The 115,343-nt window shown below is 34.3% G+C and carries 103 protein-coding genes (1 of these 103 running past the window's edge); 49 read left to right on the top strand and 54 right to left on the bottom strand.

Going from position 1 to position 115,343, the window contains the following annotated elements; all coding sequences use genetic code 11:
* From ACHRWY_RS16460 to ACHRWY_RS16400, 13 genes are all read right to left on the bottom strand, one after another.
* A protein-coding gene (locus tag ACHRWY_RS16460; protein WP_042564360.1) for a response regulator transcription factor crosses the window boundary here: on the bottom strand, nt 1-340 show its start. The gene continues 377 nt to the left of window position 1, outside the view; only the first 340 of its 717 coding nucleotides appear in the window; the start codon lies at nt 338-340; its stop codon lies beyond the left edge, outside the window.
* Nucleotides 341-343: 3 nt separating this feature from the next.
* Nucleotides 344-1,930, bottom strand: coding sequence for a sensor histidine kinase (locus tag ACHRWY_RS16455; RefSeq protein ID WP_395356133.1), 1,587 nt, complete (start codon nt 1,928-1,930; stop codon nt 344-346).
* A 59-nt stretch (nt 1,931-1,989) separates the two neighbouring features.
* A complete protein-coding gene (coaE, locus tag ACHRWY_RS16450; protein ID WP_395356132.1) occupies nt 1,990-2,586 on the bottom strand; it encodes a dephospho-CoA kinase in 597 nt (198 codons plus the stop codon).
* Nucleotide 2,587: 1 nt separating this feature from the next.
* Complete coding sequence (locus tag ACHRWY_RS16445; RefSeq protein ID WP_395356258.1) at nt 2,588-3,586, bottom strand: glycosyltransferase; 999 nt, start codon at nt 3,584-3,586, stop codon at nt 2,588-2,590.
* Nucleotides 3,587-3,709: 123 nt separating this feature from the next.
* Nucleotides 3,710-4,900, bottom strand: coding sequence for an enoyl-ACP reductase FabV (fabV, locus tag ACHRWY_RS16440; RefSeq protein ID WP_395356131.1), 1,191 nt, complete (start codon nt 4,898-4,900; stop codon nt 3,710-3,712).
* Nucleotides 4,901-4,965: 65 nt separating this feature from the next.
* Nucleotides 4,966-5,664 carry a hypothetical protein gene (locus tag ACHRWY_RS16435; RefSeq protein WP_395356130.1) on the bottom strand — a complete coding sequence of 233 codons (699 nt, stop codon included), beginning with the start codon at nt 5,662-5,664 and terminating at the stop codon, nt 4,966-4,968.
* A 52-nt stretch (nt 5,665-5,716) separates the two neighbouring features.
* The gene (gene recN, locus ACHRWY_RS16430) at nt 5,717-7,369 is read right to left on the bottom strand and encodes a DNA repair protein RecN (protein WP_395356128.1); all 1,653 of its coding nucleotides are present in this window, start codon (nt 7,367-7,369) and stop codon (nt 5,717-5,719) included.
* Nucleotides 7,370-7,422: 53 nt separating this feature from the next.
* On the bottom strand, nt 7,423-8,307 hold the full coding sequence (locus ACHRWY_RS16425) for a DUF4835 family protein (protein WP_395356127.1): 885 nt from the start codon (nt 8,305-8,307) through the stop codon (nt 7,423-7,425).
* 67 nt (nt 8,308-8,374) lie between these two features.
* The gene (coaBC, locus tag ACHRWY_RS16420) at nt 8,375-9,592 is read right to left on the bottom strand and encodes a bifunctional phosphopantothenoylcysteine decarboxylase/phosphopantothenate--cysteine ligase CoaBC (protein WP_395356126.1); all 1,218 of its coding nucleotides are present in this window, start codon (nt 9,590-9,592) and stop codon (nt 8,375-8,377) included.
* A gap of 9 nt (nt 9,593-9,601) precedes the next feature.
* Nucleotides 9,602-9,919, bottom strand: coding sequence for a DNA-directed RNA polymerase subunit omega (locus ACHRWY_RS16415; RefSeq protein WP_007807938.1), 318 nt, complete (start codon nt 9,917-9,919; stop codon nt 9,602-9,604).
* An 8-nt stretch (nt 9,920-9,927) separates the two neighbouring features.
* Nucleotides 9,928-10,722, bottom strand: a complete 795-nt coding sequence (locus ACHRWY_RS16410; protein ID WP_395356125.1) for an outer membrane protein assembly factor BamD — start codon at nt 10,720-10,722, stop codon at nt 9,928-9,930.
* Between the two features lie 137 nt (nt 10,723-10,859).
* Nucleotides 10,860-11,741 carry a 4-hydroxy-tetrahydrodipicolinate synthase gene (gene dapA, locus ACHRWY_RS16405; RefSeq protein ID WP_395356124.1) on the bottom strand — a complete coding sequence of 294 codons (882 nt, stop codon included), beginning with the start codon at nt 11,739-11,741 and terminating at the stop codon, nt 10,860-10,862.
* A gap of 16 nt (nt 11,742-11,757) precedes the next feature.
* Nucleotides 11,758-12,270: a DUF6913 domain-containing protein gene (locus tag ACHRWY_RS16400; protein ID WP_395356122.1), complete on the bottom strand. Its 513-nt coding sequence runs from the start codon at nt 12,268-12,270 to the stop codon at nt 11,758-11,760.
* A 47-nt stretch (nt 12,271-12,317) separates the two neighbouring features.
* Here ACHRWY_RS16400 and ACHRWY_RS16395 point away from each other — a divergent pair, with 47 nt between their 5' ends.
* Together ACHRWY_RS16395 and ACHRWY_RS16390 are read left to right on the top strand one after the other, a co-directional pair.
* On the top strand, nt 12,318-13,097 hold the full coding sequence (locus ACHRWY_RS16395) for a 5'-nucleotidase C-terminal domain-containing protein (protein WP_395356121.1): 780 nt from the start codon (nt 12,318-12,320) through the stop codon (nt 13,095-13,097).
* Between the two features lie 53 nt (nt 13,098-13,150).
* Nucleotides 13,151-14,062, top strand: coding sequence for a bifunctional metallophosphatase/5'-nucleotidase (locus tag ACHRWY_RS16390; RefSeq protein ID WP_395356120.1), 912 nt, complete (start codon nt 13,151-13,153; stop codon nt 14,060-14,062).
* Here the strand turns inward: ACHRWY_RS16390 and ACHRWY_RS16385 are convergent.
* The 9 genes from ACHRWY_RS16385 to rpsF all read right to left on the bottom strand — a co-directional run bounded on the left by ACHRWY_RS16385 (nt 14,048) and on the right by rpsF (nt 33,294).
* Nucleotides 14,048-14,743 (bottom strand): lysoplasmalogenase family protein, encoded by a 696-nt coding sequence (locus ACHRWY_RS16385; protein ID WP_395356119.1) that lies wholly within the window; start codon nt 14,741-14,743, stop codon nt 14,048-14,050. The genes ACHRWY_RS16390 and ACHRWY_RS16385 overlap by 15 nt on opposite strands.
* Nucleotides 14,730-16,736 carry an NAD-dependent DNA ligase LigA gene (gene ligA / locus ACHRWY_RS16380; protein ID WP_395356117.1) on the bottom strand — a complete coding sequence of 669 codons (2,007 nt, stop codon included), beginning with the start codon at nt 16,734-16,736 and terminating at the stop codon, nt 14,730-14,732. Before ligA ends, ACHRWY_RS16385 begins: the two co-directional genes overlap by 14 nt.
* Before the next feature lie 245 nt (nt 16,737-16,981).
* Complete coding sequence (locus tag ACHRWY_RS16375; protein WP_395356115.1) at nt 16,982-18,919, bottom strand: OmpA family protein; 1,938 nt, start codon at nt 18,917-18,919, stop codon at nt 16,982-16,984.
* 12 nt (nt 18,920-18,931) lie between these two features.
* Nucleotides 18,932-19,864 (bottom strand): type IX secretion system membrane protein PorP/SprF, encoded by a 933-nt coding sequence (locus tag ACHRWY_RS16370; RefSeq protein WP_395356114.1) that lies wholly within the window; start codon nt 19,862-19,864, stop codon nt 18,932-18,934.
* A gap of 46 nt (nt 19,865-19,910) precedes the next feature.
* Nucleotides 19,911-30,314 (bottom strand): gliding motility-associated C-terminal domain-containing protein, encoded by a 10,404-nt coding sequence (locus ACHRWY_RS16365; RefSeq protein WP_395356112.1) that lies wholly within the window; start codon nt 30,312-30,314, stop codon nt 19,911-19,913.
* Between the two features lie 1,213 nt (nt 30,315-31,527).
* Entirely contained in the window at nt 31,528-32,001 is a 474-nt protein-coding gene (locus tag ACHRWY_RS16360) for a DUF6495 family protein (protein ID WP_395356111.1), read from the bottom strand.
* 142 nt (nt 32,002-32,143) lie between these two features.
* Nucleotides 32,144-32,584 carry a 50S ribosomal protein L9 gene (gene rplI, locus ACHRWY_RS16355; protein ID WP_055097958.1) on the bottom strand — a complete coding sequence of 147 codons (441 nt, stop codon included), beginning with the start codon at nt 32,582-32,584 and terminating at the stop codon, nt 32,144-32,146.
* A gap of 66 nt (nt 32,585-32,650) precedes the next feature.
* Nucleotides 32,651-32,947: a 30S ribosomal protein S18 gene (gene rpsR, locus ACHRWY_RS16350; protein WP_002987043.1), complete on the bottom strand. Its 297-nt coding sequence runs from the start codon at nt 32,945-32,947 to the stop codon at nt 32,651-32,653.
* Nucleotides 32,948-32,952: 5 nt separating this feature from the next.
* The gene (gene rpsF, locus ACHRWY_RS16345; RefSeq protein ID WP_007810575.1) at nt 32,953-33,294 is read right to left on the bottom strand and encodes a 30S ribosomal protein S6; all 342 of its coding nucleotides are present in this window, start codon (nt 33,292-33,294) and stop codon (nt 32,953-32,955) included.
* 177 nt (nt 33,295-33,471) lie between these two features.
* On the opposite strand from rpsF, the gene ACHRWY_RS16340 reads away from it, so the two are divergent.
* On the top strand, nt 33,472-34,170 hold the full coding sequence (locus ACHRWY_RS16340) for a LytTR family DNA-binding domain-containing protein (RefSeq protein ID WP_065449575.1): 699 nt from the start codon (nt 33,472-33,474) through the stop codon (nt 34,168-34,170).
* Between the two features lie 2 nt (nt 34,171-34,172).
* Here the strand turns inward: ACHRWY_RS16340 and priA are convergent, their stop codons facing one another.
* The 5 genes from priA to nadC form a co-directional block, all read right to left on the bottom strand.
* Nucleotides 34,173-36,623: a primosomal protein N' gene (gene priA / locus ACHRWY_RS16335; protein WP_395356109.1), complete on the bottom strand. Its 2,451-nt coding sequence runs from the start codon at nt 36,621-36,623 to the stop codon at nt 34,173-34,175.
* A gap of 25 nt (nt 36,624-36,648) precedes the next feature.
* Entirely contained in the window at nt 36,649-37,395 is a 747-nt protein-coding gene (gene bla-B1-FLAV, locus ACHRWY_RS16330; RefSeq protein WP_395356108.1) for a subclass B1 metallo-beta-lactamase, read from the bottom strand.
* A gap of 15 nt (nt 37,396-37,410) precedes the next feature.
* Entirely contained in the window at nt 37,411-37,839 is a 429-nt protein-coding gene (locus ACHRWY_RS16325) for a DUF2147 domain-containing protein (RefSeq protein WP_395356107.1), read from the bottom strand.
* Between the two features lies 1 nt (nt 37,840).
* Complete coding sequence (locus tag ACHRWY_RS16320) at nt 37,841-38,764, bottom strand: YihY/virulence factor BrkB family protein (RefSeq protein WP_395356106.1); 924 nt, start codon at nt 38,762-38,764, stop codon at nt 37,841-37,843.
* Nucleotides 38,765-38,855: 91 nt separating this feature from the next.
* The gene (gene nadC / locus ACHRWY_RS16315) at nt 38,856-39,713 is read right to left on the bottom strand and encodes a carboxylating nicotinate-nucleotide diphosphorylase (protein WP_395356105.1); all 858 of its coding nucleotides are present in this window, start codon (nt 39,711-39,713) and stop codon (nt 38,856-38,858) included.
* A 236-nt stretch (nt 39,714-39,949) separates the two neighbouring features.
* On the opposite strand from nadC, the gene ACHRWY_RS16310 reads away from it, so the two are divergent.
* From ACHRWY_RS16310 to rlmH, 7 genes are all read left to right on the top strand, one after another.
* Complete coding sequence (locus tag ACHRWY_RS16310) at nt 39,950-41,050, top strand: DNA alkylation repair protein (protein WP_395356104.1); 1,101 nt, start codon at nt 39,950-39,952, stop codon at nt 41,048-41,050.
* Between the two features lie 259 nt (nt 41,051-41,309).
* A complete protein-coding gene (locus ACHRWY_RS16305; RefSeq protein WP_395356102.1) occupies nt 41,310-42,191 on the top strand; it encodes a pirin family protein in 882 nt (293 codons plus the stop codon).
* Between the two features lie 3 nt (nt 42,192-42,194).
* Entirely contained in the window at nt 42,195-42,590 is a 396-nt protein-coding gene (locus ACHRWY_RS16300) for an OsmC family protein (protein WP_395356101.1), read from the top strand.
* A gap of 4 nt (nt 42,591-42,594) precedes the next feature.
* Entirely contained in the window at nt 42,595-42,879 is a 285-nt protein-coding gene (locus ACHRWY_RS16295) for a GNAT family N-acetyltransferase (protein ID WP_395356100.1), read from the top strand.
* A 210-nt stretch (nt 42,880-43,089) separates the two neighbouring features.
* Nucleotides 43,090-44,505, top strand: coding sequence for an adenosine deaminase (locus ACHRWY_RS16290; RefSeq protein ID WP_395356099.1), 1,416 nt, complete (start codon nt 43,090-43,092; stop codon nt 44,503-44,505).
* Between the two features lie 48 nt (nt 44,506-44,553).
* A complete protein-coding gene (locus tag ACHRWY_RS16285) occupies nt 44,554-44,856 on the top strand; it encodes an antibiotic biosynthesis monooxygenase family protein (protein WP_395356097.1) in 303 nt (100 codons plus the stop codon).
* A 208-nt stretch (nt 44,857-45,064) separates the two neighbouring features.
* Nucleotides 45,065-45,538 carry a 23S rRNA (pseudouridine(1915)-N(3))-methyltransferase RlmH gene (gene rlmH / locus ACHRWY_RS16280; RefSeq protein ID WP_395356096.1) on the top strand — a complete coding sequence of 158 codons (474 nt, stop codon included), beginning with the start codon at nt 45,065-45,067 and terminating at the stop codon, nt 45,536-45,538.
* 19 nt (nt 45,539-45,557) lie between these two features.
* Here rlmH and ACHRWY_RS16275 read toward each other — a convergent pair whose 3' ends face one another.
* The gene (locus ACHRWY_RS16275; RefSeq protein ID WP_395356095.1) at nt 45,558-46,199 is read right to left on the bottom strand and encodes a hypothetical protein; all 642 of its coding nucleotides are present in this window, start codon (nt 46,197-46,199) and stop codon (nt 45,558-45,560) included.
* A gap of 226 nt (nt 46,200-46,425) precedes the next feature.
* Complete coding sequence (gene folP / locus ACHRWY_RS16270) at nt 46,426-47,250, bottom strand: dihydropteroate synthase (protein ID WP_395356093.1); 825 nt, start codon at nt 47,248-47,250, stop codon at nt 46,426-46,428.
* Between the two features lie 231 nt (nt 47,251-47,481).
* Between folP and ACHRWY_RS16265 the strand changes: the two genes are divergently transcribed.
* The 5 genes from ACHRWY_RS16265 (at nt 47,482) to tpiA (ending at nt 51,659) form a co-directional block, all read left to right on the top strand.
* Nucleotides 47,482-48,024: a DUF1599 domain-containing protein gene (locus ACHRWY_RS16265; RefSeq protein ID WP_395356091.1), complete on the top strand. Its 543-nt coding sequence runs from the start codon at nt 47,482-47,484 to the stop codon at nt 48,022-48,024.
* A gap of 86 nt (nt 48,025-48,110) precedes the next feature.
* Entirely contained in the window at nt 48,111-49,211 is a 1,101-nt protein-coding gene (locus tag ACHRWY_RS16260) for a BT_3928 family protein (protein ID WP_395356089.1), read from the top strand.
* Between the two features lie 69 nt (nt 49,212-49,280).
* The gene (locus tag ACHRWY_RS16255; RefSeq protein ID WP_395356087.1) at nt 49,281-49,907 is read left to right on the top strand and encodes an alpha/beta hydrolase; all 627 of its coding nucleotides are present in this window, start codon (nt 49,281-49,283) and stop codon (nt 49,905-49,907) included.
* A gap of 403 nt (nt 49,908-50,310) precedes the next feature.
* Nucleotides 50,311-50,805 (top strand): TlpA family protein disulfide reductase, encoded by a 495-nt coding sequence (locus tag ACHRWY_RS16250; RefSeq protein ID WP_395356086.1) that lies wholly within the window; start codon nt 50,311-50,313, stop codon nt 50,803-50,805.
* 101 nt (nt 50,806-50,906) lie between these two features.
* Nucleotides 50,907-51,659, top strand: a complete 753-nt coding sequence (tpiA, locus tag ACHRWY_RS16245) for a triose-phosphate isomerase (protein ID WP_395356085.1) — start codon at nt 50,907-50,909, stop codon at nt 51,657-51,659.
* A 100-nt stretch (nt 51,660-51,759) separates the two neighbouring features.
* Here the strand turns inward: tpiA and ACHRWY_RS16240 are convergent, their stop codons facing one another.
* Nucleotides 51,760-54,117 (bottom strand): hypothetical protein, encoded by a 2,358-nt coding sequence (locus ACHRWY_RS16240; RefSeq protein ID WP_395356084.1) that lies wholly within the window; start codon nt 54,115-54,117, stop codon nt 51,760-51,762.
* Nucleotides 54,077-55,213, bottom strand: coding sequence for a hypothetical protein (locus ACHRWY_RS16235; protein WP_395356082.1), 1,137 nt, complete (start codon nt 55,211-55,213; stop codon nt 54,077-54,079). The genes ACHRWY_RS16240 and ACHRWY_RS16235 overlap by 41 nt, the downstream gene beginning before the upstream one ends.
* Nucleotides 55,214-55,327: 114 nt before the next feature.
* Between ACHRWY_RS16235 and prmA the strand changes: the two genes are divergently transcribed.
* The 13 genes from prmA (at nt 55,328) to ACHRWY_RS16170 (ending at nt 65,385) form a co-directional block, all read left to right on the top strand.
* The gene (gene prmA / locus ACHRWY_RS16230) at nt 55,328-56,161 is read left to right on the top strand and encodes a 50S ribosomal protein L11 methyltransferase (protein WP_395356080.1); all 834 of its coding nucleotides are present in this window, start codon (nt 55,328-55,330) and stop codon (nt 56,159-56,161) included.
* A gap of 88 nt (nt 56,162-56,249) precedes the next feature.
* Nucleotides 56,250-56,525, top strand: coding sequence for an ATP-dependent Clp protease adaptor ClpS (locus tag ACHRWY_RS16225; RefSeq protein ID WP_395356079.1), 276 nt, complete (start codon nt 56,250-56,252; stop codon nt 56,523-56,525).
* A 126-nt stretch (nt 56,526-56,651) separates the two neighbouring features.
* The gene (locus ACHRWY_RS16220; RefSeq protein WP_395356077.1) at nt 56,652-58,160 is read left to right on the top strand and encodes a WG repeat-containing protein; all 1,509 of its coding nucleotides are present in this window, start codon (nt 56,652-56,654) and stop codon (nt 58,158-58,160) included.
* 136 nt (nt 58,161-58,296) lie between these two features.
* Nucleotides 58,297-59,580: a sterol desaturase family protein gene (locus ACHRWY_RS16215; RefSeq protein ID WP_395356076.1), complete on the top strand. Its 1,284-nt coding sequence runs from the start codon at nt 58,297-58,299 to the stop codon at nt 59,578-59,580.
* The gene (locus ACHRWY_RS16210; protein WP_395356074.1) at nt 59,577-60,248 is read left to right on the top strand and encodes a lysoplasmalogenase; all 672 of its coding nucleotides are present in this window, start codon (nt 59,577-59,579) and stop codon (nt 60,246-60,248) included. The genes ACHRWY_RS16215 and ACHRWY_RS16210 overlap by 4 nt, the downstream gene beginning before the upstream one ends.
* Before the next feature lie 116 nt (nt 60,249-60,364).
* On the top strand, nt 60,365-60,817 hold the full coding sequence (locus tag ACHRWY_RS16205; protein ID WP_395356072.1) for a 2-dehydro-3-deoxyphosphooctonate aldolase: 453 nt from the start codon (nt 60,365-60,367) through the stop codon (nt 60,815-60,817).
* 15 nt (nt 60,818-60,832) lie between these two features.
* Complete coding sequence (locus ACHRWY_RS16200; RefSeq protein ID WP_395356071.1) at nt 60,833-61,213, top strand: hypothetical protein; 381 nt, start codon at nt 60,833-60,835, stop codon at nt 61,211-61,213.
* 15 nt (nt 61,214-61,228) lie between these two features.
* A complete protein-coding gene (locus ACHRWY_RS16195) occupies nt 61,229-61,549 on the top strand; it encodes a hypothetical protein (protein WP_395356069.1) in 321 nt (106 codons plus the stop codon).
* 396 nt (nt 61,550-61,945) lie between these two features.
* Nucleotides 61,946-62,764, top strand: a complete 819-nt coding sequence (gene kdsA, locus ACHRWY_RS16190; protein WP_395356067.1) for a 3-deoxy-8-phosphooctulonate synthase — start codon at nt 61,946-61,948, stop codon at nt 62,762-62,764.
* An 18-nt stretch (nt 62,765-62,782) separates the two neighbouring features.
* The gene (locus ACHRWY_RS16185) at nt 62,783-63,688 is read left to right on the top strand and encodes a hypothetical protein (protein ID WP_395356065.1); all 906 of its coding nucleotides are present in this window, start codon (nt 62,783-62,785) and stop codon (nt 63,686-63,688) included.
* A 161-nt stretch (nt 63,689-63,849) separates the two neighbouring features.
* Nucleotides 63,850-64,527 (top strand): YiiX family permuted papain-like enzyme, encoded by a 678-nt coding sequence (locus tag ACHRWY_RS16180; protein ID WP_395356064.1) that lies wholly within the window; start codon nt 63,850-63,852, stop codon nt 64,525-64,527.
* A gap of 96 nt (nt 64,528-64,623) precedes the next feature.
* Nucleotides 64,624-65,076 (top strand): hypothetical protein, encoded by a 453-nt coding sequence (locus ACHRWY_RS16175; RefSeq protein WP_395356063.1) that lies wholly within the window; start codon nt 64,624-64,626, stop codon nt 65,074-65,076.
* Between the two features lie 3 nt (nt 65,077-65,079).
* Nucleotides 65,080-65,385, top strand: a complete 306-nt coding sequence (locus ACHRWY_RS16170) for a hypothetical protein (protein WP_395356061.1) — start codon at nt 65,080-65,082, stop codon at nt 65,383-65,385.
* 169 nt (nt 65,386-65,554) lie between these two features.
* On the opposite strand, the gene ACHRWY_RS16165 is transcribed toward ACHRWY_RS16170, so the two are convergent.
* The 15 genes from ACHRWY_RS16165 to dnaK form a co-directional block, all read right to left on the bottom strand.
* Complete coding sequence (locus ACHRWY_RS16165) at nt 65,555-66,943, bottom strand: M20/M25/M40 family metallo-hydrolase (RefSeq protein ID WP_395356059.1); 1,389 nt, start codon at nt 66,941-66,943, stop codon at nt 65,555-65,557.
* Nucleotides 66,944-67,039: 96 nt separating this feature from the next.
* On the bottom strand, nt 67,040-68,959 hold the full coding sequence (locus ACHRWY_RS16160; RefSeq protein WP_395356058.1) for a discoidin domain-containing protein: 1,920 nt from the start codon (nt 68,957-68,959) through the stop codon (nt 67,040-67,042).
* Nucleotides 68,960-68,970: 11 nt separating this feature from the next.
* Nucleotides 68,971-69,756 carry a glycerophosphodiester phosphodiesterase family protein gene (locus tag ACHRWY_RS16155; protein ID WP_395356056.1) on the bottom strand — a complete coding sequence of 262 codons (786 nt, stop codon included), beginning with the start codon at nt 69,754-69,756 and terminating at the stop codon, nt 68,971-68,973.
* A 153-nt stretch (nt 69,757-69,909) separates the two neighbouring features.
* Nucleotides 69,910-72,210: a beta-glucosidase BglX gene (gene bglX / locus ACHRWY_RS16150; protein ID WP_395356054.1), complete on the bottom strand. Its 2,301-nt coding sequence runs from the start codon at nt 72,208-72,210 to the stop codon at nt 69,910-69,912.
* A 95-nt stretch (nt 72,211-72,305) separates the two neighbouring features.
* Complete coding sequence (locus ACHRWY_RS16145; protein ID WP_395356052.1) at nt 72,306-73,019, bottom strand: prolyl oligopeptidase family serine peptidase; 714 nt, start codon at nt 73,017-73,019, stop codon at nt 72,306-72,308.
* A gap of 1 nt (nt 73,020) precedes the next feature.
* Entirely contained in the window at nt 73,021-74,388 is a 1,368-nt protein-coding gene (locus ACHRWY_RS16140) for a glucoamylase family protein (protein ID WP_395356257.1), read from the bottom strand.
* 73 nt (nt 74,389-74,461) lie between these two features.
* Complete coding sequence (locus ACHRWY_RS16135) at nt 74,462-75,937, bottom strand: RagB/SusD family nutrient uptake outer membrane protein (RefSeq protein ID WP_395356050.1); 1,476 nt, start codon at nt 75,935-75,937, stop codon at nt 74,462-74,464.
* Nucleotides 75,938-75,941: 4 nt separating this feature from the next.
* Complete coding sequence (locus tag ACHRWY_RS16130; protein ID WP_395356048.1) at nt 75,942-78,971, bottom strand: SusC/RagA family TonB-linked outer membrane protein; 3,030 nt, start codon at nt 78,969-78,971, stop codon at nt 75,942-75,944.
* Between the two features lie 244 nt (nt 78,972-79,215).
* Complete coding sequence (locus tag ACHRWY_RS16125; RefSeq protein WP_395356047.1) at nt 79,216-81,960, bottom strand: LuxR C-terminal-related transcriptional regulator; 2,745 nt, start codon at nt 81,958-81,960, stop codon at nt 79,216-79,218.
* Between the two features lie 101 nt (nt 81,961-82,061).
* On the bottom strand, nt 82,062-82,484 hold the full coding sequence (locus ACHRWY_RS16120) for a DUF3995 domain-containing protein (RefSeq protein WP_395356046.1): 423 nt from the start codon (nt 82,482-82,484) through the stop codon (nt 82,062-82,064).
* 17 nt (nt 82,485-82,501) lie between these two features.
* A complete protein-coding gene (locus ACHRWY_RS16115; RefSeq protein ID WP_395356044.1) occupies nt 82,502-83,686 on the bottom strand; it encodes an acetate/propionate family kinase in 1,185 nt (394 codons plus the stop codon).
* Between the two features lie 101 nt (nt 83,687-83,787).
* A complete protein-coding gene (gene pta, locus ACHRWY_RS16110; protein ID WP_395356043.1) occupies nt 83,788-85,881 on the bottom strand; it encodes a phosphate acetyltransferase in 2,094 nt (697 codons plus the stop codon).
* A gap of 63 nt (nt 85,882-85,944) precedes the next feature.
* Nucleotides 85,945-87,015 carry a magnesium/cobalt transporter CorA gene (gene corA / locus ACHRWY_RS16105; protein WP_395356042.1) on the bottom strand — a complete coding sequence of 357 codons (1,071 nt, stop codon included), beginning with the start codon at nt 87,013-87,015 and terminating at the stop codon, nt 85,945-85,947.
* A gap of 187 nt (nt 87,016-87,202) precedes the next feature.
* Entirely contained in the window at nt 87,203-87,748 is a 546-nt protein-coding gene (locus tag ACHRWY_RS16100) for a DUF6252 family protein (protein ID WP_395356041.1), read from the bottom strand.
* Between the two features lie 213 nt (nt 87,749-87,961).
* The gene (dnaK, locus tag ACHRWY_RS16095; protein WP_395356040.1) at nt 87,962-89,845 is read right to left on the bottom strand and encodes a molecular chaperone DnaK; all 1,884 of its coding nucleotides are present in this window, start codon (nt 89,843-89,845) and stop codon (nt 87,962-87,964) included.
* 87 nt (nt 89,846-89,932) lie between these two features.
* On the opposite strand from dnaK, the gene ACHRWY_RS16090 reads away from it, so the two are divergent.
* The 13 genes from ACHRWY_RS16090 (at nt 89,933) to ACHRWY_RS16030 (ending at nt 100,500) form a co-directional block, all read left to right on the top strand.
* Nucleotides 89,933-90,082: a hypothetical protein gene (locus ACHRWY_RS16090; protein ID WP_395356039.1), complete on the top strand. Its 150-nt coding sequence runs from the start codon at nt 89,933-89,935 to the stop codon at nt 90,080-90,082.
* Nucleotides 90,083-90,192: 110 nt separating this feature from the next.
* A complete protein-coding gene (locus tag ACHRWY_RS16085; protein WP_395356038.1) occupies nt 90,193-90,756 on the top strand; it encodes a hypothetical protein in 564 nt (187 codons plus the stop codon).
* Nucleotides 90,757-90,794: 38 nt separating this feature from the next.
* The gene (locus tag ACHRWY_RS16080) at nt 90,795-92,069 is read left to right on the top strand and encodes a Na+/H+ antiporter (RefSeq protein ID WP_395356037.1); all 1,275 of its coding nucleotides are present in this window, start codon (nt 90,795-90,797) and stop codon (nt 92,067-92,069) included.
* Nucleotides 92,070-92,211: 142 nt separating this feature from the next.
* Nucleotides 92,212-92,874 carry a hypothetical protein gene (locus ACHRWY_RS16075; RefSeq protein WP_395356036.1) on the top strand — a complete coding sequence of 221 codons (663 nt, stop codon included), beginning with the start codon at nt 92,212-92,214 and terminating at the stop codon, nt 92,872-92,874.
* Between the two features lie 45 nt (nt 92,875-92,919).
* Nucleotides 92,920-93,387 carry a hypothetical protein gene (locus ACHRWY_RS16070; protein WP_395356035.1) on the top strand — a complete coding sequence of 156 codons (468 nt, stop codon included), beginning with the start codon at nt 92,920-92,922 and terminating at the stop codon, nt 93,385-93,387.
* Nucleotides 93,388-93,510: 123 nt separating this feature from the next.
* Nucleotides 93,511-93,948: an acyl-CoA thioesterase gene (locus ACHRWY_RS16065; protein WP_395356034.1), complete on the top strand. Its 438-nt coding sequence runs from the start codon at nt 93,511-93,513 to the stop codon at nt 93,946-93,948.
* An 87-nt stretch (nt 93,949-94,035) separates the two neighbouring features.
* Nucleotides 94,036-94,887: a mechanosensitive ion channel family protein gene (locus ACHRWY_RS16060; RefSeq protein ID WP_395356032.1), complete on the top strand. Its 852-nt coding sequence runs from the start codon at nt 94,036-94,038 to the stop codon at nt 94,885-94,887.
* Nucleotides 94,888-94,989: 102 nt separating this feature from the next.
* Nucleotides 94,990-95,982 carry an alpha/beta fold hydrolase gene (locus ACHRWY_RS16055; RefSeq protein ID WP_395356031.1) on the top strand — a complete coding sequence of 331 codons (993 nt, stop codon included), beginning with the start codon at nt 94,990-94,992 and terminating at the stop codon, nt 95,980-95,982.
* Nucleotides 95,983-96,115: 133 nt separating this feature from the next.
* Complete coding sequence (locus ACHRWY_RS16050; RefSeq protein WP_395356029.1) at nt 96,116-96,505, top strand: DUF1398 domain-containing protein; 390 nt, start codon at nt 96,116-96,118, stop codon at nt 96,503-96,505.
* Between the two features lie 176 nt (nt 96,506-96,681).
* The gene (locus tag ACHRWY_RS16045) at nt 96,682-97,566 is read left to right on the top strand and encodes a ThuA domain-containing protein (protein ID WP_395356028.1); all 885 of its coding nucleotides are present in this window, start codon (nt 96,682-96,684) and stop codon (nt 97,564-97,566) included.
* A gap of 7 nt (nt 97,567-97,573) precedes the next feature.
* Nucleotides 97,574-98,428, top strand: coding sequence for a sulfurtransferase (locus ACHRWY_RS16040; RefSeq protein ID WP_395356026.1), 855 nt, complete (start codon nt 97,574-97,576; stop codon nt 98,426-98,428).
* Nucleotides 98,429-98,634: 206 nt separating this feature from the next.
* Entirely contained in the window at nt 98,635-99,876 is a 1,242-nt protein-coding gene (locus tag ACHRWY_RS16035; protein WP_395356025.1) for an ATP-binding cassette domain-containing protein, read from the top strand.
* Nucleotides 99,877-99,885: 9 nt separating this feature from the next.
* On the top strand, nt 99,886-100,500 hold the full coding sequence (locus tag ACHRWY_RS16030) for a hypothetical protein (protein ID WP_395356023.1): 615 nt from the start codon (nt 99,886-99,888) through the stop codon (nt 100,498-100,500).
* Between the two features lie 147 nt (nt 100,501-100,647).
* Here ACHRWY_RS16030 and ACHRWY_RS16025 read toward each other — a convergent pair whose 3' ends face one another.
* The 3 genes from ACHRWY_RS16025 to ACHRWY_RS16015 form a co-directional block, all read right to left on the bottom strand.
* Nucleotides 100,648-101,691 (bottom strand): RluA family pseudouridine synthase, encoded by a 1,044-nt coding sequence (locus ACHRWY_RS16025; RefSeq protein ID WP_395356021.1) that lies wholly within the window; start codon nt 101,689-101,691, stop codon nt 100,648-100,650.
* Nucleotides 101,681-102,304 (bottom strand): PASTA domain-containing protein, encoded by a 624-nt coding sequence (locus ACHRWY_RS16020; RefSeq protein ID WP_395356020.1) that lies wholly within the window; start codon nt 102,302-102,304, stop codon nt 101,681-101,683. The genes ACHRWY_RS16025 and ACHRWY_RS16020 overlap by 11 nt, the downstream gene beginning before the upstream one ends.
* Nucleotides 102,305-102,531: 227 nt before the next feature.
* Complete coding sequence (locus tag ACHRWY_RS16015) at nt 102,532-102,708, bottom strand: hypothetical protein (RefSeq protein ID WP_395356019.1); 177 nt, start codon at nt 102,706-102,708, stop codon at nt 102,532-102,534.
* 26 nt (nt 102,709-102,734) lie between these two features.
* Here ACHRWY_RS16015 and ACHRWY_RS16010 point away from each other — a divergent pair, with 26 nt between their 5' ends.
* The 4 genes from ACHRWY_RS16010 (at nt 102,735) to ACHRWY_RS15995 (ending at nt 105,876) form a co-directional block, all read left to right on the top strand.
* On the top strand, nt 102,735-103,706 hold the full coding sequence (locus ACHRWY_RS16010; protein ID WP_395356017.1) for a D-alanine--D-alanine ligase: 972 nt from the start codon (nt 102,735-102,737) through the stop codon (nt 103,704-103,706).
* A 212-nt stretch (nt 103,707-103,918) separates the two neighbouring features.
* Nucleotides 103,919-104,611: a DUF421 domain-containing protein gene (locus ACHRWY_RS16005; RefSeq protein WP_395356016.1), complete on the top strand. Its 693-nt coding sequence runs from the start codon at nt 103,919-103,921 to the stop codon at nt 104,609-104,611.
* Nucleotides 104,612-104,715: 104 nt separating this feature from the next.
* On the top strand, nt 104,716-105,174 hold the full coding sequence (gene coaD / locus ACHRWY_RS16000) for a pantetheine-phosphate adenylyltransferase (protein ID WP_395356015.1): 459 nt from the start codon (nt 104,716-104,718) through the stop codon (nt 105,172-105,174).
* 123 nt (nt 105,175-105,297) lie between these two features.
* Nucleotides 105,298-105,876 (top strand): PhnA domain-containing protein, encoded by a 579-nt coding sequence (locus tag ACHRWY_RS15995; protein ID WP_395356014.1) that lies wholly within the window; start codon nt 105,298-105,300, stop codon nt 105,874-105,876.
* Nucleotides 105,877-106,017: 141 nt separating this feature from the next.
* On the opposite strand, the gene ACHRWY_RS15990 is transcribed toward ACHRWY_RS15995, so the two are convergent.
* The 4 genes from ACHRWY_RS15990 to ACHRWY_RS15975 all read right to left on the bottom strand — a co-directional run bounded on the left by ACHRWY_RS15990 (nt 106,018) and on the right by ACHRWY_RS15975 (nt 109,719).
* Entirely contained in the window at nt 106,018-106,464 is a 447-nt protein-coding gene (locus ACHRWY_RS15990; protein ID WP_395356013.1) for a hypothetical protein, read from the bottom strand.
* 350 nt (nt 106,465-106,814) lie between these two features.
* Nucleotides 106,815-108,164, bottom strand: coding sequence for a DEAD/DEAH box helicase (locus ACHRWY_RS15985; protein ID WP_395356012.1), 1,350 nt, complete (start codon nt 108,162-108,164; stop codon nt 106,815-106,817).
* Between the two features lie 198 nt (nt 108,165-108,362).
* Nucleotides 108,363-109,244, bottom strand: a complete 882-nt coding sequence (locus tag ACHRWY_RS15980) for a dihydrodipicolinate synthase family protein (RefSeq protein ID WP_395356011.1) — start codon at nt 109,242-109,244, stop codon at nt 108,363-108,365.
* Between the two features lie 16 nt (nt 109,245-109,260).
* Nucleotides 109,261-109,719: a cupin domain-containing protein gene (locus ACHRWY_RS15975; RefSeq protein ID WP_395356010.1), complete on the bottom strand. Its 459-nt coding sequence runs from the start codon at nt 109,717-109,719 to the stop codon at nt 109,261-109,263.
* A gap of 98 nt (nt 109,720-109,817) precedes the next feature.
* Between ACHRWY_RS15975 and ACHRWY_RS15970 the strand changes: the two genes are divergently transcribed.
* From ACHRWY_RS15970 to ACHRWY_RS15955, 4 genes are all read left to right on the top strand, one after another.
* A complete protein-coding gene (locus tag ACHRWY_RS15970) occupies nt 109,818-111,233 on the top strand; it encodes a PLP-dependent aminotransferase family protein (protein WP_395356008.1) in 1,416 nt (471 codons plus the stop codon).
* A 272-nt stretch (nt 111,234-111,505) separates the two neighbouring features.
* Entirely contained in the window at nt 111,506-113,233 is a 1,728-nt protein-coding gene (locus ACHRWY_RS15965; RefSeq protein WP_395356007.1) for a M14 family metallopeptidase, read from the top strand.
* Nucleotides 113,234-113,394: 161 nt separating this feature from the next.
* On the top strand, nt 113,395-113,904 hold the full coding sequence (locus tag ACHRWY_RS15960) for a hypothetical protein (protein WP_395356005.1): 510 nt from the start codon (nt 113,395-113,397) through the stop codon (nt 113,902-113,904).
* A complete protein-coding gene (locus tag ACHRWY_RS15955) occupies nt 113,901-114,254 on the top strand; it encodes a cyclic-phosphate processing receiver domain-containing protein (protein WP_395356003.1) in 354 nt (117 codons plus the stop codon). The genes ACHRWY_RS15960 and ACHRWY_RS15955 overlap by 4 nt, the downstream gene beginning before the upstream one ends.
* A 581-nt stretch (nt 114,255-114,835) precedes the next feature.
* Here the strand turns inward: ACHRWY_RS15955 and ACHRWY_RS15950 are convergent.
* Nucleotides 114,836-115,048: a hypothetical protein gene (locus tag ACHRWY_RS15950; protein WP_395356001.1), complete on the bottom strand. Its 213-nt coding sequence runs from the start codon at nt 115,046-115,048 to the stop codon at nt 114,836-114,838.
* Between the last annotated feature and the right edge of the window lie 295 nt (nt 115,049-115,343).

The following is a 115,343-nucleotide window of genomic DNA, read 5'->3' as shown; positions in this document are numbered from 1 at the left end:
ATAAAACTTCTGAATCAAAAGGTTTATTCAGGTAATCATCAGCACCGGCTTTGTAACCTTTTAACACATCTTCTTTCATCGATTTTGCTGTTAAGAAGATAATTGGCACTTCGCTGTTTTTTTCTCTAATCTCTTTGGCTAAAGTATAACCATCTTTATAAGGCATCATTACATCAAGAATACACAAATCGTAAACATCCTTCTTGAATTTCTCGAAACCTTCCATACCGTTTTTAGCTAAAGTAACTTCAAAGTCATTTAACATTAGATAATCTTTAAGAACTGCCCCAAAATTAAGGTCATCTTCTACTAAAAGTATTCTTTTGTTATTATTTTCCATATTTTAATTTATTAATGGTATTTTTATTATAAAGGTGCTACCTTTTCCTTTTTCGCTTTCAACATATACTTGACCATTGTGATCCTCTACTATTCTTTTTACATACGCAAGACCTAATCCGTGCCCTTTTACATTATGTAAATCTCCTGTATGTTCTCTGTAAAATTTCTCAAAAACTCTCTTCTGAGCTATTTTACTCATACCTAAACCATTATCTTTTACTTTTATCAGAATAATATCTTTAACATTCTCTGTAAAAATTTCAATTTCAGGAACATCAGGCGAATATTTTATGGCATTTTCTAAAATATTTACCAATACGTTTGTAAAATGTACCTCATTAATTAAACAAGTCGTTCTTACTGCATTATAGTGTTTTACGACTGTTCCGTGCCTGTCTTCTAAAATTAGATTAACATGCTCAATTGCATCATCAATTATATCATGTACTGCAGTGGGTTCTTTTGTAATATCGAGCTCTCTTTTTTCTAATTTAGAAATACGCAATACATTTTCAACCTGGGCATGCATTCTTTTATTCTCATCCCGAATCATTTGGAGGTATCGGAAAACCTTTTCCTTATCTTCAATAATTTTAGGATTCTTAATTGCATCAAGTGCCAAATTTATGGTTGCAATTGGCGTTTTAAATTCATGTGTCATGTTATTAATAAAATCTGTCTTGATTTCAGAAATATGCTTTTGACGCAGTAATTGATTTAACGCACTTGTGTAAGCAACTATTATAATTAATGTAAAAATTATCGACAATATTGTAATACTCAACAATTCAGACAATAAGAATTTCTTTTTGTGAGGAAAAGTTATATATAACTCATACTTACTGTTTCCTTCATTATCAGTATAAATAGGTACATGATAACTAGCATCTTTATCATAATGAAAACTTTCCGACTTAATCTTAGTTGGTAAACCATTATTTAGAACGCCAAACTCAAACTTGGTTTTTACACCATATTCTGCAAGTTCTTTTTTTAGTAAATTTTGTAATTTTTCTTTAGAAACTCTTTCGTCTATTGGCAATGCATCTGCAAAGTCTTTAACCGAAATTTCTCTTTGAACCTTACTTAAGATATCTAAATTTCCGGATTTTTCAATTTTCAAATCAGGAATAACACTTTGACTTAAAGAATTTTGATCGACTATATTGTTATTATTGTAAACTTCAGTTACTCTTTTGGAGTTAAAACTTTTAAATCTGTCGCTGGAGAATTTTTTATTAAATAATGAATTATTTACGCCATAATCTTCAGAAGAAAGTGTATTTGAGTATACAATAGTTTTATTTGTTTTTGTATTTCTTTGAACATAGTAGACTTCCAGTAAATCTTCTTTTTTGGGAGCTTTTCCTGTACTTTCTTTTAGATGATTATAGTCTGCATAATAACTATATTCTTCTTGTTTTTCAAGTTTATCAGCCACATTTCCTATTACTTGGGTAACATGGTATTTAAATTGTTCGTCATTATTTTTGAACGACGAATTGAACCAATATACTTGAACCAGAATGATCCCTATCAAGGATAAACTCATCAGTAAAACAAGTATTCTAAAAAATAATTTATTCATCGAAACAAAATTAATATTTTAACAATATACTAAATAATACATTAACCAAATATTAACATTTAAGACTGATTTTGTTTTATATTTAAAATTTTAAGAATTTTAACAACTTCTTCTCTGGCAATTTTAAGATTACTGTTATTAATTACAAAATTACTTAATGAAATTCGTTTTTCGTCATTCCACTGCATTTTCATCCTGCTCAAAACTTGCTCACGGGTTGTGTTATCTCGCTTTATCACTCTCTCAATTCTGGTTTCTTCCGGAGCTGTAACAGTTATAATAACATCGAAATCTTTATAACGGCCGCTTTCGAACAAAATTGCCGCTTCGTAAACTACATATTGGTAGTTTTTATGCTCCTGAAGCCACAACTTAAAATCTTCTTTTACTGCAGGATGTACTATAGCATTTAGTGCTGCTAATTTATTTGTATTATTAAATACAATTTCAGCCAGCTTTGCTCTGTTTAAAATTTCATTTTCAAAAAGGGTATTCCCAAAAGTTGCTTTTATTTGCTGTACAATATTTTCAGACTGCATTACTTTTTTAGCCTGGTCATCTGCGATATAAACAGGAATCCCCATTTCGGTAAAAAAGCCTGCAATAGTTGATTTTCCACTTCCGATTCCACCAGTTAAGCCAATTATTTTAGTCATATTATACTTTAAAAAACATACGAGGAAAAGCTTCTTGTGGTTTTTTCTTTAATAGAATAATTTTAATGAAAGATTTTAAAAACCCTGTCCCATATCCATAAAACTGTTTCCAAACTGCAATTACAGAAAGGTATCCAATTTTAATACTTTTATTTTGAATACTTGCTGTAAGAAAAATTATAACGAAATATACAAAATATAATTGTAATAATATATCAATATTGAATATTAATAGTAAAAAAGCTAATAATAGACCCAATATAAATAGTGAAGGAAAGAAAAAAGTCAACTTATTGTGTTCCGGATACCAGCTATTTAAAATAGGTCTCGCGATTCCGAATTTATTCACCTGAACAGAAAATTTTTCCCAATCAATTCTGCGTTTATGATACACATAAGCTTCCGTAAACAATCTGGTTTCAAATCCTAAATTCCACAAACGAATAGAAAGGTCCGGATCTTCTCCGGGATGGATATTTCCAAAACCTTTTGATGCTTCAAATGCTTTTTTCGAAATTCCCATATTAAAACTACGAGGCTGAAATTTATTAATTTTTTCAGAACCTCCACGAATTCCTCCTGTAGTAAGAAAAGAGGTCATAGCAAAATTAATTGCTTTCTGAATATTAGAAAAGCTATCTAACGCTTTATCCGGTCCCCCAAAACAATCCACATAGTCTGCATTTAATGCTTTTCGAACTTCTGTTAGATAATGAGAAGGAATAATGCAATCCGAGTCAAAAATGATAAAATAATCCCCTCGCGCTTTCTGCATTCCAAAATTTCTTGAATCTCCAGGTCCTGAATTTTCTTTAAAATAATAGGATATATTCAATTTCCCCTGATAGGTCATCACAACATCCTTACACGGTATTGATGATCCGTCTTCAACAAGAACTATTTCAAAAGCTTCATTATAATCAGATTTTGAGAGACTTTCTAAAAGTTCATCAACTTCATCTGGACGATTATACACGGGTATAATTAAAGAAAAAATCATAACGGGATGTGCGGTATTAAAGTGGCAATATTTAAATTTCAAAATTTTAACAAAGATATGTTATATTCATAAAAAAACCATCAACTTTAGGTTGATGGTTTTTCAGTTTATATTATTTCTTGTCTATTTGATACTTTCAATTTCAACCACTTCATTTGCATCTGCTTTATAATCTACTCCTGCAAATTCAAATCCAAAAAGATTTAAGAAATCATTTCTGTATCCTGCCAAATCCCCAATTGCAGGTAATGTTTCAGTTGTAGCCTCTAACCAAAGTTTAGCCACTTTAGCCTGTACATCATCACGCATTTCCCAATCGTCGATTCTGATTCTGCCTTTTTCATCTACAGGAACATCAGCACCATTGTACAATCTGTCTTTAAACAAACGCTGAATTTGCTCAATACAACCTTCATGTATCCCTTCTTCTTTCATAATTTTATATAAAAGAGAAATATACAACGGAATAACCGGAATTGCAGAACTTGCCTGTGTTACTAAGGCTTTGTTCACCGAAACATAAGCTTTTCCTCCAATAGATTTCAAACTGTCTGTAATAGAAAATGCTGTAGCTTCTAAATCATCTTTTGCACGACCAATTGTACCTTTACGGTAAACTGCCTCTGTCAATGATGGCCCTATATAAGAATAAGCAACGGTTGTAGCTCCTTCAGCTAATAAATTTTCAGCTTTTAAAGCGTCAATCCACATCGTCCAGTCTTCACCTCCCATTACAGCAACTGTATTGGCAATATCTTCATCGTTTGCCGGAGCAATAGAAACTTCTGAAACATTTCCAGTATGAAAATCAACTGTTTTATTGGTAAAAGTTTGTCCGATTGGCTTTAGTACAGAACGGTGCAAAACTCCTGTTACAGGGTGTTGACGAACTGGTGACGCTAAACTGTAAATGATTAAATCAACCTGACCTAAATCAGCTTTGATCAAATCTAAAGTTTGTCTTTTTATTTCGTTTGAAAAAGCATCTCCATTGATACTTTTCGCATATAAACCTGCTTTATGAGCCTCTGTTTCAAATGCAGCAGAATTATACCAGCCTGGTGAAGCTGTTTTTCCTTCCACCGGTGGTTTTTCAAAAAACACTCCAATAGTTGCAGCATCAGATCCAAAAGCACTTGTAATTCTTGAAGCTAATCCAAAACCTGTTGAAGCCCCAATCACCAGTACCTTTTTTGCACCTGCAATTGGTCCTTTTGATTTTATATATTCTATTTGATTTTTAACATTTTGTTCGCTGCCTTTTGGGTGTGCTGTCAAACAAATAAATCCTCTCATTCTAGGTTCTATAATCATACTCTTTATTATTTCAATTTATTTTGATCTAAATTCTTAATTTTTAAAGACGTGCTTTAGCATCTCTATTTTATAATCTTTCCAACATTTTCCCTAACTGTTAAAATGTCTATTTTTTTATCTTTACACTCCTCCTTAACTCCATTATACTCCCCAATAAGAGTATTCAAATCTTCACATTCTCTTATAAAAGCGAATTCTTTTTTATCGATATTAAATACAATACCTTTTAACGTATTCAGGTTTCCGGCAATCGCTCCTCCTACCGCACCTCCATTATATGCGAAAGCTTTGGACCATGCGTTTGCAAAAGGGCCTTCGAGATATAAAAACTTTCCATCATTTAAAACTTTATGATACGAATTTGGATTATCGGCTGACATATTACGATCTGCTTTTGAAGCAAACTTCATAAGATATCTTTGCTGAATGTATAGACTACCTTTATAAGTAATAGCAAAATAATCTGTAATTTTAACATTATTTTTTTTCCAGTAAAAGAAAACCTGATCTGCTACAACATCCTTATCAATTGGCTTAGAACCAAATATAGTATGCCTTTCCAATGCATCACCCATATTAATTGATACTTTTTGAACAAAATCATCATATGTTCTATACACACCTTCGGGAAAATCTTTTACCAAATAAAATTTAGCTTCACCATTATTTGATTCTGTCGTTTCTTTTGAAGCTGAATCCTGTGCATTCATTTTACTTATGAATAAGCAAAGAAAAAATAAAACATATAATTTTTTAATCATATTTATTTCTGTTTTAGCCTTACAGTTACACTAGCAAATATAATTTAAATATTTAATTTAATAATTCTTTTGCGTGATTTAATGCCGAATCTGAGATGTTTGCTCCTGATAACATTTGAGCAATTTCTATAACTCTTTCGTCCTGAGACAGTAACTTTAATTCTGATTGCGTATCGTCATCAACTGTAGATTTCGAAACTTTAAAATGAGAATCTCCTTTAGCTGCAATTTGAGGTAAGTGAGTAATGGCAAAAATTTGCATTGTACTACTCATTTCTTTCATAATCTCTCCCATTCTGATGGCAATTTCTCCGGAAACCCCTGTATCAATTTCATCAAAAATTAAAGTCGGCAGTTTTGAATATTGTGCTAATATCGCCTTAACAGCCAACATTATACGAGACATCTCTCCTCCTGACGCTACCTTTTTCAGTAATCCGAAATCAGTTCCTTTATTGGCAGAGAACAAAAATTGTAATTCCTCTTTTCCATTTTGAAAGTACGTTTCTGATGGTAATAGTTCCATATTAAAACGAACATTTGGCATTCCTAAAGTTTCTAAAATAGAAACCAGTTTTTGAGATAAAACCGGAATTGCTTTTGTTCTGTTTTGGTGAATTTTTTCAGAAAAAGCATCTAATTCTATCACTTTTTGCTCAATTGCTTTTGACAAAACAGCTATTTCTTCTTCTATATTATCAAGCTCCAATAGCGTATTACCTAAAGTTGCCTGAATTTCAATTAATTCATCAACAGTAGTTACCTGATGCTTTTTTTGCAGATTGTAAATCAATTGTATTTTTTGGCTTACTAATTCTAATTGTTCAGGATCGTTTAATAATTTTTCTGAGGAGTTTTGAAGTTCTTTCGAAACATCATCAAATTCAATAGCCAAACTTGTAATTCGCTCAAAAACAGCCTGATATTCTGGCGAAAAAAGAGCTATTTTCTGTAACGAAGCTTTAATTTCATTTAGATTATGAAAAACTCCAAATTGCTCTTCATTAGCAATGGCAAGCGATTTATCAATGGACTCTTTTATGATCTCAACATTGTTAAGCTTCTCAAAATCAGCCTCTAACTCTTCTTGTTCGCCTGATTTCAACTTCGCTGAAACCAATTCATTCAATAAAAAAGTATTGTATTCCTGCTCTTTTCCTGAATCACTTTGTTTTTTCAACAAAGCGTTAAGCTTCGTTTTATCTGACTTATAACTCTTTAGAGCATTTTGATACGACTGAATTGTCTCACCATTATTTGCAATAGCATCTATAATTTTAAACTGAACACTCTCATCTGATAATTCCTGAGTTTGTTGCTGTGAATGAATATCAATCAGAAACAAACTCAAGTCTTGTAATTCCTGAAGATTTACAGGACTATCATTGATAAATGCACGGGATTTTCCTGAAGGCAAAATTTCTCTTCTAATGATAGTATCATCTTCATAATCGAGATCATTTGCTTCAAAAAATTCTTTTAGGTTGTATTTCGAAATTTCAAACTGTGCTTCAATAACACATTTTTCCTCTTTATTTTTCAACGATGTTAAGTCGGCTCTTTTTCCCAAAACCAACCCTATCGCTCCTAAAATAATAGATTTACCTGCACCTGTTTCACCTGTAATTATAGAAAAACCTTTTGAAAAATCTATAGTTAATTTTTCAATCAGGGCATAGTTTTTAATTGACAAGGACGTTATCATAAGGAAATTGTGTGAATATAAAAGTTATTAAAGAAATGAATTGAAAAAATGAATTAAAATTTAATCTGGGACCATTTAGTAGAATTCAAAGGCGAAACTTTGTTCAAAACATCGGTTAGATCTGTAACAGGAATATTAGGTCCCCCGGAAAATATAGAAACAATTTCGTCTGATTTAGCATCGAAAAACACTCTGGTCAAAAAAGCATTTGGCTTAACGGAATTCAGCTTTCCAAGAAGTAATAGTGCTGACTTTACTTTTTCTTTTGAGGCTTTTAAATCCTCGCTCATACCATCTAAACCGTTATGATAGATAAACATGGCCTGACGCAAATCAGTATAAGTTGGTGACATCAGATCGTTAATTAAATAGTAACGATTCTGAACTCCGTCTGACTGGCTCCAACCTTTAAAACCTCCTTGTTGTGCAACATTTGCAATATTTTGCGCTGTTTCAAAGTATTGGCTTCCTCCACCCTGCTGAAATGTATCTGCATCTATAGCCAAAATCAAATAACTGTAAAAAGAAACAACCGAAACTAAATTCGATTCGTACGTAGTAGGATTAAATAATAACGGTTCGTATTCTGTGTATCTGAAACTAAAATCTTTATCGTTATAATTTAATATTGGTGATGAATAGGTGGAATTAAAAATCAATCGGGAAGCCTGAACCTGAATTGTTCCTGTAAATTGATCCGAACTATTTGAAGATAATGTAATATACATTGAGCAATTGATTCGCTCGTTTTGCTTTAAAACGGCACCTGTCCAGTCTGTTTTATTTATAAATTCAGATAAAGATGTCTGAAGCGTTTTAAAAACTTGCTGATTTGGATTTGGTAATCTTTCAGTGTTAATAGTCACGGTACAATTTAACTGTTGTGCTTGTGTAAAGCCAAAAGATAAAAATACTAAAAGAGCAACTAGTTTATTCATACAAAGATAATAATTTGATTTAGCACAAATAGAATTGCTATTCATACTCGCAGGTTTTTATTCTAAATCATTCCGATCCTGAAAAATGCGAAATTACTTTGTTTAAAATATCAACTGCAACAGATTCTTTTGATTTTAATTCCATTGGTTCAATTTTAAAATCCTGATCAATAAAGGTCACTTTATTGGTTTCTTTTTTAAAACCGGCCCCTTCATCCTGTAAGGAATTTAAAACAATCAAATCTAAGTTTTTTTTCTGAATTTTCAACTTAGCATTCTCAATTTCATTTTCTGTTTCTAAGGCAAACCCAATTAAAAATTGCTTTTTTTTAATCACTCCCAATGATGCCAGAATATCTTTTGTTTTTTCAAGCTCTATTGAAAACTCATCCGAAGCTTTTTTTATCTTTTGTAAAGCTACGACTTTAGGCCTGTAATCTGCTACTGCTGCTGCTGCAATTGCAACATCAACATCATTAAAATACAAATGGCAGGCATCGTACATTTCTTGTGCCGAAATCACATTTACAACTTCTACCAGATTATTTTTTGCTTTATAATGTGTTGGTCCCGATACTAAAATAACCTGCGCACCTAAGCCAGCAGCTTCATTGGCGAGATCAAAACCCATTTTGCCTGATGAATGATTTCCTATAAAACGTACAGGATCTATTGCTTCGTATGTTGGTCCGGCAGTAATTAGTATTTTTTTTCCTTTTAAGGGTAATTTGCTTTCTAAATCAGCTTCGAGAAAAGCGATAATATTTTCCGGTTCGGCCATTCTTCCTTCTCCGGACAAGCCACTTGCCAGCTCACCATTTTCAGCAGGAATCATCATATTTCCAAACTGCTTCAAGGCAGCAAAACCAGACAAGGTTGACGGATGTTTGTACATATCCAGATCCATAGCCGGAGCAAAATAGACGGGACATTTAGCTGATAAATAAGTTGCAATTAAAAGATTATCGCAGTTTCCTGTCACCATTTTTGATAACGTATTAGCTGTTGCCGGAGCAATTAACATCAAATCGGCCCAAAGTGCTAATTCAACATGATTGTTCCAGACAGCGTCTTCATCATCCTGATTAAAGAAACTGGAATGTACCGGATTTTTTGAAAGGGTAGATAACGTAAGTGGCGTTACAAAATCCTTAGAAGCAGGTGTCATGATCACTTGGACATGTGCACCTGCTTTTATAAAAAGTCGTACTAATGAGGCTGTTTTATAGGCTGCAATTCCACCAGAAACACCTAGTAAAATTTTCTTCCCGTTTAAAACTGACATTATACTATATTATTTGTTTGAACCTCTGTGGTATGTTTTACCGTCTAACCATTCCTGAACTGCTAAAGCGTGTGGTTTTGGTAATTTTTCGTAAAATTTAGAAACTTCAATTTGTTCTTTATTTTCAAAAACTTCTTCAAGACTGTCATTATAAGTAGCAAACTCCTCTAATTTTTCAGTTAATTCTTTTTTGATTTCAGAATTAATTTGATTTGCTCTTTTAGCCATAATGGTAATTGCTTCATACACATTTCCTGTTGGCTCTTCAATAACTGTCTTATTGTAAGTTATTGTATTTACAGGAGCATTCGTCTTTTTTAAATCCATGACTTTATTTATTTAGTAAATTTTTGTAAATCTGTTTCAACTCTGGCATTCATTTCGTCTGCCTCTTTTTTATATTTTGTAGCACTATTAAACTTAACTAAGTTGTTATAAGCCACTTTTGCAACATTTAATCTTTCTTCCATTTTTGAAGGAATACTGTTTATTGCTAATTTATATGCTGAATCGTATTTGTAAAACAATGCATCTTCTTTAAGCGGTGTTCCCGGAAAGTCAGCAATAAAATTATCAAAAGCAATCAATGCCGATTTATAATCTGAAATGGTATTGTATCCTTTGGCATTTTCGTATGCTTTTTTCTCCAGCTTGCCATTTAAAATTTTAACCGCTTCATTAGCCTGAACAATGTATTCGGAATTTGGATAGTTATCAATAAAAGCCTGTAATTTCTCCAATGCTTTTACTGTATCTGTTTGGTCTAAACTGTAAACAGGCGCTAGTTTCGAATAACTGTAAGCACCAAGAAAGGCTGCTTCCTGAACTTTCTCACTACGAGGATACCCGGAAACAAAGCTTTCGAACTGATAACCTGCCAAATAATACTGTTTTGATTTATAGTAAGATTGTGAAAACATGTAAAAAAGTTTCTCTGCCTGGGGCTTTCCTCTATAAGAAGGGGCTAATTGTTCAAAAAGACGAATCGCTTTTGAATATTTACCAGCATCGTACATTTTTGTTGCCACATCAAACTTTGCTGCAACATCTTCATTTTTTAATGCTTTTTGGTATTCACTACAAGAACAAAAAAGGACAACAACAATTAATAGAGATACTATTTTTTTCATTTTCTTACTTTTATTATGATTTCTTAGACAATTATGCCAAAGCAAAATCACACCGAAGTTCCGGTGGCAAATTTAGTTATTAATTTAGCTACTACAAAATATTTTTTTGGTATAATAAAATACCGGCAATCTCACTTTTATTTGATGCTCTTTTTTACAAAATCATTCAATCTGTTTCCTAAAGAATCATCTACACTTACCAAAGGCAAACGTACTGTGTTCTCAGCAATACCAAGGGCTTGAAAGACTTGTTTGATTCCGGCTGGATTTCCCTGCTCAAAAATCATATCAATACAATCTGATAAAAAGTATTGTGTTTTAAACGCTTCATTTACCTTTTTATTTAATCCTAAACGAATCATTTCTGAAAATTCTTTTGGAAAACCCTGCCCAATAACCGAAATTACACCTGCTCCGCCTGCTAAAACGATTGGTAAAGCAATCATATCATCTCCAGAAATTACAAGAAAATCTTTTGGTGCATTTTTAATCAGTTGCATTGCCTGCACAAGATCTCCTGCTGCTTCCTTTATCGCTACAACATTATCAAAATCATTTGCAAGACGAATTACTGTTGCCGGCAACATATTGCTTGAAGTTCTTCCCGGAACATTGTATAAAATTACCGGAATTGGTGAAGCTTCAGCAATGGCTTTAAAATGCTGATAAATCCCTTCCTGAGTTGGTTTATTGTAATATGGCGAAACTGAAAGTATAGCTTCAAAAGACGAAAAATCCCTTGTTTTTAATTCCTCAACAACTTGCAGTGTATTATTACCTCCTACTCCAAGAACTAAAGGCAATCTTCCTTTATTAGTATCGATCACTGTCGTAATTACCAATTCCTTTTCAGCTGGTGTCAGAGTAGCATTTTCTGCTGTTGTACCCATAACTACAAGATATTCAACTCCACCGTCTATCGAAAAATTAACGATACGCTGTAAAGCTTCGATATCAACTGAAAAATCTTTTTTAAATGGGGTTACAAGCGCAACACCAGTTCCTATTAATGATTGCATATTCTAATTTATAATTTTATTTTATACTCTTTAAATATTTAAACAATTCGAAAACGAAAAGTTTGTAATTCTCTATAGCGGTATCAATCATCCATCGATTTAGATTTTTATCTACAGATGCAAATCCCACTTTAAACTTTGCTTTTGATTTGCTGGTTATCATCATCAAAATGGCTGTTTCGATCGTATAATAACTAATCAAAAGATCAAATTCTGTTTCTATAAATTCATTTAAAAAAACTGCCGTAATCCCGCCTTTCCAATTGATGTCTTTTTTACCAAAAGTAGGTCGTGAGTACGTTTCTTTTTCATTAAATTTACTTCTATACGCAACAATTGTAATGTTTTCAGCAGCTATTCCCTGCACAAGCAGTTCATTCTTTATATCGCTAGAATGATGAAAATTACTTTCATCAATCAGTAAACCAATTGTTTGTATATTACTTGTAAATACTTCGTTTTTGACATTATGCAAGTTATTTTTTAATGATTTTTTTACAAAAAATTCCTTTATATAATTTAAAAACATAGTACTTTTGCCAGATTACAAAATTAATTATTTAAGTCGCATTTAAGATGGTAAAACTAAAAAAGTATAACGGATTTTTGAAACTTTTTGTTATATTCTTAACACTTTTTTTTATATTTTCCTGTAGTCAGAAAAATTATAATTTAACGAAGATAGAAGGAAAACAACTTCCGATTACTGAAAAAGGTACTGAAACTCCCGCAATTGAAAGTTTTATTAAACCTTATCGTGATCATATTAATAAGGATCTGGACAGCGTTTTAGCTTATTGCCCGGAAACGCTTGATAAAAGTACCGGAAAATGGCAAACCAGTATTGGAAACTTACTCGCCGATGCCTGTGTAGAAAGAGGAAATCTTGTTTTTAAAGCACGTGAGAAAAAAAGCATTGATTTATGTCTTTTAAACCATGGTGGAATCCGCGCTATTTTACCAAAAGGAAATGTAACTACAAGAACTGCTTTTGAAATTATGCCTTTTGAAAACAATCTGGTTGTTATAGGATTAAAGGGAGATCAAATCCTTGAAATTGCAGCTTATATTATTAAGGAGAAAAAACCTCAGCCTTTATCCGGAATGACATTTACAATCGCAAAAGACAACACCGCTAAGAACATTTTAATTCAGGGAAAACCTCTTGATGTTAACAAGGTCTACTATGTAGCTACAAATGATTATTTAGCGAATGGCGGAGACAGCATGACTTTTTTCGCAAAAGGCGTTCAGAAATATGATTTGAATTATAAACTTAGAAATGTATTAATTGATTATTTTAAAGAAGTTGACACAATTCCAATCGCAAAAGATATTCGAATTACACAAGAATAACAGCATTTCAATTACATTATAACATACAGGCGTTTCTGCAAAAAACATACAAAATGAAAAGAAGAGAATTTATCGAAAAAACAGCTGCCAGTACTGCCTTATTAAGTTTAGGCTTATCATTAAGCAGTTTTGAAAGTAACGATATTAAGCACTTAACGATTCTACATACTAATGATGTTCACAGTCATATAGATCCATTTCCTGCTGATGATCCGCGTAATCCAAATAAAGGCGGAGTGTCCCGAAGAGCAGCACTTATAGAAACGATTCGTCAGGAAAATCCAAATGTTCTTTTACTGGATGCCGGAGATATTTTTCAGGGAACCCCTTACTTTAATTATTATGGCGGCGAACTGGAATTCAAATTAATGAGCATGATGAAATATGATGCTTCAACAATTGGAAATCATGATTTTGACAATGGCCTTGACGGTTTATATGCGCAAATGCCACATGCCACTTTTGAATTTATCAATTCTAATTATGATTTTAAAAATACAGTCATGAACGGGCTTGTAAAACCATACAAGATCTTTAATAAAAACGGAATTAAAGTAGGTGTTTTTGGTGTAGGAATTGAACTTGCAGGTTTGGTAGACAAACAAATGTATAAAGAAACTGTTTACAATAATCCTGTAGAGATTGCACAGGACATGACACAATTATTAAAAAAACAGGAAAAATGCGACTTGGTTATTTGTCTTTCGCATTTAGGTTATAAATACAAAGACGACGAATCTAAGATTTCTGATTTAAAATTTGCCGAACAAACACAAGATATTGATTTAATTATTGGTGGACATACGCATACTTTTTTAGACAAACCGACTATTGTAAAAAATAAGGCCGGTGAAAATGTATTGGTAAATCAGGTGGGATGCTACGGGATAAATTTAGGCCGAATTGACTTTTATTTTGACAAGGATAAAGCTCACACCAACCAGGGAAGATCAATTATTGTATAAATTCTTTTTTTGAATTCTGGCTTTTTCGAGAAAATATTCGACCATAAAGAAGTAAGCCAGAATTTGGGTTATATCCCGAATTAAAACCAAAACTATAGAATAGGCAAAATACTGATTAAAGATATAGAAGATATCCGAAAAGATATAACTAATAGCCATTAGCGACATTAGCAAGGCTATGTGAGTTCCTTTTGTAATATAACTTACAAATGAAAAATAACTCAGCACGCTCAGTACTATTCCGTAAAAAGTATAAAGAAAGCTGAACTTTTTCATGTTGTCAAACTGCATAGTAAGTACTGAAACCAATAAGTAGACAATAAATATAATTACTATAGATACTGGCAGGATATCTTTCTTGGTTAGTTTTACCTTTTCATGTTCGCGTATAAAAAGAACGACAATTAAAAGATAAACTAAGAGAAAACTAATAACACCTCCAATTTCTGAAACTTCGACATCCATCAAATCGAAGACCTGGCCAATAAAACAAAATAAAAAAATTACACCTTCTATTTTTCTTATTTTAAATTCACTGCTGATCAAAAAATAGATAAAGATTGCCGGAAGTATAATGGCTTTAGAATAGATGGCTAGAAATCCCTGCTCTGTCCAATCAAAAACAATTGTACAGAGCAGGGCTAAAAAGAACAAAATCAACGACGGCTTATTCGCTTTCATTTAATTTGGTTATAAAATCTTCTTCAGATAATATCGGGATATTTAGCTTGTTGGCTTTTTCTAATTTCGCCGGACCCATATTATCTCCTGCAACAACAAAATCTGTTTTTGCCGAAATTGAGCTTCCAACTTTTCCTCCGTTATCTTCGATGGTTTTCTTTAATTCGTCTCTTGAAAATTGAGCAAAAACACCTGAAACTACAAATGTTTTTCCTATAAACTTCTCGGTAGCATTTGGGTTAATTTTTTGGACAGCTTCAAACTGAACGCCGTAGCTTTTTAAACGCTCTATTATTTTTTTATTTTCTTCATTTTCAAAAAATTCAATGACGCTTCTGGCAATTCTTTCCCCAATTTCGTCTACTAAAATCAGATCCATTAAAGAAGCCTGACTTAACGCATCAATATTTTTATAATGTTTAGCTAGTTTTTTAGCAACAGTTTCTCCTACAAAACGGATTCCGAGTGCAAAGAGTACACTTTCGAAAGGAATTTCTTTAGACTTTTCTACACCATTTACCAGATTTTCAGCAGATTTTTTTGCCATTCTTTCTAAGTGCAAAATATCCTCTACTTTTAATTCATATAAATCGGCGTAATTATGCACCAGACCATTCTTAAAAAGCAAGGCAACCGTTTCTCCTCCAAGTCCTTCAATATCCATTGCTTTTCTTGAAATGTAATGTTGGATCCTGCCTATAATCTGCGGAGGGCATCCGTAAAAATTAGGGCAATAATGATTGGCTTCACCTTCATTTCGAACCAATTCGCTTTGACATTCGGGACAATGAGTGATATATTCTGTTGGTTCTGAATTATCCGGACGTTGAGATAAATCAACTGCAATGATTTTAGGTATAATTTCACCCCCTTTTTCAACAAAAACGGTATCGTTTATTCTAATATCCAGTTTTTCTATTTGATCTGCATTGTGCAAAGAAGCTCTTTTTACAATGGTTCCTGCCAATTGTACCGGTGCCAAATTTGCCACAGGAGTTATCGCCCCTGTACGGCCCACCTGATACGTAATAGAATTTAATTTCGTAGAAACCTGTTCTGATTTAAATTTATATGCAATTGCCCAACGAGGCGATTTTGAAGTATATCCCAGTTCTTCCTGATGCTGGATACTGTTTACTTTTATAACAACTCCATCTGTTTCGTAAGGTAAAGTATGTCTGTGCACATCCCAATAATCAATGAAGTCAAAAACTTCCTGCATGTTATGAACTAATTTTGCTTCGGCTGGCACTTTGAATCCCCAATTTCTGGCAGATTCCAGTCCTTCAAATTGGGATTTAAACGGCAGGTTGTTTCCTGTTACAAAATACAACAAACATTCAAGCGGGCGTTTTGCAACCTCAGCGCTGTCTTGTAACTTTAAACTTCCGGATGCTGTATTTCTTGGGTTTGAATAAGGTGTTTCGCCTATTTCGATTAGTTCCTGATTCATTTTATCGAAACCGGCAAATGGCAAAATAATTTCGCCACGAATATCAAATCGTTCCGGATAATTTCCTTTTAATCGTAACGGAACTGATTTTATAGTTTTGATATTGTTGGTAACCTCATCCCCCTGAAAACCATCTCCACGTGTTAAAGCCTGAACTAATTTTCCGTTTTCGTATGTAATGCTTATTGAGGCCCCGTCGTATTTTAATTCGCAGGTATATTGCAAATCAACGTTTCCTAATACTTTCTGAACCCGGTTTTCCCAATCCAGCAAATCTTCTTTAGAGTAAGAGTTATCTAAGGAATACATACGATATTGATGTGGGATCGTTTTGAAATTTTTTGTTATTGTGCCTCCTACGCGTTGTGTTGGCGAATTTTCATCAAAAAACTCCGGATATTTATTTTCTAAATCCTGAAGTTCTTTTAGTTTAATATCAAAATCATAATCAGAAATTGTGGCATTATCTAACACATAATAGTTGTAGTTGTGTTGATTAAGTTCTTCTCGTAAAGTCTGAATGGTTTCTTGAATACTCATAAAATAATAAAATACTGTGGGTTGTGATTTTGAATAACTGAATATCAAAATTAGGATTATTTTTGATCAAATACAGTAAAAAAAGAAAGTTTTATAAAATCAAAAATCAAGTTGCAAAACGATGCAACTTGATTTTCTTCTTGCCCATTATTCTTAAAAAGAATTAAACAAAACCAACTTCCAAATGGTTTCTTCGTTTTATATTTTTATACTAACAATCCAATTATTAATACACAAGTATAAAACTATTTCTGAATAATGATAAAGTCTGAGCGTCTGTTTAATAAATGTTCTTCTTCTGTACATTTTACCCCATTTTTACATTTATTAATTAATCGGGTTTCACCATAACCTATTGCGCTTTCTATTCTTGAAGGATCAATACCTTGCGAAACAATATAATCTCTTGTAGACTTGGCTCTGTTGTCAGAAAGTTTCAGGTTATAGGAATCTTTCCCGCGAGAATCTGTATGTGATTCTATTTTGATACGGATGTTAGGAAATTTTTTCATAATGAAAACTACTTTAGCCAGCTCATCAACAGCCAGAGGTGTAATGTCGTATTTGTCATAATCAAAATAAATTGGGTTAACATCTACTTTTTCAACACCTTTTTTCTTCACTACCAAATCATCGTAATTACTCATTACAAAATCTACATTGGTAATTTCTCCTTCATTTTCTTTTGTAGTTTCAACTGTTTTTTCATCGTTGCTGTAATTTGTTTTTGTAGCCACTAATCGGACTGTTTTATTACAGGGAACAGTAACAGCATATTTACCTTCGTAATTTGTTTTGGTTTCTGCCAGAATCTCATTATACGAATTGTAGGCAACTATAGTAACATCTGTGATTGGCAATTTTGATTTTGCATCTGTTGCTTTTCCTGAAATATTCTGGTTACAAACCGGTTCTCCTTTAGTAAAAGAGTAAATATCATCATCACCCTTACCCCCTGCTCTGTTTGAAGATACATAACCATAAGTTCCGGTTTTATCAATTATAAAAGTAAAATCGTCTTTGTTACTGTTTATTGGAGCTCCCAGATTTCGTGGTGTTGAAAAACTTCCATCTGTCAGGAATTTACTCTCATAAACATCCAGATCTCCTAATCCGTAATGTCCGTCTGAAGAAAAGTAAAGTATTCCGTTACGGAAAAATGGAAAAAGATCATTACCAATAGTATTTACCTGAGGTCCTAAATTTTGAGGAGAACTCATGGTCCCATCATCGGCAATTTTCACTACATACAAATCGGTTTCGCCATAACCTCCCGGCATATCTGATGCGAAGAAAAGCCATTGTCCGTCATCACTTATACAAGGGTGTCCAACGGAATAATCGTCATTATCAAAGAAAACTTTTTGCGGATTTTCGACCTTTCCGTTGATTATTGAACCTTTTAGGATTTGAAAATTATTGACTTTGTTTTCATCTATTACTAATTTCTTTTTCTTGATAATATTTGAGGAGTAATAGACTGTTTTTCCACTGGCATCGAAACTTGCTGTTGCTTCATGGTATTTGGTCATAACATTAGGCATAAACAAACCTTCATTAAATAAACTTCCGTCAGCAGGATTTCGTTCTGCTACATATAAATTTAAAAAGGGCTGATTGTTCCAATTATACAGTTTTTCACCAAAATTAGTCGTATCTCTTGCCGATGTAAATACTATCCGATCCTGATAAAAAGTTGCTCCAAAATCTGATTTACTGGTATTGATATCTAAATTTTTAATTTCATAAAGAGATTTTGCTTTAGACAAACTATCTAATTGCTTTTTTTGGGCAACGTATCGATTGATCTCTTTTTGATCTCCTTTTTTATTGAGATATTCTTTCGTAATTTTATCTGCATCGCTGTAATCCATCACTGCTTTCATAGACTGAATATAACGCAGGTAATAGATATCTGTTAAATTGTTTCCCTGAACTTCATATAATTTTTTATACCATCTCAGAGCATTTCGTGCATCTGAAGTAAAATAATAGGAGTCAGCAGCATTTTTTAAGGTTTGTGCAGATGGATTCTCTATGTTTTGCAAACACTCTTCATAGGCTATTGCAGCATCTACGTAAGAGTAGTTTTTAAACAATGCATCGGCCTTTTTTAAATTAGTCTTTTGAGCAAAACTAAATGTAATGCTCAAGACTAAACTAAGGATATATAGTTTTTTCATAGGATTTATATTTTAGAAGAATCGGGGGGATTTGATTTTGCTTTGATTTTTAGTAAACTGATAACGTAAGATGATTTCATGCGTGCCATCATTGTACTTGTTCAAATCACTTACAGTGTAATCAAAAGCATATCCAATATAAAAACTTCTGGATATTTGAAAACCTGCCAATATGCTCACTGAGTCATCTGTTCTATAAGATCCTCCAATTACAAATTTTTCTGCAATCATAAAATTAGCTGAAATATCGGCAGTAACCGGAGCTCCACTTACTGCTTTCACTAAAAATGCAGGCTTGAATTTTAAATTAGGATTCAAATCAAAAACATAACCTCCCATTAAATAATAATGTAAACGATCGAAATCTATTGATTCCTGAACATCATTATAATAATCATTTTGAATAAAACTTGGAATTGAGAATCCTACATACCATTTATCAGTATAATAGTAAACTCCGGCTCCAACAGCCAATTTCATCTGATTATCAATGTTTTGATTTAACAAAACATCATTATTATTATAATATCTTCCTTTTGACCAATCTATATTCAACATTCGCATACCTGCTTTAAGACCAAATGCCAGTCTTTTTTCGTATCCTAAAGGAATTGAATAAGCAAAATTTCCGTCAAGATATAATTCGTTTGATGGACCAATTTTGTCATTTACGACACTTAATCCCAAACCAATATTCTCGTTTCGAAGCGGCGAGTGAATAGAAAACGATTGTGTTTCCGGTGCTCCGGAAATTCCAACCCATTGAGAACGGTGCAAAAGTGTTGCTTCTAAAGATCCGGTAGACCCAGCATAAGCTGGATTTACCGACATCGTATTGTACATATATTGTGTGTACTCCGGATCCTGTTGTGCACTGGCACAAAATGTAATAAAAGAACATATTAAAATGAAATACGTTTCTAATGATTTTATATATAGTTTCATAACGATACTTATTAAGTTTAATTAATTAGATGACTATTACAGCTGATTATCTCATGATAGATAACCATCCTTTTTTAGCCGACCCATCTCCAATGGTTATCACATAAAAATAAGTACCTGTTGGCAACATATCTCCTCTATTAACAACTCCGGATACATTCGCCGTTCCGTCCCAATCATTTTCATAATGTTGTTTACTATATACTAATGAACCGTATCTGTTATACACTTTCAATTCATTGTTCGGATAGGATTCAATACAATCAATTCTGAAAAGATCATTAGCTCCGTCATTATTAGGAGTGAACTCATTGTAAACTGTCAAACAAATTGGTTCAACAGAAACTGAAGCCGAATTATTTGTAGTATCAGTATCTAAAGGAGTCGAAATTTCGACGGTTGCAACATTTAAGTAATTACCACTTGGCAGTACTTCTGCCACAATTGTAAGCACAACACTTTGTCCCGCATTTAATGTTGGAATTGTCCAAAGTTGTGTTAATAAGTCGTATGTCCCTAAAGTTGTATTGGCACTTACCAAATCGTATCCGCTTGGCAATAAATCACTTACTATCGTATTGATAAAGTTACCCTGACCAACATTATTTACAGTTACTGTAAAGGTGATCTGATCACCAAAATTAGGTGTGGGATTACTAACCGTATTGGTTATCGTAAGATCAGAACAGCTTGCTACTGTTACATTTAATGATTTTACTGTTCTTTCATTACATGTATTCGTATAAGCCACATTTACTTTACCTGCTCCGATGTCTGACCATGAAACGGTTACAGATCCATCTGAATTTCCACCTCCGGAAAGAATTGTTCCGTTGGTAATTGACCAAACATAATCTGATTTTCCGTTAGCAATTGAATACGTTATTCCCTGGAAAACACATGGTGTATCATCTGTTGTTGTAATAGGAACCATTGCATCATTTTCAAAAGAAACGGATATTCCTAATCTTGTTGCACTATCACAACCATTCGTAGTATTAGTAAGTGCTCCTGCATAATATGTTCCTGTTATAAGAGGCGTATTTGCCGCTAATGGAGTACCGCCTGTAGCACTAGTATACCAAACAACATTTGTTTCATTAACAAGTATGCTTTCTATAGTTGGTGCTGCTGACACACAGAATGTTTGTGATGTTTTTGGCGTAGTTACAATTCCTGGTGTATTTACAATTACCACAACGGCTAATCTTACAGGATTCTCACAACCTGAACCACTAGAAACAACACCATAATAAGTGCCATTAGCTAAAGCTGTGGTTGCCGGAATCGCAGTTCCTCCGGTTGGAGTACTATACCAAATCACGTTATTTTCGTTTACCTGAATATTTGAAACTCTAGGTGTATTTAAAGTACAGAAGTTTTGCGTTACTGAATTCGTTGTAGGTGTTGCTATCGGATTTACAATAGTAATCATAACCTGCAAACGACCAGGGCTTTTACATCCTGTTAACGGATTTGTAATCTCGCCATAATATGTACCAGAAGTTAAAGCAGTGGCTATTGGAATTGCTGTTCCGCCTGAAGCACCGGTAAACCAGCTTACATTACTTTCGTTTACCTGAATATTCGCAAATGTTGGAGCGCTTGTTGAACAAAAGTTCTGAGCAGTATTGTTTGTTGTTGGAATGTTTGAATTTCCAACTGTGATCGTTACTTTTAGTCTCACATTGCTTTCACAATTTGTCGTTGCATCTTTTAATGCTGCATAATAATCTCCAGTTGTTAATGCAGTTGTTAATGCAATCGCCGCTCCTCCCGTTGGACTACTATACCAAACGATATTGGTTTGATTTACCTGAATATTTGCAACAGTTGGATTATTCTCTGAACAGAAAGCCTGAGCAGCAGATGTAGTTGTTGGTGTTCCAGGATCAGTTATGTTTATGATTACAGATAATCTTGAAGCACTTTCACAGCCTGATGCCGGATCTTTGATTGCAGCATAATAAGTTCCATTTGTTAACACTGTAGTGGATGGAATTATTGTTCCGCCAACTAAATCGGTATACCAAACGATATTAGCCTGATTAAACTGAACACTTGCAAAGGTTGGTGCATTGACCAAACAGAAGTTTTGGGTTCCTGCCGTTACCAAAGTTGGTGTACCCGGATCTGAAACATTTATAGTTACTGATAATCTTGAAGTACTTTCACAACCTGATGCCGGATCTTTTATTACAGCATAATAAGTACCATTTGTCAAGGCTGTAGTAGATGGAATTATAGTTCCGCCAACTAAATCAGTATACCAAACAATATTAGCCTGATTAAACTGAACACTTGCAAAAGTTGGCGTATTTGCCAAACAGAAGTTTTGGGTTCCGGCGGTTACCAAAGTTGGTGTACCCGGATCGGTAACGCTTATGGTTACAGCTAGTCGTACAGCACTCTCACATAATGTGGCTGGATCTTTGATCACAGCATAATAAGTGCCGCTTGTCAAGGCTGTAGTATTTACAATTACTGTTCCGCCAACTAAATCGGTATACCAAACGATATTAGCCTGATTAAACTGAACACTTGCAAAAGTTGGCGCATTGACCAAACAGAAGTTTTGGGTTCCGGCTGTTACCAATGTTGGTGTGCCCGGATCAGTTACATTGATAGTTACTTGTAATCTTTCTACACTTTCACATCCTGATGTTGGGTCTTTGATGACCGCATAATATGTGCCGCTTGTCAAGGCTGTAGTATTTGCTATTACTGTTCCGCCAACTAAATCAGTGTACCAAACAATATTAGCCTGATTAAACTGAACACTTGCAAAGGTTGGTGCATTGACCAAACAGAAGTTTTGTGTACCTGCTGTTACCAAAGTTGGTGTACCCGGATCGGTAACGCTTATGGTTACAGCTAGTCGTGCAGCACTTTCACATAATGTGGCTGGATCTTTGATCACTGCATAATAAGTACCGCTTGTCAAGGCTGTCGTATTTGCAATTACTGTTCCGCCAACTAAATCAGTATACCAAACGATATTAGCCTGATTAAACTGAACACTTGCAAAAGTTGGCGTATTTGCCAAACAGAAGTTTTGTGTACCTGCTGTTACCAAAGTTGGTGTACCCGGATCGGTAACGCTTATGGTTACAGCTAGTCGTACAGCGCTTTCACATAATGTGGCCGGATCTTTGATCACTGCATAATAAGTACCGCTTGTCAAGGCTGTAGTAGATGAAATTACTGTTCCGCCAACTAAATCAGTATACCAAACGATATTAGCCTGATTAAACTGAACACTTGCAAAAGTTGGCGCATTGACCAAACAGAAGTTTTGGGTTCCGGCGGTTACCAATGTTGGTGTGCCCGGATCAGTTACATTGATAGTTACTTGTAATCTTTCTACACTTTCACATCCTGATGTTGGGTCTTTGATGACCGCATAATATGTGCCGCTGGTCAAAACTGTAGTATTTGCTATTACTGTTCCGCTAACTAAATCAGTATACCAAACAATATTAGCCTGATTAAACTGAACACTTGCAAAGGTTGGTGCATTGACCAAACAGAAGTTTTGTGTTCCTGCCGTTACCAAAGTTGGTGTACCCGGATCGGTAACGCTTATGGTTACAGCTAGTCTTGCAGCGCTTTCACATAATGTAGCTGGATCTTTGATCACTGCATAATAAGTACCGCTTGTCAAGGCTGTCGTATTTGCAATTACTGTTCCGCCAACTAAATCAGTATACCAAACGATATTAGCCTGATTAAACTGAACACTTGCAAAAGTTGGCGTATTTGCCAAACAGAAGTTTTGTGTACCCGCTGTTACCAAAGTTGGTGTACCCGGATCGGTAACGCTTATGGTTACAGCTAGTCGTACAGCACTCTCACATAATGTGGCCGGATCTTTGATCACCGCATAATAAGTACCACTTGTCAAGGCTGTCGTATTTGCAATTACTGTTCCGCCAACTAAATCAGTATACCAAACGATATTAGCCTGATTAAACTGAACACTTGCAAAAGTTGGTGCATTGACCAAACAGAAGTTTTGGGTTCCGGCGGTTACTAATGTTGGTGTGCCTGGATCGGTAACGCTTATGGTTACGGATAATCTTGTGGCACTCTCACATAATGTGGCTGGATCTTTGATCAAAGCATAATAAGTACCGCTGGTCAAGGCTGTCGTATTTGCAATTACCGTTCCGCCAACTAAGTCAGTGTACCAAACGATATTAGCCTGATTAAACTGAACACTTGCAAAGGTTGGTGCATTGACCAAACAGAAGTTTTGGGTTCCGGCGGTTACTAATGTTGGTGTGCCCGGATCGCTAACAATTACCGCTACCACAGATCGAACTGAACTTTCACAACCCATTGGATCTTTTATTGCTCCATAGTATGTTCCACTTACCAACGCAGTTGTTGGATCTAATGCTGTTCCTCCTGTATCTGCTGTATACCAAACTACGTTTGCTTCATTAGCCTGAAGATTGGCAACTGTTGGAAGGTTTACCAAACAGAAATTCTGATTATAAGTTGTAGATGTAGGAGTAGCCGGATCATTAACTATTACAGTCGCGACCTTAAGCTCTCCATTTTTATTCTGACATGTATTATCACTTGTAACCGCAACATAATAAGAAATAGGACTTATTGCCGTTGTTAAACCAGAAATAGTTAAAGCTCCTGTAGTACTATTAACCGCATACGTAACGCCATTAATTACCCCATTAAAAATAGGTTGAGTTTTATTAGCATCCAAATACCAAAAGAAAACAGGATTAACCAAACTGCTTGTTGGTGTCAATACTGCATTAGTATCATGACAAATAGAAGCATTATCTACCGTAATATCACTTGAAAGAGAACTTGGTAAAATGGTAAATGTTACTTGTTTTCTGCTTGCCGGTGCAGTTTCACAATATTCATCTGAACTAACTCCTACATAATAGGTATAAGTTCCCGGAGTTAATCCGTTTACTACCAGTTTAGAAGTTGTTTCACCAGCAATTAACTGACTGGTTGTTCCGTCAAAACTATACCAGTGGTATACCGGATTAGTAAGTACCGGTGTATTGCTTAAAATTGCATCTAGTGTCACCTGACCACTTTCAGAACAGATAATAGTGCTATTTCCTCCATTTATAGTTACACTTGCTATTGCAGCTGCAGGCGTAGTTGCTCTAACTACTACAGTTACTTCTCCTCTCTCTAAAGCAGCACAACCGTAACGAATAGGCTGAATATAATATTTGTAAGTACCTGCAGCCAATGTAGCCGGAAGTGTATAAGTTTGTCCACTTGCTACAAGATTCCCTCCTGTTGGTGAATCATACCAGGCATAATCAGCACAAGATTTAGGCGGTACCTGGAGTGTTATATCTGCTCCGGGACAAACCGTTATGGCGTTGTCAGGATCTCCGCCAATAACTTTGGTATTGGTTACGCGATCGATAGTATGAACCCTAAGCTGATCTAAAACGCTGGCAACACCACCAAAAGTAATAACTACTTTGTCGTATGGCTGAGTTTGAGGTGCAACGATTGTCATTGCCATTGTGTCTCCTGAAAGCAATTTTAAAGTCAGTAAACTACTTGTGTTTTGTATTGGTGCACCAACAGCAATATTTCCTGAATAAAGCTGAATAGTGAATCCGGTAAGTAAATTAAGGTTTAAAAGTGTTCCCGGTTTTGAAATAGTTATTCTTAAACTATCCCCCACCATAGATGGTGTTCTAAAAGTTGTGGTAAGTTCCGCAGCAGCAAGTACCCCTGCTCCACTAAACATAGTAGCATAAGTAGCAACATCTCCGTCCGCTACATTCCATGGATTAGAAACACCTACAGTAGCAGTCAATGCGCCAACTCCTAAGTCTTTTACACCAGAGAAAATATCCTCGATATCGCCTTGACCACACGCAATTTGCGTAACTTGTTTTTTATAGTAGGCATCATAAACATTAATATTTTGTGCCACACTTAAAATAGACCCCAATTGCACACGGATACCATCATAATCCTGAAGACCGGAAGTATTAGAAGGAACAAATGTATATTCGAATGAATTTTGACCAGGCAATAAATTCAATAATGATCCTGATACAGATTGTAAAGTTCCAATATCAATCGGATTATTAGATCCGTCGCGTTTAGTCCCTATTACAGAAATACTTTGTCCAACTGCAATTAAGCTATTTTCCAAACCTAATTTTACCGTTACAGGAGTTCCTTTAGGAATAGTCGTTGGCCATTGCAGATTTTGCCATGTAGTTCCAATACCTAAAAGACCTAAACCAGTAGTTATGGTTGAAAATGTACCTGGATCACTATCTACAGCCAAAGGCCCGTTTGTAACTGATCCGGTAATAACTGATCCGGATAATTCAGAATTAGCATAAACTCTTTCTAACAATGTATCACAAGTGGCAGGATCAATTACACTAATAGTTACTGTTTGACTGGTCGTACAAGATCCATTGCTGGCAATTACAGTATAAGTGAAAACACCAACAGTATTAAGAGGTCCCGTACTATTTGACCCTAATATATTTCCTTGTGGATCATACCAGGTTATTGTTCCGTTTGATGCTGCATTTAAAGTAACTGAAGAACCTTTTGTAACCGCTATTGAACTTGTTACCCCTGTTAATGTTGGTAATGGAGTTACGTTTACAGTTACCGGTACTTTTACAGATGGACAGGCAACACCAGTTGTCTGAGCCTGAATAAAATAATTACCACCAGATGTTATATTCGATGCAGCCTGATCTGTAATTGGATTATTGGCTGAATCAAAGAAAGTATACGTCGTATTTCCTGATGTATCAAAATTTGTAATGGCATCTTTCAAACTTACTTTTGCACAACCTCCAAAAGGACTTGTAACTGCTAAGGCTGAACCAGCAGGATAATCTACCTCGACAGCTTTTAGTGTTCCGTTTATATTTTCACAAGTTCCTCCGTTAAGTACAGATAGATAATAAGTATAAGGTGCATTAGCTGCTACAAGTCCGCTAATAGTAAGCGCTCCCGTTGTAGGATCTTTAACGTATGTCACTCCTGCTATAGTACCTGTTGTTATTTCTTGTGTTTTATTTTGATCTGTATAATATTTAAAAGTTGCTCCCGATAAAGCAGATGTTGGAGTCAATACAACTCCACCCGTACAAGAAGCCGTTACCGGGCTTGTAATTGTAATATCAGCAGCTGTTGGGATAGGTAATACTGTGATAGTTACGGGCTGGCGTACACTGTTAATACAGGCCCCTCGGGTAGCTTCTAAATAATAGATTGTAGTAGCATTTAATGGAACAGTTGGACTAACGCTTACTATGTTTCCTCCGGTTGGAGCATCATACCATGTAAAAGTTTCTGTTCCGGTAGAAGAAGCTGCTAATGTGGCAGTACCTCCAGCACAAATTGGTGCTGTCGCTCCCGTTATTGTAGCATTTGGAAATCTGTAAGAAGCGCCATATATGTTCAGAGTTGTTAATAAAGTTGCTAACCCTCCTCCGATACGAATTTCAAGTTTATCAAATGCTGCCGTTGCAGTAAAAGTAGCTTTAAATTTATTTCCTGACAGTAATTGTAAGCTCAGTAAATTATTGGTAAGCAAAAATCTATCATTATTATAAGTTGCCCCATTGTAAGTTGCTAAACTAATGCCGCCTCCTAATAATGAAACATCCGCAAGACCGTTTGGCAATTCTAAATCAACCTCTATAATATCTCCTGCCTGACCTGGATTAGAAAAAGTCAATTGTTGTTGTATATAAGCACCTGCTGCTGCAACCGGAGTATGAAGACTTGCAAATGTATTTATATCTCCGTCTACAGAATCTCCCGGATTGGTGGAAGTACACAAAGCACACAACAAACCATCTGTTGTGGTTACCTGCGAATTAGGCTGTAAACAATTACTAACCGTATTGCTTACGATCACATTAATTACTGCTCTTGTACTGCTTGTACAGTCTGAAGATGAATCTCTAGCCTCGACATAAAATGTTTTATTTGCAGTTAGAGCAGGACTAGGCGTATAAGTACTACCTGTGTGTAAAAAATTCCCTCCCGTTGCAGCATCAAACCATTCATAAGTAATTCCCGCATCAGCCGTTACAGCCAAAGTTACACTTTGTCCGGATTGAATTACGACATTTGACGATACCGGAACGGGAGCTGAAGGTCTCGGATTCACATTAACACCTACTGGTGTACGTGTACTTAAACAACTTCCAATTCCGGCTTCAACATAATAAGTTGTTGCAGTACTTAAATTTGGTGTTGCATAAGAAGTTCCTGTAAACAATAAAGTTCCGCCAGTAATTGCATCATACCATCTATAAGTGGTACCTGCAACCGGCGACTGAATTGTGATCGTTGTCGATTCTCCACTACATAAATTTAAAGGCACCACATCAATTCCTGTTGGGGCTATGGGATTATTTATGGTAATAACAACCGGGTTTCTTTCGCTATTTACACAACCATTGCGGGTAACTTCTACATAATAAGTAGTATCCGCATTTAAAACCGGAGTTGTAAAAGCTGCCGTACTACTCACTACATTACCCGCAACTAAAGCATCATACCATTTGATTGTCTCACCCAAAGCAGCACTGGAAACTAAAGTAGCTGTTTGTCCACTACAAATTGTAGTGCTTCCCGTAATTGCTGGTGCTTTATACCTGTAAGTTGCCTGATAGATATCTAAACTGGTTAATGCCGTTACCAAACCACCTAATCGAATTTCGACACGGTCAAAATTGGCACCGGCAACAATGCTCGCTTTAAATCGGTTTCCTGATAGTAATTGTAAAGTAACCAACGGATTATTGATAAAAATTCGGTCACCATTATAGGTTGCTCCATTATAGGTTGCTAAGCTAACAGCCCCTAATAAAGAAAGATCGGCTATACCTCCCGGCAAAGCCAATTCAACATCAACAATATCACCCGTTTTTCCCGGATTATTAAATTGCAAAGTTTGTTGAATCCATCCGTTCACCAAACCAACCGGAAGAGTTATTCTCGCTGATGTAGCGCTATTTCCATCTACAGAATTGTTTGGTGTTGCAGAAGAACAAAGCAAACAAAGACCGTTTTGGGTAGTTTGCTGGCTATTTGCTTCTAAACAACCTCCTAACGGAGTTGGTACAACGGTTACCGTTACAGGTACTCTGGTAGCGCTTACGCAACCTCCAATTGTCGAACGTGACTCAACGTAATATGTTTTAGTTGCAGTTAATATTGGAGTTGTAAAAGTATTTGAGTCTCCTAACAATTTAATCCCTCCTGTAGGTACATCGTACCAGTCTAAAGTAACATTTGCTTCACTGGTTGAAGCATTTAGGGTCGCATTCTGACCAGATACTATGGACACACTTTGTGTTAAAACAGTAGCAAGGCCGGGAACTGGAGTTGAAGTAACAGTAACCTGGCTGCGTGTTGGTGTTTTACAGGCACCAATTGCTGCTTCTACATAAAAATTGGATATTCCTGTTGGCACAGTTGGTGTATAAGTATTCCCACTGCTTAAAAGTGTTCCTCCAGTCTGAGCATCATACCAATTATAAGTAGTTCCTAATACAGGATTTATAACCGATAATGTTGTGGCCTGCGTTGCACCCGTAGAACAAATTGCAGTTCCTGTACTACTTATGACTGGCAATACAGGCTGGACGACATTAATTGTGACCGGTAATCGTGAATCGCTTTCGCAACCAGTATTTCTTGAAGTACTTACATAATAAGTAGTTGTCGCTGTTAAAGCCGGAGTTGTATAAGTACCTACATTTGAAAGAGCACTCGTTGCTGTAGGAGAATCATACCATGCTATTGTCGTACCTGTTGCCGCAGTTGCCGAAAGTGCTATCGATTGTCCAAAACATACAGATTGTGTTTGTCCTCCTGTAATGGTAGGGTTCGCAAATTGCAAGCGCACATCGTATATCCTCAAATTGGTTAACACACTAAGAACCCCTCCAACTTGTATCTTAATTTGATCAGCATCAGCTGTAAGTGTATATTTAAAAACACCCGTTGTATTTCCAGCCAATAACCCAACATTTAGTAGCGGACTATTTAATGGAACTACAGGACCACTAGTTCCTGCCGCTGAATTTTTTGCCTGAATACTAATATTAGACAACAAACTAACATTTAAATCAGCATTGGAACCATAGTAAACCACTATCTGATCCCCTGCTTTTGCAGTTTGGCTAAAATTCACCGTTTCCTGAGCAAAACAAAGCACCCCGAGGGCATTTGTAATAGTTGCATACGTACTAATATCCGAATCGAAAGCTAAAGTTGGATTAGCAATTTCCGTAGTACCAAGACACACACCGCCAATACCTGATGTATTTGAAGTAGGTCTACAAAAGGTTTGTGCAAAGTTAGTATTGCAAAAAAGCAATAAAACCAGTAAACCTAACAATCTCTTTTTTACAATGAGATCATAAAAAGTAAAAGTTTTTTTCATAATTTGGAAGATTAGAAAATGGACAATAAAATACCTCTTGCGATAAGCACGTATGCTTACGCAATTTTAAAAAACGTTAAAAATCAACTAGTTAAAATGAAATTTAAATCCGTAGTATACTAAGAATGTAAACTCCATTTCTTAAAAAAAATCATGTTGTATTGCGTATAACAAAGTATACCTGAGAAGCTTTCTTATTTGTTGCAAATAAAAAAGATCTCGAAAATTTTGGGAAATACTGATCTAAACCAGACTTCCAGAAGGAGTGATTTGTTATAGGACTAATTTTCATAAAAGAAAATTTAAGTTTAGGAAAGCCGGGGGAATGCTTACAATATATAGTATGATTCAATATTCATAAAAAGTTGATTACTCTTTTTATAAACTTTGTTTATTTAGACCTAATCTCTAAAAATTGAATCAATTCATTTTAATAATACTGCCGGGTTTAAAATTTTTAAACACAACAATACGTTTCATTTACAGATCTTCGAATAGGATCTCTAAATAAAAACATCATATAACTGAAAAATGTATAAAATAAGTTTGAAGTGGAACTAAAACTGAATTTGATGATAAATTCAATTTTATTCAAACTGATAAAAAATAAAGCTAAAATAAGATTAATACCTAATGCAAACTTAATAAAGAAAGTAGTGATCAATTCCATAAGCAAACTAATTTAGTTATTATAAAAAACTTCAACTTCAAATTATAATATTTTTAAGGAAGCACCTTATCGTATTAATTTATCTAAAAGCATCAAAGAATACTTTGTTTAACTTTTCTATTCTAAAATTAGAAAAAATGTTAACACAAAACAAGTATAAAATTCTTATTTTTTTTATTTTTTTTAAATCCTAAATTTAAATAAAACACCAAAACATCAGAAAAACCTATATTTTACAAGCAAAAACAAGTGTTATAAAAAACTTAAAAAAAGATGTTCGTTTTATGTTAAATCTTAAAAAAGAAAGTAAAAGACTACATAATTATAAAGAAAATCGATTGAAATTTGCCTAACAAAATATAAATGAGAATTAAATCTTACAATTAGGCACTAAATTATTCTTTTTTTAAGTATTCAAAAAAAACACGTAGAAATACGGGGTAAAAAGAACAATAAAGTTTAAACAAAAGTTAAAAAAATAAAAAAAGGTAAATAATTTAACATCAACTACTTACCTTTTTAATATTATAACAAAAGAAAAAGTTATGATTCTATAATGGTATTTATTTGCGTAAACAATTGCCCGTCACTTAAAAAAGCTCCTTGTTGAATCAATTCAAAAATAGAAGCATTCCGATCTTCAGTAAAAACTTTTTTACCAACCTTCATCTCTATATTTTCTGTAAACATATTATCACTAAGCCACTGTAAACCATCTTTAGTTAAGAAATCAGTTTCGGGAACTAATGATTTCAAGACTATTGACTGAACGTGGGCTTCGAAACACTGAAATAAGAAAATATGATTTTTAGAGAAATGCTCTAAAAACTCCGCTCTTGACAAAACACCTTCCCAGATTAAATCTGAAAACACGTCTAATTCCTGTTCTGCGACTTCCGGTTTGTTTATTTTAAGAGAATCCCACTCTGCTTTATCAATGGTTTGTGTAGCTAAAAAATTAGCGAATTCTGCATGCAATTCATCAAATTGCTCTTTTGTTAATCTTGCGTATTTCATTTTCTTTTAGGCTTTATGCCTTACGCTATAAGCTTTAAGCAAAATGCTTTGCGCAAATAACTTTAAGTCTGATTAATTATTACTTCTTTTAAACAAAAAAATCCCGATTCGCATCGGGATTTTTATATAGTACATAAAACTATTACTTTTCAGCGATAATTTCATATGGTAAATCAACGATAACATCTCTGTGTAAACGGATGCTAGCTGAATATTTTCCAGTACGTTTTACGATACCACTAGTGATGAATTTTCTATCAATAGCGTTACCAGATTTTTCTAAAGCTTCAGCAATGTCGATGTTTGTGATAGAACCAAAAAGTTTCTCTCCACCAGCTTTTGCTGTAAGTTTAATTTCAAGAGCTTTTAAAGTTTCAGCTAATGCTTTAGCATCAGCAACAACTTTAGCTTCTTTGTGTGCTCTTTGTTTTAGGTTTTCAGCCAAAACTTTTTTAGCAGAAGGAGTTGCTAAAGCAGCAAAACCCTGAGGGATTAAAAAGTTACGTCCGTAACCAGCTTTTACAGTAACTACATCATCTTTAAATCCTAGATTCTGTACGTCTTGTTTTAAAATAAGTTCCATGTTGTTGTCCTTATATTTAGAAGTTAGGTTCCATTTGACCGGAAACCAACAACTTTGTTTTTAATATTATTTTAATAAATCGGCCACGTATGGCATCAAAGCTAAGTGACGAGCTCTTTTTACAGCTACAGAAACTTTTCTTTGGTATTTTAATGAAGTTCCAGTTAAACGACGAGGAAGAATTTTTCCTTGCTCATTAACGAATTTCAATAAGAAATCAGCATCTTTATAATCAATATATTTGATTCCTGATTTTTTGAAACGACAGTACTTTTTAGTTTTGTTAGTTTCAATGTTTAAAGGCGTTAAATATCTGATATCTCCGTCTTTTTTTCCTTTTGCAGATTGCTCTATTGTAGACATAATAATTAAGCTTTAGTAGATTTTAATTTGGCTCTTCTTCTTTCAGCCCATGAAATAGCATGTTTGTCTAAACTTACAGTTAAGAAACGCATAACTCTTTCGTCACGTCTAAATTCAGTTTCAAAAGCAATTAGAACTTCTCCAGCTACTTTGAATTCGAATAAGTGATAAAAACCACTTTTTTTGTTTTGGATTTCGTAAGCCATTTTTTTCAGACCCCAATCCTCTTTCGATACCATTTCAGCTCCTCTACTAGTAAGAAATTCTTCAAATTTCGTTACTGTTTCCTTCACCTGAACCTCAGATAAAACGGGATTTAAAATGAAAACAGTTTCATAATGATTCATAAATACAATATTTATTTGTTAAAATTGGGTGCAAAAGTAACCATTTAATTTAAATATACAACACCTTTTTAGTTTTATTCGTCGTAAAGTAAAAAATACATGCCGATTTTAGTTTTTTTTGCAAAAAAATAATACATTTACTACTGCTATCCTGAATTTATTCTAAATTTTAATGTTATGAAACTAAACTGTGTTGTTGTAGATGATAGTTCTATACAAAGGACCATTATTGCAAAATTAGTTAATAATCACCCAGGTTTGCACTTAATCGGGGACTTTTCTAATGCAATAGAAGCAAAAAGCTGTATCTCTTTAAATAATATCGATTTAATATTCCTTGATATAGAAATGCCTGTCATTAATGGTTTTGACTTTCTTGACGGCCTTAAATCTAAGCCTCAAATTATATTTATCACTTCTAAGGCAGAATATGCTTTAAAAGCATTTGACTATGATGCAACTGATTACCTACAAAAACCTATTGCTGTAGATCGTTTTAATGCTTCTGTAAAAAGAGCAATCGATATGCATTTATTAAAAAAAGATGTAAAAGAAGAAGAAGGCGAACATATATTCATCAAGAGTAACCTTAAAAAACTTAAAATTTTCACGGCAAAAATCAAATGGATTGAAGCTTTTGGAGATTACGTAAGAGTAGTTACTGAAGACGACAGTAATTTAGTGCTTTCTACTATGAAATCTTTTGAAAATGATTTATCCAAAGACAAATTTATTCGCGTACACAAGTCATATATCATTAACATAGACAAAGTAGAACGCTTTAACAGTAAATTTGCCGAAATTGGCATTACTAAAATCCCGCTTAGCCGAAACAAAAAAGAAGATCTGGTAAAAGCATTGTCAACATCGTCTTAAACTTAATAAAAATCGACATTGGCAACAACCTTTATAGCTCTGTACTGAGCAACAGCCTCAAAACTATTCAACATTTTCTGAATAGTTTTTTTTGTAGTACCCAGCGGTAAGTTTTGTGGAATCTTTATCAGTATGGTTCTGATATATTCATTTCGGATTCTGCTTATTGCCGGCTCTTCCGGTCCCAAAACCGGCATGCCCAGGTTTTGACTTAAAACCTGATACAACCACATGGAACCTTCCTTTAATTTATCAAACTCACGATGTTTCAACGTTAATTTTATAATCCTGAAATAAGGCGGGTATTTATAAATTTGGCGATCATACAATTGCTCCTTATACATAGCCATATAATTATGGTTTGTTACCTGCTGAATTGTATTGTGATTTGGATTATAGGTCTGAATAACAACTTTTCCCTGTTTCTCTGATCTTCCTGCTCTTCCTGCTACCTGAGTCATCATTTGAAAACTACGCTCAAAAGCCCTAAAGTCCGGATGATGTAACATATTATCGGCATTCATAATTCCAACCAGACTAACATTATCAAAATCCAAACCTTTTGCCAGCATCTGAGTCCCGACTAAAATATCAATTTCGCGATTTTTAAAAGAATCGATTATTTTTTCAAAACCAAATTTTCCACGAGTTGTATCCTGATCCATTCTGGCAGTTTTGGCTTTTGGAAAAAGAGAGATTAATTCCTGTTCAATTTGTTCGGTTCCAAATCCTTTAGTTGTTAAATCAATACTTGAACAACTATGACAATGCGTTGGCTTTGCAATCGAGTAACCGCAATAATGACAACGCAATTGGTTTTTATGTTTATGAAAAGTCAGACTCACATCGCATTGCTGACAATGCGGAACGTGCCCACAGGTAAGGCATTCTATTATGGGTGAATATCCCCTCCTGTTTTGGAATAAAATAACCTGTTCGCCCAAAGACAAAGCTTCTGCAATTTCCTCGATTAAAAGATCGCTAAAATGCCCCGTCATGCGTTTTCTGAAATGTTTGTCTTTTAAGTCAACCAAAACAATATCAGGCATGCGAACATTATTATAACGCTCGGTTAGTGAAACTAAGCCATATTTATCCGTTTGCGTATTAAAATAGGTTTCAATACTGGGTGTTGCCGAGCCCAAAAGCACTTTTGCATTATGAAAATTAGCCAAAACAATAGCGGCATCTCTGGCGTGATAGCGTGGCGCCGGATCGGTTTGTTTAAACGTTTGCTCGTGTTCTTCATCAACAATAAGCAAACCTAAATTATTAAAAGGCAAGAACAAAGCTGATCTTGCTCCTATTACAATTTGGGCTTTCTCAGCATTTTCAAGAGTCTGTTTCCAAACCTCAACTCTTTCATTATTACTGTATTTAGAGTGAAAAACAGCTACTTTATCCCCAAAATGAAGTCGTAATCTTGACACCAATTGCGTTGTAAGCGCAATTTCAGGCAACAAATACAAAACCTGTTTTCCGGTTATTAAATAATCTTCAATTAATTTAATATAAATCTCCGTTTTTCCACTTGATGTAACACCGTGAAGCAAACAAACCTCTTTCTCTAAAAAACTGTCCTTAATTCCCGTAAAAGCAGCTTGTTGAGCCTCACTTAGAACTAATTGTTTGTCTGTTGCCTGCCCTGAAAATGAAATCCGGTCTTGTTGTAAAAGATACTCCTCAAAAATTTCTTTATCAATTAATGCTTTTATTGTAGTCGAAGCCGCATTGGAAACTTCAGCCAGTTTCTTTATTGTGACTGGTTTCTTTTCAGAAGCCATAAGCTGAAAATAAGCCAGGACAATTTCTTTTTGTTTATTGGCACTTTTCAAAACTTCCAATAAATCTCCTAAACCATTATCCGATTCGTATTTAGCATGTAGCTTTACATATCGAACCAATTTAGGCTTATAACTTTCTTTTATTTCTTCCTCTAAAACAATAATGTCTTTTGCCATTAACTTTTGAAGAATTGGAAAAATATTTTTTTTATTTAAAATAGAAGCAATTTCCCCAACCTTAAGAGAACTCTGATGATGTAATGCTTCATAAATTAAAAATTCGTCATCAGAAAGTTCAGAATCGTTTACTATTGTATCTGGTTTATGCGAAACTATAGTTTCACTTTCAAGCAATAATCCACTGGGAAAAGCACCACGGTATACGTCGCCAATTCCGCACATATAATAGGTTGCCACCCAAAGCCAGTGTTTAATCTGAATTTCAGTAGCAATGGGTTTTTCATCCAGTATTTGATGAATTTCTTTGGCATCGTACAAACTTGGTTCATTTTGATGAATATCAATAACCAATGCCGTGTAGATTTTACTTTTACCAAAAGGTACCGCAACACGCATTCCTTTTTTAATGAAATGGAATTCAGCCTCAGAAATACGATATGTAAAAGTTTTAGCTAAGGAAAGTGGTAGAACAACTTCGACAAAAAACATGCAGCTATTTTATAAAATTTGTGGGTTATTTTTTTCCTGAAGTTTTTGCTTCATTATATTCCTGAACCAATTTAAAAGTGTGTTTTAAAGAAGTCAGAGCAGTCCAATCATCATGTCCGGTGATGATAAATTTAGGGCTTTTAAATTTTGTTTGCACTTTTTTAATAGCGTTTTCCCATTCTTTAACATCAGCATCCCCCAGATATCCTAAATCTTTCGCATCCGCACTTTTTATAAAACAACCTCCATAAAGTATTTTTTCTTTATTAAACCAAACAACGATATTATCCGGAGCGTGTCCTTTACCAGGATAATAAACCTCAAAAGTATGATTTCCTACTGTAAATAAAGTATCATTTGGAATTACAAATTCGGCCCTTTTTTCATTATTCTTTTGAAGAATCTCATCTGTTAGTTTTATTGTATGAGTTTTAATGCCCTTTTGTCTGTAAAATTCCAATCCTCCTGCCCTGTCTTCATGAGAATGTGTCGCAAAGTGCATCACAACATCCTTATGATGTTTTGCTTTTATACTGTCGAGCAAGGGTTGAAACTGTGTTCTGTCCCAAGGTGCGTCAAATAATACAACTCCTTTATCTGTAACAAGATACATTGCATTTGCAGAAATCAGTGTTCCCTTATAATCATGAAACGTTTTATAAACATAAAAGTCACCGGTAAGATGACTTATTTGTAATGGTGAATTCTTAGATTGCCCAAAACTATTGGAAAATACTCCTAAGAATAAAAGTATTGATGCTAACTTTCGCATTTTATTTTATAAAATTTAATTCTTCACTCTGGCCCAGTATTGTGTTCTTCCCATAATAGAAATCCCTATATAACCTCTAAGCTTTAGTTTATCAGCCGAGTCAAGTGTAATATAACATTTGTATTTTTTTCCGTTTGTCGGATCTAAGATCGTTCCGCCATTATATTCAGAACCATCTTTTTTAAGACCGTTAATGATCACCATACCTAAAATAGGTTTGTTCTTTTCTGCTCCGTCACAACTGGAGCACACATCTTTCTTATGGCTATCGCGAAGTATTTCTACTACCTTACCGTATAATTTTCCTGATTTTTCGTAAATCTCTACAACTGATTTTGCTTCACCTGTTTCATCATCAATTGTTTTCCATTTTCCAATAACACTTTGAGCCTGCATACTTAATACACAGAAAAAAACGCCAATTGTTAACATCCAATTTTTCATACTATTTATTTTTTTTTTGTTTTAATTTTCTGATAGTAGCATTCAGTTCGAACCCTAAAAGCAGTATCATACAGTTTATCCAAATATAAAACATTAGAATTAATAATGTCCCAATTGAACCATAAAGTTCGTTATATTTTGAGAATTTTATAACCCAAATCCCAAAAAAGAACGAAGATATAACAATTAAGATCGTTGTAAAAACAGATCCAATACTTATAAAAGGCACTTTATTATACTGTTTTGTACCATAACGCAATAATATTGAAGATGTTATCAGAATCATTAAAATCACAAATAAATATCGTCCTAAAATAATCAACGGAATGCGATCACTAAGCACATCCTGGATGATTGTTTTTTGAATAAATACCTCAAAAACGACAATTGTAGCAACGGTGACAAATAAGATAATGGTCATGAGAAGAGAGATCGCCAGCGCAACCAAATACTGACTAAAAAAACCGCGTTTGTCAAAAACATGTTTCGATGATTCAAAACCACTTAAGATACCGTTAATACCATTTGCCATTAAAAAAATAGAAAGCAAAAAACCTGACGACAGTAAACCTGAGTGACTATTATTTAAAATATCACTAATAATTTTATTAATGGCGTCATACGTATTTGGAGGAACACTTTGCTGCACGAACTGCAAAAAATCCCCCTGAAAATTATCTATTGGTATAAACGGAATTAAGTTTAAAATAAACAATGCAAAAGGAAATAAAGCCATAAAAAAGCTAAAGGAAACAGCACTTGCATGATACGAAAACGCACCTTCAAGAATTCCTAAAGTATACATTTCAAGTAAGTCATACAACGAAAAACCTTCAAGCCACGGCAGTTTTATTTTCTTTAAAAGTCGGGCTATATTGCGTATTACAGGCAGTTTTTCAATCCGATCTTCTATCTCTTGCGACATATTTTTTTTGATTTTAGATTTTAAAGTTCAGATTTTAGAGTTAAAACCGGGCGTACTGGTTTTCTAATCTAACTTATAACTCAAAACTTCATTAAAAAGCTTTCAAACTCAAATCCATATTGTAAACTGAATGGGTCAGCGCACCGGATGAAATATAATTTACCCCACATAAACCATATTCACGAATGGTTTTTTCGTTGATATTTCCTGAAGATTCTGTCTGGCACTTTTTGCCAATTAACTGAACGGCTGTTTTAGTATCTTCATAATTAAAGTTATCAATTAAAATTCTGTGTACCCCATCGCTTAAAAGGATTTCACGAATTTCATCCAGATTTCTGGCTTCAACAATAATTTTTAAATCTAAATTATGGGCTTTCAGATATGCTGTAGTTTTCTTTATGGCTAAAGTAATTCCTCCTGCAAAATCAATATGGTTATCCTTTAGCATAATCATATCGTACAATGCAAATCGGTGATTTTCGCCACCTCCAATTTTTACTGCCCATTTTTCGGCAGCTCTGAAATTTGGGGTCGTTTTACGCGTATCTAAAATTTTAGCACCTGTTCCTTCTAAAAGTTGTACATAATGGTCTGTTTTTGTAGCAATGGCAGACATACGTTGCATGGTATTCAAAACTACTCTTTCTGATTTTAAAATAGACTGAGAACTTCCTGAAACCTCAAAAACAACATCACCGTATTCTACATGCGTTCCGTCTTCGATAAAAGTCCTGATTTTTAATTTTGGATCTACATATTCAAAAATCATTTTTGCAAGGGCAACACCTGCAATAATTCCCTGATCTTTTACTAATAATTTAGCTTGTCCGTGTGCCGTTTCCGGAATGCATGCCAAGGAGCTATAGTCACCTGTGCCTACATCTTCACGAATTGCGTTGCTAATTAATAGTTCTAATTCGGTTTGAAATTGTACTTCGCTAATCATTTTTATTAAGTTTTATAAGATGCTAAAGTAGGATATATTTTGTGGATTTGAAAGTTCAGCCAATATGAAATAAAATTAACACCATGAATTTTTCTTTTTTCCACCATTAAGATCTTAAAAAAAAATCACCCCTGATTCTTAACGAAACTTAATATCTTAATGGTGAAAATCTTTTTATTTTTTGTTAGCCGCCATCAGGAACATTAAATATCTTTGAGGTTCATTCAAACAAAACCATGGGCTTAATTAAAGATATTTATTCGGTTGCTTTTTACGAAAATTTTGGTCAGGCTGTAGCCGAAGTACATCCTGCTTTCGATAAAGAAAAATTCATTTCAACCATTTATGAGGGCGACTTTATTCAAAAAGAATGGAAAGACCGCATGAAACATACCACAGTTGTGTTTCGTCAATTTATGCCTGAAAACTTTCCTGAAGCCGTTGTTATAATTGAAAAAATTATTGAGAACCTGAAGGAAAATAAATTTACCGAAGGAAATCTGGCTTTCATTTTCTTTGCCGATTATATTGAAATGTATGGCTTGGATTACTTTGAAACTTCGGCGAAAGCCTTTGTTTCTATTACACAATTCATCAGCTGTGAATTTGCCGTTCGTCCTTTCATTTTAAAATATAAAGAAAAAATGATTGACGAAATGACAAAATGGTCGTTGCACGAAAATCATCATGTACGAAGATTAGCAAGCGAAGGTTCACGTCCCAGATTACCATGGGCAATGGCGATTCCGTTCCTAAAAAAAGACCCTTCTTCTGTTCTTCCAATTTTAGAAAACCTTAAAGATGATCCTTCTGAATACGTTCGCAGAAGTGTTGCCAATAACCTGAATGATATTGCCAAAGATAATCCGCAAATTGTAATCGAAATTGCCGGTAAATGGAAAGGTATTTCTAAAGAAACTGACGGAATCATAAAACACGGATGCCGTACTTTATTAAAACAAGGGCACCCTGAAATCCTGGGTCATTACGGATTAGAAAGCACTAATATCGAACTTTCTTCTTTCGAAATCAAAACACCAATTGTAAAAATTGGAGACGCCCTTCAGTTTCAATTTCACTTAAATAATAAAAACAATGAGGCAAAAACCGTTCGTTTAGAATATGCCGTTCATTACAGGAAATCAAAGGGACATCTGGCTAAGAAAGTCTTTAAGATCAGTGAGAAAACTTATCAGCCCAATCAATTAAACAGGATTGAAAGAAATCAGTCTTTCAAATTAATCACAACACGTGTTTTTCATACCGGAATTCACCAATTGTCGATTATTATTAACGGAACAGAAAGTGAAGTTTTGGAATTTGAACTCACAAACTAATATTCTAAACACACAGAAATATAGGTTGAAAAACCGAAAAAAGACGTTTCACTCATTTTAAAACACATAGCAGCCAGGGGTGAGAAACTAATTTCTTTTTATATTCTTTATTATACAAACCTAAAAATCTATGTTTCTATGTGTTTAAATTCCTTATTTTTATATCTCAAAAAATCAAAAACAAATTTTCTTAATCTAAATTAAGTTACAGATTCCTGTTACCACTGTAATTTTGTTTTCAAATCAAATCAAATTAGCCATGTCAAATATTAGTTTAATTATCGAAGAACGTGCTGCCAATATTGGCAATTTTATGGTAGGCAGATTATTGCCTTTCCGTGAAAAAAGAGCGGTGGGACCATTTGTATTTATCGATCACATGGGACCAGCGCATTTAAGTGACCATGAAAACATGGATGTTCCGCCACATCCGCATATCGGACTTTCGACTTTGACTTTTTTGTTTGAAGGAAGCATTATGCACCGCGACAGTTTAGGAACTGAATTAGAAATAAAACCAGGTGCCGTAAACTGGATGACTGCGGGAAAAGGAATTGTACATTCTGAGAGAACTCCGGAATATTTAAGACATTCTGACAAAATGCTTCACGGGTTACAAATCTGGGTGGCTTTACCAAAAGAATTAGAGCAAATGGATCCCAATTTTACGCATGTTGAAGCAGATGATATCCCGTCCTGGGAAGAAGATGGGGTTTCCTTCAAATTAATTGCCGGGGAAGCTTTTGAAAAAAAATCACCCGTTCCGGTTTATAGTCCGCTATATTTTATTGAAATCAAAAGTAAAGAAGCTAAAAAAATAAATATCGGACACCATTTATTTGGCGAAAGCGGTTTGTATATTCTCGAAGGGAGCATTAAAAGCGGCGAACATGTTTATGATCCAAAACAAATTCTAATTACCAACGACAGTACCTTATGTGAATTCGAATTAGCCGAAAATTCTACAGTTTACATTTTTGGAGGAACTCCGTTTCCCGAAGAACATTTTATCTTTTGGAATTTTGTTTCTTCAGATAAAAACCTCATCGAAAAAGCAAAAAAAGACTGGACCGAACAGACTTTCCCAAAAGTTCCGGGAGAAACTGAATTTGTACCATTACCTGAACCAAGAATTAAATAATATATGGAAACAATATCAGCACAAATAGATACACGACTGTATCGCACAGAAATAACATCAGCAAGCGGAAATATTATAATCGCAGATGAGCCTCAGGAAATGGGAGGCAAAAATTTAGGTTTTAGTCCGTCAGAACTCTTGGCGTCCTCGCTGGCTTCCTGCACTTTAATTACATTACGAATGTATATTAACCGCAAACAATGGGACGTTTCTGAAATCAATATCAAAGTTGATTTTGAAAGAGACGCCGATAAAAACGTTTCTTTATTTACCCGAAAAATTGAAATCACAGGCGAAGTCGACCAGACACAAAGACAACGATTAGAGACAATTGCCAACAGCTGCCCGATACACAAAACATTAACACATGCAATAGAAATCAAAACCACATTAATATAACATCATGGAAATTCAACACATAAACGATACCAGAAGAGGGTATTTTGAAGCTGTAGAAGACGGAAAACAAGCTGGAAAAATGACTTACACCTGGGCTGGCGACAGCAAATTCATCATTGACCATACTGAAGTTAATGAAGAATTCAGCGGAAAAGGGGTTGGTAAAAAACTCGTTATGGCAGCGGTAGAATATGCCAGAGCCAATAATTTAAAAATAATTCCGCTTTGTCCTTTTGCAAAAAGTGTTTTTGATAAGGCAGAAGAAATTCATGATGTGCTTTTTTCGTAAGGTGCTAAGTTTTTTTTTACCGCAAAGTTCGCAAAGAATTACGCAAAGTTCGCAAAGTTTTTTAGGCAAAGCTTTGCGAACTTTGCGTTTGTATTAAGTCTTGCAGATAAAAAACCTTGCGTTCTTTACGGTTAAATCTACACATCAAAAAATGATAGTTTCAAATTTCCGCAGAAACTCGTATATTTGCATGTAATTTAAACTTAGAGTATGACGAGGATAATTACACTTTTCTGTTTTTTTATAGCGCAAATCGGCTTTTCTCAAACGGCTGAAAATTATTTAAATAAAAACAGAAATAACGAAGCTCTCTTAACAGCTTTCTTTCAACAAATGCCAAAAGGCGGCGATTTACACCATCATTTTTCAGGATCAGTTTATGCAGAACCTCTTTTGGAAAGAGCTATTGCAGAAGATTTTTATCTGAATTTAGAATCGATGGCCGTCTCTAAAACGAAACCTGCAATTGGCAATTGGCAAACTTTCTCTTCTCTTAAAAACGAAGGAAAACTGGCTTATTATGAGCAACAGGTTATGCAAACCTGGTCAGCTAAAGATTATAATGGTTCTGTACCTTCAGATGATTTATTTTTTGATTCTTTTCAAAAATTTGAAACTACTATCCAGGGGCACTTTGCAGAAGGAATGCTCGAATTAAAAAAACGTGCCATTGCAGAAAATGTGAGTTATATTGAAACACAATTATCGACGATTCCGTGTGATATGAACGTTTCAGATCTAACTGATTTCAACTCAAAATTACGTCAGGCGGCTTCTCAAAAAGATGAAAAGGCAGTTGTTAAGCTTTTAGATGAATTGTATAAATCGATTCAGCAAAAAGAGGCTAAAAAATACGCTACAGATTTCAACAACAATTTTATAGCGAAACTCCACAAAGATTTAAAAATTGATGATGATCGTTTTACCATGCGTTATCAAAATTTTGTGCTTCGTTTTATGGATCCGGTTCATTTATTCAAAAACCTCACCATTGCTTTTATCTCGGCAAATGACAGCAAATTGGTTGCCGGTGTAAATATTGTTTCTCCGGAACATGGCGAAAATTCGATGAAAGATTATTGGCTGCACATGGTGATGTTTAAGTATTGCCACTCTAAATATCCGGAAGTAAAATATACACTTCATGCAGGAGAATTGACCCTTGGTTTAGTGCAACCTGAAGATTTAACCTGGCATATTAACGACGCTATTTATGTTGCAGGAGCAAACAGAATTGGACACGGAGTTGATATTGCTTACGAAGCCAATTCATATGATTTATTGCGTTATATGGCAAAAAATAACATTCCGATTGAGATCAATTTAACAAGCAACGAATTCATCCTGAAAGTAAAAGAAAACAGACATCCGTTTACACTTTACAAAGAATTTAATGTGCCAATCGTAATTAGTACAGACGATGCCGGAATTTTAAGAACGAATATGACGGAACAATATGTTTTATTAGCCAAAAGATATCCTGACGTTTCATACGCTACTATAAAACAATACGTTTACAACAGTATTAACTATAGTTTTATTCAGGATGCAGCTGTAAAAAAGCAATTGCTAAAAGATCTGGATACCAGGTTTAAAACTTTTGAAGCGAAATTTTCTAAGAACTAACAAACCTAAAAGGTTTTTAAAACCTGTTAGGTTTACCAATATTAAGCCATGATTCTAGAAGCAGCCTTTCTCTATATAAAACCAGAATTAGCAACTCAATTCGAAGAAGACTTTGCAAAAGCAAGTCCATATATTTCATCAATTAATGGGTATTTGGGACATCGTTTACAGAAATGTATTGAAGTCGAAAACAAATATCTTTTATTGGTTGATTGGAATGCGCTTGAAGATCACACAGCAGGTTTTAGAAACTCAGAAGCTTATCTGGAATGGAAAAAGATTTTGCATCATTATTATGAACCGTTTCCAGTTGTAGAGCATTTTGAAACTGTTTTTGAAAATAAAAAATAGCCCACAGATTAAACGGATTAAGCTTTGAATTAAAAAATTAAACGCATAGAGACATAGATTTTTATTGTTCCTGTTTAAGATTACAAAAAAAGCAAGCTTTCACACATAGCTATGTGCGTTTTTATTAGTGAAACGCCTTTTATAGACAAAGTAAAACTATGTCTCTATGTGTTTAAATCTTTTTAATCTGCGGCAAAAAAAAATTAAAATGAATATCAAACTTATCGCCATCGGCAAAACAGATAACAAATCACTTCAAACTTTGATTGATGATTATACCAAACGTTTGTCGTTTTACATCAAATTTGATTTGGAGATTATTCCGGATATTAAAAACGTAAAGAATTTATCTGAAAGCCAGCAAAAAGAAAAAGAAGGTGAATTGATTTTATCAAAATTAGCACCAACGGATCAGTTGATTTTATTGGATGAAAACGGAAAAAACTTCTCCAGCCTTGGTTTTTCTGAAGAATTGCAAAAGAAAATGAACTCGGGAATCAAAACGCTTGTCTTTGTTATTGGCGGTCCTTACGGATTCTCTGATACCGTTTACAGCAAAGCTCAGGGAAAAATTTCACTTTCGTTAATGACGTTTTCACACCAAATGGTTCGATTGTTTTTTATCGAACAATTGTATCGTGGATTTACTATTCTACGAAATGAGCCTTATCATCATCAATAACGTTTAATCGTAAAATTGTTTAGAAAATGAATTCTTTTTCATGATTAATCCAAATTTCTTTCTTTGTAATTACTAATTTATTGATCAGGATTTTACTTTGAATATATTCTTCATAAGACATATTTCTATCGAAAGAGAATATAATTTCAGATTTCTGTTCTATATTTAGATTGTTAAGTAAATCTTCTAATTTATCTTTAGGAAAGTGATATTTTTCAAAAAATTGTATTCTTCCTCCTTTTTTGAAAAGTACATAATTGTCCGGATTCTTTGGTTTTTCCATTTTATAGTATACTTCGGTGAAAGGAAAAAAGGCTAAATTCTTACCCGTAACATCCGCATAGGAATAATAATTTTCAGCATTCTCATTTTTATGGGCGCTATCAGCTCGCTTTTTTTCCTGAAGTTTCATTACTTCGGGAATTACCAATCTTAACGGTAAACGTTTGTCGATATTAAAAATCCAGTTGGTTGAAATTATGCTATTTTTTCTGTTGACATCAGCGATTGTATCTTTTCCTTCTGTTTTAAAGAAGATGTAAATTGGTGAATGATCTTGTACATCTTTCACAATTGTTACGTTTGATTTTGGAAGCAGGACGTCTTCTTTTTTTTCACATGAAAAAAGAAAAATGATAAGAACTAAACTGAAGTATTTCATAATATTTATTTTTAAAAATATGATTTAAACAACGTGAAAATTGGATGTGATTCTCCTTCGTCGAAATGACAAACAGTATAGTTTATCTATTTTTTGGAGTCCGGTTTGTCATTTCGAGGAACAAGGAATCTCAGTTGCTGAATCGACAAAGATTGACTTTACTTTGCGGAGTTTCTTGGGAAGATTTCTCCTCCGTCGAAATGACAAACTACGCTATTTCTTTATATCATAAACTCATCTTCCCAAACAAAGTAACACATTCCACAGCTTCTTTTACATCGTGAACACGCAAAATTTTTGCGCCTTTTGTTAAAGCAATCGTATTCAGAACTGTTGTTCCGTTTAAAGCTTCCTGAGCCGTATTGTTTAGTGTTTTATAAATCATCGATTTCCTCGAAACTCCCGCTAAAACTGGTAATCCCAACAAATTAAAAAGTTCCGTTTTTTGTAAAACTTCATAATTCTGATCTGTTGTTTTAGCAAATCCGAAACCGGGATCTAAGATCAAATCGTTGATTCCTAAGTTCCTGGCTTTATTTACTTTTTCAGAAAAATAGAACAGCATTTCTTTTACAATATCATCATAGTGCGTCAGGCTTTGCATCGTTTGCGGATTGCCACGCATGTGCATCATAATGTACGGCACATTATACTTTGCAATCACATCAAACATTTTATCGTCTAGTTCTCCCGCAGCAATATCGTTTATTATCGCTGCGCCGCTTTCTATACTCGCTTTTGCGACCTCAGCCCTAAAAGTGTCAATTGACAACAATGCTTCCGGAAAATGCTTTAAAATTAATTCGATTGCAGGAACAATACGATCGATTTCTTCTTGTTCCGAAACAAATTCCGCACTGGGTTTACTTGAATAAGCACCAATATCGATAAATGCAGCACCTTCAGATACCATTTTATCTACTTGTGAGATAATTTCATCCTCATTTTTATATTTCCCTCCATCAAAGAAAGAATTTGGCGTTACATTCAAAATTCCCATTACTTTAGGAATCGATAAATCTATAAGCTCGCCTTTGCAGTTAATCAGCATTTTGTTTCAAGTTTTATTTGTTTCAGGTTTCAGGTTGACTCAGATTGTGTAAGTTCCAGAACTTGAAACTTTAAGCCTGAAACCTGAAACTTTTTATATTACTTTATAATTTCAAATTATCGGCATTAACACTTTGTTTAGAAAAAACTTGAAACAAAGAAATCCTGAAACTTGAAACTCTTTAATATTATCCCTATTTTTGAAGAAATTTTAGCAAATATACAGCAATAAATGAAGAATACTTCCCTTGAATTTGATAATGTAATTACGGTTTGCCGTACTTTATTTATCAATAAAATGAAAGATTATGGTAGTGCATGGAGAATTTTAAGACTTCCGTCACTAACCGATCAGATATTCATAAAAGCACAAAGAATAAGAAGTTTACAGGAGAACGAAACCCGTAAAGTTGATGAAGATGAAAAAGGAGAGTTTATCGGGATTATCAATTATTCGATTATGGCTTTGATCCAGTTAGAATTAGGCGTAGTGGATCAGCCTGATTTAAATCTGGAACAAGCAACTGAATTATACGACGCCAAAGTTAAACTGACAAAAGAATTAATGGAGGCCAAAAACCATGATTACGGAGAAGCCTGGCGTGATATGCGTGTGAGTTCTTTAACAGATTTAATTCTGCAGAAATTACTTCGTGTAAAACAAATTGAAGACAATAAAGGCAAAACTTTAGTTTCTGAAGGTATTGATGCTAATTATCAGGATATGATTAATTATTCTGTTTTTGCTTTAATCCTTGAACCTTTAAATCAATAAAATTTCAATTTTTTAAATTCCAAAGTCCAACTAGAAAATTGGAATTTGGAATTTTATTTTTGGAACTTAAAATTAAACTATATCCCATGAAAAACATCATTACCCAATTCTCAAGATTATTTGTCGGAGTATTATTTATCATTTCCGGACTAATTAAATTAAATGATCCTGTTGGATTCTCATATAAATTGGCCGAATATTTTAGCGAACCGGTTTTTAATATGCCTTTTTTAGAGCCATTGGCTTTAGGATTAGCAATCTTTTTAGTAATTCTTGAAGTTGTATTAGGAGTGATGTTATTGGTAGGTTACAAATCAAAATTGACTATCTGGGCGTTATTGCTATTAATTATTTTCTTTACCTTCCTTACCTTCTACTCTGCTTATTTTGATGTCGTAAAAGATTGTGGCTGTTTTGGAGACGCTTTACACTTAACACCTTGGCAATCCTTCACAAAAGATATTGTTTTATTATTCTTTATTCTGATTTTATTTATCAATAAAAAATTAGTAAAACCTTTATTCTCAAGTGCCGTAACCAATATCGTTACGTATGCAAGTGTTGTTTTATGCATTTTTATGGCCGTTTGGGTTTTAAATCATAATCCTATAAAAGATTTCCGTCCGTATAAAGTGGGAACAAACATTGAGAAAGGAATGGAAATTCCGGAAGGCGCACCAAAATCTGTAGTAGAAATGATTTTTATTTACAAAGTAAATGGTGTTGACAAGGAATTTGCCGAAAAAGATTTAGCCAACATTCCAACAGGTGCTACTTTTGTTGATCGTAAAGACAAAGTAATCACAGAAGGTTATGTGCCGCCAATTCATGATTTTACAATGGTTAAAGATGATTCTGATTATAAAGATGAATTATTGAAAGAGCCAAAATTATTAGTTTTTGTTACTTACGATTTAACGTTATCTAATCCTGACGGAATGAAAAAATTAGCAGGTTTAAGTAAAGAAGCTAAAACAAAAGGGTATAAAGTAATTGCAATGACAGCTTCCGGGGCTGATGAGATAGCAAAAGCTAAAAAACAATATGGTTTAGATACTGATTTTTACTTCTGTGATGCGACCGCTTTAAAAACGATCGAAAGAGCCAATCCAAGTATTGTAGTTTTACAAAACGGAACCGTAATTCAAAAAGTACATTACAACGACATTCAGGACCTGAAATTGTAATTTTTAATTCGACATACATACAAAAGCATAATGACTAAAATATTTAAATCTTTACATTTTTTACTCCTTATGCTTTTTTGCATTTTGGGTTTTAGCCAGGAAAAAACAGCACCTACAGATCAGCGTTATATTTTCTTTCTGCACAATAAATTTGTTGAAGAGAATGATTTGAATACAGCACATCCGGAATATGGTAAAGCCGAATACAATGAAATCATAAGCTCTTTTAAAAAAGATAACTTTATAGTTTCCAGCGAAATCAGAAGTAAAAATACCAACGCTGCAACCTATGCCAAGAAAATTGTAAAGCAAATTAATAACTTATTAAAAAAAGGAATTTCTCCAAACAGCATAACCGTAATAGGGACTTCAAAAGGCGGTTATATTGCGCAATATGTTTCGACTTATTTGGCAAATCCTAATGTGAATTTTGTTTTTATTGGATGTTTTCGGGACTCAGACGTGGAAGAAATCCCGGAAATTAATTTCTGCGGAAATATTCTAACCATTTATGAAAAATCAGATGTGTATGGTGTTTCTGCTATTAAAAGAAAAGAAACTTCGAAACTAAAAATAAATCACTTTAAAGAAATTGAACTAAATACCAACCTTAAACATGGTTTTTTATTTAAGGCTTCAGACGCATGGATTATACCTTGTAAAAAATGGGCAAATGGCAATTATCAGTTACATTAAAAGCCATAAAATAACATTCCGAAAAGCCTTTGGCAGATTCTAATTTCAGAATAAATACCGAAGGCTTTTTTATGTTAATCTGACGTTTTTTTGCTGATACAATTGCTTCCAAAATAAAAAAAACGCTTCTTTTTGCGTTTCTTTAAAATTTAAATTTCAAAAAATCTCATTTTCCTTACCTACTATTACGATTTCATTCCGGTTTTTCTAACCTAAATTTGCTGTTTTGTGATAAAATAAAGCTCTCCTCAAATTTTGTTAATCTCCATTTGGCATTCGATTTGTTTGTTTAACTTTGTTGGGAATCTTTTATTTTTTGAAATCACAGTGAATTGAAATCAGAAAAACCAACAGATTTAAAGATCCTTTTAAATTCCAATTAAAAAGCAAATATTATTTACTTATGAAACAAATAGCCCTGATTGTAATTGCATTTATTACCTTTTCATGTTCACAAGCTCAGAAAACAAGTTTTTCTAAAGAAGCTTTATCTGAAAAATTATTAACCGTTGATGGAGGTCAGACTTCTTTCAAAAACATCTTAAAAAAATACAAAGGCAAAACTTTGGTTATCGAAGTTTGGGCTTCGTGGTGTGGCGATTGTGTAAAAGCAATGCCAAAACTAAAAGAATTACAAGCGAACAATCCTGATGTTTCTTACCTGTTTCTTTCGGCTGATAAAACGGCTGACAAATGGAAAGCCGGAATTGAAAAACACGAATTAAAAGGTGATCACTTCATGATGAACGACGGTATGAAAGGTGTTTTTGGAAAAGCTATTGATTTAGACTGGATTCCAAGATACATTATCATTGACAAAACAGGAAAAATTGTATTGTACCGCGCCATTGAAACTGATTTTGACAAAATTAATGAGACTTTAAAAAGCCTGAAATAAAATTCAATAATAAAGCGATAACACTGATAATTTCAAAATTCAATATCAAATGTTATCAGATAATGATAAACAAAAAAAAGAATAAAATAAAAACTACCAAAATGAGAAAAAAGATTGTTGCAGGAAACTGGAAAATGCATAAAAACGCAGAACAAACTGAAGAATTATTAAGCGAATTAATTACTAAAATACCAGCTCAAACTACCGCTCAGGTAATTGTTGCTCCAACATTTGTAAACTTACAGGCTGCAGTTGCTAAAGTAAAAAACACTACAATTGGTGTTGCAGCACAAAACGTTCACCAGGCTGAAGGTGGTGCTTTTACAGGAGAAATTTCTGCTGATATGTTAACTAGCATTGGTGTAAAAACCGTAATTCTTGGGCACTCTGAGCGTCGCGCTATTTTTCACGAAACTGACGCTTTAATTGCTCTTAAAGTTGATACTGCTTTGAAACACGACTTAACTGTAATTTTCTGTTTTGGAGAAGAATTAAAAGACCGTCAATCAGACAATCATTTTAATATTGTTGAAAACCAATTACGTGATGGTTTATTCCAAATTGCAAAAGAATCATGGTCTAATGTTGTTTTAGCATACGAGCCAGTTTGGGCTATTGGAACGGGAGAAACAGCTTCACCGGAACAAGCGCAGGAAATGCACGAATTCATCAGAGAAACGGTTCGTAAAGCTTTTGGAGCTGATATCGCTGACGAAGTTTCGATCTTATACGGTGGTTCTGTAAAACCGGATAACGCTAAAGAAATCTTCTCTAAACCAGACGTAGATGGTGGTTTAATTGGAGGTGCTGCTTTAAAAGCAGATGACTTTTTAGCTATTGTAACTGCTATCTAATTATTAGATATTAGATATTACTATAAAAAAAGTGTTCGCAAAGCGAACACTTTTTTTATGCTTTATTTTTTTATATCATTATATCACATGTCGAAAAAACTTAGTTTATAAATGCTTTCAATAAAGGGCAATTATACTTTTTAAAAGTTGGTGTTGTTTTATAGATTGAATACAAGTTAACCAGCTCCTTCCCTGTTTTAAACGGATTTTTTTCTTCTTCTTCCGTAGAAATGATGTTAGCGTAATGATTATAATAATTACATTCAAAAATCATTAAACTGGCTAAGGCTTTTTCGTTATTACTTTTAGACATTTTCAATGCTTTCTCGTAATACATTTTAGCCATTGTTAAATTGTAATAATTACCTTTCTGATATCTTTTTTCATTTTCAGAATTGTCCCCATACACATAATCAACATACGATTCTCCCGATGACCAGTCGTATGCGAGCATCATCCAGGAATTTCCCTGATAGGAAACATTAAAATAAGCATGTGCCAGTTGTAAGTTGCTTGCTGCCGTATTTTGTTTTTTTAACTGAATCAGTTTTGATATGAATTCGGCTTTATTAAAATGATAATCAAATCTACGTTCTTCAGGTTTTTGAAGAATTTTTGGCGTCTTAAACGGGTTTTCATTCAAATAGTCTTTATAAGCATAATTCTTCTCCCAAAAGTCTTTTGGCATGCTGGCAAAGGTTTCATAAGCCAATTCTAAATTATTATTCCTGAAAGCAATCGTTCCTTTTAAATCCTTATAATAATTTATATCCGAAGCGATCGTCCCGGAACAAATGTATTTTTCAAAAGGTGTTTTATCTTCCTTTTGCTGTAAAGCAATCAAATGATCCATATCTTCAACCGTTGCCATTCTGTCAAAGTAACCAATAAAATCATACAAATAAGCCTGACTGTTATTATATCCAAGTTCAGACTGAGCATATTCCCCTCCATTTTTAATATCTGATTTCATCATTAATAATCCTGCTGTCGCGCGATCGCCTTGCCTGGCAAAGTCTCCGCTGGCAATTCGGCACAAACTGTATAAATTCTTAAACAATCCATAATCTGTTTGAACCAGATTTTCTACGGCCTCAAAATATTTAAAAAGCTGGTCTTGCACTTTTTCATTTTTCAGGTCATCCTGCTTTAAGGAAACCAGAGCCAACTGAATATTTTTCTGCATTTGTATCGATGCATTGGCTTTATCAGAGATCATACCGGTATACTTTTTCCCCAAATCAATATCATCACCTATAAAACAAAGTTGTGCGATTGCTGCAGTGATATACTCTTTTTGCTCCCCTGATGTTTGTTCACGAATCGAAATCAAAAAGTATTCAAACTCTCTCAGATACAAAATATCTTTACTGAGGTTTTCTTCTTTTGCTTTTGTATAATTCCCGTACCAGGCGTCTCTGTCAATTAAAACTGAAGCACTTCCTTCATTAGTATATTGTGGTGTAAAAATCCAATCTTCGAGTTTGTTGATTTCCCTGCCAATAAGAAAGCTCAAATTAATACTATCGGGACTTAGCTTATATACTTCCTGAATCGTCTTTAAATCCGGTGCGGGATTGCGAAAACTTTCAATCGAAAGAATTACACTTCGTTCTTCGTCATTTTGGGCCAAAGCGAGAGTTTCTGTTGTTAACTTCCAATTATAATGTTGCAGGACAGCAAACGATTTTTCTTCACAAGACGCAAAAACTTTACTTAATAAATAATTTTGCAACGGTAAATTGTCAACACACAAAGCCTTGTAATACAAAGCCCACGGTTCTAAAATAGTATTTTTATTATTGGTAAAATAATCATCATATAAACGAATCACTTCATTCTTATCCTGAGCATAAAAACTATATCTCAGAATCAAAAAAGCATATCGCTGTTTTAAAAAAGGATCCTTTGCTGTTTTAATTTTCTTTTCAAAATCATTTAGACCGGCTAGTTTATGATCTTTGCTTCCATACCCTATTTGCCCCCAGGATTCCCATTTTACATCCGGATTACTATTGTATTCCAGTTTCTTAGCAAACAGCATATAATTTAAAAAAGCTTTATTTTTAGATAATAGCAAAGCTTCGATAAAAGTATTTTTCTCAAATACCTTTTTTAATGATTTAGATTCGTAAGCCGTTTCAAATTGCTCCCCATCTGTTTCATATAAAATAGTATAAACATCTTTAGGATTAACTGAATTGCCTAATTTTTTCTTCCACTCTAAACAATTTAATTCCTGATCGGCACTTGAAACCGAATCAGTGGAATAGTAATAATTTGCCGAATAATAAAAAGGGGTTAATTTAAAAAAGCCCTGGCGCTGTACTTTAAACAAAGCCAATCGGCTGGTTTCAGGAGAAGATCCCCAGCCACAAGCCCAAGTAACCTGAAAGCTTAAAACTAAAAGTAAACTACTAAAAACTCGAATAATAGTCTGATATATTTTGGGTTCCATAATCGTTTATATATTTTTTATCAAAAGAGAAAAATGTCACTTTGGTTTCATGATCAATTTTTATTTTACTTTTTACAATAGAAATCATTTTTTCCAGTTCAGCTTCAGAAATTTTCTCGATCCTGATTTCATCTCCATTTCGCAAATACGTTTGTCCCACTAATACATCATCCTGCAAGACATATTTGCTGTCTGATAATTTCTTTGCTTTAATGGTATCATTTCGCAACTCATCGTAATCTGACAAAATACCTTTAAACTGATTTCCTCTAAAAACAACTGCCCAGCTATACAATGGCAAAGCAATATCTAATTTTAATTTATACTTATCATGAGTGATGTATTTTGCCAGCTCATCGCTGGTTCCTATCGAGTTCTTTGTTTTAAAATCATCCGGCTTTGTGAGATTGTAACACATCAGCAAGCCTTTATCTACTGGCGGGGTTCCGGCTTTCTCTGCATATTTATACTGCCAGAGTCTAATTGTGGCAGCTAGTTTTGCAGTTGGAATTTCTTTTTTAATTTGCTTCAGTAAATAAAAATAATTCTTTTGGGATTTTTCGGTCCAGTCGCAATCAATCAAAATCTCTTTAAAATCGACTTTTAACTTGGCCAGTTCAATTGATCGTACCGAGTCATAATTGATGCTTTTATAGTTTTTTTGTTTGTAATAATCCTTAGGATACGCAATTTCCTCGGCAGTTTTACTTGCTTTGGCTTCGTTAATCTGCACTCCAATTTGTTGTATGCGTTTTGCAATTCTGGATGCCAGACTATCTAATTGTTTGTTATCAGATTGTAAAACCACTTCGTTTGTTATAAAAATACCTGGCGTAATTTCAGGATTGCTGGCATTTAATCTTATATCATGAATGGTTGCAACGGGTAAAGGTTCTTTAGCATAAGGATTCCAATCGACATCAAAGAAGCGAACATACAGGTGCTGCATTTTCAAATCTTTAATAAGTGAATCGTCTTGTTTATCAAAATTCAAGTCTGTTTTCCAATAACAAAATGACCGTATAACTTCATGTTCTTTCTCACAAGTGGCTCCATTAAGTACCACAAAGAGCAAAATAAAAATGATATTCTTCATATTCAAAAAAATCCTTACAAATTTCAATCAAAATTAACACTAATAATGATTAGAATCCCAATTATTTATGAACAACTTCTACTTTGGATTCTTACCTTTGCAAAAAAATTATTTATGTCAAATATATATTTAGGATACCATTTTACAATTGAGCCAAAAGAACCGGGTTCAGAAATTTTAATTGCTGAATTAGGCGAAAAAGCGTTTGAGACTTTTACAGAAACAGAAAATGGAATTTCGGCTTTTGTAAAAAAGGATTTATGGGATGAGAATATTCTGGACGACATTTATATTTTACAATCGGAAGAGTTTAAAATTGAATATACTGTTGAAGAAATCGATCAGGTGAACTGGAATGAAGAATGGGAAAAGAATTTTGAAGCGATTGATGTAGACGGAAAATGTCATGTTCGTGCTCCTTTTCATCCTAAAACAGATGCTGAATTTGATATTGTGATTGAACCAAAAATGAGTTTTGGAACTGGTCATCATGAGACTACGCACATGATGATCCAGCATTTATTAGAAATGGATGTTGAAGGTTTAAAAACGCTGGACATGGGTTGCGGAACAGCAATTTTGGCCATTTTAGCCGAAATGAAAGGTGCACAGCCAATTGATGCTATTGATATTGACAACTGGTGTTATTTAAATTCAATTGAAAATGCTGAACGCAATAATTGTAAACATATTACCGTTTACGAAGGCGATGCCGCTTTATTGGCAGGAAAAAAATACGATTTGATTATTGCCAATATCAACCGCAATATTTTGTTGAATGATATGCAAAGTTATGTTGATTGTTTAAATAAAGACGGTATAATATTGTTTAGCGGTTTTTATGAAGAAGACATTCCGTTTATTGATGCTTCATGCACAGAAAAAGGATTAACATATGTTAAAAAGTTTCAAAGAAACAACTGGGTTTCATTAAAATACGTAAATTAGATAGTTGATTATCTGAAATTTAAACGGGCCAAAGGTTAAAATTTGGTAAAGAAAATTAGTAATTACAAAAGTACAAAAACCTAAAAACATGAGTACTAAAGAAAAAGTAAGAGAAAGAGTTCGCGAAAAGGAAGCAACGAGTTTCAATAACGAAATCATTGTTTATAACGATGATGTCAACACTTTTGATCACGTAATTGACACTTTAATGCGAGTTTGCAGCCATACGCCTGAACAAGCAGAACAATGTTCCTTAATTGTACATTACAACGGAAAATGCACTGTAAAAACAGGGCCAATAGACAAACTAAAGCCTCAGTGCACTCAACTTTTGGAAGCCGGTCTTAGCGCCGAAATTGTTTAATTGCAAATAATTATAAAAAACATTCTATTTTATTCCGATTCAGAATAAAATAGAATGTTTTTTTTATGCCTAAATTAGAAGAATCCGGAAATATTTTCTTTCCATAAATTACTAAAAGTAAAACCTATGAAAGTGATTAAGCTTTTTCTCTTCCTTATCCCTGTAATTTCAATTGGTCAGCAAAAATTCAATGCCATTCGGAAACAATTAACCGAAAGCAAAAAGTATGAGTATGTATATAATTTTGAAAATAATTATGCCGTATTCAGAACCTTTAAGGGAAAAATGGGATTGATTGACACTACCGGAAATGTGATCATCAAACCAAATTATGACTATATTGATAACAAAGAAGAACTTAAAAACCTGTTCGAGGCTGGCCTCACTATAAATAAAAAATATAAAAGAGGATTTATTGATTTAAAAGGCAATATCAAAGTTCCATTTGAATATGATGATGTTTTTTATTTTGGGCATGGTCTTATCAGGGTTACAAAAAATAATAAAACCGGTGTTGCAGATACTTTAAATAAGATTGTTTTACCTCTCAAGTTTGATTATATAATGGAACAGGATGGAATTTTGTTTGTTCAGACTGCTAATACAATTGATCTCTTTGATGCTAAAGGAAAGCCGTTAACCAATTTTAAAGCAAAAGACATTGATTATTTTACGGACAATAAAGCTATTGTAACGCTTCAAAACAACACTAAATTAATAATCGACAATCAGGGAAAGATAGTTTTAAACCCAGTTAAAAATCATCAATTCGAAAGGGTTATAAATTCAGACTCTTATATCATTCGCAATACACTCACGAAGAAAAAAGGTATTATAAATTCTTTGGGCACTTATGAAGTTGATTGCAAATATGATGATATTTCCAACGAAAAATCAATTTATATTGTTCGTAACCAACTTAAATACGGTATAATTACAAAAAGGGATTCCATCTTAAAACCATTAATTTATGACGCAATTTATGCTGCAAATTATAAAGACGATACCCTGTTTCAAAATCAGTTTTTGGCAAAAAAAGGAGGATTTGAGGGCATTATCAATCCTGTTTCAGAAAAGGAAATAATTCCGCTTCGATATAAAAGTGTACAAATCTTTTCGAATTATTTTATCGTAACCAATTCTGAAAATAAAAATGGTTTGTTTTCAGAAAAAGGGGAAAATATAATTAAAGAAGATTACGAATTTTATAATGTGTCCCAAAATAAAATTTTCGCCACTAAAAATGATAAAAAATACCTTCTTACACTTGTAGATACTAATTACTCTGAAGTCGAAATTCCCGTTGATCATTTTGTTAAAGAAAAACTTTTTTTTACCGGATTTGCCAAAAGTAAGTATCAGATTTTTAAAAACGGAAATAAGCTGGGTGTGATCAGCAACAAAAATGAGATTGTAATTCCGTGTGAATTTGATGCCATCGAACAAATTTATTCTTCTTCAGAATTTATCGTTAAGAAAAACAATAAATATGGTGTTGTAAACGCAAAGAACCAAATTGTTTTAGCCATAGAATATGATACTTTCCAATTCATGAAAGAATCTTTCAAGTTCGAAAATAAAAGCAAAAAAGAAATAAAATATTATGCTCTAAACTTTTCTCAGGGTTCTGAATAAAAAGTCACTCCTGATTAACCAAGAAAAATGGTACCCAAATCTTACCTCCTAATTGAGCACTAAATTGTTTGCTTATAAATAATTTAAAAAGCATTCTATTTTATTTTATATTTGAATAAAATAGAATGCTTATTTTATGGAAGAATACGGAAAGATATTGATTATCGCAACGCCTATTTTTTTAGTTTTAATTATAATTGAAAAACTATATGGCATTTATAAAAAGGACGATACCGCTCCTTTGATTGACAGCGTGTCCAGTATTAGCTCCGGAATCACCAATTCTGTTAAAGATGTTCTGGGATTAAGCCTTACATTTATCTCTTATGAATGGATGGTTTCTAAAATTGCCATCTTTCATCTTGAAGCCAATATTGCTGCCTACTGTATTGCCTTTTTTGTTATCGATTTTTATGGCTATTGGAGTCATCGATGGGCACATCAAATCAATCTTTTCTGGAATAAACATGCCATTCATCACAGTAGTGAAGAGTTTAATCTTGCATGCGCTTTACGCCAGCCCATTGCCAGTTTAGCCAATTTGTTTACTTTTTTACTGGTACCCGCAGCCCTATTAGGCGTTCCTGCTGCTGTAATTGCCATTACTTTGCCACTTCATTTATTTTTACAATTTTGGTATCATACCAAACATATTAAAAAAATGGGGTTCCTGGAATATATACTAGTCACACCATCCCATCATCGGGTACATCACGCAATAAATCCGGAATATTTAGATAAAAACCACTCACAGATTTTTATTTTCTGGGACAAGCTTTTTGGTACTTTCCAGGCCGAGTTAGAGGATGTTCCGCCTGTTTTCGGTATTACAAGGCCAGCGCAGACCTGGAACCCTATTCGTATTAATTTTCAACACTTAACTTTACTGATAAAAGACGCCTGGCGTGCTGATAACTGGAAAGACAAATTCACAATCTGGTTTAGGCCTACCGGATGGCGACCGGAAAATTTTGAAGAGAAATATCCTGTAAACAAAATCGAAAATGTTTTTGATTTTGATAAATACGGTACACAAAACTCACAAAAACTGGTGTATTGGTCTGTTACACAAGTTTTAATAACACTTTTATTTGTGACATATTTATTTGATAATATTGCCAAAATTGGTTTGCCAAATATCTTTGTTTATGGCTTTTTTATTCTTGTTACCATCTACAGTTACAGTGAACTGATGGATAAAAGTAAATATGCAGTTTTCTGGGAAGGCTTCCGTTTTAGCATTGCAATAGGGATTATAACGTATTATGGAGATTGGTTTGGTTTAAATCATGCTTTTTCTGCAAGTAACTATATTATTTTAGGTTATTTAAGCATCTCGTTTTTAATTACGATTTACTTTGTAACCATCGATTTTAAAACCATCCCGAACCAACCCATAAATTCATTAAACCGCTTATGAGAAATGTTACTTTTTTTAAAATCTATATTCTTTTTAGTATTTTATATCTCATTGTTTTGCTTTCGGGGCATGAAAACCTGGATTTATTTTTAAAACCAATTTTAATTCCTCTATTAGGATTTGGGGTGTACTTTTATCAGAAATTTCCATCAAAAAATATTCTTTTAACCGCCTTGCTTTTTTCCTGGATCGGAGATGTTATTTTGCTTTTTGCCGACATAGCCGAAATCTATTTCATATTAGGATTAGTCTCGTTCTTAATTGCCCATATTGCTTATTGTGTACTGTTTAACAAACAAAACACCTTAGAACTTCACATCAATAAGGCTCTTTTTATAATTGGAAGTCTCCTGATTGCCTTTTATTTAATTGGGATGATTACTGTTTTAATGCCCCACTTAGGCGAATTAAAAATACCTGTAGTTGTTTATGCCTCCGTTATTTCGATCATGCTTTTATTTGCTTTTAACGGCTATTTAATCTGGAAAAGAAAAGGTGCCTTGTATATTTTTTTAGGTGCTGCCGTATTTGTTGCTTCAGATAGTATACTGGCAATGAATAAATTTCATGCCCCAATTTATAAAAGTTCGTTTTTTATTATGCTTACCTATCTTGTGGCACAATATCTGATTGTAATGGGTGTATTAAAAATGAATCCGAAAAAGTGAGTACAAAACAGGAAAGTTATTCTATTTTGACCCGGCCTGAAGGATTATAAAAAATGAATTCGCAAAATCTGCATGTCAAAAAACTTTTACTTTTGTATCACCAATAAACTTAAATCATGAAAAAAATAGCCCTTTTTATCGTTTTATTAATTACTGCGACTTCTTGTGTGAGTACCAGGTCGACTTTAAAAAATGTTGATGACAATGCTCCGGATCTGGTTTTAAAGAAAGATAATACATTTGTAATTACGCTCTTTAGCAGCGATAAAAAATACGGTTACGATCCTGACTATCCCGTTAATATTTTTTTCAGAAATACAAAAGATGAAGCTTTAAACGAAACCCGTTTTTTAAATGCTTTAGCCGGACCAAACGGTGAAAAAATAACTTACACACGACTTGAAACGTGTTGCCCGTTCCCTACCAAGCGAAGTGACATGGGGGCAGGATTTCTAAATGTTTATGAATTAAAATGGGATGGTCAAAAGAAGCCTGTAAAACTTTATTTGAATATTTACGAAAAAGGGATTTTAATGGTTCCGATGGGATTGAGCCTTAAAAAGCAATAGTTTTATTTTCCTGATATGGGTAAGAAAATTATTTTTGGCACTGTCTGTCTGTTATTAGTCTTGTTCGGATTTACGGTCCGGGGATTATATTTAATGGAAATCGAAGACCATTATGGCGATTTGCAAGAGATTTATTTTGATTCAGAAAGTGGTGATATAATTGTAAATAATCAGACTGGAAAGTTTGGTTGTATCTCCAAAAACTGGAAACGGGCCAATGTAATTACAAAGGAAAAAGATACTTTAGATTTATATGAGCTAATTTATGTAAATCAAAAAGAAAATAAATATGAAGTTTTTAGAAGCAAAAATAAATTAAAAATGAAAGACTTAAGTTTTGAAAAAATAGTAAAACTAAAAAAGGATAATTTGATCGCAACTATTATTAAAAACTAAAAAGGAATCAAATATATGTACGGCATAACACCTTTAATTTTAATTATCATCCCCTTACTGTTCCAAATTATAATTGGAAGAAAAGCAATTGGTGAAACAATTTCATTGAAATTTGGAATGGTTTGCCTGATTAGTCTGATTGCACAAATAGTATTATCTATACTGTCTTTTTACATTGTTTCTTATAACTTTAATAAATATTTTGAACAAAATCCGGATTCATCCAGATGCGGAATACCACTTCTGGGTTTTATTATGTTATCTTTCCTTTTTATTGTAATTCTCATCATCGTAATTATTATTCAATATTTCATAAAAAGATCTTACGAAAAATAATCCTGTACTTGGTAACATGATTACTAATGCTCTTTTAAAGCGGTTTCGAGCAGTTATACTTTGCCTGTAATATGATAAATATCATTTAGTAGTTTTTGGCATTATCTTAATATTGCTCTTTATAAAACATTTATGATTTTAGATACATTACCTGTCAAATCCTAATAATTGCATTAAAAGCCAGCCTTGCTAAAAAACGGAAATCATTTTTGAAGAAATTCTGTTTTTTCAGGGTTTTACAGCGCGACCAACAGAAGCTCCTGCAAAGCCCTGGGAAAAAAAGGTTTAGAATAAAATATTGGAGCAGGTAGCAGAATTGGCTTCTTAAAATAATCTTAAATCTTAATCTGCTATTCATAAATCATAACTACCTTTGCACTGTCAAAAAATCATATTATGAACATACAACATATTCCACAAATTAAGCATACTGAAAGTGGTAACTTCTTTTTATTGGCGGGACCTTGCGCTATTGAAGGAGAAGAAATGGCTCTTAGAATTGCTGAAAAATTAGTTGGTATCACCGACAAACTTCAGATCCCTTATGTTTTTAAAGGATCATTTAAAAAAGCGAACCGTTCCAGAATCGATAGTTTTTCAGGAATTGGTGACGAAAAAGCATTAAAAATTTTAAGAAAAGTTTCAGAAACTTTTCACGTTCCTACAGTAACTGATATTCATACGAATGAAGATGCTGATATGGCTGCGCAATACGTTGACGTTTTGCAAATTCCTGCCTTTTTGGTTCGTCAAACTGATTTGGTTGTAGCTGCGGCCAATACCGGAAAGGTGGTCAACCTGAAAAAAGGACAATTTATGAGCCCGGAAAGCATGAAACACGCTGTACAAAAGGTATTGGATTGTCATAACGAAAACGTAATGGTTACAGATCGTGGTACTATGTTTGGTTATCAGGACATGATTGTTGATTTTAGAGGGATTCCTACTATGCAACAATATGCTTCTACGGTTTTGGATGTAACACACTCGTTGCAACAACCTAACCAGACTGCCGGTGTTACGGGCGGAAGGCCTGATATGATCGAAACAGTAGCCAAAGCAGGTATTGCTGTAGGGGTTGACGGTATTTTTATCGAAACTCATTTTGATCCGGCTAATGCAAAAAGTGATGGTGCCAACATGTTACACTTAGATTATTTTGAAGGCTTAATGACCAAGTTGGTTGCCATTAGAAAAACAGTTAACTCATTTTAAATTTTTAATACCATTTCATTGAAAACAAATATTTTATTTTTCTTCTTGTTGTGTTTTTCAATAAACACTTTTGCTCAGGAGGAAATCGCAGTACAAAGATATACAGCTCACAATAAAGGAAAATTTTTCGTTTCGTGGGGAGGGAACAGAGACAGTTACACTAAATCTGATGTAAATTTCAGAGGTAAGGATTACAACTTTACTGTTAATGATATGAAAGCTCATGATAAACCAAAAGGATGGCATATTGATTATGTGAATCCGGCAAACATGACCATTCCGCAAACTAATTTTAGAATGGGGTATTTCATTAGCGACCATTATAGCGTTTCCATTGGTTGGGATCACATGAAATATGTGATGACACAAAATCAGACAGCAAATGTTACAGGAAATATCAATTTACCTGCTGATCAGACTGGATCTTTTTACAACGGAGTTTATAATAATACACCTGTAGATATGTCTCTATATGGTGCTCAGGAAGGCGGTTATGATAAAGGCACTGTTCAGGGAAATCCTCCTGCTTTTTTAATGTACGAACACACCGATGGTTTGAACTACATTAATACTGAGGTTTCAAGACATGACGATATTTCTAAATTGTTTGGTATAACTAATACTGATAAAGTTCAGATTAACTTAACTGAAGGTTTAGGTGCGGGACTTTTATATCCTAAAACCAATGCAACCCTTTTAGGAAAAGAACGTCATGACGATTTTCACGTTTCCGGTTATGGTTTATCTGCAAAAGCAGGAATTAACTTTACTTTCTTCAAATATTTCTATATTCAGGGTGAGTTAAAAGGCGGTTACATCAACATGCAGGATATTAGAACTACAACAAGCAATGATGATAAAGCTTCGCAGGACTTTTTCTTTTTTCAAAGAATTATCGCTGTAGGCGGAATTTTCAGAATCTAATATTTCGCAAAAAATATTCAAAAATAGCTACCATTTATTTGGTAGCTATTTTTTTTATTATTTACTTTGTAACTCAAAGTTCTTTTTAATTTAATTAAACTTTAAAAAAAATAACTGACCTGAATCTTTATTAAGTACTTTTAGCATTCAATTTTAAAAAGATGAAAAAACAAAAATACCTGTTTCTTGGAATTACCTTTCTGCTAAGTTTTGGTTGTGCTTTATTTGTGGCAATGTCCGTTTTTCCGAATAATCCGTTTTCAAAAACAAAAACAGAAAATACAATTCAAAGCAAGCTTAAAGATGGGGATATCATTTTTCAAACTTCACAATCTCCGCAATGTGAAGCTGTACGTATTGCTACTAATTCTAAATTTTCGCATTGTGGTATTATTTACAATATGAATGGAAAATGGTATGTTTTTGAAGCTGTTCAGCCTGTAAAACTTACATTGTTTGAAGATTGGATTCAGCATGGAAAGGATAATAAATATGTCGTTAAGAGACTAAAAGATGCTGACAAAGTGCTGACTCCGGAAGTGCTTCAAAAGATGAAGGATTATAGTCAGCAATTTAACGGAAAAGAATATGATGCTTATTTTGAATGGACCGATACCAGGATATATTGCTCTGAGTTAGTTTGGAAAATCTATAAAAATGCAGCCGGAACTGAGCTTTCAAAATTAAGAGAATTAAAAGACTTTAATCTAAGCGACCCAAGGGTTCAAAAGATATTGAAAGAAAGATATGGTAATGAAATCCCATTAGAAGAAAAAGTCGTTGCCCCTGTTGATCTCGCCGATTCTTATTTACTAAAAACAGTTATAGACAATTATTAAAAATGGCTACGAATTATCAAAAAAGCTAATTCAATACGATTGGCTTTTTTATTTATTAATTCACTTTGAAACTCAAAGAACTTTTAATCTAAAAACATGAAAGATATCTTTATAGAAAAAATGTACGAATGGACCAGAAAACCTTATCAAAAGTATTTCAAGAAAAACGCTCCGTGGAAAATTGATCAAACGCAATTGTGTCAGTATCCTAAAGATAGCTTAGGATTTGGTTTAGGAACTTTTCTGGATAAAAATCATTTTGATATTCAGCCCAAACTGGAAGACCATGATATCATTCATGTCTTAACCAATACAGGAGTTTCGGTTGTTGAAGAAATAGGCATGCAATATTATCTTTTAGGTAACGGCAAAAAAAGTATGTATTTATTTTTGGTCATACTTTCCGGTACACCCTTCTATCCTAAACGGTTCCGGTATTTTTTACAGCAATACAAAAGAGGAAAACAGGCACTTCCTTTTTATTATCTGGATTTTTCGAAAATGCTTTTTATGCCCATTCAATCCATTCAACAAACTTTTAAAATTTAAATTATGAAAACTATTCACAACAAACCTTTTGAAGAAAAACAAGCTGCAGAGTTAGCAATTGGCACTTTTGTAATTAGTACCCTTTTGTTTGTATTTTATATTCTTTCAAATGAAAGTCCTACTGTTTTGGTTATTGCATCGCCATTTGCTGCTTCGGCCATAGCAGTAAACATTATTATGCTGACCCATTTAACAGACCGTTTTATCCACTTCCCGCATTATCGAAAAGACATTGCTTTTAAGATCCTGATTATACTTTCTAATGTTCCTGTAACCTTTTTGTATTATTTGGTTGTAATGAAGCTTTAAACAGGGTAGCGTATGATAATTGTAACAGGACTCATCTCTAAAGAACCTGAGTTCTTAAAATAAAAATTTCTATGTCAGTTCAAAACCTTGTGATGAGCAAAATGGGAAACAAAAAAAAGCTACAAGTATACACTTATAGCTTTTAGATATTTAATTTTTTAGCCGTTTTTTAATTTGCTGTTGGAAGAACAATACCGTTTTGATCCATTAAATACATTAATGTTGTCATTGTTGCAGCACCAAGTTCCAGTTCTCTTTTATTGATGGCATCAAATTTATCATTTGCTGCGTGGTGGTAATCAAAATAACGTTGTGAATCTGGTTTTAAACCTGCTTTAACGATTGCTTTAGAGGTTAAATGTCCAATATCTGAACCTGCATGCCCTATTGTAAAACTATGTACCAGATAAGGCTCAAAAAGATCTTTATACTCTTTTATTTTTTTATAGTTTGCGTCATCAGCTTCTATAGAAAATCCTCTTGGTGTAAATCCTCCTGAATCGCTTTCTAATGCAAAAATGTGGTTTTCATTGTTTTGTTTCGAAACTTCTTCATACCTGGCTCCTCCTTTTCCACCATTTTCTTCATTCATAAACAACACTACACGAATGGTGTTTTTAGGTTTGTAGTTTAAGTTTTTCAGGATACGAACGACTTCCATGCTTTGTACTACTCCTGCTCCGTCATCGTGCGAACCATCAGCCAGATCCCAGGAATCTAAGTGTCCGCCAACTACCATTATGTTTGATGGATTTACGGTTCCTGTTAATTCGCCTATTACATTATAAGACAATACATCCGGCAAAGTCTGACACGATTGTTTGAAATAAAATTTTAAAGCCGGATTAGCTTTCAAAGATTTACTTAGCAATTCTGCTCCGTTTGTGCTAATTGCAGCAGTGGGAATATATTGTTCTTTTGGCAAATCGCCATAACTTTGAGCACCTGCATGAGGGAAATCGTCTAAACGTAAATTCATCGAACGAACAATTGATCCTACAGCCCCAAGTTTTGCAGCTTCTTTTGCTCCGGCAAATCTTTGATCGACACAGGCTCCGTATGATACAAAAGTTTCAATATTTTCAGGGTTCATTGGTCTGTTAAAAAAGACAATTTTACCCTTTACTTTATCTCCCAATTCTTTTAGTTCATTAATTCCCTGTACTTCTATAATTTCGGCTGTTAGTCCTGTTTTTGCAGTTGCAACTGATCCTCCTAAAGCGCAAATTGGTACAATCGTTTTTACTTTTCCGTCAAGGATGTAAGCCGTTTCTTTTTCGCCACGAACCCAATGAGGCACCATAACTTCCTGCAGATAAACTTTATCAAGTCCTAAGCTCTCAAGTTGTCTTTTAGTGTACTGAACGGCTTCTTCAGCGGTTGGTGAACCCGATAAACGTGCACCAATATCATTGGATAAATACTCTAACCAGGAATAACACTTCGATTCGGTTAAAGCCTTTTTGTAAAATAATTTAATGTTTTTCTCATCATTTGACTGTGCAAAAGATGTCAATCCGTTTAAAACCAAAACAGTTAAAAGAATCGTTTTTTTCATAGGTTATGTAATATTTTTTGGTTGTGTTACAAAGGAACAAAATTCTTTAGAACTCCCATTGATTTTATGTATCCTTTTCCAAAAATAAAAACGAAATTATTTTACTTCCAGTAATTCATTTTTTGCACCAATTCCGTTTTCATTAAAAGCTTCAATTGTAAAATAATATTTTGTTCCTTTATCCAGGCCTCTAAAATCATACGAACCATCATCATAAACCATAATGGTATTGTAAAGTTTGTCAGGCTCAATCCCGTAATAAATATTGTAACCAATGGCATCCGTTTGTTTTTTCCATGAAATTATGGCGTTTCTCGAATCAGCTGCATTTCGGTCTACTTTAAATTCAGTAACCTGTTTTGGTTTTTCTGCCAGTCCGTTTCCAAAAACCCTGAAATCTGAAATTGCAAATAAACCTGAAGCATTGTGAACATTTTCCATTTTAATATAACGGGCTTTGATGGCTTTTGTTAATTCGACATAATCATGTGGAACATCTTTTGCATTTCTGGATTTATCGACTACTAGTTTCCAGTTTACAGCATCATCAGACATGTAGATTTTATATTGATAATAAATATCCATTGCTTTATTAAACTGTGTTGCTTTATGATCTGCATAATTAATTTGCAGTGCATTTATTTGCATTGACCTGCCTAAATCCAATTGTAACCACTCCCCGGCATTAGCTGTTTTGGCAGACCAGTAGGTTTGAATATTTTCATCGGTTAGATTATCAGCACCGTAACAAAATTTCTCGTATACTTTTTTGCTGCCATTATCCATTCTGTGCGTTTCGACTTCCATACATTCTTCTGCAGAGGAAACAGTCACAGGTTTTTTGTACGAAAGTAACATCCAGCCAGAAGAAGCGCCTTTTTCCTGATTGCGTTTTTTGGTTGGAAGCAGTATTGGAAAGTCGCCATAAGAAGTGATTGAATACATCACATCATCTTTGTCAAATCCGGCAGGAAACATGTCGATACGACGCTCAAAACGGTCTTTGATAGATATTTTACACGTTCCGGTGTTCCAGTAATTGCCATAATTATCGGCAAAAGTATTTCCGTGTCCGGCACCAATTACAAATCCGCCCGGTTTATACGACATTGGGTTGTGCTTTTGGTATGTAAAAGGCCCTAACGGACTATTTCCTACATGAACTCCATTGGCATAGCCTTTAAATTCTGTTGCTGGCGCTCCGTATTGCATATAATATTTGCCATTATGTTTGGTCATCCAGGCTCCTTCTATGAAATTTCCCCATGGTGCAGGTTCCATATCGTTATTAGGCCCAAAACGCTCCCAGCCGTGGGCTGAAGGATCTAAACCCACTACTTCTTTTATTTGTCCATACGGACGCTGAATATCTTCGACTTCGGTTGCTTTGTATAATTGTGCATAATCAGCCTGATTCCCTTTTGGAAGCCAGGTTTTATAATCTACTTCTACACCAACAAGAGGTAATTTTCCGCTTGAACCGTAGTACATATATACTTTTTTATCGTCATCCTGAAAAATAGCAGGATCCCATGTTGGCAACATGGCTTTATCAACATGTCTCAGCCATTGCCCTGATTTTGGATCGGCAGTTTTCCAGATCGGATGATCTCTTTTCCAGGTTGACCCTACATAAAACAAAGTATCATTTACGACCCAGGCCGCTGGTGCACATTGGTCATCATCTGCCGGTTTTCTTTGAAAACTGCCGTATACAAATTTCCAATCCGACATGTCTTTACTCCAAAAGTATCCTGCCTGATTGGTTGCAAATAAATAATATTCGCCTTTGTATGTTATAATTACCGGATCTGCACTCGACCTCCTGGATTCAGGAATACCGTTATGATTTTCAGTCGTATAATTGTATCCTATATTTACCGGATTACAATAAGTAGTTGCTTTTTTATTGGGATCAAACCATTCCGTTTTACCCGGAATAGTTGTTTTTTGTGCCCATGTAGCGTTGCAAATAAACAAGAGCAACAAAAGCGGTAGTGATAGTATTTTAGACATTTTTTCCATTTTTATTTCTTGTTTTTTATTCTTTGATTCAATAATTCGGGTTCATTCGTCGTGATGTAGTCAAACTTATTTTTAATAATCCAGTCCATAATCTCAGCATCATTAACAGTCCAGACATTCAGTGTGATATGATTGTCTTTGGCTTCTTTTATCCATTCCGGATGTTTTTGAAAAACCGAGTAGTGAAAATCGACACCTGTAATACGATCTGATTTTATTTCTCCCGGAGCTTTATTTCCTTCGAGATACTGCAAAGAAGTTAGAGCATCTACTTGTCGAATTTGTTTTAATATTTCATAGTCAAAACTAATGTAAGAGGTCATTTTTTCAGCTTTAAGTTTTTTGATTGTTTCAACAGTTTTTAAAGCCGTTTCTTTTCCTCTTTCTTTGCTTATTTCAGAAGGTTTTATTTCACAGACCAAAAGCGTCTTTTTATTATTTTTCACCCCTTCTGTGATATACTCGTGTAAAGTGGGCAGCTTTTCCCCATTAGAAAGTTTAAACTTTATTAAGTCGGCATAATTGGTTTCTTCGATCAGCAATTTGTTGTAATGCGCATCATGATTGATTATAAGGGAATCATCGGCTGTTCTCCAAACGTCAAATTCTGAACCTGTTAGTTTTAAGTCAATGGCATGTCTTAAAGAAGCAATAGAGTTTTCCGTAAGATTGTTTTTTTTCCATGCTCCGCGATGCGCCACTATACCATTTTTTGGGGCATTACAAGATGAAAAACCAACTAATAAACCTATCAAAAGAAATGTTGTATAGGGTTTCATTATATTCATTAGATAGAAATTAAAATTCATATTTTTTTTAAGTTTAACCGCTATTGGCCTGCTCTTAAATTGTAAATAATTACTGTCTTTTACCAGAGTAGAAAGCTAAAAAAAGCCCTTCGCTAACTAACTACGAAGGGCAATCAATAATCAATAAACCAACTATTTAGTTAACTCGAAACTAACTTTCTTATCGGCATTTGAATTTCCACCAATGAAAATATCAAACTGTCCAGGTTCTGCTACAAATTGTAAGTCAGAATTATAAAATTTTAAATCTTCAACTGTGATATCAAAAGTCACGGTTTGTTTTTCCCCTTTTTTAAGGGTTATTTTTTGGAAATTTTTAAGCTCTCTAACTGGTCTTGTTACTGAACCTACTAAATCTCTGATGTATAACTGAACGGTTTCTTTTCCGTCATAATTTCCAGTGTTAGCTACGTCAACTGTTACTTTTAATTTTCCGTTTGAATTCATTTTATCAGATGAAATTTTCAGGTTTGAATACTCGAAAGTGGTATAACTTAAACCGAAACCAAATGGAAATAACGGCTCGTTTCTTTCGTCGATATAGTTTGATCTGAATTTCTCGAATTTACCTTCTGTGTTAGAAAGTGGTCTTCCTGTATTTTTATGTGCATAGTAAATTGGCAATTGACCAACGCTTCTTGGAAAAGTAGATGTTAATTTCCCTGAAGGGTTTACATCTCCAAATAATACATCTGCAATGGCATAACCTGCTTCGCTACCTGCAAACCAAACATTCAAAATAGCCGGAACAGTTTCGTTTTCTTCTTTTATCACTAACGGACGACCATCAAATAAAACTAAAACAACCGGTTTTCCTGTTTTTAATAAAGCATTCAATAAATCTTTTTGTGCTTGTGGAATTTCTAAGTTGGTACGGCTGCTTGATTCTCCGCTCATTTCAGCAGATTCTCCAAGTGCGGCTACAATTACATCTGACTGATTGGCAACTTTTAAGGCTTCTGCCAATAACTCTTCTTTTGAACGGGCATCACGGTGTAATGTTTTACCAAACATGGTAGCATTAGTTTCAAAAGTTTCATCGTAATCTAAGTTACTTCCTTTGGCATATAATACTTTCGTTGAAGCTCCTGCAACTTCTTTAATTCCAGCTAAAAGTGAAATGGCATTTTCCATTTTTGTAGCAACACTCCAGGTTCCCGGCATGTTTTCTTTAGCATCAGCCAATGGCCCGATAAGAGCGATTGTTCCTGATTTTTTAAGTGGCAATACCTGATTTTGATTTTTTAATAAAACCAATGATTGTGCAGAGATTGATCTTGCTTCTTTTCTGCTGCCTGCCGTAAAAATTTCAGTTTTAGCTCTGTTGGCATCGCAATATTTATAAGGATCACTAAACAATCCTAAATCGTATTTTGCTTCTAAAATTAATTTAACAGCATTATCGATTGTTTCGATCGTTACTTTTTTCTCGTCTAAAGATTTTTTCAAAGTTCCTAAAAAACCTTCTCCAACCATATCCATTTCAACGCCTGCATTAAGCGATAAAGCAGAAACGGCTTGTAAATCTCCCATTCCGTGTTCGATCATTTCAGGGATTCCGGTAAAGTCTGTTACAACAAAACCTTTAAAACCCCATTGCTTTCTTAAAACATCGGTCATTAACCATTTGTTTCCTGTTGCAGGAATACCGTCAATTTCGTTGAAAGATGCCATTACAGAACCTACTCCGGCATCAACAGCTGCTTTGTAAGGCGGGAAATAATCGTTGAACATTCTGATATGACTCATGTCAACGGTGTTGTAATCACGACCTGCTTCCGGTGCACCGTATAAAGCGAAGTGTTTTACACATGCCATGATCGAATTGTTTTTAGAAAGATCATGTTGTTGGTATCCGTTTACCATTGCTTTTGCAATTTGGCTTCCTAAGTACGGATCTTCTCCTGAACCTTCAGAAACTCTTCCCCAACGCGGATCACGGGAAACATCTACCATTGGAGAAAATGTCCAGTTGATACCATCTGCACTCGCTTCCTGAGCTGCGATTTGTGCACTTCTTTCGATTAGCCCCATATCCCAGGTACAAGATAATCCTAACGGAATTGGAAATGTAGTTTCGTAACCGTGAATAACGTCCATTCCAAAAATCAACGGAATTTTTAAACGGCTTTTTTCAACAGCAATTTTTTGTACTTCCCTAATTTTTTGAACAGATTTAATATTGAATAAACCTCCAACTTTACCTTCAGCAATTTTTTTAGCCACATCAGAACTGTTTGCCTGTCCTGTAGTAATATCTCCAGAAGTTGGTAAATTAAGCTGCCCTAATTTTTCGTCTAATGTCATTTTTGACAATAGTTCTGCTACAAACTCTGATTTTGGTTTAATTTTTACTGTATTCTTAGTGTTCTTTTTCTGGGCATAACCCAAAACAGCACATCCTAAAAAGAGTAAGACTAATTTGTTTTTCATGTGTATTTAATATTTGTATTTTTAATGGAACATGAAATCGCTGTTCTTCATTCTTTTTATGATTTGGAATCATTGCGATTTCATTCTATCTCTACTTATTTGTTCGTATTCGTTTTGATTTGTTTAAACATCCAGTCGTATATTTCAGGATTGTCGTAAACTCTTGTCCAGCTATCGTGGCCTGCATCGTCAAAAATGGTTAACTGCACATCTTTGGCATTGCATTTTTTTAACTCTTTGTAAATGGTAATGGCATAATCTACTTTTACCACATCATCTAATAAGCCATGAAAAATTCTGGTTGGAATATTGGCAATTTTACAGGCACTTTCTAATTCAATCAGATCCACAAAACCTGAAACAGGTACCAGGGCCGCAAATTTATCCGGATAGGAAAGTGCTAAATTCCAAGCTGCCCAGCCTCCGGAACTTAATCCTGTAACATATATCCGGTTAGCATCTATTTTATTCTCTCTCTGAATTTTTAAAATCAGTTCATAAATAGATTCAATACTCCAATTTTCATCTTCTTTACATTGAGGCACCAGAACATAAGCGTCTAATGCGTGTGTTTTTAAATATTTTAAAGGGCCGTGAATTTTTACTTTTTCAAGGTCTGTCCCTTTTTCTCCGTCACCTGAAATAAAAACTATTAATGGCTTTTTCTCTTTTGTATTCGCTGGTTTGTGTAAGGCATAACCCAATTCAAAATTGGTCATTACAACCGTTTTTATTTTTCCAGTGGTTTCACTTTGCGCAAAACTTAATACAGAAAATAAGAGCGCTATTAATGTTAGTTTTTGCTTCATGTTAAATTCCATATTTTCCTGACTTGAAACCAAGTTTTATCAAACCTTGTTTTACTTCAGGGGCATTCATGAATAATTTCCATAACAATCCGGTACGATAGTTTTCCAGCATAACGACCTCCGGTCCCTGATCAATAGCCAAATAACGTTTTGCAACCCAGTTATTTCCTAAACTAAGGGCATCATAAAAACCAGCCTCTCCCCAGGTTTCTTTTTTATGGTTTTCGTATAGATTGCGTATTACGGCCATTGATTCTTTTGGCGTATAGACAATTGAACTTATAGCAGCTGTTGGCGAAATAACTCCCTGATCATTACTTGGCATGTGAGCATTATATCCTATTGAACCGTCAGGATTTCTGGAATATGATGCTGTTAACCCCCAATAATCGGCACCGTAACCTTTAACCTTCTGAGGATTTTCGACACAGTATTCATAATTAATTTTGGTCTGGTTTACATTCAGGTTCCAATAGTTTGCGTATTTGTCTGTAAGTTGATTTGGATCAAGCCCCACATAAGAATAATGTGCCCAAAATAAAGGCCCGCCAAATTCTTCTGCTCCATTATGCTTTAAAATAAGCGGAATATTGTATTTTGTTTTTGAAGAAACGATTCCGCCACTTCTCGCCCAGCCTTCATGATAAACTTTTGGGTCAATTGTATGGGTTGGTGAAGAAGCTGCCATAACGTAAGTAATTAAACATTCATTATATCCTTCTAACGGAAAGTTCATTTGCCAGTCATAATTTGGCGACCAGTGCCAGTACAATACATTTTTATTATTAGTATACCACTGCCAGTCTACTCCTTTCCAAAGTGCATCGTATTTGTGGGCTACGGCTTTTTCTGTTTCAGAACCATCTTTTAGATATTCACGAACTGTAATCATCCCTGCAACCAAAAATGAGGTTTCGACTAAATCTCCTCCATTATCCTTGGTTCCAAAAGGTTTTACTTTTCCTGTATTTCCGTCGATCCAATGGGACCATGCTCCGTGAAAACGATCTGCTTTGCCTAAAAAGTCAGCAATTTTATTTAATCTTTCAACTCCTTGTTGTTTGGTAATATATCCCTGGGATATTCCGGAAACAATCGCCATTAATCCAAAACCGGAACCTCCGGTTGTGACAATATGCGGATCATTTTCAGGGTAATTCCCATCAGGATGGTAACGCTCTCTGGCTAATCCTGAATTTGGCTCAGCATAATCCCAGAAATATTTAAAAGTCTGTTTTTGAACTGTTGCCAAAAGTTGCTCATCTGATAATTTAACTTCAGTTGATGCATTTTCTTTTTGCTTGTCTACATTCGTAGTGCTACAGCTAAAAAAAGTAAGTGATAAAAGTATAAGTGAAAATCGGACCATTTTCATTTTTTTATGATTGTGTAATAAAAAATCACTTCCTTCTTTTTGAAGGAAGTGATTTTAGAATTATAAATTAATATCCAGGGTTTTGTTGTGACATACCGTTGGCTTGTATAATGAATGTTGCCGGAATCGGGAACAATTCATTTTTACCTTCTGTAAAGGTTCTTCCGTTAGGGAAAAATTCATTTTTATCAGCTGCAAAAGCGGCTTTAGCTTGTCCTGTTCTAACTAAATCAAAGAATCTGTCAAATTCAAAAGCTAACTCTACTCTTCTTTCTTTCCAGATTGCAGTTCTAACTGCTGCCTGAGAAGTTGCCGGAGTATCTCCTAAACCTGCTCTGTGTCTGATTTCATTTAATAAAGGAATCGCCGCAGAAGTTTGATTTAATTCGTTTAAAGCTTCCGCTTTCATCAACAATACTTCACCATATCTTAAATATTTGATGTTTGCATCTGTTTCCCATGCATCTGTAAATGATGAAGAATAGGCTTTGAAATTATACATGGCATTTTCTACTGTAGCCGGAACTACTCTTCCATCGTATAAAGTTGAGTTTCTGAAAATAATAGTAGCATCTTTTCTAACATCACCTGCTTCATAAGCATTTAGCAAACTTTCTGACGGAGTATTGAATCCCCATCCCCATCCACCGGCACCACGGGCACCCTGAACGTTAGAATATCCTGAAATTCCTTTAGTTGGTACTGCACCATGTCCGTTAATTTCGAACATAGATTCGATATCATTTTCACCTTCTAATCTAAACATTTTAGCATAGCTTGGGTTTAATGCATACCCTGTAATTAAATTACAGTTATCCACTACTTGTTGCCATTTCTTTTGGTATAAACTTACTTTAGCCAACAAAGCATAAGCAGCACCTTTTGAAGCTCTCTCTTTTTCATCTGCTGAATAGGCAGATTTTAATGGTAATACAGCAATTGCATCAGCTAAATCTTTCTCGATAAAAGCATATACTTCAGCAACCGGTTTACGGGTCAGCAACATTTTTTTATCTTCCTCAGAAGTTGGATTTTGCAAACGATCTACAATAGGAACGCCACCGTAGCATTTTACCAAAGTAAAATACATGAAAGCTCTCAGGAATTTAGCTTCTCCCATTAATCTCTGTCTTAAAGCAGGGTCAGCTTTGTCTAATTTTGGAATAATTGTTAAGGCTTGATTACATCTGTTAATACCGTCGTATTGAGCAACAAAGGTGCTCTCTGCAGATGGATTTGATGAATTATAGCTTAGTGCATCCAAAACATCTTTATCTGTTCCTCCATCTCCGGGAGATGATCCTTTATCAGCATCATCAGAAGTAATACTTGCTAATCCTATCCAGCCAAATGAACTCATATCCCAATCAAGGAACTTACTGTAAATGGCAGTTACAAAGGTTTTTGCTCCACTGTCACTATTATACAGTTCAACATCTGTTGTTGGTATAGCCTGCGTTGGGTTAACATCCAGGAAGTCTTCCTGACAAGCTGTGAAAAACAATGCTGACAATGCAAACATTGATATATATATCTTTTTCATAATATTAAAATTTTAAATTAGCACCAATAACGAAAGATCTTAAAGTAGGATAAGCATCAAGCTCGATTCCTTGAGTTCCGTATGGGTCACCATTCCCATTAAGTTCTGGAGAATAACCTGAGAATTTTTGAGTAATAAATGGATTAATCGCATTTACGTAAATTCTGCAATACTCAATAAAACCATTTGTAAGAGGAAGTTTATATCCTAAAGTAATGTTATTGATTCTAAAGAAATCACCTGATTCTAAATAGTATGTAGAAGCAACTGGTACTTCATTAAATGGTTTTGGGTTTGATGCATTTGGATTAGCCGCAGTCCAGTAATCATTAGTTAAAGAAGCTTCAACATTTTCACCTGTAAAACGTTGTGCTTTTTTACCGTTATAAACTTTAGCACCACCTGTACCATATCCGTCTACAGAGAAATCAATGTTTTTATAGTTTAATCCTAATGATACACCATAATTATTTTTTGGCAAAATTGAACCAACATATTTTTTATCTTTCGTAGCATCCAAAGCACCCTGAACTACTTTTTCTCCAGCTGCATTGTAGTACAACATTTTTCCATTTGCAGGATCTACTCCAGCATATTCATATACATAAAAGCTACCTAATGGCTGACCAACAGAAGTTTTGTTAAGCATTTTGGTATCCTGGCCATTTCCTAAATTTCCTCCAATTACCGGTGAAATATCAAAATCTTTTAAAGCAGAAAGCTTGTTTGTATTTTGAGAAAAGTTTCCACCAACCCAGTAACTTAAGTTATCTGAAATTTTATCATCCCAACGTAAAGAAAGTTCATAACCTTTGTTTGATACTTCACCAACATGTGCAGGAGATGCTATTGTAAGCCCTGAAGACATATAAGGTTTTGTATTTAAAATTACGTTACTTGTATTTTTATCGTAATAATCAACCGATCCTTTTAATCTGCTGTTTAATAATTCGAAATCAAGACCTACAGAAGCTTCTTCTGTAATTTCCCAAGATAAACTTGGATCAATTTGCGAATTAATTGTAGTTCCGGGATACAAAATTGAACCTCCTAAATATCCGTCTAATCCAGAAGCATAAGCCTGACTGTTTAAAGGAACATTTTGGTTCCCTAATTTACCCCAGCTACCTCTTAATTTAATTAAATCAACACCTTTTATATTTGATAAGAAATTTTCTTTTGTCATAATCCAGCCTAAACCAAAAGATGGAAAAGTTCCCCAACGGTAATCTTTAGCAAAATTTGAAGATCCGTCACGTCTAATAGTTCCTGTTACTAAATATCGGTCCATTAATTTATATTGGAAACGACCAAAATAAGAGGCTAATCTGCTTTCGTTATATCTTACATCGTATAAACTTGTAATATCACCTACATATTCTACTCCATGAGCATCTTTAGCATTGTATAGAGACCAGTAATTAGAATTTGTACTTACATTTTTTCTTGCAATAGACAATGTTTCTCTTGGGCCTTTTACAGAAGCTTCCATACCTGCAGTCAACTCAAGATCGTGAATACCTCCAAAAACTTTATTATAAGTAAAATAGTTAGATAAGTTCCAGTTAAAATACTGCTCTCTGCCTCTTGTTAGTAAATTTACAGGATCACTTGCGTGAGTAGATACGTAGTCAGCAGCTGTTGTATTTGGGTTAGCTGCCATCCAGATACCTTGTTTATCTTCATAATTATATTGTTTCCAGGAATAATACTCTCCATTAAATTGCGAAGTAAATTTAAGTCCCTTAATAATCTCGTAATCTAATTTTAGACCACCCTGAAGTGTAACACTTCTTTGTTGTTCATTATAGAAATCTAACTGCGCTACCGGGTTCCCAACATTGTTAAATGCTGAACCAATTTGATTAGCTACACCACTTGCATTAACACGTGATACACCATACTGTCCGTCAGAAAAACGTACAGGAACCAAAGGAGATTGTTTGTAAGCATTAGTGAAAGCTCCTAAAGGTTTTGGTGCTGAATTAGCCGAAGTAAAACTTAAGTTTTGAGTTAAGGTTACTTTTTTAGAAATTTTAAATTCATTGTTGTTTCTAAATGTAGTACGGCCATAATTTAAACCATTTAAAATAGCCTGCTCTTCGTAGTTTCCTGCACTGAAAAAATATTTAATATTTTCTGAAGCTCCGGAAATCGAGATGTTGTTCTGAGTATAAGAACCTGTTCTTGTAATTTCATCCAGCCAGTTTGTGTTAACCGGTTGGTTGGCAGCAAATGTATTGGTACCTAAAGCTGCATTAGAATATGCTGCATATTGGCTTGAATCTGCCATTTTAACCTTTTTAAGAGGATTTCTGAAACCCGCAAAACTTTCAATTTCTACAGATACTTTATCACCTTTACCTTTTTTAGTAGTAATAATGATAACTCCGTTAGCCGCTCTTGTACCATAAATTGCTAAAGATGAAGCATCTTTAAGAATTTCATAAGAAGTAATATCATTTGTATTGATATTATTAATATTCTCTGTTGGCATACCGTCAACAATATACAAAGGAGACCTTCCTCCCAATGCAGTACCCAAACCTCTAATTACTACTGAAGGCGTACTTCCCGGCAGATCAGATGAAATAACCTGAACACCAGCTGCTTTACCCTGAATAGCCTGCGATGCGTTTAAGACTTTTGTTTTGGTAACATCTTCTGCTTTTAATGAAGTAATTGCTGAAGTATTGTCAATTTTCTTTCTGGTACCGTAACCAATAACAACTACTTCTTTTAAAGCAGTATCTCCTGCTTCTTTTAATGTAATAGTCATCGGCGCCGTTGTAGCTGCTATAGAAACAGCATCAAAACCCAACATTGAGATCTTTAATATCTCACCCTCTTTGGCATTAATTGTAAAATTTCCGTCGAAATCAGCATCAGTAGAAGTTCTGGAATTTGAAGCAGCAATAACTGCTCCCGGAATTCCCATTCCACTACTGTCTACTACTTTTCCTTTAATTGCCTGACCAGACATGTAAGCTGGCAATAGCAAAAGTGCTAAAAAGCTAAAAATAAAATTTTTCATACAGTTTGTAATCGTTTAAGTTAGTAGAGCCAAATTAAACAATTACAACGTTGTAGTACATCAAATACCACTACTACATAGCTACATCATTATGTTAAAAAATGAACATATAACAATGATTATCAAGACTCTAAATCTTAATTTTATTTTGTTAACAAAACGTTATGATGTAGTAATGATGTATTGGAATTATATAAAAAAACGTATATAAAAATATAAGATCTTTAAAAATCAAATACAAATCTTACACAGTTAATAAAAATTTTGAGAGATTTTCATCCTGTGTGAGGTTTAATTTCTTTCTTAAGCGATATCTGTGCAATTCTACACCTCTAAAAGAGATATTCATCATAGGAGCAATTTCCTTTGAAGAAAGGTTCATTTTAAGGTAAACACACAGTTTTATATCCTTTGGAGTAAGGTTTGGAAACTTTTTAGAAAGATTAATAATAAACTCATTGTGAATTTGATTTAAATTGGTTTCAAAAATTTCCCACTCGTGTTTATTGACTTCATTTATTTTAATTGCTTTCCTGATCTCACTTTTAAGCTTATTAAAATCTTTTTCAGAATTTAAAATATTCTGAATGTTGTCGATCATTTCGCTTTGCTTGGCAATCGATAATGATTTTCCGGCCACTTCTGATGATTTGGTTTGCAATTCAAGTTCCAGAATGTGTTTTTCATATTCCTGAACATTCAATTCATTCTCCGCTTTTAATTCCATTTCCAGAATTTCACGCTGGTGTTTTAGTTCTTCTGCCTGTAATTTCAATTTTTGGATATAACGTAGTTTGTTCCACTTGTAATAAAAGAACAGCACCGCTCCTATTATTAATAGATAAAGAAGGATCATCCAAAATGAAAAATACCAGGGTTGCGCGACTCTAAAATCAAAACTCGAAACCTTGTCGTAATTAGCACCATCATGCTTAAAAATCACTACCGAGTGTGAACCGCTGCTTAAGTTGTTTAAAACTATTGCACCATTTGAGATCGGAATATAATTTTTACCTTTATTAATCTGATAAAATAAATTTGGTTTACTGGCGCCATAAATTCCGGAGATAACATTTATTCTAAGTTCTGTATTGTGTTTTATTTTTTCATCATTCGCTAATAATTCGTCATTATTATGTGCTTCAACCCTAACCCCTTTATTTTGCTTATTTTGATATTCCAGCTGAAGTGAAATAAAACCATCATCCAGATTCATTAAATAATGGTTCTGGCTTCTGAAAATTCTTAAATTTTCATTAATCAATTTTCCTTTATAATATTTCTCCTGAATTATATTCCACACAAATTTATTATCGTGTGCATATATATGATACAATATTCCTTCCTGCAGTACTATAAAATGATCCTGATCGATAGCTACCACATCAGAGATATTTTTAAAATTGGTATTAAAAAGTTCGTTTTCTTCTAATTTATTTGAAATAGCATTAAATGTATACCAGACATTATTAATCAGAAAAAGTATTTCGTCCCTAAACTCGAAAATCTTAACACCAAAATCATTTTTTATTTTACTTTGCTGCGTAATATTTTCTATTTTTTTGGTTTTGTAGTGATCATCAAACTGAACCCTGTATAAACCACGATAATTATCTGCTGCCCAAATTTCATTCTTTTTATTCTGGGCGACATATTTTATAGGTTTCGAAAGGTCATTGATCATTTTATTGGCTGTCAATTGCGAAACATCATCATAAACTAAAATTCCGCTGTAGGTTGATTGAAAATAAGTATCATTAATCATACTTTTTGACAAGTTCCAGCCCCCGCTTATATTATTGATTTTAGACAATACCCCATTTTCATAACAAAAGGTTCCATCGTTATGACCAATAATATATTTGTTGCCAATTTTTGTAATATTCCAGCCCTGACCTTGTGTATTGGACAACATTTTGAAATTTCCGGAGTTAAACTCAAAAATACCGTGATTTGAAGCTATTAAATATCCTTTATTTGTTGTGGCAACAGAATAAACAGATCCTAAAATTCCGGAGTTATCATAAAAAAATGAAATTGGCGAATTTATTTCGACATGGGCAATTCCGTTATCCAGGCCAAGCCATAAATCTTCTTCTTTATCAAAACCAATACATAAAACCGAATTGTTCATCAAAACATTATTACGGTCGATATTTTTATAAGTCTGGTTGTTGAAATCATAAATATAAACCCCTTTATTTCCGGTGCCAACAACTAACTTATTATTTTTAATAAATTTGGCAACATTAATCCCGTTTGCCTTTAATGTTTCGTTTAGCGGATTCTTCCACGGAATTAAACCTCCATTCTCAGCAATAAAAACCCCTTTTTTTTGTGTAAATATATACGTCTTGCCTTTGTATTTTTCAATAGCATGAACAACCGTATTTTTAAGAATGTCCCAGCCTTTCGGATTTGAAATTTTAGAACCGTTCATCCTGAAAAGCCCTTTGTTAACAGACGCCACATAGAGACTGCTATCAACAACAAAACAATACGATATTAAGAAAGGAAATTTGATTTTTTTAATATGTTTGCCATCATATATAAAAACATCATTAAAAGACTGAAAATAAAGAGAACCATTAAACCTGAAAATTTTCCAGATTTCCTCATTATCTTTTTCATCAAACAGCCTAAGATTCCTGGTAATGGAAACATACTTCATTTTACCCTTTTCCCTAAACCAGTAACCAAACTCTTTATATGAACCTGAGTAAATGCGATCTCCTTCGATTAAAATAGAACGAATGATGGTTTTATTAGGCAGGGAATATTTCTCCCATACAACGCCATCGTAACGTAATAAATAATGGTTATTAGCAAAATACATGGCTTTATCATTACCCTGGGCTACATTCCAGATTTGATTGTCGCCCTGGTAATCTGATTTATTATAGTTTTCAACGAAAGGAAGTAATTCTTGTGCCTGAATTTGTAAAGCGATGAAAAAGAAGAAAAATAATTTAAAAAGTTTCGATTTCAAAATATGTGGATTTATAGTCAAAGATACTGACAATTATTTAATCTTAAAGCATAAAAAACTCCTCTGAAGAGGAGTTTTTTATGCTTTGTAAGCCTATTATTTTAAGTATTCAGTTCTAAAACTAAGGTGAGGATAACAATTAACAGGCATAAGGGGGAATAATATTTTGTATCATTAACAGCAAATTTTGAGCTTTTATGTTTTTTAAAGAAACCAACATAATTAAATTCTCCAACCGATCTAATACTAAAAATAGCTGCGATGATCCAAAAACCATATTTATCCAGCCATAATGGCAAGCTGATTTCTATTGATCCCTGCTTTATGAAATAAAACATGCCAAAACACAGCAAACCAATCCCCACGATAATAGTGCCAATTGCTCCCGGTATAAAAAGTGGCTTGGCATCATCTTTAGTAGGCACAACTGCCTGGCTAGCCCATTTGCCGCCAAAACCCCAATAAAAATGAAGTGCTGAAATGGCTATAAAAATTAAAAAAAGTAATAATGTAATCATCATCATTTTAAATGATTTACTAATTAGTTCTCCAGTAAATGACAGACCTGATTTGCAATTTCATACTCTTCGTCTGTTGGTATCACCAAAACTTTTGCTTTTGAATCCGGTTTGTTGATTTCCCTGATTTCTTTAGAGCGAACCAGATTTTTTTCCTGATCCAGCTCAATTCCAAAATACTCCATATCCGTACAAACCAGTTTGCGCATGTACGATGAATTTTCTCCAATTCCGGCTGTAAAAATAATGGCATCTAAACCGTTTAGTGCCGCTGTATAAGAACCAATCGTTTTTCTGATTCTGTAAGCGTTCATTAACAATGCCAATTGACAATCGGCATTTCCTTTTTCTGCTTCCGATTCAATATCACGTAAATCACTATACCCTGTAAGCCCAAGCATTCCGCTTTGTTTCAATAAAATTGAATTGACATCATCCGCTGAATAGCCCAGATTTTTAATCATATAAAAAATGACCGACTGATCGATATCACCTGCACGGGTTCCCATTATCAAACCGTTTGCCGGAGAGAAGCCCATTGTATGATCAATACTTTTTCCGTCTTTTATGGCAGTCATACTACAGCCATTCCCTAAGTGAATGGTAATTATTTTAGAGCTTTTTTCTAAATAATCAATCGCTTTCTCTGAAACATATTTGTGGCTTGTGCCATGAAAACCATAAACACGAACTTTATTTTCTGTTAAAAGATAATTGGGAATCGCATACTTATATGCTTCTACCGGAATGGTCTGATGAAAAGCAGTATCAAAAACAGCTACTTGTTTGGCAGATGAAAAAATTTCTTCGGCCACATTGATACCAACTAAATGTGCAGGATTGTGCAACGGAGCCAATTCTGAAAGTTCTTTTATTTTTTCTTTAACTTCATCAGTAATGATAGTCGTATCAGAAAAATAACTCCCGCCATGCACGACGCGATGACCCACAGCAGTAATTTCCGAAGTCGATTTAATAACTCCATTTTCCGGATGCAAAAGCATTTCGGCTACTTTTTGCAAACCTGCTTTATGGGTCGCAATTGGCAATATTTCTTCATGCGAAACCGATGATGTTTTAAAAGATACATTTGAAGTTTCCAATCCAATTCTGTCGATCATTCCGGTACAAATTACTTCGTTTTCCGGCATGATCATTAATTGGTATTTTATAGATGAACTTCCTGAGTTTATAATTAATATTTTCATTGTTTTTTATAGTTGCTAAGGTGCTAAGTCTCTAAGTTACTGAGTTAATTTTGCTAAAAGACTTAAAGCTTTTTAATTCTTAATTCCAGATTTTTAATTGATTACAGTCCCTGCGCCTGAATGGCTGTAATTACAACTGTATTGATAATATCGTCTACGGTACAACCACGGCTTAAATCGTTTACAGGCTTGTTTAAACCCTGTAACATTGGCCCAATGGCTAAAGCACCTGTTTCTCTCTGTACCGCTTTATAGGTATTGTTTCCGGTATTTAAATCAGGAAAAATAAGCACACTCGCCTGTCCTGCTACTTCAGAATCGGGCATTTTGCTTTTTCCAACGGCACGATCTACTGCGGCATCGTATTGAATCGGGCCTTCGATTTTTAAATCGGGACGTTTTTGTTTTACAATTTCGGTTGCGGTACGTACTTTTTCAACCTCATCCCCTTTTCCGGATGAACCAGAAGAATAGGAAAGCATTGCTATTTTAGGTTCAATTCCGAAAGCCGAACTCGAATCGGCTGATGAAATCGCGATTTCTGCCAATTGCTCTGCCGTTGGGTTGGGATTAATGGCACAATCCCCAAATACTGAAACACGATCTTCTAAACACATGAAAAATACAGATGAAACTACAGATGAATTGGGTTTTGTTTTTATGAATTGCAATGCCGGTAAAATAGTGTGTTGTGTCGTATGGGCAGCCCCCGAAACCATTCCGTCAGCATGGCCTTTATACACCATCATCGTTCCAAAATACGAAACGTCTTCCATTAAATCCCTTGCCATTGTTATGCTTACATTTTTTGCTTTTCGAAGCTCATAATAGGTATTGGCATAATCCTCATAATTTGGTGATTCAATCGGATTGATGATATTTACTTTAGAAAAATCCAGCGAAATTCCCAATTCGGCAACCTTACTTTCAATTTGTTTTTTGTCACCAATAATCGAGATATCCACAACATCCATTGCCAAAAGTCTTGAAGCGGCAATAATGATTCTTTCGTCATTTCCTTCCGGCAATACAATATGTTTACGATGCTGTCTGGCTCTTTTAACCATATTGTACTGAAACATTTTAGGTGTCATACCTTCAGCCTGAAAAGTAATCAGACGCTCAGACAGAGCATCAATTTGTACATATTTTTCAAACGTACTAATGGAGGTTTCAATTTTATGGGTATTGTTGGCATAAATCTCAGATTTAATCGCCCCAATTCTGTTAGTTATGTGGTACGTTCCGCCATCGACAGCAATTATCGGAACAATAGCCGAAAGTCCTTCAATAAGCTTTAAAATACTGTCTTCAGGAACAATATTTCCTGTTAGGATAATTCCTGATATTGTGGGATAATTAGCCGATTCGTTGGCTTGTAACGCCCCTAAAATAATATCTGAACGATCACCCGGCGTAATCACCAGTGCGTTATCATGCAAATGAACCAAATAGTTGTGCAATTGCATGGCTCCCACACTAAAATGTCCAATTTCATTATTGAGATAATTTTCTCCAAACAAAACTCTCGCATCCAGTTCATTTACAATTTCCTGCATGGTTGGATTATTCAAACTGGAAATCAGCGGAATTGTATTGATCAGTACATTCGAAGGCAAACTTTTCTCAAGGCTTTTAGTAACCAGTTCTATATTTTCCGGCTGTACTTTATTGGCAAAAACAGATAAAACCTCAACTTCTTTTACTTTAAAAGAATCATAAACCAAGTAAAGACTGTCTACTAATTCTTCTAATGTTTTTCCAATTCCTGAGCCGATAATAATGGTTGGGATTCCGAGGTTTTTCGCAATCAGAACATTCAAATCTAATTCGATTGAAGTTCCTTCGCCGGTAAAGCTCGTACCTTCGACCAAAACAAAATCAAACCGTTCTTCAAGCTTTTTATATTTCTCAATAATCAGATCTAAAACCTCCCCGATTTTTCCTTTATTTTTCTTTTTGATTAATTTGCTTTTCGTGATCGCAAAGGCATCTTCAAACTTAATATCAAGGTTAAAATAAGAAAGTACTGTTTCAATATGATTATCTAATTCCCCATCAACAAAATCCTCCACTATAGGTCTAAAATATCCTACTCTGGCCGTTTTACCAATGAGAATACTCATTAAACCAAGTGTGATAATCGATTTTCCGCTATTTTGATCGCTTGTGGCAATATATATCGCTTTACTCATAATTTATATTTTGAAACTAAACAAATATCGTGTAAATAGTATTTTTTTATAACTAAACGAATGTTAAAACCAACGTCTTTTTTTGAAATAAATAATCAGGGCAATAACCAGAAAAAACATAGCAATCATAACGCTGTGATAGCCATATTTATATCGAAGTTCGGGCATGTTCTCAAAGTTCATACCGTATACTCCCACAATAAAGGTAAGCGGAATAAATATAGCTGAGATAATGGTGAGCGTTTTCATAATTTCATTCATTTTCCGGCTTTGTTCCGAGAAATAAAAATTGGAAGCACTTTCTAATGAACTCATATCGGACTCGATTTGCTCTAAAAGCTCCAGGCTTTTCTGGTGCAATCGAATGAAAAAATTAAAGGTGTCTTTTTGAATTAAAGTACTGGTATCATCATCTTTAATTGTTTTTAGATAATACAGCGAATCCCGAAGCGGAATGATGGATCGTTTTAAGAAATTAAAATTATCACGGTGATTTTCAATCTTTTCTAATATTACCGGATCAGCACCTTTTTTAGTTAAATTGATTAATTCTTCAATTTTTTCTTCTTCATCTTCTATTGTAATGTAAAAATTTTCGATTACCGCATCTAATAACAAATAGAGCAAATAATCTACTTTTTTAGTTCTTACAATTCCTGCATGTGTACGAAGCCGCTCGCGAATGTGGGCAAAAAAATCACTTCGTTTTTCCTGAAAAGAAATTAGAATACCCTCTTTCAGAATAAAACTAATTTGCTCGACACTAATATTATCCGAATATTCAGAAGGCAACAGCGATTTTATATTAAAAAATAAAATATCCTGCTGTTCTTCCAGCTTGGTTCGTTTGGTAGTATTTAAAATATCTGCCAGTAAAAAGTCATCCAGCTTAAAATGAGCACCAATTATTTTAAGCAAACCAATATCGTTTAATCCGTGAACATTGAGCCAGTTATTCTTTGTATAATCAAAACAAGAATTTAATGCCGCTACTGTAAACTTATCATATTCAATAACATCTGCATCGTCATATACAAAAAGCTGAATCTCTGTTTCATGCTCTTTGTGTGTTCCTGTATACTCTAAAGTAATGTGTTGTAGCTTACGTCCTTTCTTGTATTTTATCTTTCTCATTCAAAAATATTTACAATAGTAATATTACGAAAAAGAATCTGAATGAGGAATGACAATTGTCATTTTGTGAATAGTATTGAAGTGATAAAAATGCAAAAAAACGCACTACCGTGCGTTTCTACCAACAATTTAAATAAAAAAACCAAGTCCTTTTTTGAGCTGGTCTTTTTAAATTTTATATACCCGTTTAAGGTGTACTAATTACTTTGTAAGGCAAATTTGTAAATACACCATTTGTTACTTCTACTACTTCCGGAGTTACTACTTTGGTTTGTAGCGCTCCTCCTTTTACATTTTTAAAGCTAAACGTTCCCGAAATTATTTTTTTCTTAGCATCTATTGCGGTTACAGTAATTTTTCCCGATTCCGGAAAATGCTCCGTATAAGTGTTCCCATCGATTAAATACGTATTTAAAAACAAAGCGTTGCTCACTTTATCATCCTGATCTTCATAAAAATTATATGCTTTTATTGGCATTGAATCATCAGCGGTTAACTCACTTTCAAATGCCATCGAAAGCATTTGCGAATTGTCCTGAGCACTAATATCAAAACGTTGTCCCTGGCCCGGAACTTTAATTAAACTTACGTTGATTATTTTTGCTGGTTTCCATTCCTTACCATTAATAGTAGCAGAAATTGAACCATTACTGCTGTCACTGCTTTCATCACTGCTACAGCTTACAAATAAAACTGATAATGATAATAATGCAATACTTAAAAGTTTTTTCATCCTTATTTTTTTGGGTTAATTTTATTCAAATTAAACACTAAAAAACTGAATAAAATTGCGGAAAACCTCATTCTTAAAAAATAATCGGAATAAAGTAGCCCATTTCAATAAAGATTCTGACCTAATTTAAAATAGAAACAAAAAAAACCGGGCCATTTCTGACCCGGTTTTCAATCTTAATATTTTTTGTACTAATTACTTAATACCAAAGAATTATTTTACTTCTTCGAATTCAACGTCTTCAACATTGTCTCCTTGTGATTGCTCTTGTTGTGGAGCTGCTTGTTGACCTTGATCACCTTGAGCATACATAGCTTCTGTAGCTGTTTTCCACGCTGCATTGATGTTGTCAAGAGCAGTTTGAATAGCTGGAATGTCTTGAGACTGGTGAGCCATTCTCAATTCAGTTAAAGCGTACTCAACAGCAACTTTATGGTCGTCAGCTAATTTGCTTCCTAACTCTTTCAATTGAGATTCAGTTTGGAAGATCATGCTGTCAGCTTCGTTTAATTTCTCAGCTCTTTCTTTAGCTATTTTGTCAGCGTCAGCGTTAGCTTCAGCATCTTTTTTCATTTTTTCGATTTCTTCAGCTGTTAATCCAGAAGAAGCTTCGATACGGATATCGTGAGATTTTCCTGTTCCTTTATCAGTTGCAGAAACTTTGATGATACCATTCGCATCAATATCAAAAGTAACCTCGATTTGAGGAACTCCTCTTGGTGCTGGTGGAATACCATCTAAGTGGAAACGACCGATAGTTTTGTTATCAGCAGCCATTGCTCTTTCACCTTGTAATACGTGAATTTCAACAGATGGTTGAGAATCAGCAGCAGTAGAGAATACTTGTGATTTTTTAGTTGGAATAGTTGTGTTAGACTCAATTAATTTAGTCAATACACCACCCATAGTTTCGATACCTAAAGAAAGAGGAGTTACGTCAAGTAACAATACATCTTTTACATCTCCGGATAAAACTCCACCTTGAATAGCTGCTCCAATAGCAACAACCTCATCAGGATTAACTCCTTTAGATGCTTTTTTACCAAAGAATTTCTCCACTTCGTCAGCGATTCTTGGCATACGGGTAGAACCTCCTACAAGGATAACTTCGTCGATATCAGATGTAGATAAACCTGCATCTTTTAATGCTTTAGCAACTGGCTCCATAGAACGTTTTACTAAAGTATCAGATAATTGCTCAAATTTAGCTCTTGATAATTTTTTAACTAAGTGTTTTGGTCCTGAAGCAGTAGCTGTTACGTAAGGTAAGTTGATTTCAGTTTCAGCAGAAGATGATAATTCAATTTTTGCTTTCTCTGCAGCTTCTTTCAAACGTTGCAATGACATTGGATCTAAACGTAAATCAATACCTTCTTCAGTTTTGAATTCGTCAGCTAACCAGTCAATAATAACCTGGTCAAAATCATCTCCTCCTAAGTGAGTATCACCATTTGTAGACAATACTTCGAAAACTCCGTCTCCTAATTCAAGAACAGAGATATCAAAAGTACCTCCACCTAAATCGTAAACAGCAATTTTTTGATCTGTACCTTTTTTATCTAATCCGTAAGCAAGTGCAGCTGCAGTTGGCTCATTGATGATACGCATCACTTTAAGACCAGCAATTTCACCAGCTTCTTTAGTAGCCTGACGTTGTGCATCGTTAAAGTAAGCAGGAACAGTAATAACCGCTTCAGTTACAGTTTGACCTAAATAATCTTCAGCAGTTTTTTTCATTTTTTGAAGTGTCATAGCAGACAACTCCTGAGCAGTGTATAAACGACCGTCAATATCCACACGTGGCGTATTGTTGTCACCTTTTACAACACTGTAAGGAACTCTTTTTGCCTCTTCCTGAGTTTCAGCAAAAGTGTGTCCCATAAAACGTTTAATAGAAGCAATCGTTTTTGTAGGATTCGTTACTGCTTGTCTTTTTGCAGGATCACCTACTTTAATTTCACCACCTTCAACAAAAGCGATGATAGATGGCGTTGTTCTTTTTCCTTCTGCGTTAGGAATAACAACTGCTTCGTTACCTTCCATTACAGAAACACAAGAGTTCGTCGTACCTAAGTCAATTCCGATTATTTTACCCATTTTTTATATATTTAATTTTGATATACTAATTTAATAACTCACGTGGCATAAGTCAATCTTTGTGCCAATATAAAAAACAAAAGAAAAATGTCAGTTTTACTGTCGGCACGCTTAAAACAATCTGACAACATGACATTTTTAAAACCTGACATTCGTGGCATATCAGTACTTTACGTGTCATTATCAGGAGCTGTTTCCCGCTATCCGCTATATCTTTTATGGCGAACCCCGCCATAAAAGGATATCGCTTCTATCGGGGCTAGGGGCGTCATTTTCATTAGAGTTTTATGTATGATTAATGTTTAAATAATTATATTTAGCCCAAACAAAATTCATACTTACACGTCATGATAGAAAAATTAAGAAACGATTTTGCAGAGCACTTAAAAAAAAGCAGACGCTCAAAATTAGAAATAATAGAACAACTCCCTTTTCCAATAGAATCCAAAAATGAAATAGGCAGAAAAATTATAAAAGATATTATAGCTTCTAAAAATAGTGATGACATGGAGTTTTGTCTTTTATTACTTTGGGTAATAGACGAAGATGATGACTGTATAGATCTGCTTCACGAAATATTATTAGAACCTTGGCATGAAAAATATCACGATATTATTCACAATTTGCAATGGAGACAGCACCCATCAAGCGTGCCTGCAATTAAAATCGCAATGCAACAGAAATTTCCTTTTCTAGAAGCTTACAGCACCGGAACAGGACAATTTATAAATCAATGCGGACATGCTTTAAAAAGTATTGGAACAAAAGAAGCTATTGATGCCATAAAAGATTTAGCAGAAAACTCAGAAGATCCTATTATTAAAGTAGAAATGATTTACCGACTTAGTAAAATATTTCCAACAGATACCCCTGAAGATGAAGAACTCCCAAGATGGTATGACTTCGATTAATCAAAATCAACTATAACATCACTTATTAAAGAACAATAATGGAAAATTACAGCATTATTATTTTTATCCTCACCATCGTAATAGGCCTTTCGGCTTTTGCACACAAAATAAAACTACCATATCCAATATTACTTGTTATTGCCGGAATTGCAATTGGCTTTATTCCATCTATGGGCGAAATAGAAATCAATCCGGAAATTATTTTCCTGATTTTTCTTCCGCCATTATTATACGATGCTTCGTTTAATATCTCACCTAAAGATTTCAAAACGAATATTAATACCATCAGCACCTTAGCCATATCATTAGTTTTCCTGACTACAATAGGCATTGCGGTTGTAGCCCGTTATATGATTTCCGGAATGACCTGGCCATTGGCATTTGTATTAGGATCGATACTTTCTGCTACAGATGCTGTAGCAGCAATAAGCATTACAAAAGGATTAAACTTATCTCATAAAACTTTAACTATTCTTGAGGGCGAAAGTCTTATCAACGACGCATCGGCACTGGTTGCATATCGTTTTGCAGTGGCAGCCGTAATGGGATCTGCATTTATTATCTGGAAAGCAGCTTTGCACTTTGTATTATTACTTGGAGGCGGTTTTCTGGTAGGTTTTGTAATGGCAAAAATTCTGGCTTTTATATTAAGCAAAGTGCACAAAAAAAATATAGAAGTCACAATTAGCTTTATGCTTTTAATGCCTTTTGTAACGTACTTAGTTGCTGAGCATCTGCATGTTTCAGGAGTAATTGCAGTCGTTATTTTAGGATTAACTATTGCTCGTTTTAGTAAAAAGATATTCCCTGAAAGTTTAAAAAATCAATCCAGAAGCCTTTGGGATATTATTATCTTCTTACTAAACGGATTAATCTTTATTTTAATCGGGCTTAATTTTCGGTATATTTTAAAAGATATCGATAACCACATGATCTTACCCTATATTGGTTATGCCCTTATCATAACTATTGTGGCTTTATTGATTAGAATGGTTAGGATATTTCTACAAAAAATCAACCTACAAAAAGCATTTCAAAATACCAAACGAAAAAGAAAGGTCAGCGAACATGCCCTTTTAGACTTCAAAAACAGTATCATTCTAAGCTGGTCCGGAATGCGTGGCATAGTTTCGCTGGCGATTGCCATAGGTATCCCAAAAGAACTGGAAGACGGAACACCTTTCCCCGAACGAACTGTCATCATATTTATTTCGGTCGCCGTCGTACTTTTAACACTTATCGGACAAGGACTCACATTGCCATGGATTGTAAAAAGATTAAATCGTGTAAAAGAAGAAGAACCACAATCCTGATTATTCCTCTCAGCAAGTTAAGAACCTACAAATAAATACATTAAGCATTAAAGCATCTCATAAGAATATATTTTAACATTTGTAATGTTTTTTCTATATTTTTACTCCATTAACTTCCAACCCTAAAAAAAACCAAATTTCAATGAATGACAATTTAAAATATGCAACAAAACTATTCGGTAGCGCAACTTTTAGCTTTATTAAAATAAATATCATCGGACAATTATTTTTGATCTTTATTTCGATTATTTCCCTGTGCACTATTATTTATCAATCCGGTACAGGAACAGGCCATGCAAACGGTTCGGCCATTTTACTTCTGTTATTCGCTTTGCGGCCAATTGGCTACACTTTAACCGTAGTCTCTATATTTGCAGTTCCTTTTCTATTGTTTTCTCTTGGTAATAAATATATCATATCAAAAACTATTAATAGATTGTTATCAGACAAAGGCGAGGTTTTATTATTTCCAATCATTGATAAAGTACTGAGCAAAATCAAATCAAACCAACCTGAATTATTAAAAACAGGAGCTGATAAAACCAAATTAAAACTGAAATTACTACAGGAAATCAGAGATTCTAAAGAAAATAAATGGCTAAAAAAAATCATCCTATACGGTTTTAAAAAAGTGAATCTGGATGATGTTGATTTCAGGGATGAAAACGTAAGCTTTTCTGATATTATTAAAACCAAAATCATAACCGGATTAAAAAACATCTCAAAACCAAGCCGAAACTTTTTCTGGATTATTTTAGGTGTGCAAATAACCATCATGATCCTGATTATTTTCCAGATAATATAATGCATCCAAACTTGTAAAACAAAATCAAATCAATAGAATAATACAATGAATCAGGAACTAGAAAGCCATTTTGACGAATTTGATAAACCTGCCATAATCAGAAGAGAACTTTTACCCTGGTGGATTAAAACCTTCTGCTGGATTTTTATGATTTTATCCGTATGTGCGGCCGGTGCACTTGTTACGAACCTTTTTGTTCCAAATGTAATTGTATCGCTCTACGGATTTTCCAGTGACACTGCTTATTCCGTAACGGGTCTTTTCATAATTGCAGTTATGTTTTTAAAAGGGTTTGCAGCTTATTCGCTTTGGTTCGAAAAACCAAATGCCATAACAATTGCCAAAGTAGACGCAATTTCCGGTATCGTAATATGTATTGCTTCATTCTTTATACTTCCTCTTAGTACTCAAAACGGGCATTTTTCTTTAAGATTAGAAATTCTGCTCCTTATCCCCTATTACAGAAAAGTAAATAAAATAGAATACGAATGGGACAATCTCGAAAGCCTGTAATTTTTATAAAGTTTTCGTCGCAGATAAATTATAACTCATAGGAAAATATTAAACTTCGATCTTCAAACATCGTGTTTACATTTTTATTTGTAATTTCGATTTCTCAACAAAATACAAATAAAAATGGCTTCATTCATTAAAGAATTATCTTTTCGCTGGTCAGATCTTGATCCAAATTTTCACGTTCGCCATAGTGCATATTATGATTTCGGCGCACAGCATCGTATCGAAATCCTCGAAGAACTGGGTTTAACTCTAAAAGTGATGCAAACACAAAGTTTTGGACCTGTTTTATTTAGAGAAGAATGCATTTTTAGAAAAGAGCTTAAACTTTCGGACAAGATCTTCCTTCATACCAAAACTTCAAAAATGAAAGCCGATGCTTCGCGCTGGTCTATCATTCACGAATTCAGAAAAGAAGACGATACCCTTTGTGCCGTTATTACGGTTGATGGTGCCTGGATGGATACGAAACTACGCAAACTTGCTTCTCCAACTCCTGAAATTGCTATTCAGGCGTTGAGCATTTTTCCAAAAAGTGATGACTTCGTTGGACTTTAAAACAAAATCTGACTGGTTGTAAATTATAAAATCCAAAAAACACATTGATCAATAGTTGCTTTTTGGATTTTTTAAAAAATAAAGCCCATGATTAATTACTTAACAGACTTCAGAATAGGCATTTTTATCGTCATAATAGCCATTGTAACCATTATTCTGGGAGCTATTACAGATAAAGTACTTCGCTATCTCCTGTACCGCAAACAGTCTAATAAAGAATACGATGCAACTGGTTTTAAGTTTTTAAAACATTTAATCATAACGGTAATTTATATTTTAGGATTTGCTTTTGCCTTAATACAAATTCCTGAATTTAGAATTATTGGCCATTCCTTTTTAGCTGGCGCCGGTGTTATTTCAATAGTTGCCGGTCTTGCTTCTCAACAAGCTTTAAGCAACATCGTAAGCGGAATATTTCTGGTCATTTTTAAACCTTTCCGAATTAACGATAAAATTACCATCAACAATTTTGTAGGCACAGTCGAAGACATCAACTTAAGACAGGTCGTTCTGAAAGATGCCGAAAACAACCGAATCATCATTCCAAATTCAGTAATCAGCGCCCAGATTATTGTCAACACCAATATGAATGACACAAAATGTTGTAAGGTAATCGAAATTGGCATTGGATACGATTCAAATATTGAAAATGCCTTAGCAATCATGCAGGACGAAATCGCCAGGCATCCTCTTTTTATAGACACCAGAACAGCCGAAAATAAAAAGCAAAAAACACCTTTGGTGGTTGCTCGTGTCGTAGCGCTGGCAGATTCCAGCGTAACCTTAAAAGCATGGGCATGGGCAAAAAACTCTACAGACGGGTTTGTCATGTATTGCGATTTACTGCAAAGCATTAAAAAACGTTTTGACGAAGCAAATATTGATATTCCGTATCCACAACAAGTGGTAACTTTAAAAAACAACAAAACAGGGCAGTAAATGGCCCGTATTTTTTTTCTGATAATTTTAAGATTATATTTTTTGAATTTAAAATGGTTAACTTTAATTTTATAAATACTCCAAACGAAATACATTCAAAAAATGAAAACCATAAAACTGATATTGTTGCTGCTTCCCTTTTTGTGTTTTTCGCAGCAAGAAAACATAAAGGCCCTCGATATAAATTTAACCAATTATGAATATCCTTTTCCTGTACAATTTTTAGAATTGAGCAATCAGCAACAATATCTAAAAATGGCGTACATGGATATTAAACCGGAAAACTATAACAATAAAAACATTGTCTTACTTCACGGAAAAAATTTCAATGGAGCGTATTGGGAAACGACAATAAAAGCGCTGACAAAAGAAGGTTTCAGAGTAATTGTTCCCGATCAGATTGGTTTTGGAAAATCATCTAAACCAGATCATTTTCAATATACTTTTCAACAATTTGCCCAGAATACCAAAAAATTATTAGATCACTTAGGAATCGAAAAAACCACTATTTTAGGACATTCGATGGGAGGAATGTTAGCGACAAGATTTGCTTTACTGTATCCTGAAACTACCCAAAAACTAGTACTCGAAAATCCGATTGGTTTAGAAGACTGGAAACTCATAGTACCTTACAAACCTGTTGACTGGTGGTATGAATCGGAACTTAAACAAAACTATCAAAATATAAAAAGCTATCAGATGGCGAATTATTACGATGGAAAATGGAATGCCGATTTCCAGAAATGGGCAGAGCTTGGTGCCGGATGGACAACTGCTCCCGATTATGCCAGAGTAGCCTGGAATTCTGCTTTGATGTATGATATGATTTTTACACAACCTGTTTTATACGAATTTAAAAATATGAAAAGCCCAACACTTTTAATTATCGGAACAAGAGATAAAACAGCCATTGGAAAACCTTTGGTATCTGAAGAAGTCAGAAAGACAATGGGAAATTATCTGGAATTAGGTAAAAAAACGCAAAAAGCAATTCCGAATTCAAAATTAGTCGAAATACCCCACACAGGACATTTACCGCATATTGAATCTTTTGACCAATTTATAAAACCATTAATTGTATTTTTAAAACAATAATTTTTTATAACTGCAAATTTCACAAATCGACACGAATTAGTAACCCACTACTATACAAATAAAAATTCATGTAAATTTGTCTAATTCACGGCACACTTTTCTTTTTCAATCAATAATCTAAAACTAAAATAAGATGTTTACACTAGAACAAATAAAAGAAGCACACGCCAAAGTACAAAGCGGAGCTGATTTTCCAAATTATATACAGGACCTGATCATTTTGGGTGTAAAAGGATATGACACTTTTGTCAATAATGGGAATGTTGAGTATTATGGCGTCAATAATTACACCGTTTCATCAGACGAAAAATATCCTGAAATTCAGGTCGCTCCCTCTGCCAATAAAGAACGTTTTATTGAATTTTTAGTCATGCACCAGGACGGTCAAACCGATTATCTAACTTTCTGCAATCATGCCACCCAGTCCGGAATCGCAAAATGGCGTGTTGACATCATCGAAATGACCTGTACTTACTATGACAAAGGCAACAATGAAATATTGATCGAGAAAATTCCGGGTTAACTTTTTATCAGACAAATCAATACTAATATTTCATTGCTACAAATTCTGTTTATAGCAATTGGGATTGTTTGCGATATGACAAAACAAACAATACTTTTTTATTTTTTATACGCAGACTTTCGCTGATTAGCCTTGTTTAAAATGATTTATAGAAAGAATTAAAAAGATGACGATCTATGCTAAATAAAATCCCGCTTCTTATAAACGCTAAAAAAATTTTACAATTAAAAGATGCTGTTTCCGGAAAGATTATTCTGATCATCTTATTTTCAATTTGCTTTTCAGGTTTTGCACAACACAAAAAAGCCAGTTCAAAATTCAACGTAATTGCTTTTTATACTGCAAAAAATGATCAGGCACATATTAGTTTTGTACATGAAGCCAATAAGTGGTTTCCAAAACTAGCACAAGAGCATCATTTTGCATACGACTCGACTAGCAATTGGGACAATCTCAACGCAAAGTTTTTAGCAAAATATCAGGTTGTTCTGTTTTTAGACACAAGACCTGAAACAACAAATCAGCGCGAAGCTTTTCAAAAATACATAGAAAATGGTGGGGGTTTTATAGGATTTCACTTTTCTGCTTTCGCTTTAAATGGTTCTGATTACCCTCAAAACTGGAATTGGTATCACAATACTTTTTTAGGCTCGGGAGAATATGGCAGCAATACATGGCGGCCAACATCGGCAGTTTTACGAATTGAAAATCAACATCCCGTAACTAAAAACATTCCTGAAACATTCAAATCGGCACCAAATGAATGGTACAGATGGAGCAATGATTTGAGAAAAAATCCGGATATAAAAATCCTTGTGGCCATTGATGAAAGCAGTTTTCCTTTAGGAACAGGCCCAAAACCAAACGAAATTTGGCATGAAGGCTATTATCCGGTAGTGTGGACAAATAAAAACTACAAAATGCTTTATGTCAACATGGGACATAATGATATTGATTATGAAAACGGAACCAACAAAACCCTTTCCTATACTTTTGAAAATAACATACAAAGTCAGTTAATTGTCAATGCATTGCTTTGGTTAGGTAATTCTAAAAAATAAATAAAAGATGTCAAAACTTTCTCCAGTTATAAATCCCGAAGAACTTTTAAAACTAAAAGATTCATCAGAAATTATTTTAATCGATGCCACAGCCGGAATCAATGCCGAGGAAAATTATAAGGGCAACCATTTAAAAAGTGCTCGTTTTGTTGATTTAAACCGGGATTTGGCAACCGTTGAGACGAATCCGGCAAACGGCGGAAGACACCCTTTGCCTTCTGTAGCAAAATTTTCGGAACTACTTTCTAAACTTGGCATTTCACCTTCAAACCATGTCATTGTTTATGATGATAAAAACGGTTCAAATGCAGCAGCAAGATTTTGGTGGATGTTACGCGCCACAGGACATGAAAAAGTTCAGGTTTTAAATGGTGGCCTACAAGCTGCCATAAAAATGGGATATCCAACAAGTTCAGAAATTAAAGATTTTAAACCAGTCCAAAATTATCCGGTTTCAAAATGGAAATGGGCTTTAGCCGATATTAATGATGTTGAAAAAGCCCGAAAAAGCGAAGAAAATATTGTAATTGATGTTAGGGATAAAAACAGATTTGATGGCCTTACAGAACCATTAGATTTAATCGCGGGACATATTCCCGGAGCTATAAATATCCCTTTTAGCGAGAACTTAGATGAAAATGGATTTTTCAAACCAACCGAAGTTTTAGCCAAAAAATACACTGAAATTACAGGCAGTAAAAATCCCGAAAATATAATTGTACATTGTGGTTCAGGAGTTACAGCCTGCCATACTTTACTGGCGATGGATTATGCCGGACTTTCCATACCTAAACTGTATGTAGGTTCGTGGAGCGAATGGTCCAGAAATGATCGCGAATTAGCAACCAAAGAAACAAAATAAACTGTTGGGCATCATACTATTTAGCACATAGAAATATAGATTTTTTTTATAAAAAGAAAGCAAAAAAGAAACATATTTCTTTCCCCTAACTATGTGGTTTTTAAATAAGGGCAATACCTGTTTTTTTTAAAGCTTTCAAAACGTATACTTGTATGTGTTTAAAATAGAGCCAACACATTAAAATAATTATTTTTTAAAATATAGAAATGCAACACTGGGATATACTTTTATCGAATCAGGTAAACAAAAAAGCTTTTATAGAAACGTTACTTTCCGGCGAAACTAAAGGAGAATTAGCCATTTTTAACAACAAAAAAGGTATTTTGTTTTCAGACATTGCCATAGAGAAATTTATAGAAAAAGAATACCAATATGACATCGTAGAAGCTTCTCCGGAATCACACAGGCAATTGAGAACTTTTTCATCAGGAGAACGTAAAAAAGAATTTCTAAAATACTGCATCAGTCAAAAACCGGATTTTATCATTTTTGATAATCCGTTTGATCATTTAGATCAGGCTTCACGCGTAGTTTTATCCGAATCATTAAAAGACTTATCAGATCACATTGCTATTATTCAAATCGTGAATCGTATGGTCGATTTATTATATTTTGTTCCCAATAAAGCGCAGATTAGAGATAATACTTTTGAATTACATCCAATTTCCAAAGCCGAAAGCCAATTTAAAACCTTAAATACAGCAGCAATTCCAAAAGCGATTGACCCGCATTCCTTCCACGAAAGCGTACTAATTAAAATGGAAAATGTTAATGTAAGTTATGACGATCGTAAAATTGTAGATAACATTTCATGGACAATAAAACAAGGTGAATTCTGGCAGTTAATTGGCCCAAACGGCTCTGGAAAAAGTACTATTTTATCCTTGATAACCGGAGACAACCCAAAAGGTTTTGGACAGAATTTACATTTATTCGGAAGGAAAAAAGGAACCGGTGAAAGCGTTTGGGACATTAAAAAACAAATCGGAATTTTTACCACTTCAATGACCGACCTTTTTCAAAAAGGCCATACTTTAGAAGAGATGATTCTTTCCGGTTTTTTTGATTCTATCGGTTTATATATTGAACCGACAACCTTACAAAAACAAACCGTAACACAATGGCTTGAAGTAATAGAAATGAGCCATTTAAGAAAAAAACGTTTCATCGATCTTTCTATTGGCCAGCAAAGAGTGGCCCTGATTGTTCGTGCCGTTCTAAAACATCCGCCATTATTAATTCTGGATGAGCCTGTAGAAGGTTTAGACGACGAAAATGTAGATTTGGTCATTCAGCTTATCAATACGATAAAACAAGAAACAAACGTTAGTATTTTATACGTTTCACATCGTATCGAATCCGGCCTTGCCCCTACTTCGGTTTTTGAGCTTTTACCAAATCCAACAGGATCGATTGGTACAATAAAATACCACTCGGAGTTAAATTAAAAAACAAAAATGAAAATTAAATACATACTATTAATTGTACTTCCTCTAATGATAACTTCTTGTTGTGGTACAATTTCGACAGCAAAAAAAGAATACAAAATAAGTAAAAGTACGGTACTAAAATCCGATTGGAATTCAAATCCTAAAGAATGGTTTCTCAAAAAAGATACCTTAACAGGAACCGGAGGCCCTATGCATTGGGCTGTCATAGCATCTAAAAAGAAACTTCCTGCAAATTACGAAATCACTTTTAAGGTAAACATGACCAAAGAATCTTTGTTTGAGATTATGTTAAACATCAACAAAGAAAATTACATCAGAACCTATCTCTATCAAATTGATCAGAATATTGTAATCGGAAAAGGTGTTTACAATAAAAACAGTGATGAATATGGTAAACGCGGAGGCCCTACTTTGTTTAAAAAACCAATGAAATTAGAAAATAATAAATGGTATACAGTAAAAATTAAGGTTTTAAACCGTCAATTATTCTTTTCAGTCGATAATAAAACGTTTTTAGAATGTTCCCTTGAAAAAAGCAATCTAAGCCAACAAGGCCAACTAGGTTTCTTAACCAACGGCGAAGCAAAAATTATAGATCTTACAATTAAAAACATTGAATAGATTTTTTAACTATTAAGATGTTAAGAAAATGAAGCTAAAACCCTAACTAACTTAATATCTTAAGGGTAAAAAGAATTAAACCTAAATAGTAAAAACAAAAAAGCTCCAAAATTTTGGAGCTTTTTAAATTATTAAGAAATTATCTGATTAGTTCTCTTCTTCTTCCATCGTATGCGTCTTTCCATAATTGCGCCATTTTTCAATACAATCCTGAAAATCCTGAGGCAATTCCGTATCAAAACGCATCATTTCACCTGTTGTGGGATGCACAAAACCAAGTGTTTTAGCATGCAAAGCCTGACGTGGTAAAGCTTTAAAACAATTCTCTATAAACTGTTTGTATTTGGTAAATGTAGTTCCTTTCAAAATTAAGTGGCCACCATAACGTTCGTCATTAAACAAGGGATGTCCAATGTGTTTCATGTGCGCACGAATCTGGTGTGTTCTGCCTGTTTCTAATTTGCAGGAAATCAAAGTCACATAACCAAAACGTTCCAAAACTTTATAATGCGTGATCGCTGGCTTTCCTATTTCAGGATCAGCAAAAACAGCCATTTGCATGCGATCTTTCAAATGTCTTGCCAGGTTTCCTTCGATTGTTCCTTCTTCTTCGGCGACATTTCCCCAAACCAGAGCGATATACTCACGTTCAGATGTTTTGGCTTCAAACTGCTTTGCCAAATGTGTCATCGCTGCTTCTGTTTTGGCTACAACCAAAAGACCTGATGTATCCTTATCAATTCGGTGAACTAATCCAGGACGTTCGCTGCTGTTCATGGGCAAATTATCAAAATGATGTGCCAAAGCATTGACCAGAGTTCCGGTATAATTACCATGCCCAGGATGCACCACCATTCCAGGCTCTTTGTTGATTAACAACAAAGCATCATCTTCATATACAATATTCAACGGAAGATCTTCCGGAAGAATATGGTTTTCATAAGGCGGATGTGTTAACATAACCGTTACCACATCAAATGGTTTTACTTTATAATTTGATTTTACCGGAATATCATTTACAAAAATGTTTCCTTCAGTAGCGGCATTCTGAATTTTATTTCGTGTCGCATTCTGGATCAAATTCATTAAATACTTGTCAATACGCAAAAGCGCCTGACCTTTAGGGACTTCAAACCTGAAATGCTCGAATAATTCGTCTTCCAGATCTAAATTTTCAATATTATTGCTCATCTTTTGGGGTTTCAGTAGTTGGCGCAGCTGTACTATCTGCAGCCTGACCTTCATCTTCATAAGTTGCTTTTCCGTCTCCTAAAACCAGATCGATTTTGGAAGCCTTCAGCACACGATCTCCTACTTTTAAATTTCTACCTTTATAACGCATCTCTAAAACCATATCTTTTCCAAGATTCGGAATATACGTAATTGTTCCCTGTTCAAGGCCTAAAGCTTTTAAAGTTGGAACCGCTTCACGATACGTTTTCTCTATTAAATCAGGGATTCTGACAGATGAAAATCCTGACGCATTAATTTTAATATATATTTTTCTTCCCACTTTTACCATCGTTCCCGGCAACGGATCCTGCTCAACAACGCTGTATTTTGGAAACTCACTTCGGTAATCAACACTATCCAAAAGCACATAATCTAAGTCCAGTTCGTCCAATTTTTTCTCCACCTGCTCTTCAGTCAGTTTAGATAAATTCGGAACCGCAATTTCATGTCCGTGATCAGTGGTAAAAGTCAACCAATGCATAAACAAATAACCTAAAACAGCAATAATAGCTGCCGCAATTAATACTTGCACGAAAAAAACTCGGCTTGTTAAATACTGACGTAAACTCATAAATTTATTTTTATTAGAGGCAAAGATAAAGCTATTTCGTTTCAAAAAAAATGATAATTTTGTTTTAAACAAGAAAGTCACACGATTGTCATTCTTATTGAAAAAGAAGATCTTTGGAATTTTAATTTTCAGGAGCTGTTTCCTGCTGTCCGCTGTATCTTTTATGGTGAACCCCACCATAAAAGGATGCCGCTCCCATCAGGGCTGGGGCTTTAGTTTTCATAAGATTATTTTCGATCCTGTTCGTCATCCGGAGGAACGAGAACATGAGTGTTAACCAATTGCCAAAGCAACGAAATGCACACCGGTTTTTTTAAAACTGAATCCGTAAAATTGCTTCGCCTGTCTGCTATCGCACGGTCGTGGCAAAAAACCTGAAACCCGAAACCTGAAACCTGAAACAAAATAAAACTTTAAACAAAAATAGATAATGAAAAACATAGCCATCATCATGGGCGGGTATTCAAGCGAATACAAAATTTCGCTGATCAGCGGAAACGTAGTATACCAATATCTTGATAAAACAAAATACAACGGATTCCGTATTCATATTTTTAAAGAGAAGTGGGTATATGTAGACGAAAAAGATGCTGAATATGCAATTGATAGAAACGATTTCTCAGTAACCATAAACGATCAGAAAATTACTTTCGATTGTGTTTTCAACGCCATTCACGGAACTCCGGGTGAAGACGGATTAATGCAGGCTTATTTTGAATTATTAGGCATTCCGCAATCCTCCTGCGATTACTATCAGGCAGCACTTACCTTCAATAAACGTGATTTATTATCTGTTTTAAAACCATACGGAATCAAAACGGCCATTTCATATTATCTCAATAAAGGAGATGTAATTAATACAGCCGAAATCGTAAAAAAAGTAGGTTTGCCATGTTTCGTAAAACCAAACAAAGCAGGTTCAAGTTTTGGAATCTCAAAAGTAAAATCGGAAGCCGAACTGCCTATTGCAATTGAAGTGGCATACAAAGAAGACAACGAAATCATTATAGAAAGTTTCCTTGACGGAACCGAAGTTTCTGTTGGTGTAATCAATTATCAGGGAGAAATTAAGGTTTTACCCATCACAGAAATTGTTTCGGACAATGATTTCTTCGATTACGAAGCCAAATACGAAGGGAAATCACAAGAAATCACACCCGCAAGAATCTCAGACGAACTAACACAAAAAGTAGGGGAAACAGCAAAACGTGCATACGAAGTACTAAAAATGAAAGGTTTTTCAAGAAGCGAATTCATCATCGTAGACAACGAACCTTACATGCTGGAAATGAACACAATTCCGGGTTTAACCACCGAAAGTCTGATTCCGCAACAAGCTCAGGCAGCCGGAATATCTCTGGAAGATTTATTTACCAATGCAATTGAGTTAGCGCTTGCTTAAAAGAAAACTTCTAAGGTTCTGAGATTCTAAGTTACTAAGGTCTCAGAACCTTTTTTTATTAAAACCATAGATAATGTTGTCAAACTGAGCAAAGCCGAAGTCCTAAAAAGTGATTTATCGAATTAAAAAACACAGTAAATCAGCAACTTAACCTCTCAAAAAAACCTTTGAACCTTTGTCGCCCTGAACCTCTGAACCTCAAATAAAAAAAAATGAAAGAAATCTTCGAATGGAATAGGCTATTTTACAACAATCTTCCCGCAAACTTTGCTCTGGAAGTGATATTTCGTTCTACTGTCATGTTCATCATTTTATTACTGACATTAAAATTAGCAGGAAAACGAGGTGTAAAGCAATTATCGATTTTTGAAACCGTAATCATCATTGCATTAGGTTCTGCTGCCGGAGATCCTATGTTTTATGAAGATGTGGGTATAGTTCCCGCAGCAATCGTTTTTACCGTAATCATTATTTTATATCGTTCTGTAACCTGGCTTACCGGAAAAAGTAAAAGGTTCGAAGAGTTCATAGAAGGCAAAACCGAATGTTTAATCAATAATGGTAAATTTTCTATTGCCACTTTTAAAAAAGAAAGCCTTGCACAAGACGAATTTTTCTCTGAGCTTCGTATAAAATCGATTGAACATCTGGGGCAGGTAAAACATGCTTTTATAGAAACCAGCGGAGAAATAAGCGTATTTTTTTATGAAGATAAAGATGTACAATACGGACTACCAATCTTACCTGCTGCATTCAATAAAAAAAGCACCCTAATCCCAACTGAAGCCGTTTATGCCTGCACTTTTTGCGGACACATAGAAAAACAAAAAGCTGGTGCTGCAAAATGCGAAGTCTGTACAAAAGAAGAATGGGTTCCGGCGTTAAAAACGCTCCGAATAACGTAAAAATAAATTCCAAAATTTAAATTCCAAAAAGCTTCAAAATCTTTTTAATTTCCTAAAAAAACCTTTGAACCTTTGTAACTTTGAACCTCTGAACCTTAAAAAAAATGAGAAAAGCTATATTCCCCGGATCATTTGACCCTATTACACTTGGACACGAAGACATTATTAAAAGAGGGATTTCCCTTTTTGACGAAATTGTAATCGCTATTGGGGTCAATGCCGAAAAAAAATACATGTTCTCACTCGAAGAAAGAAAGCGTTTTATAGAAGAAACCTTCAAAGACGAACCAAAAATTTCGGTGATCACTTATGAAGGCCTGACGATCGATTTAGCCAAAAAACAAAAAGCTAATTTTATTTTGAGAGGTTTGCGCAATCCCGCTGATTTTGAATTCGAAAAAGCCATTGCACATACCAACAGGCGACTTTCTAAAATAGAAACCGTATTTTTGCTGACTGCTGCAAAAACATCCTATATCAGTTCCAGTATTGTTCGTGATGTATTGCGTAATGGCGGCGAATACGAAATGCTGGTTCCGGATGCGGTTAGGGTTAACAAATAATAAAAATCTTCAACAAGATCCGTTTCAACCTGTAAAATCTGTGGCTCAAAACCACTTCAACCATAAACTTGCAAGCGAAGCAAATTATAAGTAATTTCGCATTTTTAAATAAAACAACAAATAATGAGCATCGAAAGAGAATTAAACAAACGCAGCGGATCAAAATGCGAACTTTGTGGAACCGAAGAAAACCTAAAAGTATATCAGGTATTACCCACTCAAAAAGGTGGTCCTGACGAAAGTATTTTAGCCTGTAATACCTGTATTGACCAAATTGAAAACCCGGATAATGTAGATTTAAATCACTGGAGATGTCTTAATGACAGCATGTGGAATGAAAACGTGGCGGTACAAGTTGTTGCCTGGAGAATGTTAAGCCGTATGCGTGCTGCTGGCTGGCCTCAGGAATTACTGGACATGATGTATTTAGACGAAGATACGCTGGCATGGGCACAAGCAACAGGAGAAGGCGAAGATGACGAGAACAAAATCATTCACCGTGACAGCAATGGTGTCATTTTAGAACACGGAGATTCTGTAGTTTTAATTAAAGATCTTAAAGTAAAGGGATCAAGTATGGTTGCCAAACAAGGAACTGCTGTACGTAACATCCGTTTAGACCACGAAAATGCCGAATATATTGAAGGCAAAGTAGACGGTCAGCAAATTGTAATTATCACACAATACGTGAAAAAGATATAAGTTTTCTTTGAGGTTCAAAGGTTCAGAGTTGCAAAGGTACAAAGTTGACCAAACTTGAAATTTTAAACAAAAAAACTGAAACTAAAAAAAGGCTATTCAAAATACTGAATAGCCTTTTTTAATGCTTTATTTTAAAGTAAATTATTTCTGGAATAATTTATTAATCTGATCTTTTACGAATGGCTCAGAAACACTGCTTGTCGCAGAAGAAGTTTCTTTAGAAGAAACCATGAACTGAACTGTAGCTTTTTCAGGAATAACACTTCCTGTGTAATGCAACCAAATATAATTATTAGGCAATTCTAATTTAATATCATACAACGGATTTGCTGTAAAACCATTCATAATAATACTGTAAAGACTTGCGTAATCGTTGTTAACATTTTTAAATGTAAACTTTCTCAAACTTGAAGATTCATCATCATTCTGAATACTTGTATAATAAACAGTATATTCATCTCCAATTTTTTGAATATAGTTGTTATTTACTTTTCCTAATTTTTCAACTGGTACAGTTTCAAGAACTTTAATTTGTGCAAAAGACACAACACTAAACAACAAAATAGCAATCGTAATAATTCTTTTCATAATTAATTTGGGGTTTATTATTTACGGCTGCAAGAAACGCAGAAAATATGATAAATTAAAGTCTTAACCGTTAATTTATTAACAATAAATTAAGATTGTTGTTTAAAATTGACTTAACCCCGCTATAATACTCAATTAAAATACTGAATTTCAATAAATTAAGAACTACATCTTAACCTAAAAACGATCACAAATATGACTAAAATTTTGCCATATCAAAGCCTCTAAATACAGTCAGACCACAAATATTTTACTACAAAACCAGCTTCTCAATTTAATATCGGTTTTGAACTTATGTCTGTATTCGGACCAAAAGCCCCGAAACCTCAAATATCAAACAAAAAAAGAGACTATTTCTCTTCTTCTTTTTTCACGACTTTACGGGCAACTTCAATTTTAAATTTCTTGCCTTTCATCTTTTCATCTTTAATATGATGCAGCAAGTCTTTTACTTTGTTGAATCTTACAGCGGCAAACGAAATAAAATCTTTTACTTCAATTAAACCTAAATCGCCTTTCTCCAGTTTTCCTTTTTGGGAAAAGAAACCTACGATATCAATTTTATTCAGTTTTGTTTTCTTTCCGCCACTGATATAGATGGTTTGAAATTCCGGTGGTTTTGGTAAAGTGGTACTGTTTTCAACTTTTAAAACCTCCATTCCATAGTCAATATAATCCAATTGTTTTTCACTTTCGTGAATGATGATATAGGCCGTTCCGGTTGCCTGCATACGCGCTGTACGACCGTTACGATGCGTAAACTCATCTTCTTTTAAAGGTAAATGATAATGAATGACGTGTTTCATCTCCGGAATATCCAATCCACGGGCAGCCAAATCTGTCGTAATAAGGTAGCTCATACTTCCATTCCTAAACTGAATCAAAGCACGTTCGCGTTCTTCCTGATCCATTCCGCCATGATAATAAGTAGCGTAAATTCCTTTTTCGTTCAGAGTATCACTAATACGTTCTGCCGCATCCCGATGATTACAAAATACAATAGCCGATTGTGATTTCAGTGAACAAATCAAATTAAACAAACTTCCTAACTTATCTTTGGCAGGCGAAACAATCATCTTCATCGACAGGTTTGCTTTTTCCTCTTCTTCCGGAATAAAATCTAAAATAGTAGGATTTACTACTCGTGTATATCTCGGAATCTCAATATCTGAAGTTGCCGAAACCAGGACACGTTTGTTTAGTTTCGTTAATTTACCAATGATATAAGACATTTGCTCATGGAAACCCAATTGCAATGACTTGTCAAATTCATCCAAAATCAAAGTCTGAATTTTATCTGTTCTAAAAGTTTCCCTGTCAATATGATCCGCAATTCTGCCCGGTGTTCCAATTAAAACGGCTGGCGGATTGCTTAAGTTCTTGATTTCGGTATCAATCGAGTGTCCTCCGTAACAAATATTTACTTTATAATCCGTTCCCATTTTTTTCCAAACCTGCTCAATTTGCAGACCTAATTCGCGCGAAGGCACTAAAATTAAACATTGAACTGAAAGAATTTCAGGTTGCAGTAACTCTAAAACAGGCAGTAAAAAAGCTAGTGTTTTTCCTGATCCTGTTGGAGAAAGTAATAAAACATTGTTATCGTTTAAAATTGCGTCCTGAGCAACTTCCTGCATTTCGTTTAGGCTCTCAATTCCTAAGTTCGAAAGTATATTGTTGGAATGGTGTTTTTTATTCATTTTGCAAAAGTAGTCAAAAAAGTTGTTTCAGGTTTTGTTTGTTTCAGGTTTCGGGTTAGAAATAAGAAATAGAGTTGCTTAAAAAATTTAACCGCAAAGCATGCAAAGGATTTTTTTTAATGGCAAAGTTCGCAAAGCTTTATGTTTTATATGCTTTGCGAACTTTACATAAACCTTGGCAGTTTTGCGGTTAAAAACTTATCGCAATTCCTTTAAAATCAATTTAAACTCAGCTATTTCATTTTCAGTTAAGGGTTTTAAAGGGCTTCTTAAAAAACCACTTTCTATTCCCTGAATTTTTAAACCTGCTTTAATCGTTCTTGGCAAACCTTTGCTGACAATAAATTTTAAAAGATTCAATTGTTTGTAAAAGACTTTTTGAGCTTCCTGCAAATCATTTTTCCGGATAGCATTATATAAATCTACATTCAATTCTGGAATCAAATTGGGAGCCGCAGTACACCAGCCAGCAGCTCCTGCCGAAAACGCAGCCAATGCCAGCGGATTTGAACCATTATAAAACGCCACATCTTCGCCCAGTTCTCTCTTTAAATAATGCATTCTTTGCACATCGCCTGTACTTTCTTTAATCATCGTAACATTCGGGATTTCAAGAAGCCTTTTTAACAAAGCGGGAGACATGTCTACTCCACCGGTTGCCGGATTGTTGTATGCCATAATGGGAATCGAAATTTGTTTGGCAACCGCATCATAATGCTGTACAATTTCATCATCTGTAAGTTTCCAGTAACTCATCGGGATAATCATTACAGCATTTGCTCCGGCTTTCTCAGCAAACTTGGCGTGGTAAATAGTTTTGTCAGTAGTTAAGTTAGAAACACCAACCAAAACAGGAATCCTGCCATCTACCTGCTGTAAAGTCGCTTCGGTAATAGCTTCTTTTTCTTCATCTGTAAGGTAAGGCATGACACCGGTACTTCCTAACGGAGCAACAGCATGAGAGCCGGAAACGATCAGTCTTTCTAATAATGTCCTGTACAATTGAATAGCTACTTTTTCATTTTGATCAAACGGTGTAATAGGATACGCAATAATACCTTTAAACGGAGTCTTTTTCATAGTTTTTCTGTTTTTTTTAAAGATCCCTTCCTTCTTCTTCTCTTAAAGCAACTCCCAAATTCTGAAGTTGTGGCGCATTTTCGCAAGCAATATATTTGGCCGATGCCTCACTACTTAAATTTTTATGTCGGTGCCACGCCCAACTCGGAATGTAAACGGCATCCCCGGCCTTCCACTCTACTTTCTGATCTTCTACTTCTGTGTATCCATGCCCTTCTATTACATACAAAACCGTTTCGTATGTATGTCGGTGCCTGTTTGTCATTTGGTCCGGCAACAAACCTCCAATAGTCATACTTACATTTTTACTCGGGAGATCAATAAAGAAAACAGGATGTTTGCGTTCTGTAGAAAATTGATCGTGAACTCCGGCTTGTTCTACATTTCTGTGAATTAATTTTTCCGGCATAACAAAAACAGGTCGGGCAAATGTTTCATGAAAATCTTTTGATGAAAATTGTTTTTTAGTTTCCATAGTTTTTAAATTATTATTTTTTGCATCATTGCGTTTCAAAATTATAGTAACTTTGGACTACCTAACTGATACAGTTTTAATTTAAACAACTAGACCAGATGTTAAGACCTTGGCAATTAGAAATTCAACTGAATACCAATTCTGATAAAGCAATTTATTTACAAATTGCAGATGCTGTTATTGAAGCCATAAAAACAGGAATCCTCAATAGTGGAAATGCTTTGCCCGGAAGCCGGCAACTTGCCGGATTGCTAAAAGTGAACCGAAATACTGTTATTGAAGCCCTGGATGTCCTTATAGCCGAAGGCTGGCTGATTACCATAGAAAGAAAAGGAACTTTTGTAGCTGATATTCTGCCTCTTGCAACCAAAGTCAAGAAACAAAATCAGATCCATAAATTGGCTGATGAAGAAACGAAGCCTCTCCTGGTTTTTGATGATGGCATTCCGGACAGTCGAATTGCGCCTATGAATGAACTCGCAAGAGCTTACCGACAGATTTTTAATCGTAAATCACGATGGCAAATCATGGGATATAGTACTGAATTTGGAAATTTAGAATTTAGAAAAGCTATTGTTCAGATGCTGAATTTTAAAAGAGGAATGAATATTACACCCAACGAAATTTGCATCACGAGAGGAAGCCAGATGGCCATGTATTTAACTGCAGGCTGTCTGCTAAAAAAAGAAGATTATGTAATGGTTGAAAATCCGGGCTACAAACCGGCATGGGAAACTTTTGAAAATGCCGGAGCCACATTATTGCCTGTAAATATCGATAAAGAGGGGTTGATTGTTGATGAGGTCGAAGCACATTTAAAAAAATACAACAATATAAAAGCCATTTATGTAACGCCACATCATCAATTTCCAACAACGGTTACACTAAGTCTCAAAAGAAGATTAAAACTAATAGAACTATCAAATCAATACAACTTCACGATAATTGAAGACGATTATGACAATGAATTTCATTTTGGACAAAGACCTGTTTTACCTCTTTCGAGTTACAGCAATGCCAAAAACACAGTTTACATAGGTACCTTAAGCAAAATTGTAGCCCCAGCCTTAAGAATTGGTTATTTAGTCAGTAATCCTGAAACGATTCTAAAAGTAGGCAAACATCGAAAAATGATCGATGTTCAGGGCGATAACATCATGGAAGAAGCCGTTTTGCAACTCATAAACGAAGGCGAAATTAAAAGGCATCTTAAACGAACAACGCTTATTTATAAAGCAAAACGGGATTATTTTGAAATGATCTGCAACCAATATTTAAAAGATAAAACCACCTATATAAAACCAGAAGGCGGTTTAGCTTTTTGGATTGTTCCAAATTCGCCTGTAGACATCTTTAAAATTGCCGACAAACTACTCCTGAAAGGCATAAAAATCATGACTCCCGATAAATTTAGTTTTAACGAACCTGTCTCCGGATTCAGATTGGGATATGCCTCCCTGACCGAAAAGCAAATTGAAGAAGGAATAATCGAACTCGCTAAATTTTTAGAATAGCTAATTTGTTTCAGGTTTTCTTTTGTTTCAGGTTTTTTGTTTCAGGTTTCAAGTTGAAATACGAATAAACTTTGTGTAGATTTTATCGCAAAGAGCGCAAAGTTTTTTATCCCCAAGGTTTTCAAAGCCGGGTATTGATTGCTAAACTTTGCCCTGATCAGTATCGGGATTGCGGTTAATTTTTTTATCCTCATTCAAAACCCGAAACCTGAAAGAAAAGAAAACCTGAAACAAAATTCTCTATATTTGATTCTTGCTATAAAACTTAAATCATGAAACTTTTCACCATCATCATTTCACTTTTTACCCTCACTATTTTCGCTCAGAACAATAAAAAATACGATACGTTTTTCGAAAAAGGAAACGGGAACCAATCGGCAACTTATGCTGAAACTATTGCCTATTTTAAGATGCTGGCGAATGATTTTCCAACAATTCAAATTAAAGAAATGGGACTAACAGATTCCGGAGAGCCCTTACACATGGTCACTTATAATCCTGATGCAGTATTTGATTTTGATAAAATTCAGAAAAACAAAGCAGTACTTTTTGTCAATAACGGAATCCATGCCGGAGAACCTGACGGAATCGACGCTACAATGCAGTTTTACAGAGATTTAGCAATTGGAAAAATTAAGGCACCAAAAAATATGGTTTTGGTTACTATTCCGGTTTATAATATTGGTGGTGCTTTAAACAGAAATTCAACAACCAGAGCCAATCAGGACGGACCTGAAATTTATGGTTTTAGAGGAAATGCCAGAAATTATGATCTCAATCGTGATTTAATGAAATCAGATACCCGAAACACTAAAAGTTTTGTCGAAATTTTCCAGAAAATAAATGCCGATGTTTTCATTGATAACCACGTTAGTAACGGATCTGATTATCAATACAAACTGACTTATATTATGACACAACATAATAAACTGGGAACTGTTTTAGGCGATTTTCTAAATACCGAAATGATGCCAGCTTTAGTAAAAGATTTGCAGCAAAAGAAAATCGAAACAACACCTTATGTAGATTCTTTTAAAGATACACCTGACAAAGGCTTTGGTCAGTTTGTAGATAGTCCCAGATATACCACCGGTTACACTTCCTTATTTAATACCATTGGGTTTGTCGTAGAAACCCACATGCTGAAAAAATATGCCGAGCGTGTAAAAATGACTTACGAATACATGAAATCAACTTTGGACTTTACCGATGCGAATTATCAAAAAATCAAGGAGCTTCGAGTGAAAAACCTGGAACAATATCAGCCTAAAAAATCCTATACTTTAAAATGGGAACTGGACAGCACAAAAGCTACAACATTTTCGTTTTTAGGATATGAGGCAGGTTACAAAAAAAGCGAAGCCACAACCGGAAACCGTTTGTATTATGACCGAAGCAAACCCTACAAAAAAGACGTTCCGTACATCAAAGAATTCAAATCGGTAAAAGAAGTGGTGATTCCTGCGGCTTATATCATTCCGCGTGGGTATTGGAATGTGATTGAGCTGCTAAAAAACAATAACATTACCTATTCTCAACTTAAAAAGGATACGATTATAGAAGTGGAAAGCTATAAAATTGCCGATTTTAAAACGGTTTCCAATGCTTACGAAGGGCATTATTTGCACTACAATACAACCTTAAATTCTAAAATGGTAAAAATGGCTTTCGCCAAAGGTGATTATCTGGTTCCAACCAATCAAAAAGGCGTAAAATACTTAGTCGAAGCTTTTGAGCCCGAAGGTGTTGATTCGTTTTTTAACTGGAATTTCTTTGACCCGATTTTACAGCAAAAAGAACATTATTCTGAATACATTTTTGAAGATACAGCCGCAAAACTGCTAAAAGATAATCCTGCCCTAAAAGCCGAATTGGAAACCAAAAAACAAAACGACCGTGAATTTGCCAAAAACGCCGAAGCACAATTAAACTGGATTTATAAAAACTCGGTGCATTATGAAAAGGCGCATATGCAATATCCTGTTTATCGTGTTTTGTAGATTTTTAAACTAAAGTTTACGAAGGCTTTTTATTTTAAATAGGTTGAAAAAATAGAAAGACCGCAAAGCTGTTCGTAAAAATCCTGGTCAAATTTTGAACTTTGACAATGATGCCAATTAAACCATTATAACCTTTTTTCAATTCTTAAATTTCAAAAAAAATGGATACCTCTTTTTATCTCGAAAACTTTCAAAAAATAGCAGATCAACTGAATCAGAAACTTTTGAACGAAAAATCTATTGAAGTTTCAGTTGGAATTTATTTAGATTCGGTTGTTATAAAATTGTATAAAAAATCATGGGCAGGGAATGTTAAGGAACCACTAACAGCCCAATCAAGGATTTTCTTTTCTATTTGGGTAAATGATCAAACAATAGCAAAACAAAAAATAATGTACAATATTCATGCTTTGAAATTGAGAGAACTAAAAGGTTATGCTATACAAAGCAGAAAATTTGCCGAAGTATTCAGGGAAGATTTTAAAGGTCATGAACAAAATTGGCAAAATGTAAGTATCAATCACGGACCACTAACATTAATGGAAGGCTGGTTGAAATTAGATTTAGAAAACCTTCAGGAAGAAGTTTTAAAAATTGCCAATGCCTTTTTAGAAACGGAACATTTGATTGATAATACACTTAATCAGTTTAAAGTAGCAGTCAAAAAATGAACAAAAAATACAAACTTTTTCTTGACGATATCAGAGATGTAAAAATGGTATACAAAAACCTGACTGACGATGATTTCGTCATAGTCAGGAATTTTTATGATTTTAAAAAAGTCATACTCGAAAACGGACTTCCTGAATTAATAAGTTTTGATAATGATTTAGGCTTAGATGAAAATGATTTAATTGCCGAAGATGGTTATGCCGCTGCAAAATGGCTCGTTTATGAATCGGGACTCGATTTACAAAATCTGAAATTTAATGTTCATTCTGCCAATCCGGTTGCAGCTCAGCAAATACAGAGCTTGCTTGACAATTATATTAAACATTTAAAAAGCGAAAACAATCAATAACAAATATTATTTAACCCAATAGCATAAAAGTAAACCTTTGACCTGATTAAACACTTAATTTCAAAATCTTAAAAAAACATTTACCTTGATATTTACTATAATTACAATAATTCATTAATGCTATGAAAATCATACTCCGGATATTATTTTTTATTGGGATTTTTCTTTTTACTATGAGCTATTTTATTAGTCCATATACTGTAAATGATGGAGAGTTAATAGTGATTGACGCAGATGTAACAGGTTTTTTGAAAATGATATATACTATCACTACCTTTATTTTTGGATGCTTATCTTTTGTATTTCTTAGAATTTTTACCAATAAAACGTATCTGATTTTTTCTGTTATTTTTCTTATTATCAGTTTAATATTTCTAGCCAGAATGTTTTTATATTTTGATACATTTTTAGAATAAAGGAATAAATGAAGAAGTATTCGTTCCGGCTTTTAAATTAAAAACCAAGCCCTTGTCTCGCCCAGCTCGTGAACGCATCAAAATAGTCACCAGCGGCACGCTCGCGCTAGCGGAAGAAAATGATTTAATTGCCCAAGATGGTTATGCCCCTGCAAAATGGCTCGTTTATGAACCTTGCTGTGCGAAGTCTCCCGACTTCGCACAGCAATCAGCAAAATGAACACTTCGTAAAGCTGGTTTGAAATCACAAGCGTTCGAAACCTGTTGCTCTGAAAGAGCCTTAGCAATAGCATGGTGCGAAGCACTATGAATGAAAAACGATGATAATTTTAAGCCCTGTAAGGGCGGAAGACTCATTTCAAAAAGCACGTTTACCATTTTTTAAATGATGCTCTCCGGGAAAACACCTTTTTTCTTTGAATCTGTATTCTCAATTTTTCTCTTGCCCTTTCAGGGAAATTCCCACTTTTGATTTAATTCGTAGTGCGTTGCACCACGCTATTGCTTTTTAGGGCTTTCAGCCCCGCTCCACCAAGTGTCCGCAATTGCGAAGTCTCCCGACTTCGCACAGCAATCAGCAAAATGAACACTTCGTAAAGCTGGTTTGAAATCACAAGCGTTCGAAACCTGTTGCTCTGAAAGAGCCTTAGCAATAGCATGGTGCGAAGCACTA

The sequence above is a fragment of the Flavobacterium sp. FlaQc-48 genome (genome assembly GCF_044007335.1).
GTDB lineage: Bacteria > Bacteroidota > Bacteroidia > Flavobacteriales > Flavobacteriaceae > Flavobacterium.
The sequence above is the reverse complement of the archived record's forward strand: the minus strand, read 5'-3'. Positions and strand labels throughout refer to the sequence as shown.

Bases quoted from the DNA above. Each gene is read 5' to 3' on its own strand.
- ACHRWY_RS16455 (WP_395356133.1), bottom strand. From the start codon at position 1,930: ATGAATAAATTATTTTTTAGAATACTTGTTTTACTGATGAGTTTATCC.
- coaE (WP_395356132.1), bottom strand. From the start codon at position 2,586: ATGACTAAAATAATTGGCTTAACTGGTGGAATCGGAAGTGGAAAATCA.
- ACHRWY_RS16445 (WP_395356258.1), bottom strand. From the start codon at position 3,586: ATGATTTTTTCTTTAATTATACCCGTGTATAATCGTCCAGATGAAGTT.
- fabV (WP_395356131.1), bottom strand. From the start codon at position 4,900: ATGATTATAGAACCTAGAATGAGAGGATTTATTTGTTTGACAGCACAC.
- ACHRWY_RS16435 (WP_395356130.1), bottom strand. From the start codon at position 5,664: ATGATTAAAAAATTATATGTTTTATTTTTTCTTTGCTTATTCATAAGT.
- recN (WP_395356128.1), bottom strand. From the start codon at position 7,369: ATGATAACGTCCTTGTCAATTAAAAACTATGCCCTGATTGAAAAATTA.
- ACHRWY_RS16425 (WP_395356127.1), bottom strand. From the start codon at position 8,307: ATGAATAAACTAGTTGCTCTTTTAGTATTTTTATCTTTTGGCTTTACA.
- coaBC (WP_395356126.1), bottom strand. From the start codon at position 9,592: ATGTCAGTTTTAAACGGGAAGAAAATTTTACTAGGTGTTTCTGGTGGA.
- ACHRWY_RS16415 (WP_007807938.1), bottom strand. From the start codon at position 9,919: ATGGATTTAAAAAAGACGAATGCTCCTGTAAATACAATAACTTACAAT.
- ACHRWY_RS16410 (WP_395356125.1), bottom strand. From the start codon at position 10,722: ATGAAAAAAATAGTATCTCTATTAATTGTTGTTGTCCTTTTTTGTTCT.
- dapA (WP_395356124.1), bottom strand. From the start codon at position 11,741: ATGCAATCATTAATAGGAACTGGTGTTGCGCTTGTAACCCCATTTAAA.
- ACHRWY_RS16400 (WP_395356122.1), bottom strand. From the start codon at position 12,270: ATGTTTTTAAATTATATAAAGGAATTTTTTGTAAAAAAATCATTAAAA.
- ACHRWY_RS16395 (WP_395356121.1), top strand. From the start codon at position 12,318: ATGGTAAAACTAAAAAAGTATAACGGATTTTTGAAACTTTTTGTTATA.
- ACHRWY_RS16390 (WP_395356120.1), top strand. From the start codon at position 13,151: ATGAAAAGAAGAGAATTTATCGAAAAAACAGCTGCCAGTACTGCCTTA.
- ACHRWY_RS16385 (WP_395356119.1), bottom strand. From the start codon at position 14,743: ATGAAAGCGAATAAGCCGTCGTTGATTTTGTTCTTTTTAGCCCTGCTC.
- ligA (WP_395356117.1), bottom strand. From the start codon at position 16,736: ATGAGTATTCAAGAAACCATTCAGACTTTACGAGAAGAACTTAATCAA.
- ACHRWY_RS16375 (WP_395356115.1), bottom strand. From the start codon at position 18,919: ATGAAAAAACTATATATCCTTAGTTTAGTCTTGAGCATTACATTTAGT.
- ACHRWY_RS16370 (WP_395356114.1), bottom strand. From the start codon at position 19,864: ATGAAACTATATATAAAATCATTAGAAACGTATTTCATTTTAATATGT.
- ACHRWY_RS16365 (WP_395356112.1), bottom strand. From the start codon at position 30,314: ATGAAAAAAACTTTTACTTTTTATGATCTCATTGTAAAAAAGAGATTG.
- ACHRWY_RS16360 (WP_395356111.1), bottom strand. From the start codon at position 32,001: ATGAAATACGCAAGATTAACAAAAGAGCAATTTGATGAATTGCATGCA.
- rplI (WP_055097958.1), bottom strand. From the start codon at position 32,584: ATGGAACTTATTTTAAAACAAGACGTACAGAATCTAGGATTTAAAGAT.
- rpsR (WP_002987043.1), bottom strand. From the start codon at position 32,947: ATGTCTACAATAGAGCAATCTGCAAAAGGAAAAAAAGACGGAGATATC.
- rpsF (WP_007810575.1), bottom strand. From the start codon at position 33,294: ATGAATCATTATGAAACTGTTTTCATTTTAAATCCCGTTTTATCTGAG.
- ACHRWY_RS16340 (WP_065449575.1), top strand. From the start codon at position 33,472: ATGAAACTAAACTGTGTTGTTGTAGATGATAGTTCTATACAAAGGACC.
- priA (WP_395356109.1), bottom strand. From the start codon at position 36,623: ATGTTTTTTGTCGAAGTTGTTCTACCACTTTCCTTAGCTAAAACTTTT.
- bla-B1-FLAV (WP_395356108.1), bottom strand. From the start codon at position 37,395: ATGCGAAAGTTAGCATCAATACTTTTATTCTTAGGAGTATTTTCCAAT.
- ACHRWY_RS16325 (WP_395356107.1), bottom strand. From the start codon at position 37,839: ATGAAAAATTGGATGTTAACAATTGGCGTTTTTTTCTGTGTATTAAGT.
- ACHRWY_RS16320 (WP_395356106.1), bottom strand. From the start codon at position 38,764: ATGTCGCAAGAGATAGAAGATCGGATTGAAAAACTGCCTGTAATACGC.
- nadC (WP_395356105.1), bottom strand. From the start codon at position 39,713: ATGATTAGCGAAGTACAATTTCAAACCGAATTAGAACTATTAATTAGC.
- ACHRWY_RS16310 (WP_395356104.1), top strand. From the start codon at position 39,950: ATGGGCTTAATTAAAGATATTTATTCGGTTGCTTTTTACGAAAATTTT.
- ACHRWY_RS16305 (WP_395356102.1), top strand. From the start codon at position 41,310: ATGTCAAATATTAGTTTAATTATCGAAGAACGTGCTGCCAATATTGGC.
- ACHRWY_RS16300 (WP_395356101.1), top strand. From the start codon at position 42,195: ATGGAAACAATATCAGCACAAATAGATACACGACTGTATCGCACAGAA.
- ACHRWY_RS16295 (WP_395356100.1), top strand. From the start codon at position 42,595: ATGGAAATTCAACACATAAACGATACCAGAAGAGGGTATTTTGAAGCT.
- ACHRWY_RS16290 (WP_395356099.1), top strand. From the start codon at position 43,090: ATGACGAGGATAATTACACTTTTCTGTTTTTTTATAGCGCAAATCGGC.
- ACHRWY_RS16285 (WP_395356097.1), top strand. From the start codon at position 44,554: ATGATTCTAGAAGCAGCCTTTCTCTATATAAAACCAGAATTAGCAACT.
- rlmH (WP_395356096.1), top strand. From the start codon at position 45,065: ATGAATATCAAACTTATCGCCATCGGCAAAACAGATAACAAATCACTT.
- ACHRWY_RS16275 (WP_395356095.1), bottom strand. From the start codon at position 46,199: ATGAAATACTTCAGTTTAGTTCTTATCATTTTTCTTTTTTCATGTGAA.
- folP (WP_395356093.1), bottom strand. From the start codon at position 47,250: ATGCTGATTAACTGCAAAGGCGAGCTTATAGATTTATCGATTCCTAAA.
- ACHRWY_RS16265 (WP_395356091.1), top strand. From the start codon at position 47,482: ATGAAGAATACTTCCCTTGAATTTGATAATGTAATTACGGTTTGCCGT.
- ACHRWY_RS16260 (WP_395356089.1), top strand. From the start codon at position 48,111: ATGAAAAACATCATTACCCAATTCTCAAGATTATTTGTCGGAGTATTA.
- ACHRWY_RS16255 (WP_395356087.1), top strand. From the start codon at position 49,281: ATGCTTTTTTGCATTTTGGGTTTTAGCCAGGAAAAAACAGCACCTACA.
- ACHRWY_RS16250 (WP_395356086.1), top strand. From the start codon at position 50,311: ATGAAACAAATAGCCCTGATTGTAATTGCATTTATTACCTTTTCATGT.
- tpiA (WP_395356085.1), top strand. From the start codon at position 50,907: ATGAGAAAAAAGATTGTTGCAGGAAACTGGAAAATGCATAAAAACGCA.
- ACHRWY_RS16240 (WP_395356084.1), bottom strand. From the start codon at position 54,117: ATGGAACCCAAAATATATCAGACTATTATTCGAGTTTTTAGTAGTTTA.
- ACHRWY_RS16235 (WP_395356082.1), bottom strand. From the start codon at position 55,213: ATGAAGAATATCATTTTTATTTTGCTCTTTGTGGTACTTAATGGAGCC.
- prmA (WP_395356080.1), top strand. From the start codon at position 55,328: ATGTCAAATATATATTTAGGATACCATTTTACAATTGAGCCAAAAGAA.
- ACHRWY_RS16225 (WP_395356079.1), top strand. From the start codon at position 56,250: ATGAGTACTAAAGAAAAAGTAAGAGAAAGAGTTCGCGAAAAGGAAGCA.
- ACHRWY_RS16220 (WP_395356077.1), top strand. From the start codon at position 56,652: ATGAAAGTGATTAAGCTTTTTCTCTTCCTTATCCCTGTAATTTCAATT.
- ACHRWY_RS16215 (WP_395356076.1), top strand. From the start codon at position 58,297: ATGGAAGAATACGGAAAGATATTGATTATCGCAACGCCTATTTTTTTA.
- ACHRWY_RS16210 (WP_395356074.1), top strand. From the start codon at position 59,577: ATGAGAAATGTTACTTTTTTTAAAATCTATATTCTTTTTAGTATTTTA.
- ACHRWY_RS16205 (WP_395356072.1), top strand. From the start codon at position 60,365: ATGAAAAAAATAGCCCTTTTTATCGTTTTATTAATTACTGCGACTTCT.
- ACHRWY_RS16200 (WP_395356071.1), top strand. From the start codon at position 60,833: ATGGGTAAGAAAATTATTTTTGGCACTGTCTGTCTGTTATTAGTCTTG.
- ACHRWY_RS16195 (WP_395356069.1), top strand. From the start codon at position 61,229: ATGTACGGCATAACACCTTTAATTTTAATTATCATCCCCTTACTGTTC.
- kdsA (WP_395356067.1), top strand. From the start codon at position 61,946: ATGAACATACAACATATTCCACAAATTAAGCATACTGAAAGTGGTAAC.
- ACHRWY_RS16180 (WP_395356064.1), top strand. From the start codon at position 63,850: ATGAAAAAACAAAAATACCTGTTTCTTGGAATTACCTTTCTGCTAAGT.
- ACHRWY_RS16175 (WP_395356063.1), top strand. From the start codon at position 64,624: ATGAAAGATATCTTTATAGAAAAAATGTACGAATGGACCAGAAAACCT.
- ACHRWY_RS16170 (WP_395356061.1), top strand. From the start codon at position 65,080: ATGAAAACTATTCACAACAAACCTTTTGAAGAAAAACAAGCTGCAGAG.
- ACHRWY_RS16165 (WP_395356059.1), bottom strand. From the start codon at position 66,943: ATGAAAAAAACGATTCTTTTAACTGTTTTGGTTTTAAACGGATTGACA.
- ACHRWY_RS16160 (WP_395356058.1), bottom strand. From the start codon at position 68,959: ATGTCTAAAATACTATCACTACCGCTTTTGTTGCTCTTGTTTATTTGC.
- ACHRWY_RS16155 (WP_395356056.1), bottom strand. From the start codon at position 69,756: ATGAATATAATGAAACCCTATACAACATTTCTTTTGATAGGTTTATTA.
- bglX (WP_395356054.1), bottom strand. From the start codon at position 72,210: ATGAAAAACAAATTAGTCTTACTCTTTTTAGGATGTGCTGTTTTGGGT.
- ACHRWY_RS16145 (WP_395356052.1), bottom strand. From the start codon at position 73,019: ATGAAGCAAAAACTAACATTAATAGCGCTCTTATTTTCTGTATTAAGT.
- ACHRWY_RS16140 (WP_395356257.1), bottom strand. From the start codon at position 74,388: ATGGTCCGATTTTCACTTATACTTTTATCACTTACTTTTTTTAGCTGT.
- ACHRWY_RS16135 (WP_395356050.1), bottom strand. From the start codon at position 75,937: ATGAAAAAGATATATATATCAATGTTTGCATTGTCAGCATTGTTTTTC.
- ACHRWY_RS16130 (WP_395356048.1), bottom strand. From the start codon at position 78,971: ATGAAAAATTTTATTTTTAGCTTTTTAGCACTTTTGCTATTGCCAGCT.
- ACHRWY_RS16120 (WP_395356046.1), bottom strand. From the start codon at position 82,484: ATGATGATGATTACATTATTACTTTTTTTAATTTTTATAGCCATTTCA.
- ACHRWY_RS16115 (WP_395356044.1), bottom strand. From the start codon at position 83,686: ATGAAAATATTAATTATAAACTCAGGAAGTTCATCTATAAAATACCAA.
- pta (WP_395356043.1), bottom strand. From the start codon at position 85,881: ATGAGTAAAGCGATATATATTGCCACAAGCGATCAAAATAGCGGAAAA.
- corA (WP_395356042.1), bottom strand. From the start codon at position 87,015: ATGAGAAAGATAAAATACAAGAAAGGACGTAAGCTACAACACATTACT.
- ACHRWY_RS16100 (WP_395356041.1), bottom strand. From the start codon at position 87,748: ATGAAAAAACTTTTAAGTATTGCATTATTATCATTATCAGTTTTATTT.
- dnaK (WP_395356040.1), bottom strand. From the start codon at position 89,845: ATGGGTAAAATAATCGGAATTGACTTAGGTACGACGAACTCTTGTGTT.
- ACHRWY_RS16090 (WP_395356039.1), top strand. From the start codon at position 89,933: ATGTCAGTTTTACTGTCGGCACGCTTAAAACAATCTGACAACATGACA.
- ACHRWY_RS16085 (WP_395356038.1), top strand. From the start codon at position 90,193: ATGATAGAAAAATTAAGAAACGATTTTGCAGAGCACTTAAAAAAAAGC.
- ACHRWY_RS16080 (WP_395356037.1), top strand. From the start codon at position 90,795: ATGGAAAATTACAGCATTATTATTTTTATCCTCACCATCGTAATAGGC.
- ACHRWY_RS16075 (WP_395356036.1), top strand. From the start codon at position 92,212: ATGAATGACAATTTAAAATATGCAACAAAACTATTCGGTAGCGCAACT.
- ACHRWY_RS16070 (WP_395356035.1), top strand. From the start codon at position 92,920: ATGAATCAGGAACTAGAAAGCCATTTTGACGAATTTGATAAACCTGCC.
- ACHRWY_RS16065 (WP_395356034.1), top strand. From the start codon at position 93,511: ATGGCTTCATTCATTAAAGAATTATCTTTTCGCTGGTCAGATCTTGAT.
- ACHRWY_RS16060 (WP_395356032.1), top strand. From the start codon at position 94,036: ATGATTAATTACTTAACAGACTTCAGAATAGGCATTTTTATCGTCATA.
- ACHRWY_RS16055 (WP_395356031.1), top strand. From the start codon at position 94,990: ATGAAAACCATAAAACTGATATTGTTGCTGCTTCCCTTTTTGTGTTTT.
- ACHRWY_RS16050 (WP_395356029.1), top strand. From the start codon at position 96,116: ATGTTTACACTAGAACAAATAAAAGAAGCACACGCCAAAGTACAAAGC.
- ACHRWY_RS16045 (WP_395356028.1), top strand. From the start codon at position 96,682: ATGCTAAATAAAATCCCGCTTCTTATAAACGCTAAAAAAATTTTACAA.
- ACHRWY_RS16040 (WP_395356026.1), top strand. From the start codon at position 97,574: ATGTCAAAACTTTCTCCAGTTATAAATCCCGAAGAACTTTTAAAACTA.
- ACHRWY_RS16035 (WP_395356025.1), top strand. From the start codon at position 98,635: ATGCAACACTGGGATATACTTTTATCGAATCAGGTAAACAAAAAAGCT.
- ACHRWY_RS16030 (WP_395356023.1), top strand. From the start codon at position 99,886: ATGAAAATTAAATACATACTATTAATTGTACTTCCTCTAATGATAACT.
- ACHRWY_RS16025 (WP_395356021.1), bottom strand. From the start codon at position 101,691: ATGAGCAATAATATTGAAAATTTAGATCTGGAAGACGAATTATTCGAG.
- ACHRWY_RS16020 (WP_395356020.1), bottom strand. From the start codon at position 102,304: ATGAGTTTACGTCAGTATTTAACAAGCCGAGTTTTTTTCGTGCAAGTA.
- ACHRWY_RS16010 (WP_395356017.1), top strand. From the start codon at position 102,735: ATGAAAAACATAGCCATCATCATGGGCGGGTATTCAAGCGAATACAAA.
- ACHRWY_RS16005 (WP_395356016.1), top strand. From the start codon at position 103,919: ATGAAAGAAATCTTCGAATGGAATAGGCTATTTTACAACAATCTTCCC.
- coaD (WP_395356015.1), top strand. From the start codon at position 104,716: ATGAGAAAAGCTATATTCCCCGGATCATTTGACCCTATTACACTTGGA.
- ACHRWY_RS15995 (WP_395356014.1), top strand. From the start codon at position 105,298: ATGAGCATCGAAAGAGAATTAAACAAACGCAGCGGATCAAAATGCGAA.
- ACHRWY_RS15990 (WP_395356013.1), bottom strand. From the start codon at position 106,464: ATGAAAAGAATTATTACGATTGCTATTTTGTTGTTTAGTGTTGTGTCT.
- ACHRWY_RS15985 (WP_395356012.1), bottom strand. From the start codon at position 108,164: ATGAATAAAAAACACCATTCCAACAATATACTTTCGAACTTAGGAATT.
- ACHRWY_RS15980 (WP_395356011.1), bottom strand. From the start codon at position 109,244: ATGAAAAAGACTCCGTTTAAAGGTATTATTGCGTATCCTATTACACCG.
- ACHRWY_RS15975 (WP_395356010.1), bottom strand. From the start codon at position 109,719: ATGGAAACTAAAAAACAATTTTCATCAAAAGATTTTCATGAAACATTT.
- ACHRWY_RS15970 (WP_395356008.1), top strand. From the start codon at position 109,818: ATGTTAAGACCTTGGCAATTAGAAATTCAACTGAATACCAATTCTGAT.
- ACHRWY_RS15965 (WP_395356007.1), top strand. From the start codon at position 111,506: ATGAAACTTTTCACCATCATCATTTCACTTTTTACCCTCACTATTTTC.
- ACHRWY_RS15960 (WP_395356005.1), top strand. From the start codon at position 113,395: ATGGATACCTCTTTTTATCTCGAAAACTTTCAAAAAATAGCAGATCAA.
- ACHRWY_RS15955 (WP_395356003.1), top strand. From the start codon at position 113,901: ATGAACAAAAAATACAAACTTTTTCTTGACGATATCAGAGATGTAAAA.
- ACHRWY_RS15950 (WP_395356001.1), bottom strand. From the start codon at position 115,048: ATGGTAAACGTGCTTTTTGAAATGAGTCTTCCGCCCTTACAGGGCTTA.